Origin of the sequence: Bacteroides sp. AF39-11AC (assembly GCF_003474285.1) — a bacterium.
Taxonomy (GTDB): Bacteria; Bacteroidota; Bacteroidia; order Bacteroidales; family Bacteroidaceae; genus Bacteroides.
In genome coordinates this window covers 1-115,343 of record NZ_QROH01000013.1, presented here as the reverse complement: position 1 = coordinate 115,343, position 115,343 = coordinate 1, and the positions used below count along the sequence as shown (strand labels likewise).

Here is a 115,343-nt window from a genome sequence, read left to right as displayed (position 1 = left end):
TAATGCACAGATGGCTGCACAAAAGAATCAATTCTTGACGCAGTTTAGAAATAATTTTAGGACAACAATGGGGCGTGAGCCATCAGAAATGGAAGAAATGGAAGCATATACCCAGTTTTTACAAAGTATGAATGCTACATATAATAGTAATCAGTCATCAAGTTCATCTTTTGATTCATCGGATTCTTCTGATTATACAAATAATAATACATCTTCAAACAGTACACCACAAACAAAAAAATGTGGGTTATGTAATGGTACAGGAAAAATAGATGACTCTGTTGCTAATTTTGGAATCACTGATAAAAAATGGTGCTCAGAATGTGGTGAGTATCGAATAAATGGACATTACCATAAAACATGTCCTTCCTGTAAAGGAAAAGGCTATAGATAAAACATCGAGCTATTGATGTAGAGAGTCTGTAAATAAACTGTAATGTTTTCTTTTAGTTTATCTACAGGCCCTTTTCTACATATTCACGGATAAATTTATAGAGCACAACTAACCACATCATTATCCTTTACAGAGGCCGATAGACACTTTAAAATCATCTTGTTATTCCATTGCTGTTGGTTCTCTCTATCTTCCAATCATACGCTCCCTCTGCGACATCGCCCACCTCACCAAGTGTGTGGCGATGTTTTATTTCGTCAAAAGACTTTCTGCTTTTGGCATATCCGCACAACCATTCTCCAACTGCCTTTTGCTGTTCGGTTGTTTTCCTGTATTCCTGCATCACGCTCTTGATGTCTGCGGCTTCGGAAGGGGCGAAGACAGACTTGTGCTGCTCCGTACCGAAATGGATAATCGCATTGACAGCCCGTCTGAATACCTCGCTTGCTTTATATAGGATATGGGCTATGAGGTTCAAAATTCCCTTGCTGTTTTCCAATGCGTCTTGTAATAGGCGGATAGTCTTGTCTTTCTCTGCCGTAGCTGTGAGAACCGCCTGACTGATGCGTCGCTGTTCGCCAGTCTTTTGCTCGTCAAGTAGCCTGACCACCTTGTCCCTTTCAGCGGCAAGTGAACGGTTCTGTTCCAATGCCCTGTCACGCTCGGCTTCGGCTTTCCGCTTTTCTTCGACCAATGCCTTTGTCCGTTCCTCCACCTTGTTCTTTACCGCATCGGGAAAGGCTTTCCTGATACGCTCGTTCTCGGCTTTCAATCTGGCGTTTTCCTTTTCAACGACTGCGGATTTGCCGACCCCTACAATGCTGCCGACACTATCCAAAATGCTGTCCATTTTTGCCTTGCGTTCGTCTTTGAGCAACTTCTCCTTGTCGGCAATCTCACTGTCAAGGGACAGGCGGTGCTGCTCTTTTGCTTTGTTCTCCTTCTCGATAAGCAAACGTTCCGCTTCGGCTTTTTTCTTGGCGGCAATGGCGGCTTCCTTTTCGGCTTTGGCTCGTTCGGCTTCCTGCTTTTGCTTGGCGATGATGAAGTCCTCCCGTTCCAAATGCTCCTTGCCCGTCTTCTTGTTTATCCGTTCCCGGTCTTTTGTCTGCATCGCCCGCCCTGTCTTCTCCTTGACCATTGCGGCTATCAGATTGGTGTATTCAGTCAATGAGGTATCGCCAATTTCAGGTGCTACCCATGCTTCATTTCTCGCCATGAGGTCAGTGCGTATGTAGAGTTTTTCCTTTCGGATATTGGCGAGATATTCCGCTGTCCGTCTGTTATGCGGTCCGCTGCTTCCAACGTTGCAGGGCTTTATGTTGATTGATGTTTTTTGTGCCATGAGTTTATTTGTCTTTTTAGTTTCACTGGTGGCTTATTAGGGCTTCGCCTTAATCGGAGGGTGCAGGGAGAGGGTCACTTCCAGCTTGGGATTCTTAGGGGTGAAAACCACTAAGCGGAGTTTCCAAAGAGGGGGTCACTTTTTGGTCGGGTTGCATAGGGCAGACCGCCCTTGCCGGGTTCTTAGGGCAGCGCCCTGAGTGGGACGGGGCAACGCCCAGCCCCTCGGGAGAGCCCACAACTTTGTAGCGTAGCGGAGAAGTTATAGTGGACTATATCTGGGCAAGCCCAGTCTATCACACCACGACAACGGAGTACCGCTTTAAATTCCGCTTTCTGCGTCCGTCTGTCATTCGCATCTATGTTGGTAGTCTTCATCGCCATTCGTGCCGTCCTGCGCCTTTTTTCGTGACTCTCTGTGGGAATGTTTCCAAACGGTCTATTCTCATATGACATGGGGATTGTCCGCTTCATCCTCAGCAAAAAGATTCAGAGGTAGCAAGTCTGGAGTTTCAGACAAACAAAGGGAAGAAGAAAGGGTAGATGTATCGCACTTTGTGCTGTCCGTTTCCTATTCTTGCCGTTGGTCGCTATCCGCACTTCCATATTGTTCGCTACGTGAAGAAGATGTGTCGGGGATAGGTATCCGCACATCCTCGGTCTGCCCTTTGGCGATAGCCGATGGCCTGACATAATGGGTTGGTTATCAGGATACAACCGACATTCCAGCCTGTAAGAAAATGCAGGGTATGTATGGAAGTGCGGTTGTTGGTTCGGGTGGTCAGCATACCGAGCCTGTTAAAGCTGTCTATGAGCTTTCCGATTGTCTTTCGGTTGCACCCCAAATATTCCGCCAGTTCCACATCGGAAGCTGCGACTTCTCCCACCTCCAAGGCAATCTCAACGCCCTTGATTTTATAACTGGTTTCAACCTGCACCGCATCGGTCATCAGCTTGTACAAGCACTTCTGCCTATGTGTGGAGAATTTGCCGTCCAAAAGAAAATTCCATTGCCCGGCAGAAAGTATGGTGCAGTAATGTATGTTTTGTTTCTTGTCGTACATAGTCTATGATATTATGATGTTACAATGGTCTGCTATCTGCCCAAACCATATCCCCGTTCAGGCATATAATATTCCTTGTCGGCTGCTATAGCGCATGAGAGCCCTTTTTACTACACGGAAGTTCTTCTTTCTTACCTCCGAAAGACTATGTTTCTCCAAAAACTCATCGAAAAGTTCGGCAAAAGTAGGTGGATTCTCTATTGCCAGCTCTTCTTCTGTCTTGTACTTTTCGGGATGATTGGAATTTGTCTATGACTTTCCCGAGCCATTCACTTCCTGCATCCTCCTTGTATTCCTTTTCAATCATTTGTGTCAATGCCTGCACTTTATGGTTCAAGTCCATCTTCTCGTTTTCCGGCACCAAAGCTATACGGTCTTTATAGCCCTGTCGCTCAACACTCCAATGGTTCGGGCTGATAACAAGTTCGCTTGCTGCCTTGATGTCCTTTTTTCCATCACGCAAACGAAAATAGATAGTAACCTTAGTATCTACATCGTTCTTTTTGGCAACTTTCCGTATAAATGCAGTCACTTTCATAATCTTCAATTTTATTTCTGGATTGAATACTGCAAAGTTAATGAATTGTTCCCCAAAATGTTCCCAATTATCCCGAAATAAATTCAATCTCATTAAATTTAATCCCATTCGTTGTTGCTTATAATCTACTAATACACACTGAAATACACATTATTTGTCTGTGAATTGAATTTGTTCCCAGCTATTGATATTTAATATTTCAAATGCGGGTCTGGGTACTGAAGCGGAGAAAGTTGAAAAACTCTCTCCGCTTTTCTTTTCCACTCCTCGTAACTCGTTGGTTTGCTGATAGATTAAATGTTACAGTTCTTGTACCACTTCATTAATCGTTCAAAGGACGGGCAATCGATGGAAAACCAATGAATACCATATATTGTAGTAAGCTTGAGTTCAAGTTATAAATGCGACACTTTTTTCTATTTCATCAGCGTCATACTTGATCCTATATCACAAATAGTGTTCAATGCGGATATAAACAACAAAAAGATGAACGTAATATTCGAATTTGTCATTGGATATTTCTTTGGCATTTATTTTTTCCTAACTTTGCCAAGGATAGTTGAGAAGCTTTTGCCATTTTATATTTTAATATTTATCCAATATGCCAAATCAGAATACATTTCTGTATCCCCCTTTGACATTTCGAATACTTGCGGTTGCTATTCTCGCTTGTTTATTTCTGGTGCCCAAGACGATGGCTGATACAAAAGATCAAGAGTATATTGTTCTTATCAGTTCTTCCACTTTTCGTGAGAAATGGGCTTATGATTTACTTGAAACTGTAGAAAAGGCATTCAATGAAGAAAATTCAGTGAAGGTATATTTGGAGACTCTCACAACATGGCATTTCAATAATCAACAGGAAATAGATCAGAAGGTTGATTATCTAAAGGATAAATATTCTGTGCCTCCCCAAGCCGTCATATTTGTAGGCGATCCGGGATGGTACGTTTGCAAACCGCTTTTTGACACTAACTGGAAAGGAGTACCTACAATTATTTGCCACTCGATGCCGCATACGTCGGCTGATATAAATAAGTACTACAATGGCGAATATATACCTGAAGATCAGATTATCACTAGGCCGGAAATGCTGGAGCGGTATAATGTGACTGCCATAAATATTCCTGTTTGTATTAAAGAAACCATAGAATTGATGAAGGAGATTACTCCTGAAATGAAAAAGGTTGTCTTGTTATCGGATGACAGATTTATCTGTTCTCTAATTCGGAAAAAAGCAGAAGAAACACATCAGCAATACTTTTCTGATTTGGATATGGAATTTATTACATATCCTCAGACAAATACAGAAACAATGCTCCGCATGATTAGTGAATGTGGTAAAGAGACAGGTATTATCTACTGTTCATGGGTGAATGTGGCCGGTCAGAATTTGTCTGAAAAGTATTATCCTGATGAGAGAATGCATTCTTATATTTCCGGTATAGTTAAAAAGCCGGTATTCTCGTTGTCTGACCAGTTCACGAGGGGACATGCCTTATTTGCCGGTGGACATTATATCGGTAGTACCGATGTTGAAAGTGCAGTCATCAGTGAAATCAGAAGTGCATTGAAAAAGGATGGTACATACGAGGCGAAAACGGTTGTTGCCGGTACGCCCAATACCTATCTTAATTACCAGACACTGCTTGACAAGGGAGTTGCATTAGATCACTTTCCTAAAAATGCGGTTTATTGTGATGTTCCGCCCAGTTTTATCCAGAAGAATATAATTTATGTTGTGATTGTATTGGGCACTGCTATTGTACTCCTGCTATTTTACTTTATGCACAAGCGTATCAAAAAAGTGAGAGAAACGGAGTGGCAAGAGCATCTGCATTTGCTTGAAAATATTCTCGACAACCTTCCTATTGCAGCCAAGGTGAAGGATGTCGATAATGATATGCGTTATACTTTTATAAATAAAAAGGCTGAAGAGCTCTTTGAATATCCGGCTAAGGAGGCGATTGGAAGAACTGATTTCGATATAATGCCTGAGGCTGCAACGATGATCAGGAAAGAAGATGAAGAATTGGTAAGAACGGGAATTGCCCAATCCGGTACCAGGCGTTTCTTTACGAATAAGAACGAGGAACGGTTTACTTTCCAGAATAATAATATAGTTTCATTCTCCGATGGACGTAAGTGGATTCTCTATACAGCCTGGGATATTACAGACCAGAAGATTCTGGAACGTAAACTGCGTCTGGCTAAAGAAGAGGCTGAAGAGTCCAATCGTGTAAAATCAGCTTTTCTGGCTAATATGAGCCATGAAATACGTACTCCGCTCAATGCAATAGTAGGTTTTTCGAGCATACTGGCCGAAGATGTATCGGAAGAAGAGCGGACGGAATACCTCAGTATCATTAGCAAAAACAATGATATATTATTGCAACTGATCAATGACATCCTGGATTTATCAAAGATAGAAGCCGGTACACTGGAATATGTCTATGCAAATATAGACGTAAATAAGATGTTATCTGAAATAGAGCAGGCTGCCAGAATGAGGCAACCGAATGCGAATGTTACTATATGTGCGGTGACACCACTGGAGGGGCTGCTTTTGTATACCGACCAGCGCAGAATTACCCAGGTGCTGAATAACTTCATCAGTAATGCCATGAAGTTTACGAATACCGGGAGTATCACGTTCGGGTACGAAGAACCGAAAGGTGGCTATATACGCTTCTTTGTGACAGATACCGGTACTGGTATCCCTCCTGAAAAGGTGGCGGATATATTCAACCGTTTTGTAAAGCTTGATTCTTTCAAGCAGGGAACGGGACTTGGACTGGCTATTTCACAGAATATCGTGAAGGAACTCAAAGGCGAGATAGGAGTGGCGTCTGAGTTAGGTAAAGGCTCTACTTTCTGGTTTACGCTGCCCTACGAGAAGATGGGAGCACACCGTTCTATTCTCCCATAAAAATATCTCTAATTTGTAGCAACAGGAAAGAGGCTTTACCCGGGTGGGGGAAGTCTTTCCTGTCGGTCGGTCAATCCAGGCTCGGGACGTCGATTGTTTGGTTCTGCTCATTCCAATTTTCGATGGTGAAACTCCCGGACGACTCTTCTGAAAAGATGTCGCCCAGTGTGAGAGTCAGTGTTAGCTTGGTGTTGGCTGTCATTGGGGTTTCCAGGGATTGCTGGAAACTTTTCACCGTACCATTCTTCAACAGGATGAATAGCTTGAATACCGGTTTTCCGATGGAGGGGAAGAGCATGACGGTTGCATTGCTCATTTGGGTGCCATCTGTTGAACGTATCAGCGGGAAGGCAACGGTTCCTGTTGTCGGCACGGGCTGTGCGGTGTAGAAATTCAGTGCAGTGGAAATTCCGGTGACGTGTACATACATGCTGTCGATACTTGCGCTGAGGATGCCGTTATTCCTATCCTTTACTATCACTTTCAGTCCGGCTACTGTCCGCTTCAGGGCTGCACTGAGGTTTTCGGTGCCGATGTTTGTGGCTTTTACGGCATAGACCATGTCGAATACAGGATAGTAAGTGGTATCCTTACTCATTTTGAGCATACTGAATGTCTGCTTTGACATGTCCTGACCGATGATGTAGACGGGCTCTCTCACCGCGGGATTGGCATAAATGGGTGTTTCGTACTTGGGTGTTCCCCAGTATACCATGTTGTAGGGACCTGCCGGAAGAGAAATTTCGCGGTTGATGGCTTCCTGGTAGAAGTTTCCGTTCTTCACATTGTAATATCCGTCGAAGGGGGTTAGTTTACCTTCCACGTAGTTGCCGAAATAAATGGCGCTGTTGGGCTGGCAGGGGGCGACGGTCAATATGCCGGTCATGGGACTCTGGGTGTTGCTACTGTTCTCCACTGTGGCGTATAGTTTGGGGGTGATCAGTGCGTTGGCGTCTACTACTGCCTTGAGACAGTCGTCGTCTTTTACGCAACTCGCCATGAACAGGGCGATGGCTGCAAATAACATTAATCTTTTCATTTTCTGTAGGTTTAGGCTTGGATAACATTTTGGAGGGGATTTGGTTCTGTCTTTTAAAAAAATGTATCTTTGCGATCGTCAAAAATGCTATGAAACGTAATTAAATAAAGATACCATGAACAAGAAAAACACTCTTTTGCTTTTCCTGTGCCTGTTCAGCCTGTGGGCGGTGGCGCAAGAAAAGAAGCCGGTAAAGATTGCCTGTGTGGGCAATAGTATCACTTACGGCTCGGGAATTAAAAATCAGTTTCAGAACAGTTATCCGGGATTGCTTTCCCAGCTTTTGGGCGAGGGGTACGATGTGCGCAATTTCGGAATCAGCGCCCGCGTGATGCTGAATAAGGGAGATCATCCGTACATGCACGAGCAGAAGTTCCGCGACCTGCTGGCGTTTCAGCCGGACATCGTTACCATTAAGTTGGGGACGAATGACAGCAAGCCCTGGAACTGGCGTTACGGAAAGGATTTCGGAAAAGACCTGACGGAGATGCTGGATATTCTTCAGGATTTGCCTTCCAAACCTAAGATATATCTGTGCCTCCCTGTGCCGGCCGTGAAACGGAATTTCGGCATCAACGACAGTGTGATAACGAATGGCATCATCCCCGTGATACGCCGCGTTGCAAAGAAGCGTCACTTGCCTGTTGTAGATCTTTACGCGCTTCTGAAACCGTATCCCGATTACTATACAGACGGCATCCACCCCAACGAACAGGGGGCGGCCCTGATAGCCGGCGAGCTTTATCGTACGCTGACCGGCAACGAGGCGCCGGAGATCGTCACCGAACAGGCTTTTCCGGGCAAGAAGTCAGAGTGGGAGGGTTTCGACCGTTACGATTTTTTCTGTAATGCTCGCCGGGCCATTGTGGTTGCTCCCCGCAAGGTGGCCGAGGGGCGTCCTTGGATATGGCGTCCTGCGTTCTTCGGGGCTTTCCCTTCGGTAGATAAGGCTTTGTTGGAGGAAGGATTCCATGTGGTGTACTACGACTTGACGCATCTGTACGGAAGTCCGCGTGCGCAGCGTCTGGGAAGCGATTTCTATGAGGTGATGCGCAGGTATTACCGCCTCTCTCCGAAGGTGACGCTGGAGGGTTTCAGTCGCGGCGGACTGTTTGCGTTCAACTGGGCGGCAAAGAATCCGGATAAGGTGGCCTGTATTTATGTGGATGCTCCGGTTTGTGATATGCTTTACTTCGCCGAGAATTGGGAACGTGATTTCTGGAAAGGCTTTCTGACGGAGTGGGGGCTGACGGATGAGACGGCAAAGGACTTCAAGGGAAACCCGATTGACAATCTGGCTCCGCTGGTTGCCGCAGGTATTCCGGTGATGGGAGTTTGCGGTGATAGCGACAAGACGGTGCCTTATGAACGGCATATGAAGATTGCTGCCGAACGCTATCGTGCTTTGGGTGGTAATGTCGAAATCATTCTGAAACCCGGTTGTGACCATCACCCTCACAGTCTGGATAACCCGGAGCCTGTGATCGATTTTATCGTCCGTAACCAGCCGGATTATCAGAAGAAACAGGTGATTCACCAGCGTGGTAGCCTTGCCAACTCTTATTTGAAGTTTACGAAAGAGAAAAAGGGTTGTGTCGCTTTCTTGGGCGGCTCCATTACGGAGATGCGTGGGTGGCGGAATATGATACAGGAGGATTTGCGCCAACGCTTTCCTGAAACAGAATTTACCTTCGTCGATGCCGGAATTTCTTCTACGGGAACTACTCCCCATGCTTTCCGCTTTGAAAACGATGTGTTGCAACGGGGAGTACCCGATCTGTTGTTTGTTGAGGCAGCGGTGAACGATGATACGAACGGTTTCGACTATATCGGGCAGATACGTGGTATGGAGGGCGTGGTTCGCCATGCCCGCACGGTCAGTCCGGAGATGGACGTTGTGATGCTTCATTTTATTTACGACCCGTTCATCCCGTTGCTGGACAAGGGAGTGCAGCCGCAGGTGATTATGAGCCATGAGGCTGTGGCTAATCATTATTATATTTCTTCCATCAACCTGGCGGAAGAGGTAGCACAACGGATACGCGACGGTGAGTTCGACTGGAAAGAATTCGGAGGGACTCATCCAGCTTGGCGGGGGCACAGGTATTATGCGGCAGCTATTAATCGACTTTTCGACCTTGAGTGGGGCGCCCGTGTGGCCGGGGCGGCGGTCCGGGCGCATGAGGTGCCGGAGAAACCGATAGATCGTTATTCTTATGATAAAGGTGCGTTTGTGGACATTCGTTCAGCGAAGCAGTTGAACGGTTGGCGGGTTGTGGAGGACTGGACGCCTAAGGTGAAGGGAAACACTCGTAAGGGATTTGTGAATGTTCCGATGTTGGTGACGGATCGTGCCGGAGCCAGTCTTTCGTTCGCTTTCGAAGGTCGTGCGGTGGGCATCTTTTGTGCGGCCGGTCCGCAGGCTTGTGTATTGGAGTATAGTGTGGATGGGGTGCCGTTCAAGAGTCTGGATACATTTACGAGTTGGAGCGGGAATTTGTATATTCCTTGGGTGTATATGCTGGAGACGGAACTTGCGCCCGGTCGCCATACGCTGTGCTTGCGTGTAGCTAGAGGGGAGAGGATGGGGTGCCAAATACGTAATTTTGTGGTGAATCGGTGAATGGGTAAAGTAACATTTATACCGATAAGATGATTTTTCTGTCTTTATCCAAGGGAGATACTGTAATATTATTGTTTGAATAAAGTAATCTAAATTATCTGCTGCGGATTTGCCTCCTCTATTTGAATGCTTTACTTTTGCGCACAGTTAATGTACAAATGATAAATGTAATATTAGAAATGAAGAAAAAACTCGTTTTACTTCTTCTTGTACTCTGCCTACTGCTACCTGCAACGACCCGTGCGCAGATACGTGAGTTCGAACGCTCGACGCCTGAAGCCGAAGGGGTTCCTTCCGGAGCGCTCATTGCTTTGATGGACTCTCTGATGGCCCTGCCGAAGACCGATATACACAGTGTAATGGTGCTGCGTCACGGAAAAGTGATCGCGGAGATGTATCCCGAACCCTTCGCTCCGGAGTATCGGCACACGATGTTTTCCTGCTCCAAGACTTTTGTCGGTGCCGCCGTCGGACTCGCCATCTCCGAGAACCGCTTGCGGTTGACAGACCGGGTCGCCTCCTTCTTTCCCGACCAACTTCCCGATAGTATTTCCCCCAATCTTGCCGATATGACGGTCCGTAATCTGCTGAACATGACTTCGGGTGTTACTCCGGACTGGAATATGCGCAATGGTCGTACTGACTGGATCAGAGGTTATCTGGGAAAAGATATAAAGACTCCCGGAGAACATTTTGATTATGATTCCATGAGTTCGTATATTCTTTCCGCCATCGTACAGAAGGTGACGGGTATGAAATTACTGGATTATCTCCGCCTGAAACTGTTCGAGCCTATGCACATCACTGATGTGTCTTGGGAAGTGAGTCCAGAGGGAATCAATACCGGTGGCTGGGGAGTGTACTTGCAAAGTGAGTCGTTGGCTAAACTTGGACAGTTACTGCTAAACCGTGGTATGTGGGAAGGCAAACAGCTACTTCCGGCAGACTGGGTAGACCTGATGATGGCTAAGCAATCCGATACAGGTAGCTTTGGCTATGGTTATGGTTATCATATGTGGCTTTGTGAATATCCGGGAGCTGTTCGCGTAGACGGTGCTTTAGGGCAATATGCACTTATTATACCGGATAAAGATATGGTAGTAGTCATTACCGAATGTAGCATTATAGATGGAATCACGCAACGCCGCTTGGTCTGGAATCGTCTGTTGCCTGCTGTAGGCGATGAGCCTTTGACGCCGGGAAAGGATTATAAACGCTTGTTGAAGAAGCAGTCTTCTTATCAGTTACCGGTGGTACAAGGGAAAGCAAATTCATCTCTTGCCCGGCAGTATGCGAACAAGCCTATTATGTTTAAGCCGAATAAATTGGGCTGGCAGTCTCTCCGTCTTCAATTCAAACCCAAAGAGGTCATAATGACTGTGACACAGACCGATGGGCTTGAATATGACTTGCTATTTGGCTACAAACAGTGGGAGAAGACTTCAATAGATGCATATCCTCCATATTCTATCGAAGCCAAAGGACGTTTCACCGGGATAGAAGGTCCTTTTTATGTAGCAGGTAGTTATGCCTGGTCATCAACTTCTACGCTGGAACTGAAAGCGCATTACGTCAATTGGATCAGTGCGCTCAACTTCATTTTCCGGTTTGATGGAGGAGATGTGCATTTAGCGGTTAAGGCGAACTATTCTTCCGATTTTATCTATCTTTGTGGCCAATAAAAGATTTGTGTATTATGAACCGTATCACATTAGCTCTGAAACGTCCTTTTATCTGGTTGCACCGTTTCCGTCATCGTTGCGGTTACGGAGTGCATTCTCCTTTTGCTTTCAACTTGATTACACAGGTGATTTATGAAAATACTCCTTATTATAAGTATAAAGACCTGGCGGCAGAACAAAAGAAGTTAGCACCTCAAAAAGACGGGCGTTGGAAGTATGAGTCGAAAAAGGTGAAACGCCTTTTGTTCCGGTTGGTGAATTATATACAGCCCGATACGATAGTAGATGCCGGTACTCTTGCTGCTTCTTCCCTTTACCTGAAAGCCGGTAAGGAAGGGGCCGACTATACATCTGCTTCTGAACTTTCCGAGCTATTTCTGGAAGCCGGAGTACCAGTTGGCTTTCTCTATCTGCACGACTACCGTCATCCGGAATTTGTGGAGGAAGTATTCCGCATCTGTGCTGCACGTACTATACGGAACTCCGCTTTTGTGGTCGAAGGAATCTGCTACACTTCGCAGATGAAAGCCCTTTGGAAACGCATGCAGCAGGATGAACATGTAGGTATTACATTCGACCTTTATGACCTTGGCATCCTATTCTTTGATAAAACAAAGATAAAACAAGACTATATTGTCAACTTTTGATTATCTTTAGGCGTTTGAATAAGTGATTAGGGGGTAGTGATTAGTGATTAACCGCTCCACTAACCTCTAATCACTAATCACTAAACACCAATCGCTTATGAAAATATATACTAAAACCGGTGATAAAGGTACCACTTCGTTGGTAGGCGGCACCCGGGTTCCTAAAACCCACGTTCGTCTGGAAGCATACGGCACAGTAGACGAGTTAAACGCTAACCTGGGAGTGCTTATCACTTATTTGTCCGATGAAGCGGATCAGATGCTTGTACGCCATATTCAGGATCGTCTTTTCGCAGTGGGTTCCAATCTGGCCACCGATCTGGAAAAAACGGACTTGAAATGTGCCAGTGTTATTCATCCGGAAGAGATAGAGCGTATCGAACGGGAAATAGACCGACTTGATAACCTGCTTCCCCCGTTACATGCTTTTATATTGCCGGGCGGCAGTCGCGGAGCATCGGTTTGTCATGTTTGCCGCACAGTTTGCCGCAGGGCTGAACGACGTATCCTGGCCTTGGCTGAACAATGCGAAGTAGTTACTGAATTACTTGCTTATGTGAACCGTTTGTCCGATTATTTGTTTGTCTTGTCACGGAAAATCAACCAGGATGAGAAAAAAGATGAAATATTTTGGGATAATAGTTGTAAGTGAGAGATTTTATTATACTTTTGCCGAAAAATAGAAAGTAGGACTTAATATTCACAATTTTAATACTTAGAACTTATGTATTGGACATTGGAATTAGCATCTAAACTGGAAGATGCTCCCTGGCCGGCAACCAAGGACGAATTAATCGATTATGCTATACGTTCGGGCGCTCCGCTTGAAGTGATTGAAAATTTGCAGGAAATGGAAGATGAAGGCGATATTTATGAGAGCATCGAAGATATATGGCCTGACTATCCGAGCAAAGAGGATTTCTTCTTTAACGAAGAGGAGTATTAGATACGCTTTTTAAAGCCTTGCCATACCTAAGGGGATACGAGGTAGTTAACACATAAAAGAGGCAGTCCGTAAAATCTGTTTTTGACAGATTAATGGATTGTCTCTTTTTTATATTTATTCCATTATGACTGAAACACAAGAAGAAACGGTACGCCGCTTGCCGGAATTGAAAGAACGGCATTTGCCCGGAGATTGTCGGGAAGCGGTGCATACCCTTTTAAAAGGGACTTACGGGTACGAACAATTTCGTGACCTGGAAGTGTACGACGACTTATTCAAGGGGAAAGAGACGCTCCACATTTCGCAGGGACAATTGATAGAAAGTGTCATTGTTGAAGCGGAAAAGGCACGGAATGGGGAAACTGATGTGGATAATATTCTGCTGACAGCACCTACTGGGGCTGGAAAATCCTTATTGTTCCAATTGCCTGGTATTTATTTGGGCAATGAATACGGATTGCTTACTATTGTTGTATCTCCTCTGAAGGCACTGATTGTGGATCAGGTGGAAGGTTTACGGGATTTGGGATATACTCGCGTAGCGTATGCTTCTTCCGATTTATCGCCTGAGCAAAAGAATGAGGTATACCGGCAGGTGCGTGAAGGTGAGGTGGATTTGTTTTATCTTTCGCCGGAGTTATTGCTTTCATATGATATCAAGCACTTCGCAGGTGAGCGTCGTATTGGTTTGGTTGTAGTGGATGAGGCTCATACAGTAACTACTTGGGGTAAAGAATTCCGGGTGGATTATTGGTTCCTGGGACGTTATCTGCAAGGTTTGAAGAAGAGTCTGGGCTATGCGTTTCCGCTTTTTGCGCTGACGGCTACTGCTGTCTGGAATCCGAAGGGAGGCAACGATATGGTGTTCGAAACGATTCGTTCGTTGCAAATGGAGCCGTGTGTGCTCTATGCAGGTACGGTGAAACGCAGGAATATCGGATTCGATATCCGGCAGATGGAAATAGAAGAAGGCGAAACGTACGATAAAGCCAAGCAACGTGTCGTGGCGGGTCGTGTAGATGATTTCCTCGACGGGCATAAGACGATTCTTTATTATCCTTTTGCGGGTGGCATCGATATGCGTCTGAAGACGTGGGTGCAACCTGCTGATTGGCGTTTGGTAGCTTCCTACTATGGCAAGAAGGATAAGGAACAGAAAGCAGCGATTGTGCAGGAGTTCAAGGAAGGAGAGAAACGTATGATTGTAGCTACCAAGGCATTCGGTATGGGTGTGGATATCAGCGACATCGACCGGGTATATCATGTGGCACCTTCCAGTACGTTTGTCGATTATATACAGGAGATAGGACGTGCGGCGCGTGATATGGATATTCATGGCGTTTCGGCAACAGATTATCATGAACGAGACTTTTATTATATGAAACGCCTGCATATGGCGGGTAATATAGCCCAGGAGCAGTTATCGTTGATACTGAAAAAGTTGATGGAAGTATATCGGATGAAGGGCAAAAAGCAGGAAATGCTGGTGTCTTTGTCTGACTTCGAATTTGTGGTGAAATTGCCGCGAATGAAAAACAAGTTGGAATACGAGGCAGAATTGGGACAGTTGATTAAGACAGCTTTATTATGGTTGGAAGATGATTTGAGCCATCGTTACGGAAAGAAGTTGTTGGAGGTCAGTCCGCAGAATCTATTGACGGAAGGATATATCCAGGATAAGACAGGCGATGTTTTTATTCGTGAATTCAAGGATTATCTTACTAAAGTGGAAGGTACGGAAGACGTGTACACAGCACGTCTGGAAAAGCTGTGGGAAGAGCGCTTTGCTGAGTTGGGCTATCGGGAGTTTAAGCAAAAGTTGAATGGGGGTACGTTGTGGGAAGGTTCTCGTGCGGTATCTGTTGGTAAGCACGAGGTTTTGTTGAAAGAAGATGCCACCGTAATTCGTCAACGGATGGATGCACTGTTCAATAGCTTGAAAATTCTGCTTGTCGATAAGCTGCGAAAGACAAAAGGACGTTTTGATGAAGAAGAATTGCGTGCGGTATTTGCTGAACATGGTATGGATGTACCATCGGCAAAACGCTTTATTGGCTCGTTGCTGGAGTCACGTACGGAAGAGGGACGCAGTGTGAGCTATATCAGCAGTGTGAAAAAGAAGGATTCCAACGAACTCTCTTTTACAGTGACAAAAGGGTTTGATCTTTTGTTATCCCGCTATCAGAAGCTATTCAGTCAACGTATTGTCGGTAAAAAAGGAGATCGTTTATTGTTTTACAGTACACCATTCTCCGATCTGAATATGTTGCTTAACCTGCTTTCCATGCTCGATTGTCTTTCATTCAGTGTCGAAGGAGGGGGGACACCTTGTGTGCTGGTATGTTTCGATGATCCGAAGAGCCTGCAGCAGATCGCATCTTCCGATGAATATCACAATTTTATTCTCGAGAATAATGAACAGGTGTTTCAGGAGCAGATTGAACTGTTTTCCTTCTTCTTCGGGACGGATGGAATGGATGATGCGAAGCGTTGGGATTTTATTGAAGACTATTTTACCGGAATGGGAGTGGAGGAGCTGAAAGCGAAGTACGCTGTTCCCCTATAGAACCAATTCTTTAAATAATCTTTCTAACGTCCTGTCCAGATCGTCGGAGAAACCGGCATGTGGACGGGACGTTTGAATACAGGAACTTCTCACGGCAGTCAGCCAACGAAAACGTTCCGGTACATCGAGTTGGGCTATAGGGCCACCGTCTTTGGCTCCCGAACATATTTTATTGAATACGTCCAAGTGTGCAAATACCGATTCCCGGTCTACTTCAGAAATATATAGCTTCAGTTTGTCCTCGTTTACCTGGCAAACGGACTTGATGTAGCCTGCCTTTTTAGAGAAAAGGATGACGCCCACATTAAAGAACTCCTCACGTTCTACTCTGGGTACCAGGCGGATAACTGCGTATTCATATAAGTGTTTTCCTTGCATTCTGTGCTTCTTTTACAAATGTTTCGGAATGAGCCAGTCTTTCGGTCAGAAAGTGGGTATAAATATCTCTGATTTCTTCGGGTGTCTCATGTGTATCCTCCCAATGCAACCAGTCGTCAGGGATAAGTGCTACGATCTGTTGTATCTTTTCCTCTGTCAGCATGGAACGTAAAGCTGTATCGGCTTCTTCAAGTCGGGATGCTTCGGGCAGCAATACGTGATTTTTTATATAGGGGAATGGGCTTACGGCATGTTTCTCCCAGTTTTCCCACGAGTGGTGGAAATAAAGTGAAGCACCCTGGTCTATCAGCCAAAGCTCTTTATGCCACATCAGCATATTAGTATTGCGGAAGGTACGGTCTATATTGGTCAGATAGGCATCCAGCCAGACAATACGGGAAGCCAGCTCAGGGTTTACTTTAGTTGCTACGGGGTCAAAAGTCAGAGCACCTGACAGGAAGTGCAGTCCCAGGTTTAACCCACGGCTGGCTTGCAATAAATCTTGTATTTCTTCATCTCCTTCGGTACGTCCGAATGCTTCATCAAGATTCAGAAATACCAGTTCCGGCACTTTGAATCCCAGTATGTGCGCAACCTCTCCACCGATTAATTCGGATATCAATGCCTTAGTGCCATGTCCGGCGCCACGAAACTTTACGACGTATTTAAATTCGTCGTCAGCTTCTGCCAGTGCGGGCAATGATCCGCCTTCGCGCAAAGGAGTGATATAACGGGTCAGGTTGACTGTTCGCAACTCTATCATGGTTGTCCTTTCTGAAAATAGTTATGCCGCCCGTTTAAGATGGACTGCTGCTGCAAAGATAGTGAATAATCACGATTACCCAAGGTGGGCTTCCAGAAACTCTTGCAGAATGCGAGCATGGTTTCGGACAGGCTCTTTGGAGGCATATAATAAAGTAACCGTTTTATAAGACCTGATTGCTGTGAGAAAGTTTCGTGCAGCTTCAGATGTTTCCAACTCTTTCCGGTACATAGCAGAGAAACCTTCCCAATGTTTCACCGGGTCTTCATGAAACCACTTTCTGAGTTCGGGGGAAGGGGTGATGTCTTTTTCCCAAACATCATATTTCAGGTGTTCCTTTTGCATGCCACGCGGCCACAGACGGTCTACCAGCACGCGGTAGCCGTCCTCTGCCTCGGGATCTTCATATACTCGTTTAATTTTAATCTGCGGCATAACTTTATTCTCTATATACTAATATACAATTCGTGGGTTGAATTAGTTCATTTCTGTGCCATTCTGCACAATTTTTTTTCGTTTTATCAGTTCTTATATTGATGAAACGTTATTGTATCCTGAAATGCTTAATTCTTATTAGTCTTCTCTTCTGTGTAGCAGAAGGACAGGCACAGTTTGATGCGCGCTTTAGCCAGTACTGGGCGGTGAAGGGATATTATCATCCCGGTTGGGCGGGGCAGACGGATAATAAGATGAACATTTATGGTTCGTATGGTATGCAGTTGATGGGCTTCACACATGCTCCCCGCGTGATGTATTTCGGTGCTGACATGCCTTTTTCTTTATTCAATAAACAGCATGGCGTTGGGGTTGGATTTTTCAATGAGGCTATCGGACTGTTCCGTAACCAGCGTTTTTGGGGACAATACGCCTATCAGATGAAAATCAGAAAGGGTAAATTGGGTATTGGACTCCAAGTGGGTATGCTGACTGTATCTTTTGATCCTTCTGATATTAATCTTGGAGATGAAACGGATGATGATGCTTTCCCCACTACATCGGAGAGTGGTACATCTGTTGATCTTGGAGTGGGGGCATACTATTCGTACCCTAAATTCTACGCTGCCTTTTCTGCCCACCACCTGACAGCTCCCCGTGTCTCTTTAGGAGAAAAAAGCCAGATTAAAATACATCCTATCTTTTATTTGACAGGCGGATACAATATTCAGACACGTAATCCGTTAATTTCCATACAGCCTTCGATACAATTGCAAAGTGATTTTACTTCTACACGGTTGGATGTAACAGGGCAGTTGTTTTATAGCTATCGTTCCAAAGTACTCAGCGGGGGATTGACCTACTCGCCCGATACTTCGGTGACATTCAATATAGGATTGACCGTGCAAGGGGTAACACTGGGATATGCTTATGAATGTTTCACTTCCAAGATAGGTGTAGCGAGCGGTAGCCACGATCTGGTGGTGAGGTATGCATTGGATTTGAATGTGTTTAAGAAAAACCGGAACTTGCATAAAAGCGTACGGATTTTGTAAGAGAATATATAAACAATGGGAAAGAATAAAGGAATGAAAACAATTCATGCGTGGTACGGGGCGGCTTTGTTGCTGTTCGGTTCGCTGATTTCGTGCATGGGAACAGTAGGCAACAGTTCCATGAGAGGTGGCGAGGTAATAGGAGCCAGTGCTGTAGCATGGAACGAGCCTGCACCTTATGGCATGGTGTTGGTGAAACGCGGTTCGGTAAAAATGGGTCCCGATAAGCAAGACAGTTTGTGGGGAACAATCGTTCCTTCACGGGAAATTTCGGTAGAATCTTTCTGGATGGACGATACGGAAGTGACGATTGCTGAATATAAGCAGTTTGTCAACTGGGTGCGCGACTCCATTATCCGCGAGCGCTTGGCAGATCCTGCATATGGCGGCAACGAATTGTATAAGATAGAGGAAGACCGTGAAGGAAACCCAATCAAACCTTATTTGAATTGGTCGAAGCCTATTCCGTGGAAGCGGGCGACAGAGGATGAGCAGATGGCCATTGAAAGTGTATATAAGCATCATCCTATTGATGGTACGCTGATGCTGGATGGAACACAACTGAACTATTATTATGAAATTTATGACTATACCGAGGCAGCTAAGCGCCGTAATCGTTTGAACCCTGCCGAGCGTGTCAAGAACACAGATGTCCAGGTGAATTCGGAAGAAGTAATCATGATAACAAAAGATACAGCATATATTGATGATGAAGGACGAATTGTAAATCGTACTATAACCCGTCCGTTATCCAGTGAATGGGACTTCCTGAACAGCTATATCGTGAACATTTATCCCGATACGACCTGCTGGGTGAATGATTTTCCCAATGCCAATAATGAACAATACATGCGTTTGTATTTCAATCATCCCAGTTATAACGAACATCCGGTAGTAGGTGTCAGTTGGGAACAGGCCAATGCATTCTGTGCATGGCGTACTAACTATTTACTTGCAGGACTGCGTGGACAGGCGAAGTATATTCAACGTTATCGCTTGCCGACTGAAGCAGAGTGGGAGTTTGCTGCACGCGGACGAGAAGACAATAAGTACCCCTGGAAAGACAACGAAGAGACCAAAGATGACCGTGGGTGCTACAATGCGAACTATAAACCCGGCAAGGGTAACTATACCAAAGATGGTAACCTGATTTCAACTCGGGTGGGGGCTTATTCTCCTAACTCGAACGGGCTCTACGATATGGCGGGTAATGTTGCAGAATGGACATCAACGGCATATACTGAGTCGGGAGTTCTGCAGGCAAACGATATCAATCCGGATATCCGGTATAATGCTGCACCGGAAGATCCGTATGCGTTGAAGAAAAAAGTGGTTCGTGGAGGTTCGTGGAAAGATGTGAATGCATTCATCCGTTCGGATGCACGGACGTCCGAATATCAGAATGAGCAACGTTCGTATATTGGTTTCCGTTGTGTGCGTACGCAGGTGGGATATAATAAGAAGGGGAAATGATAAGATGTTAAAATGGTAAAATGATGGAAAAAGATACTGTAAACAAGAAAAGGGACTTCGGGCAAAAGTTGCAGGATTTTATGGCGAGTTATCGTGGCAAAGTCATAATGAACTATGCCTATAGCTGGGGTGCTGCTGTCGTTATTGCAGGTACCTTGTTTAAACTGACGCATTTACCAGGTGCCAATCTGATGCTTTGGATCGGTATGGGAACAGAAGTGCTGGTGTTCTTTATTTCTGCATTCGACTTGCCAAGCAGGCAGACCGGTACAGCTGCAGGCGGAGTGATAGTTGTTGGTGACGGAGGGACGGGCAGTGCAGATGTTAATCAAATTGTATCGCAGGAAAGAAGACAGGTTCCTGTTTCAGGACAGTCTGTAGCGGTGACTGTAGGAGCTGCTAATAATTTATCCGGGACTCCTGCTCCGGCTTTTACCCCTGAAATGGAAGAAACTACACAGGCTTATATTGCTCAATTGAAAGAAATGACCGAAATGCTTTCGCACTTCACCGCACAAGCAGAGTCGTTGTCGCATGATGCCGAGCAAATGAGTGCACTGAACCGTAATCTTGCAGGTATCAATGCCATTTATGAAATGCAGCTTCGCAGTGCCAGCACTCAGATCAACACTATCGATCAGGTACATGAGCAGACCCGTAAGATGGCTCGTCAGATTGAAGAACTGAATGCAGTCTATGCACGTATGCTACAAGCCGTGCAGGTTAAGTGATAAAGTGGTGAAGCGATAGAACGAGAGTTAAAGCTATCGCGCAGCCAAATTGTAAATTGTAATTTGTAAATAACACCATGTCTCTGAATACTAATCCGGATTCTCCGCGTCAGAAGATGATAAACCTGATGTATATCGTCTTGATGGCGATGTTGGCACTCAATGTTTCGTCGGATGTGCTGAATGGTTTTTCATTGGTAGATGAAAGCCTTTCCCGTACAACGGCGAACTCGACTGTGCAAAACCAATCATTATATGATGGGCTTGCCGGTGCCAATAAACGTAATCCGGAGAAAGTGGGACCTTGGTTTGAGAAAGCGCTACATGTGAAGAATATGTCTGATTCGCTCTATGCTTACGTCGATGAATTGAAATTGCGTATCGTGAAGGAAGCGGATGGGAAAAACGGTGATATTGCCAATATATCCAATAGGGAAGATTTGGAAGCTGCTTCTTTCGTAATGCTTGCTCCCGGTAGAGGGCAAGGAAAAGAGCTGTTCAATCGAATTAATCAATATAGGAGTGAAATATTGGCTTTTGTTACTGATCCGGTACAGCAGAAGATTATCCGTGATAATCTGAGTACTGAGGTTCCACGTAAAGCATTGACAGCAGGAAAGAACTGGCAGGAGTATATATTTGAAAATACTCCGGTAGCTGCTGCTGTCACTCTATTAACCAAATTGCAAAGTGATGTGCGTTATGCCGAAGGTGAAGTATTGCACTTGCTGACACAGAACACCGATGTGCAGGATGTACGTGTAAACCAACTTCAGGCTTATGTAATTCCTACCTCTCAGAATGTGGTGCGTGGGGGGACGTATAGTGCGCGGGTTATTTTGGCCGCTGTAGATTCTACACAACGCCCGTCCATCTATATAGCCGGAAAGAAACAGCCGGATAATACCGAAGGTTGGTTTGAAACTGTTTGTAATCGTACAGGGGAATTTTCTTTAGATGGTTATCTGGAATTGGCACAGGGTAATGGAGAAGTGCTTCGCAGAGAGTTCTCCCAAAAATATACGGTGGTGGAGCCTACTGCTACAGTATCTGCTACTATGATGAATGTGCTTTATGCCGGATATGATAATCCCATCAGCATCTCCGTTCCCGGAGTACCGGCAGGGCAGGTGCAGGCAAGTATTGTAAGTGGGAATGGTACATTAACCCGCACCGGTAGTGGATATATTGCTCGTCCTACAGCTATAGGCAAGGATGTAGTGATTCGTGTGACGGCATCTGTGGGTGGACGTACGCAATCAATGGGAGATTACACTTACCGTGTACGCCAATTGCCTGACCCGTCACCCTTTATTGAGTATACGGAAGATGGAACGCCGAAGCGTTATCGTGGTGGTCGTGGACTATCCAAGGCTATCCTGATGAATACTCCCGGTATTGTTGCTGCCATTGATGATGGATTGCTGAATATTAATTTCCGGGTATTGGGCTTTGAAACTGTTTTCTTTGATAATATGGGGAATGCCGTGCCGGAAGTGTCTTCAGGAGCTTCGTTCTCTACACGTCAAAAAGATATGTTCCGTCGCTTGTCACGGGGTAAACGTTTCTATATTTCCCGGGTACGTGCGGTGGGGCCGGATGGGGTAGAACGTCTACTGCCTACTACGTTGGAAGTAATTGTGAATTGAAATTAGAAATCGACTATAAAAGGTATAAGACTATGAAACTTTCCTTGAAACTCATAATAGCTGTCGCTCTGTGTGTATCGAATCTTTCAGTAGGGTGGGCACAAAGGCAATATCCCAGTTCGCCGGGATTACCGGACGATGTGGTGTGGATGCGTGAAATCTACCGTACGCTGGATTTGACAAAAGATACCAATGGTGCGTTGTACTATCCGGTGGAACCGCAGGGGAATAAGATGAATCTTTTCACAACGATGTTTCGTTTGCTGGCACAGAAGAAAATATCGGCTTACGAGTATCAGCTGGATGGTACGGAACGTTTTCAGAAAGATGCTGAGGTGACTTTTCGTGATGTGTTGGATCGTTTCCAGATCTATTATGAATTGAAGAAGGTGGCAAATCGCCGTGATAGCGTTGTGTCTATCAGTAACAGTGATATACCTTCGGCAGATGTATTAAGCTATTTCATAAAAGAAGTCTGGTATTTTGATCAGCGCACTTCTACCTATAGTTCGGTGATAACGGCCATTTGTCCGGTATTGCACCGATCGGAAGAGTTCAGTTCGGAAAAGACCAAATTCCCTATGTTCTGGGTAAACTATCAAGATCTGGTTCCCCATTTAATGCAGTCTAAGATATCCGTTAGTAATTATAACAATGCGGCAAACAGTACTTGGGATGACTTTTTTGCAGCGCGTTTGTATAAAGGTGATATTTATAAAACTACGAATTTGCAAAATCGTACCTTATCGCAATACTGTCCCACGGATAGTGCTATGGTGAAAGAGCAGAAAAGGATTGAAAAGGAACTGGCAGATTTTGAGAATTCATTGTATGGTAAGGATCTCGTAGAGGAGACAGATTCGGTTTCTGCAGCTTCGGGGACAAAAATTGTAAAGGCAAATTCCAAAAAGAAAGGACGTGACAATACTGTTACGGTTAGAAGTAAATCTTCTTCCTCATCTAAGGCTAAATCTTCCTCAGGTAAGTCTCAGTCGGTATCTAAGCGTGAGGCAGCTGCCCCGAAGGCGTCAGTGCGACGACAACGGCGTTGAACAAAAATGAATCTATTTTGTTCTTTTTAAGAATTAATCCATATATTTGTCCCGATAATTTAAACAAAAAGAATTATGAAGAAGATTTTTAGTGCTTTCATTATAGCTGTATGCTGTATGTTTATGGCTATGCCTGCCCAGGCACAGCTCCTTAAATGGGGTGTAAAAGGTGGTGTGAACTTGACAAAGATAGACTGGGATGGAGGATTCAAAGGAAATAAGGATAACTCGACTGGTTTCTTTATTGGTCCGATGGCTGAAATTACAATTCCTATTGTAGGTCTGGGTGTTGATGGTGCTTTGTTATTCTCGCAGAGAGGTAAAGGTGACGTAAAACAAACCGGAGTAGAAGTTCCCGTTAATCTGAAATATACGATTGGCTTGGGTAGCTTACTGGGTATTTATTTTGCTGCCGGTCCTGATTTCTTTTTTGATTTCGACAAGAAAGATAACGTTGACCGGAAGAAAACTCAGGTAGGACTTAACTTGGGAGCCGGTGTGAAGCTGATTAAGCATTTACAGGTGGGTGTGAACTATCAGTTCCCGATGGGCGATAGTTTTACCTGGAAAGAAGCGAGTAAGGCTGTCGGTGCAAAGAATAAGACTTGGCAAGTATCTGTCGCTTATCTTTTCTAAGAAGAGAAATATTTATCATATAAATAGCGTTGCTGATTTTGATTGGCAACGCTATTTTTTTGTCGTATCTTTGCCGCCGCGATGAAGAAATTTGTAGATGTCATATTGCCTTTGCCTTTGCCCCGTTGCTTCACCTATTCGCTGCCCGAAGAATGGGCGGATGAGGTACAGATGGGCTGCCGGGTGGTAGTTCCGTTCGGACGAAAGAAATACTATACAGCAATAGTGCGTAATGTGCATTATTGTGAACCGACGGATTATGAGGTAAAAGAAGTCTCTACATTACTGGATGCCCGCCCGATTCTATTGCCGGAACAATTCAAGTTCTGGGAGTGGTTGGCTGATTACTATCTCTGTACACAAGGGGATGTTTATAAAGCTGCTCTGCCTTCTGGTTTGAAACTGGAAAGTGAGACGATGGTAGAATACAATCCGGATTTTGAATCGGAGGTCCGTCTGCCGGAACGGGAACAGAAGATATTGGATTTACTTTCTGCAGAACCCGAACAGTGTGTCACCAAGTTGGAAAAAGACAGTGGATTCAAGAATATACTTCCTGTTATCAAATCTTTGCTGGATAAGGAGGCTATCTTTGTGAAAGAAGAACTGCGCCGAACTTATAAACCCAAGACTGAAACGCGCGTAAGGCTGACAGACGAGATGAGGAATGAAAAACGTCTGCAGGAACTCTTTGATGAACTGGCACGTGCTCCGAAGCAACTGGACTTGCTGATGAAATACATTGAACTGTCCGGCATTCTGGGAGGGGACGGTCTGAAGAGTTTTCCTAAAGAAGTCACGAAGAAAGAGCTTTTGTTGCGGGCATCTGCTTCACCGGCAGTGTTTAATGGTTTGGTAGATAAGCATATCTTTGAAGTCTATCAGCAGGAAATAGGACGACTGCACGCTGTTGTACGGGATACTCTTCCCATCAATCCGTTGAATGAACATCAACAGGCGGCACATGATGGGATTGTGCAATGCTTTCAATCCAAAAATGTATGCTTGCTGCATGGTGTGACTGCCAGCGGAAAAACAGAAATCTATATACACTTGATTGAAGAAGCCATCCGGCAAGGAAAACAGGTATTGTATCTTTTGCCGGAAATAGCTCTTACCACTCAGATAACAGAGCGTTTGCAACGGGTGTTTGGAGATCGTTTGGGTATTTATCATTCTAAGTTTCCCGATGCAGAACGCGTAGAGATCTGGCAAAAGCAACTGACGGAAAAAGGATATGATATTATTCTGGGAGTCCGTTCCTCTGTTTTCTTGCCTTTCCGCAATCTGGGGTTGGTAATTGTGGATGAGGAACATGAGAATACCTATAAACAACAAGACCCTGCTCCCCGCTATCATGCCCGGAATGCAGCGATTATACTGGCATCCCTGTATGGCGCCAAGACTTTGCTGGGTACGGCAACTCCCTCTATTGAGACGTGGCATAATGCCTCTTCCGGAAAGTATGGACTGGTGGAGCTGAAAGAGAGATATAAAGAAATACAGTTGCCGGAGATTATTCCGGTGGATATACACGAATTGCATCGTAAAAAACGTATGAACGGGCCGTTTTCTCCATTACTGCTTCAATATATCCATGAAACTCTGGCACAGAAAGAACAGGTTATCTTGTTCCAGAACCGGCGTGGTTTCGCTCCAATGATTGAATGTAATACATGTGGGTGGGTACCGAAGTGCAAGAACTGCGATGTGAGCCTGACGTTTCATAAAGGATTGAATCAGTTGACTTGTCATTATTGCGGTTATACGTATCAGTTGCCCCGCGTATGCCCTGCTTGTGAAGGGACTGACTTGCGCAATCGTGGATTTGGAACAGAGAAGATAGAAGATGACATCAAAGTTTTGTTTCCGGAAGCTAATGTTGCACGCATGGATCTGGATACTACCCGTACCCGCTCGGCTTACGAGCGTATCATTGCAGATTTTGAACAAGGGAAAACTGATATATTGATAGGCACGCAAATGGTTTCTAAAGGACTGGACTTTGACCATGTCAGCGTGGTAGGTATCCTGAATGCAGATACCATGTTGAATTATCCGGATTTCCGTTCGTACGAACGTGCTTTCCAATTGATGGCGCAGGTTTCCGGACGTGCCGGGCGAAAGAATAAGCGGGGACGTGTTATTTTGCAGACGAAGAGTATCGATCACCCTATTATAGAGCAGGTCATTCACAATGACTTTGAACAAATGGTAGCCGGACAACTTGCTGAGCGGCAGATGTTTCACTATCCCCCATATTACCGCCTGGTATATGTTTATCTGAAAAACCGCAACGAGCAACTGCTTGACTTGATGGCACAGACCATGTCAGGCAAGTTGCGTGCAGTCTTTGGTACCCGTGTGCTGGGACCGGATAAACCGCCTGTTGCCCGGATACAAACCTTATTTATCCGGAAGATTATTGTCAAGATAGAGTATAATGCTCCGATGGCTCGCGCCCGTGAACTGTTGGTGCAGGTTCAGAAAGAAATGGTGTCGGAGGATCGTTTTAAATCTTTGATTGTCTATTACGATGTAGATCCGATGTAGGAGTTACTCTTTGATCCCCTGCAAAATACCGGAATCTGTATCCATATTCTGAATATTTTTATTAGCGCTCTTGTATTGTCGTCCGAAGTTCAGATTGAAGTTGAGCTTGATGGCAAAGGTATTCGACATGTTATTGTTGTGTATGTCCGACTTTACTGGTGTCAATGCTGACCAGTTCTCGTTTTCGGAACGATAGGTCTTCATAAACGGGTTGAGTATTCCTGCCATAATGGACCATGCAGACTGTTTATAACCTACCATCAAAGTATGCATCAACTCGCCCTTCATTAATTGTTCGCCATATACATACCGATTGGGCGGTGTGATAGTCATAAAGTTCAGGAGCCAGTTCTTATAGGAAGCGTCTAGGTTGATACGCAGTTCTTTCAGGGTATAGGTATGGAGGTAATTGTTCCCTGTGCTGATGTATCGGTTAATACCCGGCGTGACGGAAAGACTGATGTGATCTTTCCAGGGCTTTATCTTGAATGTAATCTCCGTTGCCAGATGTTGGAAGGACTTCTGGTTTTCATAGGTCTGAATAAACATACCCTCTTCATAAAGTACGGATTGCATGATTGGATTCTTTTCGTATGTATAGCTGACCAATGCGTCGATACTGCAAATACCTGCACTAAACACAGCGTTGAAATCCTGTATGATACTACGGAATGATTTTAAAGACGGATTCCCTCTGCGCGTTTGTAAATTGTCGATTTTCTGTTCCACATCATTCAGATAAGCAATGGAAGGAGCTTTGTTCTTCAGGTTGATGTGATAGCGGAAATGCAGCTTGTCCAGAGGGCTGTAAGATACCAGGAGCGAAGGTTGCAGGCCGTATCTTTCATTTTGATTGTTTCTTTGGCTATAGTAGAAGCGGCTGAGTGTAAGATTGGCTATGTATCCCCAGTGTTGTGTTTTGCCTTTATATTCGGCATATGCATAGCTTTCCGCTTGTTTCAAGATCACGTCCATTTGCTCTTCTCCTTTGTATTGGTTATCTGTGTACGATTGTATGTGCCTGAGACCTCCTGTCAATGTTCCTTGTCCCAACTTCTTCTCATAGGTTCCTTCGGCTATCAGCGAATACTTTTGTCCTGTGATATCGGAGTATAACTCTGTATGACTTACGTCTTCTTGCTTTTCCTGATAAATGCGTGTACTGCTGCTCTTGATGTACGTACCTACAAGATTGAAAATAAGCCGTTGATTGTTTTTCAGTTCCTGCTGATAATAAAAGTCGAGAGCAGGTAAGTGATTTCGTTCCTTGGTATGGTCATAGATGGATAGAGGAATGTCGGAATTGGAGGTATAGAGTTTACTTTTCCGATCTTCGTATCCGGCGGGATTATCTTGCAGGGTATATCTGAACTGCGCATTAAAGAGATATTTTCCCTTTTCCTGCAAACTGTAGCTAAGGTTGGAGGTGAGTAGCTTTTTATTAAATAAGGTAGGTTCTCCAACTTCCAGACGATGTAATTCTTTGTCGGGAAAAATAAAGCGTTCATCGTACTCACGTGTCCAGTCTCCTCTCCGTTGTATATATCGCACGTTGGCTGATATTTCAGATTTCCCGTAGTTGTATCTGCCAGCCAATACGTCGTCGATGGAAGAACGCTTTCCGCTGAGGCTGTGGACGGCTGCTCCGCTGATACTACCTCCCACTTTGGCGGTTTTGGTTATATAATCGATCACTGCAGAGGCATTTCCATAGCGCGCACCCGGCATATCGTGATATTCTATGCGGAGAATATCTTCGGGATTGAGGGAGGATATCTCCGTGTAAGTAACCTGAACACCATTAATCCGTAATTGTACTTCTCCGTTGCCGGAAGTGGTTATTTCGCCCGATATGATATCAACTGTGATTCGGGGAAGTTGTAATTTGCCTAATAAGTCTATGCCGTTGGACGACATTTTCAGTTGATTCTGGGTCGGAAGAATTACTTTCCGGTCACCTTTTTCGATGATAGACCGTGCCTGGATGGTTACTTCATCCAGAGAGATAGCCATGACTCCGGTAGAATCTTTAGCAATGAGTTGGGCATAGGAGGGGCTGACCATACACAGTAGTATGGTCAAAATTGACACTATTGTTTTCATAAATATTTGTGGAAATAGCTGTTATCCGGTGGATAAACAGAGAGTTAAAAACTGAGGTTAGTAATTTAGAAGATCGTTATACAGTCCTTTCAGCCGTTTGCGAAGGTGAATGACGGCATAATGTTTTCGTGATAATAAAGTGTTGACTGATATTCCGGTAGCATTGGCAACTTCTTTGGCTGACAATCCTTCCAGTTCCATTAATTCGAATGCTTCACGTTGTTCGGACGGTAATTCGGCCAGAGCAGTTTCAAGCTCTTGCCAAACGAGTGACCGCATATATTCTATTTCCGGAGTAGGGGGAGCATCGCTGAACAGCACTTCTGAGAACTCGCTCAGTACATTGTCTTCTTTATCATAGCTCGAAACCGGCAGTTCTTCCTCCTGCATTTTCTTGCCTTTATTGATAATGGTATTTCGTGCTACGCGATATAGCCATGCTGTAACCTGCTCGATAGGATTGAAAGTGCTTTCAATGGTTTTCACCAACTGATACAATACGTCTTGCAGAATATCTTCGGCATCTTCTTTAGTGGAAACCCGCTTGCGGATAAATGCTTTCAGGTGGGGTTGATGTTCTGCAATCAGTTCTTCCAAACTGTTGTCTTTGCCAGTCAGGTTATTCATTTTCTTTGGGAGTTTCGCTACCGTTGTTTCTATCAAAGTTTCTCTCGTCGAAGAATCCGTCTCTGCCGAAAGGACCGCCGAATCCGAACTTCTTTCTTTTATTAATGAAGTCCTTGCGTTCTTCCGGAGACATCTTCTCCCATTTAGCGCGGAACGGGTTACCCTCTTTACCACCGGGCATTCCTCTTCGGCCGGGGAAACCTCCTCTGCCCGGGAATCCTCCGAAGAGAATGCGTGCAAGTACGAACAATGCCAGAGCTTGCCAGAAATTGATGGCTGCCAGTCCTAAGACTCCGGGCACTACGAAATTCCATAATAACATGACTATTGCTCCAAATGCCGCAATGGCTAATACCCAAAACAAAGGTATAATAAAAAATCTTTTTTTCATGATGTTCTAATTTTAATGATTTACATATTGCTTTGAAAACGTTCTCTGTATATGCTGACAACTGAGAAGAAGAAATATTTTAAGAGAATACAAAAAACTTCTATATTTGCGTTTCTAAATAAAAAATGTGCTTATGAAACCTTGTAGAATACTGTTTGTTTGCCTGGGAAATATTTGCCGTTCTTCTTCTGCGGAAGGTGTGATGAAGCATTTGGTTTCAGAAGCCGGACTGGAAGATCAGTTTGTGATAGACTCTGCCGGTATCTTGTCCTATCATCAGGGGGAATTACCTGATAGCCGGATGCGTGCCCATGCTATTCGTCGCGGTTACGAGCTCACACATCGTTCGCGCCCCGTGCGAACGGAAGATTTCTATAATTTCGATTTGATTATCGGGATGGACGACCGGAATATTGATGACTTGAAAGATCGTGCCCCTTCTCCGGAAGAATGGAAGAAGATACACCGTATGACGGAATACTGTACCCGCTTTACGCATGCCGACCACGTGCCCGATCCATATTATGGTGGAGCCGAAGGATTTGAGTATGTGCTCGATCTACTGGAGGATGCTTGTGTAGGATTGTTGGAGCGTATTTCGCAAAGCAACTAATACTAATCCTTGTTTTAGTAATAGATAGATGCCGGAACTGCGGATGCTAATTCGTTCCCTTATGGAGAACATTGCGTCCCCTTATGGAGGAACGCAATGTTCCCTATAGGGGGACGCAATGTTCCTTATGGTGGGACGAATTAACGTTGGTATAGAGAAGCTTTCCGCTATGCCTTATTGATTAATACTGTCGGTTGCATCGATCCCTAAAGATTGTAGCAGGAGCGCCAACTCTTTTGCAGATTTGAGAGGCATCCATCCCAATAAATAACGTTGGTAACAGAAGTTCTTATCTATCAGTTCTATAAATACCCGTGGCTGTTTGGAAGAGAATATACAGAAGTTCAATTTGCGTATCTCATCGTAAGGTAATACCCGTTTGGAAAAACGGTTGCTTAAGACCAGCCCCTCATGCTCAGTTCGGATGCTATGACACTTATAGAAAAGATAATAGAGAACTATAGGAAAGCATATCACATAGGTAGTCAGAGCGAAATACTTGGCTATATCTTTTACCAAGTATTCGCCTGTAGGCTCTTGTAATAAGGCTTTCAGCATTACATATCCTAAGACAAGCAACACTGCTGTATAGAAAACGTCGAATAGTATATTCCAGATACTCCAATAGCTCTTTTCCGGTATTGTTACTAGCTGTTTTACTTGTGGAATATAATTGCTGAAAGGTATCTGTTTGTCCAATAAATAATGGAGAACTTCCGTACCTGTTTTGTTTGGACGGAGCATTTTTGTTTTTCCGGACCGCAATTGCAAGATCAGAATTGAAGGACCTACCTGGAATTTATAATTCTGCATAAAGCAGAAGCTTTGGATATCCTCCGGATTTATCTTCTTTCTGGAAAAGTACTGCTCAACTTTGCGCTTTTCCGTTTCATTTTGAGTGTAATTCATAGCGCTTACTTAGTGAAAAATCTGTTTATCCTGATAGAACCTCTTATCTTCATTCAGGCTACATGTAGCGTCTACACCTGCACTTTGCAGTGTCTCAGCAATGTCATTCAGTGTTCGCCGGGATACCCTGCCTATGTAGTAAAGACGATAGTGATAATCTTTATCCAATATTTCCATCACATGCGTGAAAGCCTGTTCGCGTGCAAAGTCAAAGTTGACTTTAAGTATCTTTTCGTAGGGATACACTATTTCACGTCCTACACTATATATCCTGAGACTTTTATTGTCTATCTTCAGATAGCAGAAGCGTGTCATCAGCATGTGCATGAAATAGATACTCAGACCGAACGAAATGACGCCCAGAATATATGCCCACCAACTTCCGAATGCAATAGCCTGATATCCCAATATCATGAACGTGATGAAAAGCACAAAGAAATAAAACATATAGAGTGACGGGCGCTGATAGGTAGTCGCCGGAATTTCCGCCGCTGTCCGTTCCCGCGAGATAGAATTATCAAAAGGTATGTTCTGCGAAATCAGATAGCGGATAATAGATGATGGCTTCTGGAAGGGACGAACATAAAAAGCCTTTTGGCTACCCTGTTTCAGGTGTAATGTCAAGATGCCCGCACCATATTTATCTTTGACCTTCAGGTTGCTTTTGCGTGGAACCTCGCGAAAACGCTTCATGAAACTGAAACTCTGGATGTCATGCAGCCGGACGCCTTTGTGTTGCAGAAGGCTTTCGGTACGTTTTTGGTCTTGGGCGGTTGTTTTCATATTTCTTATTTTTTAAGTTCGGGATAGCTGATACGGGTATGGTAAATCGTTTTCAATTTTTCTTTGAAAACTGATTTTACGGTGGCGATATCCTTGAAGGTGATAGGGCATTCTTTGAAGTAACCTTCTTCTACTTGCGAATCAATAATCTTGTCCACCAGGTTATTGATACTATCTTCCGTATATTCGGGCAAACTGCGGGATGCAGCTTCCACGGCATCTGCCATCATTAAGATAGCTGTTTCACGAGTGAATGGATTCGGACCCGGGTAAGTGAATAATTCTTCGTTTGGTTCTTCGTCCGGGTGTTCATTTTTCCAGGAAATATAGAAATACTTCGTTTTTCCCCTGCCATGGTGAGTACTGATAAAGTCTTTTATCACTTTAGGCAGGTTGTTCTTCTCAGCCAGTTTCAGTCCGTCCGTCACATGGCTGATGATGACCTGTGCACTTTGTTCATAACTGAGATTTTTGTGCGGATTGACACCTCCCGATTGGTTCTCAGTAAAGAATACCGGATTTTCCATCTTGCCAATGTCATGATATAAAGCACCGGTACGCACTAACTGGCTCTTTGCCCCAATACGGTTGGCTGCTTCTGCTGCAAGGTTGGCCACTTGCATGGAGTGCTGGAAAGTACCTGGAACTGTTTCGGACAAGCGACGCAGTAACGGACTGTTGATATTGGAAAGCTCTACCAGAGTAACGTTGGAAGTAAATCCGAAAGTCTTCTCCAACAAGAATAAAAGCGGATAAGTAAACAATAGAAGTACTCCATTCACTGTGAAGTAGGTATACATGCTTCCATTCAGTTTTGACAAGTCGTTTTCAGTAATTAACTCAAATGAGAAATAAAGTGCAGCGTAAGTAAGTATCACCAACAGGGCTGTGCGGAAAAGTTGAGAACGCTGTGATAATTCCCGCAGGCTGAATATGGCAACCAGACCGGCGGCCAGTTGCAGGAGTATGAACTCATGCGGATAGCGTAAACAAATGGAGCATATCAGTATAGTGACTACCTGTGTGAGGAATGCCGTACGTGAGTCGAGGAATACACGGATAATGACCGGCAGCATCGCATAGGGAATAATGTAAACATTGTAGATGTTATTTGCTACCATGAGGGCCGTTACCACACAATAAAACATGATCAGTGTAAAGAGTAGGGACAGGCTGCCCTTACGTTCATAATAGTCCTTACGGAACAAATCGAGATAAAGCATGAAGCACAGAATAAAGATACCGACAAATAGTGTTTGCCCTGTTAGTATCAAGCGTTTCTGTCCCAGTGACTCACTGCGCTGAATAGATTCTTTCCGTAGACTTTCAAGAATATTATAGGTTTCCTGATCTACAATTTCTCCCCGGTCTATGATCTTCTGTCCGCTTACAACTATGCCATTTGCCCAGGCATAATTATCGAGGGTTTCTTTCTTGGCTGTTTCCGTGCGCTGTTCATCGTATGACAGATTCGGATACAGGTATTCGTTGAGAGAACATTGTCGTAAAATAAAAGGTGAATAGTGCGCAGTGTCCGCAGTAAGCAGATAGGTATAGGCATCTTTTACGGAAAACAGTTGTTCAGTGCTTCGTTGGTTGGCAAGTTTATCATCAATTACCATAATGGCAGTGGTGCTGTCTTGCCGTAGTTGGTCGAGTCCCTCCGTAGAAAGTATGCCCGCCTTATAAATTTCCGACAATCTTTTTTCCAGATAACGCATGTAGTCGGAAGATGGGACAATGTCACGCAGATGGCTTTGATAATCTGCTTTCAACTTACTGATAGCAGTCTTCTCTATACTTTTATCTAATTGATAATAAGGTTGGAAAGCAGCAAGAATACTATCCTGCTCCCGTTTCACGACTGCATCGTCCTTATAGATAGGAAAATCGAATGTAGCCATAAGCTGTCCATATTTCCACGGCTTATCAATATCGAACTGATAATTAAATTTGCCGTCACGCGGCAGGAAGTATACAATAATAGCTACCGTGCCGATAAATATGAGTACTTTATATAGCAAATCTCTATAAGAAAAGCTTTTTTGGGTCTTGATTTTATTCATATCGGTTGAATTTTTTGCGAAAAGTACAAAAAAAAACATTAGTGTGGAAAAAAAGGTTTAATTTTGCCGTCTAATTATCTCATAAGTAATGCAAAATATGACAGAAAGAAGAGTCAGAGTTCGATTTGCCCCAAGTCCTACAGGGGCGTTGCACATTGGTGGTGTGCGTACAGCATTATACAATTATCTTTTTGCACGCCAACATGGAGGTGATATGATTTTCCGTATCGAAGATACTGATAGTAACCGTTTTGTGCCGGGTGCAGAAGAATATATATTGGAATCTTTCAAATGGTTGGGTATCCCGTTCGATGAGGGAGTCAGCTTTGGTGGAGAGCATGGACCGTACCGCCAGTCCGAACGCCGTGAAATATACAAGAAGTATGTGAAAGTATTATTGGATGCAGGTAAGGCTTATATTGCTTTTGATACTCCCGAGGAGTTGGAAGCAAAGCGTACTGAAATAGCCAATTTCCAATATGATGCTTCTACCCGTATGCAAATGCGTAATTCACTGACACTTTCTAAAGAAGAAGTAGATGCATTGGTTGCCGAGGGTAAGCAGTACGTGGTTCGTTTTAAGATAGACCCCAATGAAGATGTGCATGTAAATGACCTGATTCGGGGTGAGGTGATAATTAATTCTTCTATTCTGGATGATAAGGTACTTTATAAATCAGCAGATGAGCTTCCGACCTATCACTTGGCAAATATTGTAGACGACCATTTGATGGAGGTTTCCCATGTGATTCGTGGTGAAGAATGGTTGCCCTCTGCACCGTTGCACGTGTTGTTGTACCGTGCTTTTGGTTGGGAAGATACGATGCCGGCCTTTGCCCACTTGCCTTTGCTGCTGAAGCCGGAAGGTAACGGTAAGTTGAGCAAGCGTGACGGTGACCGTCTTGGTTTCCCCGTATTCCCACTGGAATGGCATGATCCCAAAACAGGTGAAGTTTCTTCCGGATACCGTGAATCGGGTTATCTGCCCGAGGCAGTAATTAATTTCCTGGCTCTGCTGGGATGGAATCCGGGTAACGATCAGGAACTCATGTCGATGGATGAACTGATAAAATTGTTCGATCTGAGCCATTGCAGCAAATCCGGTGCTAAGTTTGATTATAAGAAAGGAATCTGGTTCAATCACGAATATATATTGTTGAAGCCGGATACAGAAATAGCAGAACTTTTTGTTCCGGTTCTGAAGGAACAGGGCGTGGAAGCTCCGTTTGAGAAAGTGGTAACTGTAGTAGGCATGATGAAGAATCGTGTAAGCTTTGTGCGCGAACTTTGGGAAGCATCCAGTTTCTTCTTTGTAGCTCCGACCGAATATGACGAAAAAACTGTGAAGAAACGCTGGAAAGAAGATTCTGCCCAGTGCATGACTGAATTGATGGAAGTATTGGCAGGTATCGAAGATTTCGGCATCGAAAACCAGGAAAAGATTGTGATGGACTGGATTGCAGAAAAAGGATACCATACCGGAAATATAATGAATGCTTTTCGCCTGACGCTGGTAGGCGAGGGGAAAGGCCCGCATATGTTCGACATCTCCTGGGTGCTGGGCAAAGAAGAGACACTGGCGCGTATGAAACGAGCAATTGAGGTACTGAAATAAAATTGAAACCCAAGCTGAAGAAAGTATGTTTTACGACCTTGCAATAGGTATCTATGACCTTCTGGTGCATCTGGCGGCTCCTTTTAGCCGTAAACCCCGTAAAATGATGAAAGGGCATTGGGTGGTGTATGAACTTCTCAGACAGCAATTGGAAAAGGATGTGCGCTACATCTGGTTTCATGCGGCTTCCTTGGGCGAGTTTGAACAAGGGCGTCCTCTGATAGAGAAAATTCGTGCCAAATATCCTGATTATGGTATATTGCTGACATTCTTCTCTCCTTCCGGATATGAAGTACGTAAGAATTATCGTGGGGCGGATGTGGTATGTTACCTGCCGTTTGATAAACCCCGGAATGTGAAGAAATTCCTGGATATAGCGAATCCTTGCATGGCTTTCTTCATCAAATATGAGTTCTGGAAGAATTATCTGGATGAATTACATAAACGTCGTATCCCGGTATATAGTGTATCGTCTATATTCCGTCGCGGACAGGTTTTTTTTAAGTGGTACGGAGGGACTTATCGCCACGTATTACGTAATTTCGATCATTTGTTTGTGCAGAATGAACGTTCTAAACGCTATTTGGCTAAGATCGGTATCAATCGCGTGACGGTAGTTGGTGATACGCGCTTCGACAGGGTTTTGCAGATACGTGAAGAAGCTAAAGAATTGCCTTTGGTAAAGCTCTTTAAGAATGATACGATGACTTTTGTTGCCGGTAGTTCCTGGCAACCGGATGAAGATTTGTTTATCGAATATTTCAATAATCACCCGGAAGTAAAACTTATAATAGCTCCGCATGTGATAGATGAAAATCACCTGGTAGAGATAATCCGGAAATTGAAACGCCCGTATGTGCGCTATACCCGTGCGGACGAAAAGAATGTGCTGAAAGCTGATTGCCTGATTATTGATTGCTTCGGTTTATTATCCTCTATTTATCGATATGGTGAGATAGCATATGTAGGTGGCGGTTTCGGAGTGGGTATTCATAACACATTAGAAGCGGCTGTCTATGGAATTCCGGTTATATTCGGACCTAAATACCAGAAATTTATGGAAGCCATACAGCTGATAGAAGCTAAGGGTGCTTTCTCCATTAAGAATTATGAGGAATTGAAAGAATTGCTTGACCGGATGCTGACAGATGATATATTCTTACGTGAGACAGGAACGAATGCCGGATATTATGTCACTAGTAACGCTGGAGCCACGGATAAAATATTGAGTATGATTAATTTTTAAGATATATATAAATAGAAAGCGGGCAGATAAACTATTATCTGCCCGCTTTCTATTTATATATATCCGTCAGTTTATCATTCCTTATACCAATTGGAATACATCAGATAGTTATGTGCAATCTTCTGATTCAACTCTTTAGCCTGTGCCGGATCTACTTTTTTGATGAATTTTGCAGGGACACCACCCCAGATGCTTCCCGGTTCGATGACCGTGTTGCTCAAAACCAGTGAGCCGGCAGCAACAATAGCGCCTTCACCCACAATAGCGTGGTCGAGAATGGTAGAACCCATGCCTACCAATGCATAATCTTTAATGGTAGCTCCATGAATGGTGACGTTGTGCCCTACAGAAACGTGATCGCCTATTTCAATGGTTGATTTTTCATATAAGGTGTGCAGCACGCTTCCGTCTTGTATATTGACCCCGTTTCCGATACGGATGGAGTTTACGTCTCCGCGCAGTACGGTGCTGAACCAAATGCTGCAATCACGTCCCATTTTTACATCTCCGATGATGGCTGCATTGTCCGCTAAAAAACAGTTCTCTCCAAATTCAGGAGTGAAACCTCTGACTGATTTGATTAATGCCATTTTGTATACTGGTTACTATTTAGTGGTTATAATTTACTTGTTGCTTCCTTCAACCATGCCTGTTCTTCTTTGTTCAGGCTTGGCGATAATTTCTCATATACAGTTTGATGATAGCTGTTGAGCCATGCGATTTCTTCGGTAGTGAGCAGTTCTTTAATAATTCCCTTTTTACAGATAGGGCAAAGGGTTACGGTCTCGAATTGTAGATAGTTGCCGAACATTCCTTCTCCGGCAGGAACTACCAGAACCAGATTTTCCGTCCGGATTCCATGACTTCCTGCTTTGTATACGCCCGGTTCGTTGGATGTCAGCATACCCAGTTGCAGGGGTACCGGGTTTTCATTCATCCGGATACTCTGAGGACCTTCGTGTACATTCAGGAAATGGCCTACACCATGTCCTGTACCATGCAGGAAGTTCATTCCTCGTTGCCATATCGGCATACGCGCCAGTACATCCAGTTGTGCTCCGCGTGTACCAACAGGAAATTTAGCCATTGCCAGTGCGATGTGCCCTTTTAATATTAATGTATAGTCTGTTTTCTCTTCTTCAGTTAGTTTGCCTAAGGCAATCGTACGTGTAATATCTGTGGTTCCGTCCAGATATTGTGCGCCGGAATCTAGTAGCAGAAAACCTTCAGGCTTTAGAGGAACATCTGTTTCGGGAGTCGCTTCGTAATGTACGATTGCCCCATGTTCTTTGTACCCTGCAATGGTGTCAAAGCTTTCTCCCCTGTATAAATCCTGTTCGGCACGGAAGTTATGCAGCTTTTTGTCTACACTTATCTCGGTTTCTTTGCCGGTGGGGACTGCCTCTTCCAGCCACTTCAGGAATTTGACCAGAGCTACTCCGTCTCGTTGCATTGCTGCGTGTATTCCGGCTATCTCCTGTTCGTTACGAATTGCTTTCAGCAGAGTAACCGGGGAAGCACCATGAATGGTTCTGCAATTGGGGTTGACAGCCGAATACATGGCGTAATTTGTTTTAGCCGGATTAATGAGCAGGCTATCCACATTTATCCGGTTGAGGTATGTTTCCACTTCTTCATAAGGGTGCAGACTTACTCCTATTTCTTTTAGATAGTCGGTAACCTCAGGGGTAATCTTTTGTGGTTGGATGAAAAAGTGTGTATGTTGTTCTTCAATCAATAGGTAGCTGACAACTACAGGATTGCAATGTACATCACTGCCGCGTAGGTTAAGTGTCCATGCAATTTCGTCCAGAGCCGACAGGAATAATGCTTTGGCATTGCACTTTTTCAACTCTTCCCGGATAATGGAAATTTTTTCTGTGCTGCTTTTTCCTGCATATTTTGTTTCATGGATAAAGGCTGGATCTTCCGGCATTGGCGGTCGGTCAGCCCATAATTGCTCTAACGGATCTGAAATACTTTTCAGCCGTATCCGGTGTTTCTGTAATTTAACTCTCATGTCCTCCACAGCTTCTGCAGAAAACATTTTCCCATCAATACCTACGGTGTCACCGGGAGCTAATTGCATACTTAAAAATGTGGAGATATCGGGTGTCTCGGGAAGCATTTCTTTGTATAACTCTATTTCAGTACCTTCCAACTGTTGGGCAGCTTGGAGGAAATAGCGTGAATCAGTCCATAATCCTGCTTTAGTGGTAGTAACGACAACGGTTCCTGCGGAACCTGTAAAACCGGAAATCCATTCCCGGGATTTCCAGTGAGGAGCAACATATTCACTCAGATGTGGGTCCGTACTTGGAATAATGAAGGCCTGTATGCCCTCTTGACTGAACAAAGCCCGTAAGGCTTGTATCCGATTGTTTATTGTCTGGCTCATATACTATTTATATATAGGTATAACATTCATCCCTCAAAGATACTCACTTTCTTTGAATATCTTTTGCCGATTACTGTACTTTGTCCGTTGATAGCAGGAAAACAATGCCTTTTTTGATGCACAGACAGTACCAACGCCGTACCAACTTCGTACCAACACCGTGTCAACTCCGTACCAACTCCAAGCATATAGACATGGAGCAGATACGGATGAGACACGGATTGGATACGGGACGCGGTCAACTTCTTTGCTGATATATGTCCTGTATGTCTGCTTTTCCTCTGGGGCTGAGAGCTTTCTTGTTGGGATAATCTTTCTTCTTTTTATAGAATTTTTGGCGGAAAGTTTTGTGGATAAAGAAACTATGTGTAATTTTGCCGCTCAATTTAATCGTGAGATTTTTAAACCATTAACATTTTAATAAAAAGAAAATGATTGTAGTACCTGTAAAAGAAGGCGAAAACATTGAGAAAGCGCTGAAGAAATTTAAAAGAAAATTCGAGAAAACTGGTATCGTTAAGGAATTAAGAAGCAGACAGCAGTTTGACAAACCGTCTGTGGTTAACAGACTTAAGAAAGAACGTGCAGTTTACGTACAAAAACTTCAGCAAGTAGAAGATTAATAATTCGTAATTTCCTTTGAATTATTGAATTCTTTTCATACATTCGTTGCATGATTTTTGATGTAGCGATATATGTGGTTGACAGACTCTTTTCTTGACTATCTTCAGTACGAACGGAATTATTCCGAAGAGACTATAAAGTCTTATCGGGAAGATTTGCGTCAGTTTGAAGAGTTTGCGAGAGAAGAAGTTGGAGATTCGGCTCCATCGGAAGTAAAGACTGAACTTGTTCGTGAATGGATTGTTTCTTTAATGGACAGGGGATATACTTCTACTTCAATAAACCGGAAGCTAAGTTCGCTCAGGTCATTTTATAAATTCCTTTTAAGGAAGGGTGAAGTGGCAGTGAATCCATTGCAAAAGATAACGGGGCCTAAAAACAAGAAGCCGTTACCTGCTTTTCTTCGGGAGAGTGATATGGATAGGTTGTTGGATGAGGTGGATTTCGGTGAAGGCTTTAAGGGATGTCGTGATCGTATGGTTATTGAGATGTTTTATGTCACGGGCGTGAGACTTTCAGAATTGATAGGATTGGACAATAAAGATGTGGATTTCTCTTCTTCACTTATTAAAGTGACGGGGAAACGAAATAAACAGCGTTTGATACCTTTTGGCGAAGAGTTGAAAATTGCAATGACGGAGTATGTCGATGTTAGAAATGAAGCAGTTCCGGTTCGGACGGATGCATTCTTTGTCCGGGAGAATGGGGAACGCCTTTCTCGCAGTATTGTTGAAAATCTAGTGAAACGAAACCTGTCAAAGGTAGTAACGTTGAAGAAGCGTAGTCCTCATGTGTTGAGGCATACTTTTGCTACGACTATGCTGAATCATGATGCAGAACTCGGAGCTATAAAAGAACTTCTCGGTCACGAGAGTTTGGCGACTACGGAGGTTTATACGCATACTACTTTTGAAGAACTTAAAAAAGTGTATAACCTGGCTCATCCTCGGGCCTAAAAGTAAGGAGGTAAGTATGGAAGTAAGAATTCAATCAATTCACTTTGATGCGTCAGAGCAATTGCAAGTCTTTATTCAGAAGAAAGTTGCAAAATTGGAGAAGTATTACGATGATATAAAGAAAGTAGAGGTGTCATTAAAGGTAGTTAAACCAGAAACCGCAGAAAATAAAGAAGCCGGCGTAAAGGTGATTGTGCCTAACGGCGATTTTTACGCAAGCAAGATCTGTGATACGTTTGAAGAGGCAGTCGATTTAAGTGTCGAAGCCGTAGAAAAACAGCTGGTTAAGTACAAGGAAAAACAACGGAGCAAATAAAATTTCGCTAAAATTTTGCGGAAAAGAAATAAATGCCTAAATTTGCAGCCGTTTCGCTCGCACTAGAACGTAACGGTTGCATTTTTTGAGTAATTGCCTCTTTAGCTCAGCTGGCCAGAGCACGTGATTTGTAATCTCGGGGTCGTTGGTTCGAATCCGACAAGAGGCTCAAAAAAACAATAAGGAAAAAGAGTTCTTTATTTAACTGTAAGGGCAAATACCAGAGTGGCCAAATGGGGCAGACTGTAAATCTGCTGGCTTACGCCTTCGGTGGTTCGAATCCATCTTTGCCCACACCTCTTTTCTCCTTGCTGTTATAGCTCAGCGGTAGAGCACTTCCTTGGTAAGGAAGAGGTCCCGGGTTCAAATCCCGGTAACAGCTCATGAATATGTAAATGCTGATTATTAATCAAATAAATAACAAGTAAAGCTATGGCTAAAGAGAAATTCGAACGTAAAAAACCGCACGTAAACATCGGTACAATCGGTCACGTTGACCACGGTAAAACCACGTTAACAGCTGCTATCACTACAGTGTTGGCAAAGAAAGGTCTTTCAGAGGTTAAATCTTTCGATCAGATCGATAATGCTCCTGAAGAAAAAGAAAGAGGTATTACTATCAATACTTCACACGTAGAGTATGAAACTGCTAACCGTCACTATGCTCACGTAGACTGTCCGGGTCACGCCGACTACGTAAAGAACATGGTAACAGGTGCTGCTCAGATGGATGGTGCTATCATCGTAGTTGCTGCTACTGATGGTCCGATGCCTCAGACTCGTGAGCATATCCTGTTGGCTCGTCAGGTAAACGTACCGAAGCTTGTTGTGTTTATGAACAAGTGTGATATGGTTGATGACGAAGAAATGTTGGAACTCGTTGAAATGGAAATGCGCGAACTGTTGGCTGCATACGAATTCGACGGTGACAATACTCCTATTGTCCGTGGTTCTGCTCTTGGTGCATTGAATGGCGTAGAAAAGTGGGAAGATAAAGTTATGGAGCTGATGGATGCTGTTGATACTTGGATTCCGCTGCCTCCGCGTGATGTTGATAAACCGTTCTTGATGCCGGTTGAAGACGTATTCTCTATTACTGGTCGTGGTACTGTTGCTACTGGTCGTATCGAAACTGGTATCATTCACGTAGGTGACGAAGTTGAAATCCTCGGTCTGGGTGAAGATAAGAAATCTGTTGTAACTGGTGTTGAAATGTTCCGCAAGTTGCTGGATCAGGGTGAAGCTGGTGATAACGTTGGTTTGTTGCTCCGTGGTGTTGATAAGAATGAAATCAAGCGCGGTATGGTTCTTTGTAAGCCGGGTCAGATTAAGCCTCACTCTAAATTCAAAGCTTCTATCTACGTTTTGAAGAAAGAAGAAGGTGGCCGTCATACTCCGTTCCACAACAAGTATCGTCCTCAATTCTATCTGCGTACTATGGACTGTACAGGTGAAATCACTCTTCCGGAAGGAACAGAAATGGTAATGCCTGGTGATAACGTAGAAATCAACGTAGAATTGATCTATCCGGTAGCTCTGAACGTAGGTTTGCGTTTCGCTATCCGTGAAGGTGGTCGTACGGTAGGTTCAGGTCAGATTACTGAAATTCTTGACTAATTACCAAATATTTTAATCAGTTCCCGGTGTATGTCGGGAACTGATTATGTTCACACGGGAGTAGCTCAGTTGGTAGAGCACCGGTCTCCAAAACCGGGTGTCGGGAGTTCGAGCCTCTCCTCCCGTGCTAATATTTTTGAAATGAAGAAGATTGTAGCTTATATTAAAGAAACTTACGACGAACTTGTACATAAAGTATCGTGGCCTACGTATTCTGAACTTACTAACAGTGCAGTAGTTGTTTTATATGCTTCCCTGCTTATTGCATTGGTAGTATTTGCGATGGACTTCTGTTTCCAGAACGTAATGGAGAAAATTATTTATCCACACTAAAAACGAGGGAAAATGTCTGAGATTGAAAAGAAATGGTACGTCCTGCGTGCTATTAGCGGAAAAGAAGCTAAGGTGAAGGAATACCTTGAAGCTGATATTAAAAACAGCGACCTTGGTGATTACGTATCTCAGGTATTGATTCCTACCGAAAAGGTTTATCAGGTTCGCAATGGAAAGAAAATTGTGAAAGAGAGAAGTTATCTCCCTGGTTACGTTTTGGTGGAGGCAGCTCTGGTTGGTGAGGTGGCTCACCACTTGAGAAATACTCCTAATGTGATTGGATTCTTAGGTGGATCGGATAAACCTGTTCCCCTGAGACAATCGGAAGTGAATCGTATACTTGGTACGGTGGACGAGCTGCAGGATGCTACTGAAGAGCTTAGCATCCCGTATGTAGTCGGTGAAACTGTGAAAGTAAATTACGGCCCGTTCAGTGGATTCAGTGGAATCATTGAAGAAGTGAACACCGAGAAGAAGAAACTTAAGGTTATGGTAAAGATATTCGGACGGAAAACTCCGCTCGAATTAGGCTTTATGCAAGTTGAAAAAGAATAATACAGGTGTTACGCTGTAGTGTTCTTTGATTAATGTTTATATATAAATCAATAAAAAAATGGCTAAAGAAGTTGCTGGACTAATCAAATTACAGATTAAAGGAGGCGCGGCAAATCCATCACCTCCCGTAGGACCTGCTTTGGGTTCAAAGGGTATTAACATCATGGAATTTTGCAAGCAATTCAACGCCAGAACCCAAGACAAAGCAGGAAAAATTCTTCCTGTGATTATCACTTACTACGCAGATAAGTCTTTCGATTTTGTAATCAAGACTCCTCCCGTTGCTATTCAATTGCTTGAAGTAGCTAAGGTAAAGAGTGGTTCTGCTGAGCCTAACCGTAAGAAAGTTGCTGAGATTACTTGGGAACAGGTTCGTACGATTGCTCAGGACAAATTGGTGGACTTGAACTGTTTCACTGTAGAAGCTGCCATGACAATGGTTGCTGGTACGGCTAGAAGTATGGGTATCGCTGTAAAAGGGGAGTTCCCGGTTAATAACTAATAAACTTCAATTAGAATGGGTAAACTGACAAAAAAACAAAAGTTGGCTGCAGAAAAAATTGAAGCAGGGAAAGCATACTCACTGAAAGAAGCTGCATCTTTGGTAAAGGAAATCACCTATACTAAGTTTGATGCTTCACTGGATATCGACGTGCGTTTGGGCGTTGACCCGCGTAAGGCGAACCAGATGGTGAGAGGTGTTGTATCACTTCCTCACGGTACTGGTAAAGTTGTACGCGTTTTGGTGCTTTGTACACCGGATGCTGAAGCTGCTGCAAAAGAAGCCGGAGCTGACTACGTTGGTCTTGACGAATATATTGAAAAGATCAAAGGTGGATGGACAGATGTGGATGTAATCATCACTATGCCGTCTATCATGGGTAAAATTGGTGCACTCGGTCGTGTGCTCGGTCCTCGTGGATTGATGCCTAACCCGAAGAGTGGTACTGTAACTATGGATGTTGCTAAAGCTGTAAGAGAAGTAAAACAAGGTAAGATCGACTTCAAAGTTGATAAGAGTGGTATTGTTCATACTTCTATCGGTAAAGTTTCATTTGGCGTTGATCAAATTCGTGATAATGCGAAGGAATTCATCTCTACTTTGAATAAATTGAAACCGACTGCAGCCAAGGGTACATATATTAAGAGTATTTATCTTTCTAGCACAATGAGTGCAGGTATCAAGATTGACCCGAAATCAGTAGAAGAAATCTAATAAAACGGAGTAATAATGAGAAAGGAAGATAAAAGTACGATTATTGAGCAGATTGCTGCTACAGTAAAGGAATATAGTCACTTCTATTTGATAGACATCACTGCGATGAACGCTGCTGCTACAAGCGCGTTGAGAAGAGAATGTTTCAAATCAGACATCAAATTGATGCTGATTAAGAATACATTGCTTCACAAAGCATTGGAAAGTCTGGAAGAAGATTATTCTCCGCTTTATGGTTGCTTGAAAGGTACTACAGCTATTATGTTCTGTAATACTGCCAACTTACCTGCTAAGTTGATCAAAGCAAAAGCTAAAGACGGTATTCCCGGACTGAAAGCTGCATATGCAGAAGAAAGCTTCTATGTTGGTGCTGACCAGTTGGATGCTCTCGTTAGTATTAAGAGTAAGAATGAAGTTATTGCCGATATCGTTGCTTTGCTGCAGTCACCGGCCAAGAATGTTATTTCTGCTCTCCAATCAGGTGGAAACACCATTCACGGAGTTCTCAAAACTCTTGGTGAACGTCCCGAATAAATTTTTCATAAACAAATTAGTAATTAAACAATTAAAATCATACAAAAATGGCAGATTTGAAAGCTTTTGCAGAACAATTAGTTAACTTGACAGTAAAAGAAGTTAATGAACTTGCAACTATCCTTAAAGAAGAATATGGTATTGAACCTGCTGCTGCAGCTGTAGCTGTTGCTGCTGGTCCTGCAGCTGGTGGTGCTGCTGCCGCTGAAGAAAAGACTTCTTTTGATGTAGTATTGAAGAGCGCTGGTGCAGCTAAACTTCAGGTTGTTAAGGCCGTGAAGGAAGCTTGTGGTCTTGGCTTGAAAGAAGCTAAGGACATGGTAGACGGTGCTCCTAGCGTAGTTAAAGAAGGTTTGGCTAAAGACGAAGCAGAATCATTGAAGAAAACATTGGAAGAAGCTGGAGCTGAAGTTGAACTTAAATAACATTAGCCTGTAAATCAGGTAATTCGGTTAAGAACCCTTCTGAAGAGGGTTCTTAACCTTTTTGTGTATATATTTAAAATTAAGTTCTACAAATCCATTAACAGATGTCTTCAAATACTGTAAACCAAAGAATTAATTTTGCTTCGACTAAAAATCCACTTGAATATCCGGATTTTTTGGAAGTACAATTGAAGTCATTCAAAGACTTTTTACAACTGGATACCCCACCCGAAAAGCGTAAGAACGAGGGACTGTATAAAGTATTTGCTGAAAACTTCCCCATTGCCGATACAAGAAACAATTTTGTTCTTGAGTTTTTGGACTACTATATTGATCCGCCGCGTTATACAATTGATGATTGTATAGAGCGAGGGCTTACTTATAGTGTGCCTTTGAAAGCAAAATTGAAATTATACTGTACAGATCCCGATCATGAGGATTTTGATACCGTTATTCAGGACGTATTCCTTGGTCCTATTCCTTATATGACGGATAAGGCGACTTTCGTCATCAACGGTGCGGAACGTGTGGTTGTATCTCAGCTTCACCGTTCTCCAGGCGTATTCTTCGGTCAGAGCGTACATGCTAATGGTACCAAACTTTATTCTGCCCGTATCATTCCGTTCAAAGGTTCATGGATTGAGTTTGCTACTGATATTAACAATGTCATGTATGCGTACATTGACCGTAAGAAGAAGTTACCCGTTACTACTTTGCTGAGAGCTATCGGTTTTGAGAATGATAAGGATATTCTTGAAATTTTCAATTTGGCCGAAGACATTAAAGTCAATAAGACGAATCTCAAAAGAGTGCTGGGACGTAAGTTAGCGGCTCGTGTATTGAAAACATGGATTGAGGATTTTGTAGACGAAGATACCGGTGAAGTTGTTTCTATTGAGCGTAATGAGGTTGTTATAGACCGTGAAACAGTTATCGAACCGGAACATGTTGACATTATTTTAGAGTCAGGCGTTCAAAACATTCTTGTTCACAAGGAAGAACCGAATCAATCTGACTACTCTATCATATATAATACGCTTCAAAAAGATCCGAGTAATTCGGAAAAAGAAGCGGTACTGTATATCTATCGTCAGTTGCGTAATGCAGACCCTGCCGATGATGCCAGTGCACGTGAAGTTATCAATAATCTGTTCTTCTCTGAAAAGAGATATGACTTGGGTGATGTAGGTCGTTACAGAATCAACAAGAAGTTGAATCTGACGACTGATATGGATGTGCGCGTTCTGACCAAGGAAGATATCATTGAGATTATCAAGTATCTGATTGAGTTGATTAACTCAAAAGCTGATGTGGATGATATTGACCACTTGAGTAACCGTCGTGTGCGTACTGTAGGTGAGCAATTGTCTAATCAGTTTGCAATTGGTTTGGCTCGTATGTCACGTACGATCCGTGAGCGTATGAATGTGCGCGATAATGAAGTGTTTACTCCGATTGACTTGATTAACGCCAAGACTATTTCTTCCGTGATCAACTCGTTCTTCGGAACGAATGCTTTGTCCCAGTTTATGGACCAGACGAATCCGTTGGCTGAAATCACGCATAAACGTCGTATGTCTGCCCTTGGTCCTGGTGGTTTGTCGCGTGAGCGTGCCGGATTTGAGGTACGTGACGTTCACTATACTCACTACGGTCGTCTTTGTCCGATTGAAACACCGGAAGGTCCGAACATTGGTTTGATCTCTTCTTTGTGTGTGTTCGCTAAGATTAATGTGCTTGGTTTCATTGAAACTCCGTATCGTAAGGTTGAAAATGGTAAGGTAGACCTTTCTGATGCAGGTTTGGCATATTTGACTGCGGAAGAAGAAGAAGCTAAGATTATTGCCCAGGGTAATGCCCCGTTGAACGATGATGGCACTTTCATTCGTGATAAAGTAAAGGCCCGTCAAGATGCTGACTATCCGGTTGTAACTCCGGATGAAGTAGAATTGATGGACGTTTCTCCTCAGCAGATTGCTTCTATTGCTGCATCTTTGATTCCTTTCTTGGAACATGATGATGCTAACCGTGCATTGATGGGTTCAAACATGATGCGCCAGGCAGTTCCTTTGTTGAAGAGTGAAGCTCCTATTGTAGGTACAGGTATCGAACGCCAGTTGGTACGCGATTCTCGGACGCAGATTACTGCTGAAGGTGATGGTGTAATCGACTTTGTGGATGCTACTACTATTCGTATTTTGTACGATCGTACGGAAGACGAAGAATTTGTAAGTTTCGAACCGGCTTTGAAAGAATATCGTATCCCGAAATGGCGTCGTACAAACCAGAATATGACGATTGACCTTCGTCCTATTTGTGAAATTGGCCAGCGTGTAACGAAGGGTCAGATTTTGACAGAAGGTTATTCTACGGAAAAAGGTGAGTTGGCTTTGGGTAAGAACCTGTTAGTAGCTTATATGCCGTGGAAAGGTTATAACTATGAGGATGCTATCGTATTGAACGAACGTGTAGTTCGTGAAGACATATTGACTTCAATTCATGTAGAAGAATATTCGCTGGAGGTTCGTGAAACGAAACGTGGTATGGAAGAATTGACTTCCGATATTCCGAATGTGAGTGAAGAAGCTACTAAAGATTTGGACGAAAATGGTATCGTACGTGTGGGTGCTCGCATCCAACCGGGTGATATTTTGATTGGTAAGATTACGCCGAAAGGTGAGTCTGATCCGTCGCCGGAAGAAAAATTGCTTCGTGCAATTTTCGGGGATAAGGCAGGTGATGTGAAAGATGCTTCTTTGAAGGCTTCTCCTTCTTTGAAAGGTGTTGTTATCGACAAGCGTTTGTTCTCACGCGTAATCAAGAGCCGTAGTTCCAAATTGGCAGATAAGGCTTTGTTGCCGAAGATTGATGATGAATTCGATGCAAAAGTTGCTGATTTAAGAGGTGTCTTGATCAGAAAGCTGTTGAAATTGACAGAAAATTATGTATCGGAGGGTGTGAAAGATTATATGGGCGCTGATATTATTTCAAAAGGTGCCAAATTCTCTCCTTCTGATTTCGGTGATCTGGACTTTACTTCAGTTCAGTTGAGTAACTGGACGAATGACGATCGTATCAATGGTATGATTCGTGATTTGGTGATGAACTTCATCAAGAAATATAAGGAACTGGATGCAGAACTGAAACGTAAGAAGTTTGCTATTACCATTGGTGATGAACTTCCTGCTGGTATCATTCAGATGGCGAAAGTGTATATTGCTAAGAAACGTAAGATCGGTGTAGGTGATAAGATGGCTGGTCGTCACGGTAACAAGGGTATTGTGTCCCGTGTTGTTCGTCAGGAAGATATGCCGTTCCTCGCTGATGGTACTCCGGTAGATATTGTATTGAATCCGTTGGGTGTGCCTTCTCGTATGAACATCGGTCAGATATTCGAGGCTGTATTAGGCCGTGCCGGTAAGAATTTGGGTGTTAAGTTTGCAACTCCTATTTTTGACGGTGCTACATTGGATGACTTGAATGAGTGGACTGACAAGGCTGGTTTGCCACGTTATGGTAAGACAAAATTGTATGATGGTGGTACGGGTGAGCCGTTTGACCAGCATGCTACGGTTGGTGTTACCTATATGTTGAAGTTGGGTCACATGGTTGAAGATAAGATGCACGCACGTTCTATCGGTCCGTACTCTCTGATTACTCAACAGCCGTTAGGTGGTAAGGCACAATTCGGTGGTCAGCGTTTCGGAGAAATGGAGGTTTGGGCGCTTGAGGCATTCGGTGCTGCGCACATTCTGCAGGAAATTTTGACTATCAAATCCGATGACGTTGTAGGTCGTTCTAAAGCTTATGAAGCAATTGTGAAGGGTGAACCGATGCCGCAACCTGGTATTCCTGAATCACTCAATGTATTGTTGCATGAGTTGAGAGGTTTGGGCCTTAGCATCAATCTGGAATAAATCTATAATTAATAGTTGGGAGCGATAATCTATTTGCTCTCAACTATTAATTCTCAATATTCAATTGTCAATTTTCAATTATATATAATAAAGTATGGCTTTTAGAAAAGATAACAAGATAAAGAGTAATTTCTCGAAGATCTCTATTGGTTTGGCTTCTCCGGAAGAAATCCTTGAGAATTCGAGTGGTGAAGTTTTAAAGCCTGAAACTATCAACTATCGTACGTATAAGCCTGAACGTGACGGTTTGTTCTGTGAGCGCATTTTTGGTCCTATCAAAGATTATGAATGCCATTGCGGTAAGTACAAACGTATCCGTTACAAAGGTATTGTCTGCGACCGTTGTGGTGTGGAAGTGACAGAGAAAAAAGTACGTCGTGAGCGTATGGGACACATCCAGTTGGTTGTGCCGGTAGCTCATATCTGGTATTTCCGTTCGCTTCCTAATAAGATTGGTTATTTGTTGGGTTTGCCTACAAAGAAACTTGATTCTATTATTTATTATGAGCGTTATGTGGTAATCCAGGCTGGTGTGATGTCAGGTGAGATTGCTGAATATGATTTGCTCTCGGAAGAAGAATATCTGGATTTGATGGAGAAGTTGCCGAAAGACAATCAATTCCTGGAAGATTCAGATCCTAATAAATTCATAGCTAAGATGGGTGCTGAAGCCATTTATGACTTGCTGGCCCGTCTGGATTTGGATGCATTGTCTTATGAATTGCGTCACCGTGCTGGTAATGACGCTTCTCAACAACGTAAAAATGAGGCTTTGAAGCGTCTTCAGGTTGTTGAATCATTCCGTGCATCTCGTGGACGTAATAAGCCGGAATGGATGATCGTACGTATTGTACCGGTTATCCCACCCGAACTTCGTCCGTTGGTTCCGTTGGATGGTGGTCGTTTCGCTACTTCTGACTTGAATGACCTTTATCGTCGTGTAATTATTCGTAATAATCGTCTGAAGAGACTCATTGAGATCAAAGCTCCTGAAGTAATTTTGCGTAATGAAAAACGTATGTTGCAGGAAGCTGTTGATTCTTTGTTCGATAACTCACGTAAATCCAGTGCAGTAAAAACGGATGCTAACCGTCCTTTGAAATCTCTTTCTGATAGTTTGAAAGGTAAGCAAGGTCGTTTCCGTCAGAACTTGTTGGGTAAACGTGTTGACTACTCTGCACGTTCGGTAATCGTTGTAGGGCCGGAATTAAGAATGGGTGAATGCGGTATTCCTAAATTGATGGCAGCTGAACTGTACAAACCGTTCATTATACGTAAGTTGATTGAACGTGGTATTGTGAAGACCGTGAAGAGTGCCAAGAAGATTGTAGATCGTAAGGAAGCTGTTATCTGGGATATTCTGGAACATGTAATGAAAGGTCATCCGGTACTGTTGAACCGTGCACCGACGTTGCACCGTTTGGGTATTCAGGCGTTCCAGCCTAAGATGATTGAGGGAAAAGCTATTCAGTTGCACCCATTGGCATGTACAGCTTTCAATGCCGACTTTGACGGTGACCAGATGGCTGTTCACTTGCCGTTGAGCAATGAAGCTGTTCTGGAGGCTCAGATGTTGATGCTTCAATCTCATAATATTTTGAACCCGGCGAATGGTGCTCCTATTACTGTACCTTCTCAGGATATGGTGCTTGGTTTGTACTACATTACTAAATTACGTAAGGGTGCAAAAGGCGAAGGCTTGATATTCTATGGTCCGGAAGAAGCTTTGATTGCTTACAATGAGGGTAAAGTTGATATTCATGCTCCGATCAGCGTTGTTGTGAAGGATGTGGACGAGAATGGAAACGTTGTTGACGTAATGATGCATGACACTTCTGTAGGTCGTGTAATTGTTAACGAAATTGTTCCCCCTGAAGCTGGTTATATCAATACCATTATTTCTAAGAAATCACTTCGTGATATTATTAGTGATGTAATTAAGGTATGTGGTGTGGCTAAAGCTGCCGACTTCCTCGATGGTATCAAGAATTTAGGTTATCAAATGGCCTTTAAGGGTGGTTTGTCATTCAACTTGGGTGATATTATCATTCCGGAACAAAAAGAGGCATTGGTACAGAAAGGATATGATGAAGTTGAGCAGGTTATCAACAACTATAACATGGGTTTCATTACCAATAATGAACGTTACAACCAGGTGATCGATATTTGGACACATGTTAATTCAGAGTTGTCTAATATATTGATGAAGACCATTTCGAGTGATGACCAAGGATTCAATGCTGTATATATGATGTTGGATTCCGGTGCCCGTGGTTCTAAAGAACAGATTCGTCAGTTGTCCGGTATGCGTGGTTTGATGGCAAAACCGCAGAAGGCAGGTGCAGAGGGTGGTCAGATTATTGAAAACCCGATTCTTTCAAACTTTAAGGAAGGTCTTTCGGTGCTGGAGTACTTTATCTCTACCCACGGTGCCCGTAAAGGTTTGGCGGATACGGCGTTGAAAACGGCTGATGCCGGATATTTGACTCGTCGTCTGGTTGACGTATCTCATGATGTGATTATTAATGAAGAAGACTGCGGTACACTCCGTGGGTTGGTTTGTACAGACTTGAAGAATAATGATGAAATCATTGCTACACTGTATGAGCGTATCCTTGGCCGTGTATCTGTACATGATATTGTTCATCCTACAACAGGTGAATTGCTAGTTGCAGGTGGTGAAGAAATAACCGAAGAAGTTGCTAAGAAGATTCAGGATTCTCCGATTGAGAGTGTTGAAATACGTTCTGTATTGACCTGTGAATCGAAGAAGGGGGTTTGTGCAAAATGTTATGGACGTAATCTTGCAACGAGCCAGATGGTTCAGAGAGGTGAGGCTGTTGGTGTAATTGCTGCACAGTCTATCGGTGAGCCGGGTACACAGTTGACGTTGCGTACTTTCCACGCTGGTGGTACGGCTGCTAATATTGCAGCCAATGCAAGTATCACAGCTAAGAATCCGGCACGTTTGGAATTTGAAGAACTTCGTACTGTAGATGTTGTAGATGAAGCTGGTGAACCGGCAAAGGTGGTAGTAGGTCGTTTGGCTGAAGTACGCTTTGTGGATGTGAATACTGGTATTGTTCTTTCTACTCATAATGTACCTTATGGTTCTACTCTTTATGCAGCTGATGGTGAGGTCGTAGAAAAAGGTAAGATGATTGCCCGTTGGGATCCGTTCAACGCTGTTATTATAACGGAAGCTACAGGTAGGATTGAGTTTGAAGGTGTTATCGAGAATGTCACCTATAAGGTGGAATCTGATGAATCTACCGGTTTGCGCGAAATTATCATCATTGAGTCTAAGGATAAGACGAAAGTTCCGACAGCTCACATTATGACAGAAGACGGTGACTTGATTCGTACATATAATCTCCCTGTGGGTGGTCACGTTGTAGTCGAAAACAAGCAAAAGGTAAAAGCCGGTGAAGTTATCGTGAAAATACCTCGTGCAGTTGGTAAGGCTGGTGATATCACGGGTGGTCTTCCACGTGTAACAGAGTTGTTTGAGGCTCGTAATCCATCTAATCCTGCTGTTGTTTCTGAAATCGATGGTGAGGTTACAATGGGTAAGGTTAAACGTGGTAATCGTGAAATAGTCGTAACTTCTAAGACTGGTGAAGTTAAGAAGTATCTGGTACCGTTGTCAAAACAGATTCTGGTGCAAGAAAATGACTATGTACGCGCTGGAACTCCATTGTCTGACGGTGCTACAACTCCTGCTGATATTTTGGCTATTAAAGGTCCTACGGCTGTACAGGAATATATTGTAAATGAAGTACAGGATGTATATCGTCTGCAGGGTGTGAAAATTAATGATAAGCACTTTGAAATTATAGTTCGCCAGATGATGCGTAAAGTTGAAATTGATGAACCGGGCGATACCCGCTTCCTGGAACAACAGGTAGTGGATAAGTTGGAATTCATGGAAGAAAATGATCGTATCTGGGGTAAGAAGGTTGTTGTTGATGCTGGTGATTCTCAGAATTTGCAGCCGGGACAGATTGTTACTGCTCGCAAATTACGTGATGAAAACAGTATGCTGAAGCGCCGTGACTTGAAACCTGTTGAAGTACGTGATGCTGTTCCTGCAACTTCTACTCAGATTCTTCAGGGTATAACTCGTGCTGCTCTGCAAACTTCAAGCTTCATGTCAGCTGCTTCATTCCAGGAAACTACAAAGGTTTTGAACGAAGCTGCTATCAATGGTAAGATTGATAAGTTGGAAGGTATGAAAGAGAACGTTATCTGCGGTCACTTGATACCTGCCGGTACTGGTCAGCGTGAATATGAAAAGATAATTGTTGGCTCCAAAGAGGAATATGACCGTATCCTTGCAAATAAGAAAACGGTTCTTGATTATAACTCAATGGATGTTGAAGAATAAGATATAGTAAATACAGTCAATTGATTATTAAATAGGAAAGAGGAGATGTCTTTTAAAGGATGTCTCCTCTTTTGTTTTTGGAATAAAATATTATTCTTACCTTTGAATATTTAAATTCTAAACGTAAAGCGAAAATGGAAAATCAGGAAATGAATAATCAATTACAAATTGAACTGAAAGAAGATATTGCGCAGGGGATATATGCTAATTTAGCTGTGATTACACACTCCAGCTCTGAGTTTATTGTTGATTTTGTACGGGTGATGCCGGGAATGCCTAAAGCTGGTGTAAAATCCCGTATTGTGTTGGCACCGGAACATGCTAAGAGACTATTGCGTGCTTTAGAAGAAAATATCGGTAAATATGAGCGTACATTTGGTCCTATCAGGTTGTTGGATGAACAGCCAATTCCTCCTATGACGAATGTCAAAGGGGAAGCTTAAAATTAAAAAAAAACTTGTAGTGCATTGATTATTCAAATATTATTCGTATTTTTGCAGCCCAAAAGTGTATAGCTACGAAATTAATATAACAATAATATATAATTAAAAACAATTAAAATGCCTACAATTCAGCAATTAGTAAGAAAAGGACGCGAGGTGTTGGTGGAGAAAAGTAAGTCACCGGCTCTTGATTCATGTCCTCAAAGACGTGGCGTTTGCGTGAGAGTGTATACAACCACTCCGAAAAAACCGAATTCTGCAATGCGTAAAGTTGCACGTGTACGTTTGACCAATGGTAAAGAGGTGAACTCTTACATTCCGGGAGAAGGACACAACTTGCAGGAACACTCTATTGTATTAGTACGTGGTGGTCGTGTTAAAGACCTTCCGGGTGTACGTTATCACATTGTTCGTGGTACATTGGATACTGCGGGTGTTGCAGGTCGTACTCAAAGACGTTCTAAATACGGAACTAAGCGTCCGAAACCAGGACAGCAAGCTGCACCGGCTAAGAAAAAATAATAGATAGCCCTACACTGTAAACAGTTAAATTAAAAGTAATAACTTACGTTTTAGTTTATTGGAAATGCTAAAGGTTGAGTAAATTCTCCAGAGGGAGAGTTGAAGAAGTCAAGAAGTAGACAGCCAAGAACGAAAAACATTATTCTTTCAAACAAATGAGAAAAGCAAAACCCAAAAAACGCGTTATCCTGCCGGATCCCGTGTTTAATGATCAAAAGGTTTCAAAATTCGTAAACCATCTGATGTATGACGGAAAGAAGAATACCTCTTATGAAATCTTCTACGCCGCTTTGGAAACAGTAAAAGCAAAACTTCCTAACGAAGAAAAGTCTGCCCTTGAAATTTGGAAAAAGGCTTTGGATAATGTAACTCCGCAAGTTGAGGTTAAATCTCGTCGTGTAGGTGGTGCTACATTTCAGGTTCCGACTGAAATACGTCCGGATCGTAAGGAATCAGTATCAATGAAGAACCTTATTATTTTTGCTCGCAAGCGTGGTGGTAAATCAATGGCTGATAAGTTAGCTGCTGAGATCATGGATGCGTATAATGAACAAGGTGGTGCTTACAAACGTAAAGAAGATATGCATAGAATGGCTGAAGCTAACCGTGCATTTGCTCATTTTAGATTCTAATACTATAAGAATAACCGATAGATTAAAAACTTAAAGTAAAAGGAATTAAAAAATGGCTAAGCAAGATTTACATTTGACGCGTAATATTGGTATCATGGCTCACATCGATGCCGGAAAAACAACTACCTCTGAACGTATCCTGTTTTATACGGGTTTGACTCACAAAATTGGAGAAGTACATGATGGTGCTGCTACAATGGACTGGATGGCGCAGGAGCAAGAACGTGGTATTACTATCACTTCTGCTGCTACTACAACTCGTTGGAAATATGCAGGTGATACTTATAAAATCAACTTGATTGATACTCCGGGACACGTTGACTTCACTGCTGAAGTAGAGCGTTCTTTGCGTATCTTGGATGGTGCTGTTGCTGCATACTGTGCAGTAGGTGGAGTTGAACCGCAGTCTGAGACTGTATGGCGCCAGGCTGATAAATATAATGTGCCACGTATTGCTTATGTGAATAAAATGGACCGTTCAGGTGCTGACTTCTTTGAGGTTGTGCGCCAGATGAAGGCTGTTTTGGGAGCTAATCCGTGTCCGATAGTTATTCCTATTGGTGCTGAGGAATCTTTTAAAGGTCTGGTGGATCTTATTAAGATGAAAGCTATCTATTGGCATGATGAAACAATGGGCGCTGACTATACTGTGGAAGAAATCCCAGCTAATCTGGTAGATGAAGCTAACGAGTGGAGAGATAAAATGCTTGAAAAGGTAGCGGAGTTTGATGATGCTTTGATGGAGAAATATTTCGATGATCCTTCTACTATTACAGAAGAAGAAGTGTTGAGAGCTCTTCGCAATGCTACAGTGCAGATGGCAGTCGTTCCGATGTTGTGTGGTTCTTCATTCAAGAATAAGGGCGTACAGACTTTGCTTGACTATGTTTGTGCATTCTTGCCGTCTCCATTGGATACGGAAAACGTGGTTGGTACAAATCCTGAAACAGGAGCTGAGGAAGATCGTAAGCCTAGTGATGACGAAAAAACTTCTGCTTTGGCATTTAAGATTGCAACTGACCCTTATGTAGGTCGTTTAACTTTCTTCCGTGTTTATTCGGGTAAAATAGAAGCTGGTTCTTATATTTACAACTCTCGTTCTGGTAAGAAAGAACGTGTATCTCGTTTGTTCCAGATGCACTCAAATAAGCAGAATCCGGTTGAAGTGATCGGTGCTGGTGATATTGGTGCAGGTGTTGGTTTCAAAGATATTCATACTGGTGATACCTTGTGTGATGAAGATGCACCGATTGTATTGGAATCTATGGATTTCCCGGAACCGGTTATTGGTATTGCAGTAGAACCAAAGACTCAGAAGGATATGGACAAGCTGTCTAACGGCTTGGCTAAATTGGCTGAAGAAGATCCGACGTTTACTGTGAAAACTGACGAGCAAACTGGTCAGACGGTTATTTCTGGTATGGGTGAGCTTCACTTGGATATTATTATTGACCGTCTGAAACGTGAGTTTAAGGTAGAATGTAACCAAGGTAAACCTCAGGTTAATTACAAGGAAGCTATTACGAAGACAGTTAACTTGCGCGAAGTTTATAAGAAACAGTCTGGTGGACGTGGTAAATTTGCTGATATCATAGTAAATATTGGTCCGGCTGACGAAGACTTTGTACAGGGAGGTTTGCAGTTTGTTGACGAAGTAAAAGGTGGTAATATTCCTAAGGAATTTATCCCATCTGTACAAAAGGGATTCACAACCGCAATGAAGAATGGTGTATTAGCTGGTTATCCTTTGGATTCACTGAAAGTGACATTGCTTGATGGTTCTTTCCACCCGGTTGACTCTGACCAGTTGTCATTCGAAATCTGTGCTATTCAGGCATATAAGAGTGCTTGTGCTAAGGCAGGTCCTGTACTTATGGAGCCTATCATGAAACTGGAAGTTGTAACTCCGGAAGAAAACATGGGTGATGTAATTGGTGACTTGAATAAGCGTCGCGGTCAGGTAGAGGGTATGGAGTCTAGCCGTTCAGGTGCTCGCATTGTGAAAGCTATGGTTCCATTGGCGGAAATGTTTGGATATGTAACAGCACTGCGTACTATCACTTCTGGTCGTGCTACTTCATCAATGGTATATTCTCATCATGCTCAGCTTTCTAACTCTATTGCTAAGGCAGTATTGGAAGAAGTAAAGGGACGTGCTGATTTACTCTAAAATACTTAGAATCCGTAGGCTAGCGAATGACTCTTAGCCTACGGAATTTTATCTTATTATAACTTTAATAATTAATCAAACTAATGAGTCAAAAAATTAGAATTAAATTGAAATCTTACGACCACAACTTGGTTGACAAGTCAGCTGAGAAGATTGTAAGAACGGTGAAGGCAACGGGCGCCATCGTTAGCGGTCCGATTCCTCTCCCTACGCACAAGCGTATCTTTACCGTGAACCGTTCGACTTTCGTAAACAAGAAGTCACGTGAACAGTTTGAACTCTCTTCTTATAAGAGACTGATCGACATTTATAGCTCAACTGCTAAGACTGTAGACGCTCTGATGAAGTTGGAGTTACCGAGTGGTGTGGAAGTAGAAATCAAAGTTTAGTATTAAAATTTTAAGTGAAATGCCAGGATTATTAGGAAAAAAAATCGGAATGACATCCGTTTTCAGTGCCGAGGGTAAGAATGTACCATGCACTGTTATCGAAGCAGGTCCTTGTGTTGTTACTCAAGTTAAGAGTGTCGAAAAAGATGGCTATGCAGCTGTTCAGTTGGGCTTCCAGGATAAAAAGGAGAAGCATACAACTAAACCGTTGATGGGTCACTTTAAGAAAGCTGGAGTAACTCCCAAGAAACACTTGGCTGAGTTCAAAGAATTTGAAACAGAGTTAAATCTGGGTGATACTGTTACTGTAGAACTGTTTAATGACGCAACTTTCGTTGATGTTATCGGAACTTCTAAAGGTAAGGGTTTTCAAGGTGTAGTTAAAAGACATGGCTTTGGTGGTGTAGGTCAGACTACTCACGGTCAGCACAATCGTGCTCGTAAGCCGGGTTCTATCGGTGCTTGTTCATACCCTGCAAAAGTATTCAAAGGAATGCGCATGGGTGGTCAACTTGGCGGCGACAGAGTGACTGTTCAAAACTTACAGGTATTAAAGGTTCTTCCGGATCACAACCTTCTTTTGATTAAGGGGTCTGTTCCCGGTTGCAAAGGTTCAATCGTAATAATTGAGAAATAATGGAAGTTAACGTATATAACATTAAAGGTGAAGACACTGGGAGAAAGATTACGTTAAACGAATCTATCTTCGGAATTGAGCCCAACGACCACGCTATCTATTTGGATGTAAAGCAATTTATGGCTAATCAGCGTCAGGGTACACATAAATCAAAAGAAAGAAGCGAGATTAGTGGTTCTACTCGTAAGATCGGTCGTCAAAAAGGCGGCGGTGGTGCACGTCGTGGTGACATGAACTCACCGGTACTTGTCGGTGGTGCTCGTGTTTTCGGTCCTAAACCGAGAGATTACTACTTCAAGTTGAATAAAAAAGTAAAGACATTAGCTCGTAAGTCAGCTTTAGCATATAAAGCACAGAACAATGCGGTTGTTGTTGTTGAAGACTTCAATTTCGAAGCTCCGAAAACGAAAGATTTTGTTGCAATGACAAAAAACCTTAAAGTTTCTGACAAAAAGCTGCTTGTGATTTTACCAGAAGCAAATAAAAATGTATATTTGTCGGCTCGTAACGTGGAAAGTGCAAATGTACAGACTATCTCAGGATTAAATACTTACAGAGTATTGAATGCTGGGGTTGTTGTGTTTACTGAAAGCGCTCTTTCGGCTATTGGCAATATCTTAATGTAAAAAGGAGGCTTAAATAATGGGAATTATTATTAAACCGTTAGTAACAGAGAAAATGACAGCAATTACAGATAAGGCGAACAATCGTTTCGGCTTTATTGTACGTCCTGATGCTAACAAATTGGAAATTAAGAGTGAAGTTGAAGCCTTATATAACGTTACGGTAGTTGATGTAAATACAGTTAAGTATGCCGGTAAAAACAAAAGCCGTTATACAAAAGCAGGTATCATCAATGGTCGTACGAATGCATATAAAAAAGCAATCGTTACGTTGAAAGAAGGAGATACTATTGATTTTTATAGCAATATTTAAAAGAAATGGCAGTACGTAAATTTAAGCCCACAACACCGGGGCAAAGACATAAAATTATTGGTACCTTTGAGGAAATTACTGCGCGGGTACCAGAAAAATCTCTTGTTTTTGGCAAGAAATCTTCAGGTGGTCGTAACAGCGAAGGTAAGATGACTATGCGCTACATTGGTGGTGGTCATAAGAAGATTATTAGAATTGTAGATTTCAAGAGAAATAAGGACGGTGTACCTGCAGTGGTTAAAACAATTGAATATGATCCGAATCGTTCGGCTCGTATCGCTTTGTTGTTTTATGCAGATGGAGAAAAAAGATATATAATTGCTCCCAATGGATTGCAAGTAGGTGCGACTTTAATGTCAGGTGAGAGTGCTGCTCCGGAAATCGGTAATGCACTTCCTCTTCAGAATATTCCGGTTGGTACTGTAATTCATAACATTGAATTACGTCCGGGTCAAGGTGCAGCTTTGGTTCGTTCAGCTGGTAATTTTGCTCAGTTGACTTCAAGAGAAGGTAAATATTGTGTTATCAAATTACCTTCAGGTGAAGTTAGACAAATACTTAGCACTTGTAAAGCTACTATCGGTAGTGTTGGTAACTCAGATCATGGATTGGAAAGTTCAGGTAAAGCTGGACGCTCTCGTTGGATGGGCCGTCGCCCGCGTAACCGTGGTGTTGTAATGAACCCGGTTGATCACCCGATGGGTGGTGGTGAAGGACGTGCTTCAGGAGGACACCCAAGATCTCGTAAGGGATTGTATGCTAAGGGACTTAAGACAAGAGCTCCGAAGAAACAATCGTCTAAGTATATTATTGAGAGAAGAAAGAAGTAATCTGATTAATTGAGTAAACTATGAGTCGTTCATTAAAAAAAGGTCCGTATATTAACGTTAAGCTTGAGAAGAAAGTTCTTGCTATGAATGAATCAGGCAAGAAAGTTGTTGTTAAGACTTGGGCCAGAGCTTCAATGATTTCGCCTGATTTCGTAGGCCATACAGTTGCAGTTCATAACGGAAATAAATTTATTCCTGTATACGTTACCGAAAATATGGTAGGTCACAAGTTGGGCGAATTTGCTCCAACTCGTACTTTCAGAGGACACGCTGGTAACAAGAAAAAATAACAGGATTTATCTGAAATAATAAAGTATAAATATAATGGGAGCAAGAAAAAAAATATCGGCTGAAAAAAGAAAAGAAGCCCTTAAGACCATGTATTTTGCAAAGTTGCAGAATGTTCCTACTTCCCCTCGCAAAATGCGTCTCGTGGCTGACATGATTCGCGGGATGGAAGTGAACAGAGCACTTGGCGTTTTGAAGTTTTCTTCAAAAGAAGCAGCTGCCAGAGTTGAGAAATTACTGCGCTCTGCAATTGCTAACTGGGAGCAGAAAAACGAACGTAAAGCTGAAAGTGGCGAGTTATTCGTAACAAAGATTTTTGTTGATGGTGGTGCTACACTCAAGAGAATGAGACCGGCTCCGCAGGGTAGAGGTTACAGAATTCGTAAGCGTTCAAATCACGTAACGTTGTTCGTTGGTTCTAAAAGTAATAACGAAGATCAAAATTAAGGTAAATGGGACAAAAAGTTAATCCAATAAGCAACCGTTTAGGAATTATCAGAGGATGGGATTCCAATTGGTATGGTGGAAATAATTACGGCGATTCTCTGCTGGAAGATAGCAAGATTCGTAAATATTTGAACGCTAGACTTGCAAAAGCTAGTGTATCAAGAATCGTAATTGAACGTACACTGAAACTCGTGACTATTACCGTTTGTACTGCACGTCCGGGTATTATTATCGGTAAAGGTGGCCAGGAAGTTGATAAGTTGAAAGAAGAGTTGAAGAAGGTTACCGATAAGGATATTCAGATCAATATCTTCGAAGTGAAAAGACCTGAGTTGGATGCTGTTATTGTTGCTAATAACATCGCCCGTCAGGTAGAGGGAAAGATTGCCTATCGCCGTGCCATTAAAATGGCTATCGCTAACACTATGCGTATGGGTGCTGAAGGTATCAAAATTCAGATTTCAGGACGTTTGAATGGCGCTGAAATGGCCCGTTCTGAAATGTATAAGGAAGGAAGAACTCCGTTGCACACTTTCAGAGCAGATATCGACTACTGTCATGCAGAAGCATTGACGAAGGTTGGTCTTCTCGGTATTAAAGTTTGGATCTGTAGAGGTGAAGTTTTTGGTAAGAGAGAATTAGCTCCGAACTTTACGCAAAGCAAAGAAAGCGGTCGTGGAAGCAATAGCGGAAACAATGGCGGAAAGAACTTCAAAAGAAAGAAAAATAATCGCTAAACGAATTTGAATTTTTAGGAATTATGTTACAACCGAAAAAGACAAAATTCAGAAGACAACAAAAAGGCCGTCAAAAAGGTATTGCCCAGAGAGGTAATCAGTTGGCTTTCGGTTCTTTTGGAATTAAGGCTTTGGAAACAAAATGGATTACAGGCCGTCAGATCGAAGCTGCTCGTATTGCAGTGACAAGATATATGCAACGTCAAGGACAAATTTGGATTCGTATTTTCCCGGATAAACCTATAACCAGAAAACCTGCAGATGTACGTATGGGTAAAGGTAAGGGTGCTCCAGAGGGTTTTGTTGCCCCTGTTACTCCGGGAAGAATTATTATCGAAGCTGAAGGAGTATCTTATGAAATCGCAAAAGAAGCTTTGCGCTTAGCTGCACAGAAGCTTCCTATTACAACTAAATTTGTTGTAAGACGTGATTATGATATTCAAAATCAAAATGCGTAATGGATATGAAAATAGCAGAAATTAAAGAAATACCTACCAATGATCTGGTAGAAAGAGTAGAGGCAGAAGTGACAAACTATAATCAAATGGTTTTAAATCATTCTATTTCTCCTTTGGATAATCCTGCTCAGATCAAACAATTACGCAGGACTATTGCGCGTATGAAAACAGAATTACGCCAAAGAGAACTTAACAATAAATGATGAGCTTGATGGAAGCAAGAAATTTAAGAAAAGAAAGAACTGGGGTTGTGCTGAGCAATAAGATGGATAAAACCATTACAGTAGCAGCTAAGTTTAAAGAGAAACACCCCATATATGGTAAGTTCGTTAGCAAGACTAAGAAGTACCATGCTCATGATGAAAAAAATGAGTGCAATATCGGTGATACTGTACTTATTATGGAGACTCGTCCTTTGAGCAAGACTAAAAGATGGAGATTGGTAGAAATAATTGAAAGAGCTAAGTAATTATGATACAAGTAGAATCCAGAATTACAGTATGTGATAACAGTGGAGCAAAAGAAGCTCTCTGTATTCGCGTTTTGGGCGGTACGGGTCGTCGTTATGCTTCAGTGGGGGACGTGATTGTTGTTTCAGTAAAGAGCGTCATCCCTTCAAGTGATATTAAAAAAGGTGCAGTGTCTAAAGCTTTGATCGTACGTACTAAGAAAGAAATCCGTCGTCCCGATGGTTCTTATATACGTTTTGATGATAATGCTTGTGTGTTGTTGAACAACGCAGGCGAGATTAGAGGTAGTCGTATTTTCGGTCCGGTAGCTCGTGAACTTCGTGCTACTAACATGAAAGTTGTGTCACTCGCTCCTGAAGTACTTTAATTTTGTAAAAGATTTAAGTAATGAGTAAATTACATATTAAAAAAGGCGATACAGTTTACGTAAATGCTGGTGAAGACAAAGGCAAAACTGGTCGTGTGTTGAAGGTTCTTGTTGATAAAAATCGTGCTATTGTTGAAGGTATCAACATGGTGTCCAAGAGCACTAAGCCTAATGCAAAGAACCCTCAGGGTGGTATTGTGAAGCAGGAAGCTTCTATCCATTTGTCTAACTTGAATCCCGTAGATCCTAAAACGGGTAAAGCCACGCGTATCAGTCGTAAAGTAACTATTGATGAAAATGGTAAGAAGACTATTGCACGTGTTTCTAAAAAATCAGGAGAGGAGATTAAGTAATGAGTAATACTGCAAGCCTTAAGAAAGAATATGTAGAGCGTATTGCGCCTGCATTAAAATCACAGTTCCAGTATTCTTCTGCAATGCAGGTACCCGTACTTAAGAAGATTGTTATCAATCAGGGTTTGGGTATGGCTGTTGCTGATAAGAAGATTATCGAAGTGGCAATTAATGAAATGACTGCTATCACAGGTCAGAAAGCTGTAGCAACCATTTCTCGTAAAGATATCGCTAACTTTAAGTTGCGTAAAAAAATGCCTATTGGCGTTATGGTAACTTTGCGTCGTGAGAGAATGTACGAATTTCTTGAAAAGTTGGTTCGTGTAGCTCTTCCTCGTATCCGTGACTTTAAGGGTATTGAAAGTAAGTTTGATGGAAAGGGTAACTATACTCTTGGTATTCAGGAACAAATCATTTTCCCTGAAATTAATATCGATAGTATTACCAGAATTCTCGGAATGAATATTACCTTTGTAACCTCTGCACAAACAGATGAAGAAGGTTATGCCTTGTTGAAAGAATTCGGTTTACCGTTTAAAAACGCTAAAAAAGATTGATAATATGGCAAAGGAATCAATGAAAGCACGTGAAGTAAGACGTGCTAAATTAGTAGCCAAATATGCCGAGAAGAGAGCTGCATTGAAACAAATCGTTAGAACAGGTGATCCTGCCGAAGCTTTTGAAGCTGCACAGAAATTACAGGAGCTGCCTAAAAATTCTAATCCGATTCGTATGCATAACCGTTGCAAATTGACTGGTCGTCCTAAAGGATATATCCGTCAATTCGGTATCTCCAGAATTCAATTCCGTGAGATGGCTTCTAACGGTCTTATTCCCGGTATTAAGAAAGCAAGCTGGTAATTTTTGTTTTAAATATTGTCAGGGTAGGCCTGATTAATTTAATTTTTTATTATATGACTGATCCAATAGCAGATTATTTGACGAGGTTGCGGAACGCTATTCAAGCAAAGCACAGAGTTGTAGAAGTTCCCGCTTCAAATTTGAAAAAAGAAATCACTAAGATTCTTTTTGAGAAAGGCTACATTCTTAATTATAAGTTTGTAGAAGATGGTCCTCAAGGTACAATTAAGGTAGCCTTGAAGTATGATCCGGTTAACAAAGTAAACGCAATAAAGAAACTGGAAAGAATTTCTTCTCCGGGTTTGCGTCAGTATACCGGTTATAAGGACATGCCGCGAGTTATTAATGGTTTGGGTATTGCTATAATATCTACTTCCAAAGGTGTAATGACCAACAAAGAAGCTGCTGAACTGAAAATCGGTGGTGAAGTTTTGTGTTATGTATATTAATAGGAGGAATTAGCAATGTCAAGAATAGGAAAATTACCCATTAGTATTCCCGCTGGAGTAACAGTTACTCTGAAAGAAAATGTGGTTACCGTGAAAGGCCCCAAAGGCGAACTTAGCCAATATGTAGATCCTGCTATCAATGTTGCCATCGAAGATGGTCATCTGACTTTGAGCGAGAATGAAAATGCAATGTTAGATAATCCCAAGCAAAAACATGCATTCCATGGCTTGTACCGTTCTTTGGTACATAACATGGTAGTTGGTGTATCTGAAGGATATAAAAAAGAATTGGAGCTTGTAGGTGTAGGTTACCGTGCTTCTAACCAAGGTAATATTATTGAATTATCCTTGGGTTATACGCACAATATCTTTATACAGTTGCCTCCTGAAGTTAAAGTAGAGACAAAATCTGAAAGAAATAAGAATCCACTTATTATTTTAGAGTCTTGCGATAAACAATTGCTGGGTCAAGTTTGCTCTAAGATACGTTCTTTCCGTAAGCCCGAACCGTATAAAGGTAAAGGTATTAAGTTTGTTGGTGAAGAAATTCGTAGAAAGTCTGGTAAATCTGCCGGCGCTAAGTAATTTACATAAAATTAGAATGTTATGACAACAAAAATAGAAAGACGAATTAAGATCAAATATAGAGTACGCAATAAAATTTCAGGTACTGCTGAACGTCCGCGTATGAGTGTATTTAGAAGTAATAAGCAGATCTATGTTCAGCTTATCGACGATTTGGGAGGTAAGACTTTGGCTGCTGCATCTTCTTTAGGTATGACTGAAAAGTTACCAAAGAAAGAACAAGCTGCAAAGGTTGGAGAGTTGATCGCTAAGAAAGCTCAGGAAGCAGGTATTACTACTGTTGTTTTCGACCGTAATGGTTACTTGTATCATGGGAGAGTAAAAGAAGTGGCTGATGCTGCTCGTAACGGTGGACTTAAATTTTAATCATTATGGCAATTAATAATAGAGTTAAGATTACAAACGATATAGAACTGAAAGACCGTTTGGTTGCTATTAATCGTGTAACCAAAGTAACCAAAGGTGGTAGAACTTTTAGTTTCTCTGCAATTGTGGTTGTAGGTAATGAAGAAGGTATCATCGGTTGGGGTCTTGGTAAAGCAGGTGAAGTAACCGCAGCTATTGCTAAAGGTGTTGAATCTGCTAAGAAGAATCTGACAAAGGTGCCTGTTCTGAAGGGTACTGTTCCTCACGAACAGACCGCTAAGTTTGGTGGTGCAGAAGTGTTCATCAAACCTGCTTCTCATGGTACAGGTGTAGTTGCAGGTGGTGCAATGCGTGCAGTGCTTGAAAGTGTTGGTATTACGGACGTTTTGGCTAAGTCAAAAGGATCTTCTAACCCGCACAACTTGGTGAAAGCTACTATCTTGGCGTTGGGTGAAATGCGTGACGCACGTATGGTTGCTCAAAACAGAGGTATTAGTATTGAAAAAGTATTTAGAGGATAAGGAGGAAATATGTCGACTATAAAGGTTAAACAAATTAAAAGTAGAATTGGTGCTCCGGCTGATCAAAAAAGAACTCTCGATGCACTGGGACTTCGTAAGTTGAATCGTGTGGTTGAACACGAGTGTACTCCTTCAATTCTTGGAATGGTGGATAAGGTTAAACACTTGGTTACCATTGTTAAGTAATTATTTGTTGAATATAAAACGAATTACAATATGAACTTAAGTAATTTAAAACCTGCTGAAGGATCTACTAAAACAAGAAAGAGAATTGGACGTGGTCCGGGTTCTGGCTTGGGAGGTACTTCTACCAGAGGTCATAAGGGAGCTAAATCAAGATCTGGTTATTCTAAGAAAATAGGTTTTGAAGGTGGTCAGATGCCTCTCCAACGTCGTGTTCCTAAATTCGGTTTTAAGAACATTAATCGTGTAGAGTATAAAGCTATCAACTTGGATACAATTCAGAAACTTGCTGAAGCTAAAAAGTTGGAGACGGTTGGTGTTAATGATTTTATCGCTGCTGGCTTTATTTCTTCAAATCAGTTGGTAAAAGTATTAGGTAATGGAACTTTGACTACAAAGTTGGATGTGCAAGCTCATGCATTCTCTAAGACTGCTGTTGCTGCCATTGAAGCTGCTGGTGGAAGTGTAGTAAAACTCTAATTCAATGAGAAAAGCTATTGAAACATTAAAGAATATATGGAAAATTGAGGATCTGAGACAACGGATCCTCATTACCATATTGTTTGTGGCAATCTACCGTTTCGGTTCGTACGTTGTGCTGCCCGGTATTAACCCGGCTATGCTGACACAATTGCATCAACAAACAAGCGAGGGCCTCTTAGCCTTATTAAATATGTTTTCGGGAGGAGCATTCTCTAATGCATCTATTTTTGCATTAGGAATTATGCCTTATATCTCTGCTTCAATCGTTATTCAGTTGTTGGGGATTGCGGTTCCGTATTTCCAGAAACTTCAACGTGAAGGTGAGAGTGGTAGAAGAAAAATGAACCAGTATACTCGTTATTTGACGATTATTATTTTATTAGTTCAGGCTCCTTCTTATTTGCTCAATCTTAAAATGCAGGCCGGTCCTTCCTTAAATGCTTCATTAGATTGGACTCTGTTCATGATTACCTCTACCATTATCTTGGCAGCTGGTAGTATGTTTATTTTGTGGCTTGGTGAGAGAATCACTGATAAGGGTATTGGTAATGGTATTTCATTTATCATCTTGATTGGTATTATCGCTCGTTTACCTCAGTCTTTATTTCAGGAATTGATTTCCCGTATGACTGATAAGACAGGTGGTTTGATTATGTTTTTAATTGAAATCGTATTCTTATTACTGGTGATTGCTGCTGCAATCTTGTTAGTACAAGGTACAAGAAAAATTCCTGTACAATATGCTAAAAGAATTGTTGGTAACAAGCAATATGGTGGTGCCAGACAGTATATTCCGTTGAAGGTAAATGCTGCAGGTGTAATGCCTATCATTTTTGCTCAAGCAATCATGTTTATTCCTATTACCTTTATTGGTTTTTCAAATGTAGATCACGTGAGCGGTTTTGTGCGTGCATTTACTGATCATACAAGCTTCTGGTATAATTTCGTATTTGCAATAATGATTATACTGTTTACGTATTTCTATACTGCAATTACGATTAACCCGACTCAGATGGCCGAGGATATGAAGAGAAATAATGGTTTCATTCCAGGTATTAAACCAGGAAAGAAGACTGCAGAATATATCGATGACATAATGTCTCGTATTACATTGCCCGGTTCTTTCTTCTTGGCTTTAGTAGCTATTATGCCTGCATTTGCTGGTATTTTTGGTGTGAAAGCTGAATTTGCTCAATTCTTTGGCGGTACATCTCTGTTGATTCTTGTAGGTGTAGTTCTTGATACACTCCAGCAGATTGAAAGTCACTTGTTGATGAGACACTATGACGGTTTGTTGAAGTCAGGGCGTATTAAAGGACGTAGTAACGTAGCTGCATATTAATCTTTTATAAAGATGATATTTCTTAAAACGGAAGATGAAATAGAGCTGCTCCGTGAGAGTAATTTGCTTGTCGGGAGGACATTGGCTGAAGTTGCAAAGCTAGTAAAGCCTGGAGTTACTACAAGGGAGCTGGATAAAGTGGCAGAAGAGTTTATCAGAGATCATGGTGCTGTTCCTACTTTTAAAGGTTTTCCAAATCAATATGGTGATCCATTTCCCGCTTCGCTATGTACATCGGTAAATGAACAGGTAGTGCATGGTATTCCTGGAGATATAGTACTGAAAGAAGGTGATATTGTGTCGGTTGACTGTGGTACTTATATGAATGGATTTTGTGGTGATTCTGCCTATACATTTTGTGTAGGAGAAGTAGATGAGGAAGTTCGCAAATTACTGAAAGTTACTAAAGAGGCATTATACATTGGAATAGAAAATGCCGTTCAAGGAAAACGGTTGGGTGATATCGGATATGCAATACAAGAACATTGTGAGTCCAATTCATTCGGTGTAGTGCGTGAGTTTGTTGGTCATGGCATTGGCAAGGAAATGCATGAAGACCCTCAGGTTCCTAATTATGGAAAACGTGGTTATGGAACTATGCTGAAGAAAGGTCTTTGTATTGCTATAGAACCGATGATTACGCAAGGTAGTCGTCAGATAGTAATGGAGCGTGATGGTTGGACGGTGAGAACAAAGGATCGGAAGTATGCAGCTCATTTTGAGCATACAGTGGCTGTTGGAGCTGGTAAAGCTGATATCCTATCATCGTTTGAGTTCATAGAAGAAGTATTAGGAGATAAAGCAATTTAAAAAATTAATATGGCTAAGCAATCTGCAATAGAACAAGATGGAGTTATTGTTGAAGCATTGTCTAATGCAATGTTTCGTGTTGAATTAGAAAACGGACATGAGATTACTGCACATATTTCCGGTAAGATGCGAATGCACTACATTAAAATCCTGCCGGGTGATAAAGTAAGAGTCGAAATGTCTCCTTACGATTTATCGAAAGGAAGAATTGTATTTAGATATAAATAAAATTAAGATATGAAAGTAAGAGCATCTTTAAAGAAACGTACGCCAGAATGTAAGATCGTTAGACGCAATGGCCGTTTGTATGTTATTAACAAGAAAAATCCTAAGTATAAACAACGTCAAGGATAATATTATTATTTTTGCAAAAAAAATAATTTAGTATATGGCTATAAGAATAGTTGGTGTCGATTTGCCTCAAAATAAGAGAGGTGAAGTTGCGTTGACCTATATCTATGGAATAGGTCGTAGTAGTTCAGCAAAGATTTTGGATAAAGCTGGTGTAGATAAAGACCTGAAGGTGAAAGACTGGACGGACGATCAAGCTGCCAAGATTCGTGAGATCATTGGTGCAGAATTTAAAGTAGAAGGTGATCTTCGCTCGGAAGTACAATTGAACATCAAGCGTTTGATGGATATCGGTTGCTACCGTGGTGTACGTCATCGTATCGGTTTGCCTGTGAGAGGTCAGAGCACTAAGAATAATGCTCGTACTCGTAAGGGTAGAAAGAAAACCGTTGCAAATAAGAAAAAAGCTACTAAATAATAATTGTTGATATGGCAAAAAAAACAGTTGCAGCAAAGAAGAGAAATGTGAAAGTTGACGCTAATGGACAGTTGCATGTTCATTCATCTTTCAACAATATTATTGTTTCTCTCGCAAACAGTGAAGGGCAGATCATTTCTTGGTCATCTGCCGGTAAAATGGGATTTAGAGGTTCTAAAAAGAACACTCCTTATGCAGCGCAAATGGCTGCCCAGGATTGTGCAAAGGTTGCATTTGATCTTGGCCTGAGAAAGGTAAAAGCATATGTGAAAGGTCCGGGTAACGGACGTGAGTCTGCTATTAGAACTATTCATGGTGCAGGTATTGAAGTTACTGAAATCATTGACGTAACTCCGCTTCCACATAATGGTTGTCGTCCTCCGAAAAGACGTAGAGTTTAAGATTTACCTTTAATTAAAAATGATCTTGATTTTGTTATTTGGATTACATTAATTTCTCTCTGTAATCGCGGCTGCAACAAATTGAGTTCATGAATAAAACAATTAAAATTTAAAAGAAATGGCTAGATATACTGGACCAAAATCAAGAATAGCCCGTAAATTCGGTGAAGGTATCTTCGGAGCAGATAAAGTATTATCAAAGAAGAACTATCCTCCCGGACAACACGGTAATTCCAGAAAAAGAAAAACCTCTGAGTATGGTGTTCAACTTCGTGAGAAACAGAAAGCCAAATACACCTATGGAGTTTTAGAAAAACAATTCCGCAACCTGTTTGAAAAGGCAGAAACAGCTAAGGGTATTACCGGTGAAATTCTGCTTCAGTTGCTCGAAGGTCGTCTTGATAACATTGTATTCCGTTTAGGTATTGCTCCTACTCGTGCAGCTGCTCGTCAGTTGGTGGGTCACAAGCATATCACTGTGGATGGTGAAGTGGTAAATATCCCTTCATTTGCAGTAAAACCGGGTCAGGTAATTGGTGTTCGTGAAAGATCTAAATCTTTGGAAGTAATTGCTAATTCATTGGCTGGCTTTAACCACAGCAAATATCCTTGGTTGGAATGGGATGATAACTCTAAGGTTGGCAAACTGTTGCATGTACCTGAAAGAGCAGACATTCCTGAAAACATTAAAGAGCATTTGATCGTAGAATTGTATTCTAAATAAAATAATTAATTTCATGGCGATATTAGCATTTCAAAAACCTGATAAAGTATTAATGTTGGAAGCGGACTCTCGATTCGGTAAATTCGAATTTCGTCCGTTGGAGCCCGGTTTCGGTATTACCGTAGGTAATGCATTGCGCCGCATCCTGCTTTCGTCATTAGAGGGTTTTGCTATCACTACTATCAAAATAGATGGTGTTGAGCATGAGTTCTCTAGCGTACCGGGAGTTAAAGAGGATGTTACTAACATTATCTTGAATCTGAAACAGGTGAGATTCAAGCAAGTAGTTGAAGAATTCGAAAGTGAGAAAGTAAGTATTACAATCGAAAATTCTAGTGAATTTAAAGCAGGTGACATAGGTAAGTATTTGACTGGATTTGAAGTGTTAAATCCTGAATTAGTTATTTGTCATTTAGATTCTAAAGCAACTATGCAAATCGATATTACGATTAACAAAGGTCGTGGATATGTTCCGGCTGATGAAAACCGCGAATATTGCACGGATGTTAACGTAATTCCTATCGATTCCATTTATACACCGATACGTAATGTGAAGTATCAGATTGAACCGTTCCGTGTTGAACAAAAGACGGACTACGACAAATTGGTACTTGAGATTACTACCGACGGTTCTATTCATCCGAAGGAAGCGCTGAAAGAAGCTGCAAAGATTCTGATTTATCACTTCATGCTCTTCTCTGATGAGAAGATTACATTGGAAAGCAATGATGTGGATGGTAATGAAGAATTTGATGAAGAAGTATTGCACATGCGTCAATTGCTGAAAACCAAACTTGTTGATATGGACTTATCGGTTCGTGCCCTTAACTGCTTGAAGGCTGCCGATGTAGAAACATTAGGCGATTTGGTACAATTCAACAAGACGGATTTGCTGAAATTCAGAAACTTCGGAAAGAAATCGCTTACCGAGCTTGATGATTTGCTGGAAAGTCTGAATCTTTCGTTTGGAACCGATATTTCTAAATATAAATTAGATAAAGAATAAAAAATGAGACATAATAAGAAATTCAACCATTTAGGTCGTACTGCTTCTCACAGAAATGCGATGTTATCTAACATGGCATGTTCTTTGATTAAGCACAAAAGAATCACTACGACCGTTGCAAAGGCTAAAGCTCTGAAGAAGTTTGTTGAGCCTTTGATCACGAAGTCAAAGGATGATACGACTAACTCTCGTCGTGTTGTATTCAGCAATCTGCAAGATAAGCAAGTTGTAACGGAACTGTTCAAGGAAATCTCTGTGAAGATTGCTGACCGTCCGGGTGGTTATACTCGTATCATCAAGACAGGACACCGTCTGGGTGACAACGCTGAAATGTGCTTTATTGAACTCGTTGACTACAACGAAAACATGGCTAAGGAAAAAGTTGCTAAGAAAGCTACTCGTACCCGCCGTTCTAAGAAAGCTGCTACTGAAGCTGCTACTCCGGTAGAAGCTCCAGTTACTGAAGCTCCGGCAGTTGAAGAGGCAAAAGCAGAAGAAGCTAAAGCTGAATAAATCGACTATTCTTTTCAATATAAAAGCCGTCTCTTGTGAAAGGGGCGGCTTTTTTGTTACTCTGCATTCGGATATTTTGGGAAGAAAGAAGATATATCTTTCCTAAACATTCATTAAAAGGTTCTACTATTAAACAATTAAATGAAACAAACTGTTATCTTTGCAGATAGATATGGCAAAGTTCCTAAAAGTGATATTATTTCTGATCCTTGCAGCTGCCTTTTGTGGAAGTGTGAGTGATGCATTTACCGTACAGACGGTAGATGAAATAACTATTGCTGCTCAGACTGGTTTCGGAGAAGAAGGGAATGCACAGCGAAATGATGTTTGGCAAGGAAGTTATATTCCGGCTCCGCAATTGCCATACTTGTCAGATGCAGAACTTGCAAGTTCTGCTGGAACTACTCAGTTGCTCTCGTTTTCACGTGCGCAGCGCTTGTATACAACAGAATATATCCTTTCATTAAAAGACATGATGGAGCGGCTGGCTCATCGTGACGGTGCATTATCCCAGCATCGTTCGAAGTTGTTTGATACCAGCACCTCTTATCGTTGCCATCCTGCGTGTGAATATTATGTATTTACGCTCAGGCGAATTATCATTTAGATGTTTGAATGAATTCAGATTTTTTGCCTCATGTGGTGATAGACTGTACGAGGTGATTATTGGTATGTTTTATCAGTTAAACTTTTATTCATTTTAAACGATTTAAATTATGGCAACTCAAGCAATTGACGCAACTATTTTTGCGTCTACACACCCCGATATCGCAAAACGCACAAGTGTCTCCGGACTAATTTTTTCAGTAGCAATGCTGCTGTTAGGTATCCTTATATTCGCATCAACTTTTGAAGTAACTGACCGCTCATCTACGCTTAGTATGTTGTTGATGGTGTTAGGTACGGCATTTTTCCTCTTAGGAATATTCCGTTTGTTCTGGAAATCTAAAGAAGTGGTATATATTCCGACAGGAAGTATTACTAAGGAACGCAGTGTGTTCTTCGATTTGAAACACATGGGTAAGTTGAAAGAGATGATTGAAAAAGGCCAGCTTTCTATTGAAGAAGGTGTAAAGAGTGAAGGAAGCGGTAATGTACGTTTGGATGTTATACTTTCTCAAGATAATAAATTTGCAGCCGTTCAGCTGTTCCAGTTTGTGCCTTATACATACACTCCGGTAACCTCTGTACATTATTATACAGGGAACGACGCAGCAACCATATCGGCTTTCTTGGCGAAGTGTAAAGTGAACTAACCCTCAGGGTTTCTGGACTTAACTTTAAAGTTATGGGGATCAGTCGGTAACGGCTATCCCCATTTTTTTCATCAAGAAACAGGCATTCATATTCTGAGCTACTCCTTCGCGCAGACGATAAGAAAAAGTCAGTTCATTATCTGTGATGTCGGCTTCGAATCGGTAATTATGGATGTCATCAGGATAAATGTCGGCAAGCGTGCCGAGCATCAGGTCGTGAGTAGCGATGATACCATTTGCCTGTAAAGTCATGAATTGCTTGATAAGGGCAAGCGAACCTTTCTGTTTATCCATGGAGTTGGTTCCTTTTAGAATCTCATCAAGGATGATGAAAAGCTCTTCACCGGCTTGCAGTTTGTCGATGATAAGTTTCAGACGTTTCAGTTCTGCAAAGAAGTAGGATTCGTTATCATTCAGGGAGTCGCTGGTGCGCAGACTGGTGATGAGCTGAACTGGATACAGTTCCATACTCCGGGCGCAAACGGGGGTACCGATGCAAGTCAGCAAATAGTTGATGCCTACCGTACGAAGATACGTACTTTTCCCTGCCATATTTGCACCGGTGATAATAATGAAGAAAGGACGTTTTTCTATATCAATGTCATTGCGTACACATTTGTCGCGGTTCATCAGTGGATGTCCCATAGATGCGGCGCGGAGACTGAAAGACCGGGTGGTAATAATAGGGTAGGAGTAATCCGGATGATTATAGGCGAATGTGGCTAGTGAACACAGAGCATCCATGTGAGCGATAGCTGTCAGCCAGCGTGGCAGTTCAGAAGCATATTGCTCTTTCCATCCTTCAATCTGTATGATTTTGCGGATTTCCCAGAAGAATAATCCGTTGAGGGTGGCATATATGTAGGCGTTGTTTCGCTGATCGAGTTCGTTCATAAGCTTGCTTAGACGCTGGATGGAGTGGGAAGCCGTTTGTTTTTCATCACCGATCCACTCTCTCACTTCCTTCAATATCGGACTTTTCATGGGTTGGTTCTCTATAAGTCGGAGCAGATTGGCATACGTTGCTAATATCTGTAGCTTCTTTCCGTAGACAGCTTGCATTTTAGTGATTTTACTAGTGAAACAAAAGCTGGCAAAAACAAAGCATAACCATAGAATACCGAAAACAGTGAGCGGAATAATGCCTGCAATAGCCAATGCTATACATAAGATATTTATTCCACCCGCCAATAGCGGTAGCATGCGAAAGAAAACATTCTTCCGGAAGACACTGGGACTCTTAGCCCATGCCTTTAATTCATCTTCGTCAGCAGCTTTTCCTTTATAGAGCAGTCCCAGAATACGGAATTCTTGTCGAAAGTTCAATTCCGATGCCAGTTCGCGAATGGCTTCCTGTCGGGATTCTATCTCTTTCTTATTTACCAGATGCGTGCCCAGCCAATTGGCTAACAAGCTTTTTCCAAGTTGCGTACAGGTACGGTTTATATACTGAAAAAGAGAATGTGGACCAAACACATCCAGGTCATAACTGTACAGGTGTGCCGGATCGATAAATTCTGCTCCGTCTTCAAAAGAAGATGTGTCATAGTTCAGCGCCGAAAGTTCTTGCTCATTGATTGCTATCTTTTTTTCCAGATAATCTTTCCGGTGAAACAGCCGGTTGTGATATTTTATCAATAGGATAAAAGGCAGAAGTGTAACGGCAATGATCCCCGTTAATACTATCCAGCCTGATGACCAGAAATATATAATTCCCGCAATTCCTGCAACAAATAACAATAATCGCAGTGAGCCTATGCGGTAAATCTTGTTTTGTACTTTATTTAATTCCGAACGTCCTTCTTCAGCGATGCGCTGATAAGTGGCGGTTATTTCATTGATTGTGTTCATTCTATTGTTTCTTTGCCGCAAAGGTAAAATAAGCCTGCTTTATAACCAAATGCTTCATCTGCTTTCTCTTGCTCTAATTAAGAACTTAGCATCCATATTTATGTTTCCTTTAAGAGAAGCGTTTGTTTCTCAGTGTGAAACTGTCTGTTTCTCAGTGTGAAACTGTCTGTTTCTCGGTGTGAAACTGCTTGTTTCAAAGCATGAAACAGACAGTTTCAAGGCATGAAACTTGCAGTTCCAAGTGATGAAACTATTCTTATCCATCAAGGTAGTAAGTTTTCGCCTTAGATATCCCTTTGATGAGTATTGCTTATTTTTCCAGTTACTCGCAGCTTTGAAGCGTATTATGCAGTACAGAGATAAGCCCAAGTATAAATATGCATGAACATAAATCTGCCGAAATTGCATTTTTCTTTTCAATAATTTGCTCTTCTTGGATAAATAATGTAACTTTCGCTCAGATAAAACTGTTTTAGAAAGAAAAGCTTGGGGTATGAAAAGGTGGTGGTTATTAGGTATATTCGGATTATTGGTTGCTTTGCATGGGAGCGCTCAGCAAGTGATATATGCCAATTTGAAGGAACTGGTGGAAGATCGTGGCGACACACTCTCCACATTGAAGATAGAGAAGCGCTCCAAGAATCAGATTTTACTGATGGGAGGTGCTGACTATCGCGTCTCGGTGGATGATAATCCCGGTCTCTGCCGATATTTAAAATCCCGTTGTTATGCGGTGAGGGCTGACTCGGCGTTATACGTCAACTGTAAGAAAGTACGTTATAAACGTTTCCGTTTTGGCGGTTGGTATGCTCCTGCCACTTGGATACAGGGGAAAATCTATTTCTACGCACAGCCTGTAGGCTCTGTGGCGGCAAGTACCACACAGCCTGCCGATGCTACGAAGCTGGGTGGAGATGTAGGTACAGCCATTGCCGCTTCGGGGTTGGTAAATGCGCGGGTTTATTATGAACTGAATCCGGAAACGGGTAAAGTAGAGTTCGTAGGAAAAGACAAAATGCTACAGTTGCTGAAAAATGAGCCGGAACTTCTGAATGCCTTCTTACAGGAAAGCAATGAAAGCGCAGAAGTTACAGGTAAATACTTGCTACGCTTAAAATGACTAAATGATAAATAAATCCCGGTATCACTTGTTGATATCGGGATTTATTTCTATATTGCGGCATATTACGGAAGTAAACCGATGACATTTTGTAACCTTTCATCCTACATGTTATGGAAATAACCTTAAGTAACACATTGCCCCCTTATCCCACTTTCGTAGAGGATATCCGGAGGGCTCCCGACCGTGGCTTCACACTTTCGCCCGCACAAACTGCCACGGCGTTAAAGAACGCATTGCGTTATATCCCCAAAGAATTACACGAGACCCTTGCTCCGGAGTTTATGGAAGAACTTCGTACCCGCGGGCGTATCTATGGCTACCGATATCGTCCGCAAGGCGACCTCAAAGCGAAACCTATCGATGCCTACAAAGGAAATTGCATTGAAGGCAAGGCTTTCCAGGTGATGATTGACAATAATCTCTGCTTCGACATTGCCCTCTATCCTTATGAACTCGTCACTTATGGCGAAACGGGACAAGTCTGTCAAAACTGGATGCAGTATCGTCTCATTAAGCAATATCTTGAAGTGCTGACTCAAGATCAGACACTTGTTATTGAAAGTGGACATCCGCTGGGATTATTCCGTTCTAAACCCGATGCACCACGCGTGATTATTACGAATGCCATGATGGTAGGTCTTTACGACAATCAGAAGGATTGGCACGTGGCCATGCAGATGGGAGTTGCCAACTACGGGCAGATGACTGCCGGAGGCTGGATGTACATTGGTTCTCAAGGTATTGTGCATGGTACTTTCAATACTCTGCTGAATGCCGGACGCATGAAACTCGGTATCCCTCAGAACGGTGATCTGCGAGGACACCTGTTTATATCTTCCGGTTTGGGCGGTATGAGCGGTGCTCAGCCTAAGGCCGCAGAGATGTCGGGTGCTGCTTCCATTATAGCCGAGGTGGATATGTCACGCATTGGAACCCGGTATCGGCAAGGTTGGGTAGGGCACGTCACGGACTCTATTCCTGAAGCATTCTTGCTGGCGAATGAGGCGATGGACAGCAAGAAACCGGTTTCTATCGCTTATCATGGGAACATCGTTGACCTGCTGGAGTATGCTGTAGACCAAAATATACATATAGACCTGCTTTCTGACCAGACTTCCTGTCATGCCGTTTACGAAGGTGGATATTGCCCGGTAGGAATTACTTTCGCCGAACGTACAAGTCTGTTGCACGAAAACCCGCAGAAATTCTGTGGACTGGTGAATGAATCTCTGGCACGCCATTTCCGGGCTATAAAGGCTCTTGTAGGGCGGGGCACCTACTTCTTCGATTATGGAAACTCTTTTATGAAAGCCGTTTATGATGCCGGAGTTCGTGAGATTGCTAAAGAAGAAGATGACAAGAATGGGTTCATATTCCCCAGTTATGTAGAAGATATTATGGGACCGGAACTTTTTGATTACGGCTACGGACCCTTCCGCTGGGTATGCCTCAGTGGTAAACATGAAGATTTGATAAAGACCGATCATGCAGCGATGGAATGTATTGATCCGAATCGTCGCGGTCAGGATCTGGATAACTACAATTGGATACGCGACGCGGAAAAGAATAATCTTGTGGTAGGTACACAGGCGCGTATTCTTTATCAGGATGCGGCAGGACGTATGAAGATAGCGTTGAAGTTCAACGAAATGGTACGCAATGGTGAAGTGGGACCTATTATGCTGGGACGCGATCATCACGATGTGAGCGGTACGGACTCTCCTTTCCGCGAAACTTCTAATATAAAAGATGGAAGCAATGTCATGGCGGATATGGCCGTGCAATGCTTTGCTGGAAACTGTGCCCGGGGAATGAGCCTCGTAGCGCTGCACAATGGTGGTGGCGTGGGTATCGGAAAAGCCATAAATGGCGGCTTCGGTATGGTATGCGATGGTAGTGAGCGGGTGGATGAGATACTTCGTTCAGCTATGTTGTGGGACGTGATGGGCGGTGTGGCCCGACGTTCGTGGGCACGCAATGGGCATGCTATGGAGACGAGTGAAGAGTTTAACCGGACACATGCCGACGGTTATCATATCACGATGCCATACGTGGCTGATGACGAATTAGTAAATAAATATATATCATAAATAAAGAATTATGAATAGAATCATCGAATGTGTCCCCAATTTCAGCGAGGGACGTGACTTGCAGAAAATAGATCAAATCATATCTCCCTTTCGTGGCAAACAAGGTGTAAAACTCCTGGATTACAGCAACGACGAAGACCACAACCGTCTGGTAGTAACCGTAGTGGGCGAACCGGAACCCCTTCGTGATGCCGTTCTCGAAGCTATCGGTATTGCTGTAAAACTCATCGACCTTAATCACCATACCGGGCAACATCCCCGTATGGGTGCCGTAGATGTAGTTCCTTTCATCCCCATTAAGAATGTGACGATGGAAGAAGCTATCGCCCTTTCCAAAGAAGTAGGTGCAGAGGTGGGCAAACGCTATAATCTTCCTGTCTTTCTCTATGAGAAATCCGCATCCGCTCCGCATCGCGAAAATCTTGCCGCCGTGCGTAAAGGCGAGTTTGAAGGTATGGCAGAAAAGATAAAGCTGCCCGAATGGCGGCCCGACTTTGGTCCTGCCGAACGCCATGCCACTGCCGGAACCGTTGCTATCGGTGCCCGTATGCCGTTGGTAGCCTACAATATCAACCTGAATACACCTAATCTGGATATTGCACATGACATTGCCAAGAAGATTCGTTTCATTGGCGGCGGTCTGCGCTATTGCAAAGCAATGGGAGTAGAGTTGAAAGACCGGGGCATTACTCAGGTCTCCATCAATATGACAGACTATACCCGTACCGCCCTTTACCGCGCTTTTGAACTGACCCGTGTAGAAGCACGTCGCTATGGAGTCAGCATCGTGGGAAGTGAGATTATCGGCCTTGTTCCGATGGAGGCACTCATTGATACAGCTTCTTATTATCTTGGTTTAGAGAATTTCTCTATGCAACAAGTGCTTGAGGCGAGGATTATGGAAGAATAATGAGATAGTAATAGAATGATGAAAGAACGCAAATTACGCAAATTACACAAATTACACAAATAAAGTTTTTAAATATGACCGAGAACCTGATAATTTTTAATGCTCGCGTTGTAACGCCCATCGGTTTTTCCGCCCGTTGCGGCAGAGAGATGGGTGAACTATGCATCATTGATAATGCTACAATAGAAGTAACCGATGGTATCATTTCCTATGTCGGCCCTTCCCGAGGCGAGATGCGTGACGGATATTATCAACGCTACTGGCACTACAATGCCCGTGGCAAATGCCTGTTACCCGGCTTCGTCGATTCGCATACCCACTTGGTTTTTGGTGGCGAACGTGCCGAAGAATTCTCTTGGCGACTGAAAGGAGAAAGCTATATGTCTATTATGGAGCGTGGCGGTGGCATTGTAAGTACCGTAAAAGCCACCCGCGAATGCAGTTTTATTCAACTCCGCTCCAAAGCCGAAGGTTTTTTGAAGCAAATGAGTAATATGGGCGTCACTACCGTAGAAGGTAAAAGCGGCTACGGACTGGATAAGGAAACGGAACTTCTGCAACTCAAAGTCATGCGTAGCCTGGATAATGACGAACATAAGCGGGTAGATATTGTATCCACTTTTCTGGGCGCACATGCCGTACCCGAGGAGTATAAGGGACGTACGGACGAATATCTTGATTTCATTATCAGTGACGTTCTGCCTTGCGTTGCCAAGAACGAACTGGCGGAGTTTTGTGATGTCTTCTGCGAACAAGGCGTTTTCTCCATCGAGCAATCCCGCCGTCTGTTGCAAGCTGCCAAGGAATATGGTCTGGGCTTGAAACTCCATGCCGATGAAATTGTTCCGCTGGGTGGTGCCGAACTGGCTGCCGAGCTTTCTGCTGTTTCCGCAGATCATCTGCTGCATGCATCCGATACGGGTATCCGTGCCATGCGGGATGCCGGAACCGTTGCAACCTTGCTTCCTCTTACCGCTTTTGCCTTGAAAGAATCTTATGCACGTGGTCGCGAAATGATTGATTCCGGTTGTGCCGTAGCCCTTGCCACGGATCTCAACCCGGGTAGCTGTTTCTCCGGTTCCATTCCGTTGACTTTTGCACTGGCGTGCATCTATATGCATCTTACTATTGAAGAAGCTATCACTGCGCTTACCCTGAACGGGGCTGCTGCCTTGAACCGGGCGGACCGTATCGGTAGCATCGAAGTAGGCAAGAAGGGAGATTTTGTAGTGCTGAATTCCGATAATTACCATTTCCTGCCTTATTATGTCGGCATGAATTGTGTCAATACTACCATTAAAGAAGGAGTGATTTATCCTGTATTGTAAAACCTTTAAAGAAAAATACCATGTTAGTTGATTTAACAGTAAAAGAGTTCTTGAATAAAGTGGCGGGCAGTGATCCCGTCCCCGGTGGCGGAAGCATTGCCGCCTTGAACGGTGCCATAGCTTCGGCACTTGCCGCTATGGTTGCTAACCTCACCATCGGCAAGAAGAATTACGAAGAACACGAGGAACTTATGAACCATATTGCCTCTCTCTCGGTGAAAGAGAAAGATGTATTCATTGCCGATATAGACCGTGACTCGGAAGCTTACGATGCCGTGTTTGCATGTTTCAAAATGCCCAAAGTTACCGATGAAGAAAAAGCTGCCCGCAGCGCTGCTATTCAGGAAGCTACTAAGTATGCCGCCTTAGTTCCCATGCAAGTGGCTCGTAATGCCTGCGAACTGATGTCGGTGATTGCCGACGTTGCCCGTTTGGGAAACCGTAATGCAGTGACTGATGCTTGTGTGGCCATGATGTCCGCCCGTACTGCTGTGCTGGGTGCCTTGCTGAATGTCCGCATTAACCTGGGTTCCATCAAAGATAAAACCTTTGCAGGCGAGCTTCAGGCAGAAGCCGACAAGCTGGAACGTCTGGCCTGCGACCGTGAAAAAGAAGTATTGGATGTTGTTAACCAAGAATTACGAGTATGAAAAACGTCTATCATGTAGGGTCCGGTGAACTCACATTCGACATCATCGAACGAATTATCAACGAGAATCTGAAACTGGAACTGGCTCCCGAAGCCAAAGAACGGATACAGAAATGCCGCGACTACCTCGATCATAAGATAGCCGAGTCCGAAGAACCTTTGTACGGCATCACCACAGGTTTCGGTTCCTTGTGCAGCAAAAATATATCTCCCGACGAACTGGGTACCTTACAGGAAAACCTGATAAAGAGTCATGCTTGCAGCGTCGGTGAAGAAATACGTCCTGTCATCGTCAAGCTAATGATGTTGCTCAAAGCCCATGCCCTTTCTCTGGGGCATAGCGGTGTGCAAGTCATCACCGTACAGCGCATCCTCGATTTCTTCAACAACGATGTGATGCCCATTGTTTACGACCGCGGTTCACTCGGTGCATCCGGTGATCTGGCTCCCCTTGCCAATCTCTTCCTGCCGCTTATCGGTGTGGGGGATGTTTATTATAAAGGTAAGAAGCGCGAAGCTATCAGCGTCCTCGATGAGTTCGGTTGGGAACCGGTGAAACTTATGAGTAAAGAAGGTCTTGCCCTGCTCAACGGTACGCAGTTCATGAGTGCCAATGGTGTGTTTGCCATTCTGAAAGCCTTCCGTCTCTCCAAGAAGGCCGACCTTATTGCCGCTCTCTCCCTCGAAGCTTTCGATGGGCGTATCGATCCTTTTATGGATTGTATCCAGCAAATCCGTCCGCACCGGGGACAAATCGAGACAGGTGATAATTTCCGTAAACTCCTGGAAGGCAGTGAAATCATTGCTCAACACAAAGCCCATGTACAAGATCCGTATTCTTTCCGTTGCATTCCCCAAGTACATGGCGCAACGAAAGATGCCATCCGTTATGTCTCTTCCGTTCTGCTGACCGAAATCAATTCCGTAACGGATAATCCCACTATCTTCCCTGATGAAGACCGCATTATTTCCGGCGGAAACTTCCATGGGCAGCCGCTTGCCATCTCTTACGACTTTCTTGGTATCGCCCTTGCCGAATTGGGCAATATTTCCGAGCGGCGGGTGGCACAGCTCATCATGGGACTGCGCGGTCTGCCTGAATTTCTGGTAGCCAATCCCGGTTTGAACTCCGGCTTTATGATACCGCAATACGCCGCTGCCTCCATGGTCAGCCAGAATAAAATGTATTGCTATGCTGCCAGCAGTGATTCCATCGTTTCTTCCAACGGTCAGGAAGATCATGTCAGCATGGGGGCTAATGCAGCTACCAAATTGTATCGTATTATGGACAATCTGGAACACATTCTCTCTATCGAACTGATGAATGCAGCACAGGGTATCGAATTTCGTCGCCCATTAAAGACCTCTCCCGCTTTGGAACGCTTCCTGAACGAATATCGCAAAGAAGTCCCTTTTATTAAAGACGACATTGTCATGTATAAGGAAATCCATAAGACAGTGGCGTTTCTGAACCGGACGAAGTTCGATTATTGATATTCTTCCCAATAAACCTGCCGGAAGCATAATAAATATTAATATAGTTAATCTTTCAAAGGAAACTCAATTAGAGAATTGAGTTTTCTTTCTATATTTGCCCAGTTTTATTCCGAAAGTGGACATTCTTCTACTTGAAATCTGAAAATTAAAGAGAAAATAGAAATGAAAACGGGCGACAATGTGAAAGAACACCCTCAAAGATTAGAGTTGCGGGAGCGTATCATCGATACTGCTCTTGAATCTTTTGCTACCCATGGTATCAAGAGCATTACGATGGATGACATTGCTGCGGCATTGGGCATCTCCAAACGTACTTTATATGAGGTGTTCCCTGACAAAGAAACTTTACTTATGGAGTGCCTTCTGAAGGCTCAGCGTGAGGGAGACGCTTACGTAAAAGACGTCTATGAAAAGGCTTCGAATGTATTGGAAGTTTTGTTAAAACTCTACCAGCGGAGTATTGAGAAGTTTCACAATACTAATAAAAAGTTTTTTGAAGACATCAAGAAATATCCTAAAGTCTATGCAGAATTGATGAAGCGTCGCAACCGCGATTCCGAGGAAACGATTGCTTTCTTTAAACTGGGTATACAACAAGGGTACTTCCGCGATGACGTCAACTTTACGATTGTAAACCTGTTGGTACGCGAACAGCTCGACTTGCTGATGAACACGGATCTTTGCAAAGAGCACTCTTTCCTGGAAGTATATGAATCTATCATGTTCACCTATCTCCGGGGAATATCAACAGAAAAAGGCGCTCGCAAACTGGAAGAATTTATCCAGGAATACCGTAAGAGCCGGCAGTCCAATACGGAATAAAAGAATAATCCTAATAAATATACAGATTGATTTTTATGGACAGACAACTATTTTTGGCAAGCAAGAAAATGATGTTGACTGTGGTCCTTTTATTGGCTATAGGCCGTATACAGGCGCAGGAAACAAAAGAAACCCTAACCTTGACCCTCGACAAAGCACTGGAAATCGCACTTAGTGATAATCCTACGATAAAGGTTGCCGAAGAGGAAATAGCCCTGAAAAAAGTGGCTAACAAGGAGACCTGGCAGAGTTTGTTGCCGGAGGCCAGTATTGGTGGAACATGGAACCATACAATTACGGCGGCTCAAATGAATCTCGGAGGCCAGTCTTTCAAAATGGGTCAGGACGATTCAAATACAGTAAGCGGAACTTTGAATATCAGCTTACCGTTATTTGCCCCTTCGGTCTACAAAGCAATGTCTATGACGAAAACTGACATAGAATTGGCAGTAGAAAAATCACGTGCTTCTAAGCAGGATCTTGTGAATCAGGTTACGAAAGCGTATTACCAGTTGATGCTGGCACAAGATTCTTATGAAGTTTTGCAGAAGAGTTATAAATTGGCGGAAGACAATTATAACGTGGTTAATGCAAAATACCAGCAGGGAGCTGTCAGCGAATTCGATAAGATTAGTGCTGAAGTACAGATGCGTAGTGTGAAGCCGAATGTCATTTCAGCGGGAAACGCCGTTACCTTATCCAAACTTCAGCTGAAAGTGCTGATGGGAATAACGGAAGATTTTGATCTCAGGATTGCCGATAATTTGGCGAATTATGAGACCGGTCTGTTTGCTAACCAGTTGAATGAGCTGAATGAGGGCTTGGTGAACAATACTACAATGAAGCAATTCGACTTGAACATGAAGATGCTCAATCAGAGTCTGAAATCCTTGAAGACAAACTTCATGCCGACATTGGGGATGAACTATTCTTATCAATACCAGTCATTGTATAATAATAACTGGAATGTGTTCGACTATAATTGGGGCGGAAGTTCTGCTTTGGTGTTTACCCTGAACATCCCTCTTTATAAAGCCAGTAACTTTACGAAACTGAAAACCGCACGAATTCAGATCAACCAGTTAAAGGAAAACCGCACAGATACGGAGCGTAAACTGAACATGCAGATTACCAGCTACCAGAATAACATGGCAGCAAGTTCCGAGCAGGTGGTAAGTAATAAGGAGAACGTAATGCAGGCTCAAAAGGCAGTGGAAATAGCCGGTAAACGCTACGAAGTGGGTAAAGGTACAGTGCTGGAACTGAACAGTTCTCAAGTATCATTAACTCAGGCTGAATTAACTTACAACCAATCTATTTACGACTATCTGGTGTCTAAGGCTGACCTTGACCAGGTTTTGGGTCGCGACTATTCAATTAATAAGTAAAAAAAGAAAAATCACAACGATATGAAAAAAAGTGTTCAATTGATCGCCCTGATGGCCGTTGCTCTGCTGAGCTCATGCGGCGGAGAGAAAGACAAGGCTGCAACTGAAAAGGTAGAGGAAAAACCGAGAGTAAAACTGGCTTCTGTAACGGCACGTCCTGTAGATCAGATCCAGGAATATACCGCTACTGTTCAGGCAGAAGTGAAAAATAATATCGCTCCGTCTTCTCCGGTACGTATCGATCAGATATTTGTGGAAGTAGGTGACCGTGTCTCAAAAGGTCAGAAATTGGTACAGATGGATGCTGCCAATCTGAAGCAAGCTAAGTTCCGTTTGGAGAATCAGGAAATTGAGTTCAAGCGTACTGACGAATTATATAAGGTAGGCGGTACTTCCAAATCCGAGTGGGATGCAGCCAAGATGGCATTGGACGTACAGAAGACTACGTATAAGAATCTGTTGGAAAATACTGCGTTGCTCAGTCCCATCAATGGGGTGGTAACGGCTCGTAATTACGATAATGGAGATATGTATAGTGGAGGAGAACCCGTGCTGGTAGTGGAGCAGATTACTCCGGTGAAACTGATGATCAACGTTTCCGAAGGTTACTTTGCGAAAGTGAAAAAGGGCTCTCCCGTAGCTGTTAAAGTAGATGTGTATGGCGACGAAGAGTTTGAAGGAACGATAAATCTGGTTTATCCAACCATTGATGCAAACACTCGTACCTTCCCTGTTGAAGTGCGCCTGACTAATCGTGACCAGAAAGTCCGTCCGGGTATGTTTGCCCGTGTAACGCTGAACTTCGGAACACAGGATCACGTTGTTGTGCCCGATTTGGCTATCGTAAAACGTGCCGGTTCCGGTGACCGCTATGTATATGTGTATAAGGACGGGAAAGTTTCTTATAACAAAGTGGAACTGGGACGCCGTATGGATACGGAATATGAGTTGATTTCCGGTGTGGATAACAATTCGCAGGTAGTCGTTGCAGGACAGTCCAAGCTGGCTGATGGCGTAGAAGTAGAAGTCGAGAAATAAAGATTACTAAACACTAATAACATGAGTTTATACGAAGGAGCGGTTAAAAAACCGATTATGACCTCGCTCTGCTTTTTGGCAGTAGCGATATTTGGTCTGTTCTCTTTGTCAAAATTGCCGGTGGATCTTTATCCGGATATTGAGACCAACACCATCATGGTGATGACTTCCTACGCAGGAGCCAGTGCGTCGGATATTGAGAACAACGTGACCCGTCCGTTAGAGAATACGCTGAACTCTGTCAGCAACCTGAAACATATTACTTCCAGATCTTCAGAGAATATCTCTGTGATAACGTTGGAGTTTGAATATGGATATGATATAGACGTGTTGACGAATGACGTGCGTGATAAACTGGATATGGTAAGCTCTCAGCTTCCCGATGAAGTGGAGACGCCTATTATCTTTAAGTTCAGTACGGACATGATTCCTATCCTGCTGCTTTCCGTTCAGGCGGAAGAGAGTCAGCCGGCACTTTATAAAATCTTGGACGACAACATCGTAAATCCGCTGGCGCGTGTGCCGGGTGTGGGTACGGTGTCTATCTCCGGTGCACCCAAACGTGAGGTAAATGTTTATTGTGACCCTAACAAGCTGGATGCCTATAACCTTTCAGTGGAAACTATCAGTTCTATCATCAGTGCTGAAAACCGCAACACGCCGGGTGGTACATTCGATGTGGGAAACAATACCTATTCACTCCGTGTAGAGGGAGAGTTCAAGGACCCCAAAGAGATGGAGAATATCGTAGTAGGCACACACAACGGAGCTTCTGTTTATTTGCGTGATGTGGCAACAGTAGTAGACTCGGTGGAAGAACGTGCACAGAAGACGTATAGTAATGGTGTGCAAGGTGCTATGATTGTAGTACAGAAGCAATCCGGCGCCAACTCTGTGGCTATTTCGCAGAAGGTTATCGATATGCTGCCGCAGTTGCAGAAGTCGTTGCCGAGTGACGTGAAGCTGGGTATCATTGTCAATACTTCCGATAACATTCTGAATACCATTGACAGTTTGGAAGAGACTATCATGTACGCTATGTTGTTTGTAATCCTGGTAGTGTTTGTGTTCTTGGGACGTTGGCGTGCTACGGTTATTATCTGCATCACTATCCCGATGTCATTGGTAGCTTCATTCATCTATTTGGGTATTATAGACGGCGGTTCGCTGAACATCATCTCGCTTTCTTGTCTCTCCATTGCTATCGGTAATGTGGTGGACGACGCCATTGTGGTACTTGAGAATGTCACAACCCATATCGAGCGCGGCTCCGAACCGAAGCAGGCGGCGGTTCATGCTACGAATGAGGTGGCGATCTCCGTTATAGCTTCGACGCTGACCATGATTGCGGTATTCTTCCCGCTGACTATGGTGAGCGGTATGTCTGGTGTATTGTTCCGCCAGTTGGGTTGGATGATGTGTGTGATCATGACCGTTTCTACCATTTCGGCTTTGTCATTCACGCCGATGATGTGTGCACAACTCCTGCGTTTGCAGAAGAAGCAGAGCAAGATGTTCATCGCTTTCTATAGGCCGATTCAACGTGGACTCGATGCTCTCGATGTGTGGTATCAGAACCGTTTGAACTGGGCTGTGCGCCATCGTATCACTATCATGGTCGGTTGTGCTACTTTCTTTGTAGCAAGTTTGTTTTGTGCTAAGTATATCGGTACGGAGTTCTTCCCGGCGGCTGATAATAGCCGTATCGGTGTAAATTTGCAACTTCCCATCGGTGCCCGCGTAGAGCGTGCTCAAGCACTGGCTTCGGAACTGACAGAAAAGTGGATGAAACGCTACGAAGGTGTGATGAGGGTTTGTAACTATACTGTAGGACAGGCTGATTCGGATAATACTTTTGCTTCCATGCAAGACAATGGTAGTCATATTATCAGCTTTAACATCAGTTTGGTGAGTCCGGGCGACCGTAAAGTTAAGTTGGAAACGGTCTGTGATGAGATGCGTGAAGACTTGAAGGCCTATCCCGAGTTGGATAAGGCGCAGGTAATTTTGGGTGGTAGTACCGGTGGTATGAGTGCCCAGGCCAGTGCCGACTTTGAGGTATATGGTTATGATTTTACCGCTACGGATAAAGTCTCGGCCGAACTGAAAGAGAAACTGCTGAATGTAAAAGGCGTGAGTGAGGTAAATATCAGCCGTCAGGATTACCAACCTGAATATCAGGTGGACTTTGATCGTGAGAAACTGGCGCTTCATGGTCTGAACCTTTCCACAGCCTCCACTTATCTGCGCAACCGCGTGAACGGAGCCTTGGCTTCCTATTATCGTGAGGACGGTGATGAGTACGACATCCGGGTGCGCTATGCTCCTGAATTCCGTACAAAGATTGAAGATTTGGAGAATATCCTTATTTATACACCTGCTGGTAAGGGCATCCGTGTGAAAGACCTCGGTACGGTGGTTGAGCGCTCAGCTCCTCCTACCATCGAGCGCAAGGACCGTGAACGTATTGTGACGGTATCTGCCGTCATTTCAGGAGTTCCGTTGGGTGATGTAGTGGCCGATGGTAATGCCATTATCGATAAGATGGACTTGCCGAGCGGTATTTCTATCCAGATTTCGGGTTCGTACGAGGATCAGCAGGATTCATTCTCTGATTTGGGTACGCTGGCTGTACTGATTATTATTCTGGTATTTATTGTAATGGCCGCCCAGTTTGAGTCTTTGAGTTATCCGTTTATTATCATGTTCTCCATTCCGTTTGCATTCAGCGGTGTATTGATGGCACTCTTCTTTACGGATACAAACTTGAACGTCATGAGTTTGTTGGGTGGAATCATGTTGATTGGTATCGTGGTGAAGAACGGTATCGTGCTGATTGACTACATCACACTCTGTCGCGAGCGCGGTATGGCGGTACTCCACTCTGTGGTTACGGCAGGCCGTAGCCGTTTGCGTCCGGTGTTAATGACCACGCTGACTACTATCCTCGGTATGGTGCCGATGGCTGTAGGACAAGGTGAAGGTGCCGAGATGTGGCGTCCGTTGGGTGTGGCGGTAATTGGTGGTCTCACGGTATCTACCATCTTGACGCTGATTCTGGTTCCTGTGCTTTATTGTTCGTTTGCCGGTATCGGTATCAAGCGCAACCGCCGTAAGATAAAGAAAGACCGTGAACTGAATGATTACTATCAGGCTCATAAAGAGAAAATGACGAAGCCGAAAAAGCAGTGAGAATAATTACGAATTACGAATTGCAAATTACGCTGAACTATGTATCTCGTAATTCGTATTTCGTAATTCGTATCTCGTAATTTGTAATTCATAATTTGTAATTCATATGAAATCCGTATTTATAACATTCGACCAGGCGTTCTTCGAGCGCATCATGGCGTTACTCGACCGCCAGGGTTGCCGTGGATTCAGCTATTGGCAGCAAGTGCAGGGACGTGGCAGTAAGACGGGCGAGCCGCACTATGGTAGTCATGCATGGCCCAGTATGTGCTCTGCTATTATTACTATTGTAGATGAAGCTAAAGTTGACCCGTTGCTTGATGCACTTCATCGGATGGACGAGGAGACGCATCAACTCGGTCTCCGGGCATTTGTCTGGAACATTGAGAAGACGATCTAATCTGGAGAAGGCCATTCTTCAGAGTGAGTGGAAACACTTTTTAGGGAATCAGATAGAGGGAAATCTTACAAAACGTGAAGATTTCCCTCTCTTTTTATGTCTTTTCTCTATCTTTGCAAATCCTTTACGGACAACATGGAAAAGAATTATCTGAAATATACTTGCATTTGGGCATTGATTATATTGGCGGGCTTGTTACTGATGTACTTCCTGCCTGGTTTTACGGTAGGTGAACACATGATGAGGCGTGTCGACTTACTGGGTGATGTACGTACTCAGAAAGAGTTGACGGAAGAGCCGGACAGTTTGCTTCCGCCTCCGCCAAAGGTGAAACCGGCTTTTGTAGATACTTGCCGTGCAGGTATGACGTGCATTGAAGACTACAGCGATTCCACTCTGCGCGGTATGACACCTTTTTACCGGGCTTTGGATGAATTGACACAACGTCCCCGTCAGGTACGTATTGCTGTTTTTGGAGATTCTTTCATTGAAGCGGATATTCTTACTGCGGATTTGCGCAGTATGTTGCAGGATAAATATGGTGGCTGCGGCGTAGGTTTTGTTACCATTACTTCTATGACCAGCGGATTCCGTCCTACCGTGCGACACTCGTTTGGTGGTTGGCAAAGCCATTCTGTAATGGATTCTACTTTCTTTGACCGCAAGAAACAAGGTATTTCCGGGCATTACTTTGTTCCCCGTCCGGGTGCTTATGTGGAGTTGAAAGGACAAAACAAATATGCTTCCCATCTGGATACCTGTGAACAGGCTTCTATCTTCTTTTATAGTAAAGGAGAAGTCACCCTTTCTGTGAATGTCAACCGCAATGAAAAGCAAACCCGTACTTTCCTGGCTACAGATGATTTGCAGGAAATGCAAGTGGATGGAAATATTGGTTCTGTCCGTTGGACGGTTGATGAGGCGGACTCTACCTTATTTTATGGTCTGGCTATGGATGGCAAAAAAGGGATTATCCTGGATAATTTCTCTTTGCGCGGCAGTTCGGGCTTGTCTCTGCGCTCTATTCCTGTATGGATGATGCACGAATTTAATGAGCAGCGTCCTTACGACCTGATTATCTTGCAATACGGATTGAACGTTGCTACTGAACGTGGGCGGAATTATGACAAATATATTGCAGGTATGCAGACCACTATTGATCACTTGAAGGATGCATTTCCACAAGCAGGTATTTTGATAGTCAGCGTGGGTGACCGGGATTATAAGACGGAAGATGGCACTCTGCACACAATGCCAGGTATTAAGAATCTGGTGCGTTACCAGCAAAACCTGGCGGCAGATAACGACATTGCTTTCTGGAATATGTTCGAAGCAATGGGAGGAGAGGGAAGTATGGCGAATCTGGTACATGCCAAGCCTTCTTTGGCGAATTATGACTATACGCATATTAATTTCCGGGGAGGTAAGCACCTGGCAGGCCTACTTTATGAAGCGCTTGTGTATGGAAAGGAACAGTACGACAGGAGGAGGGCTTATGAAGCGGAATAATATAAATAGGGTTCTATTGAACGATTTTTTAGGCACGGATTACGCGGATTACACGGATGCTTTTGTTTTAGGACAGTTACATTTAGAGTATTCGTATCTACACTGTAATCCGTGTTATCCGCGTAATCCGCGCCTAAAATTTTCTTATATACTAATATTCTTTCTTCTGTGTTTTTCTCCTCTTCATGCCCAGGACCCTATTCCATCCTGTCCTCTAATCAGCAAAGTCACAGCAAATTGCGATACGCTCCGCTCCTATTCCCAGCGTACGGATACTGTTGCTGTTCCTCGAATAGCTTTTCCTTCCGGCTTTCAGCAACTTGGTGAAAATGAGTTGACGGATAGCCTTGGTATCCTCAATCCTTTTTGGGAAAAGCTGCGCCTGTTGCATGCCGGCTTTTCTACAGATACCATCCGTATCGTGCATATCGGTGACAGCCATATCCGTGGGCGTATCTTGCCCCGCACTACCGGAACGCTGCTGACAGAAACTTTTGGTGCTATCTCTTATACCGATATGGGTATCAATGGTGCTTTTTGTACCACCTTTACCCGTTCCGACCGTATTTCTGATATTGCCGCCCTGCATCCTGACTTGGTTATACTTTCTTTCGGAACGAACGAAAGCCATAACCGGCGTTATAACACCCTGTTGCACTATCGGCAGATGGACGAATTGGTGCGTATGCTTCGCGACAGTCTGCCCAATGTACCCTTACTGATGACAACTCCTCCCGGTTCCTACGACAGTTTCCGGAAAAGTCGTCGTCGCCGCACCTATTCCATCAATCCCCGTACTGCTATTGCCGTAGAAACCATGCGTCGCTTTGCTGATGACAACGGTCTTGCCGTGTGGGATATGTACGAAGCGGTGGGAGGGAGACAGCGTGCTTGTCTGAACTGGCAGGAAGCAAAATTGATGCGTCCGGACCATGTACATTATCTTCCGGAAGGATATGTATTGCAAGGTGAATTGTTTTATCAAGCTCTTTTAAAAGCCTATAATGATTATGTGGGATATTGACTTTAACCGTCTGCGAGACGTATTCGTTTATGACCCGCAAGCGCCGATGATATTCAGTAGCGGCATTTTCTTGTGGTTGTTTGCAGCATTTATACTGGTTTATTTGCTGTTGCAACGCCGTCTGACTGCACGTTTGTTGTTTGTTACCGCATTCTCTTATTATTTTTATTATAAAAGTAGCGGAACTTACTTTTTCCTGCTGGCACTTGTCACGGTTGCCGATTTCTTTATTGCCCGTCTCATGGCATTCTCCTCTGTGCGTTGGCAGCGTAAGTTGTGGGTATTAGTGAGTCTTGTTATCAATCTTGGTCTGCTTTGTTATTTCAAATATGCCAATTTTTTGGGAGATGCCTTTGCTTCGCTGGTAGGTGGTACGTTCCACCATTACGATATATTCCTCCCTGTGGGCATTTCTTTCTTTACTTTCCAGTCACTTAGCTATACCATCGATGTTTATCGCAAAGATATAACCCCTCTTACTAATTTGCTGGATTATGCTTTTTACGTATCCTTCTTCCCGCAATTGGTGGCAGGTCCTATTGTACGTGCCCGTGATTTTATCCCACAGATACGCCGTCCTTTGTTCGTATCCCATGAGATGTTCGGAAGGGGGATATTCCTGATTGCAAGCGGTCTGTTCAAGAAAGCTATTATTTCAGATTATATCAGTGTGAACTTTGTAGAGCGTATTTTTGATAATCCTACGCTCTATTCCGGAGTAGAGAATCTGATGGGTGTTTATGGATATGCCTTGCAAATCTATTGCGACTTTTCCGGATACAGTGATATGGCTATCGGAATAGCTTTGTTGTTAGGTTTTCATTTTAATAAGAACTTTGACTCTCCCTATAAGTCCGCTTCCATTACAGAGTTTTGGCGGCGATGGCATATTTCGCTTTCCAGTTGGCTGAAAGATTATCTCTATATATCTTTAGGCGGAAACCGGAAAGGAAAAATCCGCCAGTATGCCAACCTTATCATAACCATGTTTTTGGGTGGTTTGTGGCATGGTGCTTCTTGGAATTTTGTCGTTTGGGGATTGTTCCACGGCGTTGCTTTGGCGGCACATAAATTCTGGATGACACTGACCGGAAGAAAGAAAGGGGAAGAAAGCCACGGCATCCGCCGTTTCTTCGGTATACTTATCACATTCCACTTTGTTTGTTTCTGCTGGATATTCTTCCGCAATGCTGACTTTTCCACTTCGTTGGATATGATAAAACAGATCTGTACCACTTTCCGTCCACAACTTTTCCCGCAACTGATTGCAGGCTATTGGGAAGTGTTTGCCCTGATGGCATTGGGGTTCTTCCTGCATTTCTGCCCCGACCGTTGGGAGAGTGCTTGTTGTAAAACAGTAATCCGCCTCCCCCTTATGGGAAAGGCGGTTCTGATGCTTGCTTTAATTTACTTGGTAATCCAGATGAAGAGTACGGAGATTCAGCCTTTCATTTACTTCCAGTTCTAAAATTCCTCCTCTCCTTTCATTGGGAGAGGTTTCTAATCCACCTCTATTTCATCAATGAACATATAAGCAGCTTTTCCTTCGCCTGCATGTCCTTTCGGAAGGGCAGGGCTACGCTTGATAACAACTTTCACATATCGTGTTTTTACCGGATCGAAAGTTATCTCATAGTTTTCCACACCTTTCTTATCAATATTTGTTTCAACCGGAATATCTTTAACGGCTACTTCGCGGAACTCTTTGTTATCATCAGATACAGAGACTACCAACCCTGTGCTTCCCATAATCCAGGCACTCATATCAACAATAGCATTCGTGGCCACCCGCTTGATTTCCGTTTCCTGTCCCAAGTCGATGATGGCTTCCACGTCACCACCTACAAAACCTAACCAGGCTCCGGTGGCATAACTATCGTTTCCCTTCATACCATCTACCAAAGTAATAGCACCTCCGAATTTATACTTTTCCGAAGGTTGGAAAGTCAGCTCGATAGGACAATATGTAGCTTTGTTGAAAGAAATCTTCTTATTCACCACTTTGCTCTTTCCTTCCGGGCGGATAACCACTGCCTGGAAATCTGCTGTTTCGGTAATGGAAACAGGCTCTGTATATTTCAATGAAGCTGTGGTCGGTTCAGTTCCATCCAATGTATAATAAATAGGAGCATCATCAATGGTACTCAATGTAACTACCACTGCTTTCTTGGCAACATCCGGCGTGAAATCAGCCTTCAGATCAAATACATGCTTGGCATAGTTGAAACCATCTCTTTGATAGAACTTCATCAGGCGTGCCAGACGGGTACTGAAATCTTTGAAGTCTTTCTTCTCAGGCTGAGTCCATTGTACTTCGGCAAGAGCTGCCATGCGGGGCAATACCATGTATTCCACATGTTCGGAAGAGGGGATATACTCTGTCCAGAGATTGGCTTGGGCACCGAGAATATGCTTACTTTGCTCTTCTGTAAGTGCTGCCGGTACGGGTTCCAGACTATATACTTTTTCGATGGGAACATATCCACCGATACCGAGCGGTTCATCCTTTGTGTCTGCTGTCTGATAATAGTCGAAATAGCAGAAAGAGGTCGGTGTCATGATAACATCATGCCCCAGTTGTGCAGCCTTGATGCCGCCTTCCATACCGCGCCATGACATTACGGTTGCGTTGGGTGCTACGTCGCCTTCCAGAATTTCATCCCAGCCGATGATCCGGCGTCCTTTGCTGTTCAGGAACTTCTCGATGCGTGTCATGCAATAACTTTGCAGGCGATCTTCTGCCGTATGGTTTTTATCAGCTTTCAGTCCTTCCGCTTTGATACGTGCCTGGCATTTCGGACATTTTTCCCAACGGGTACGCGGAGCTTCGTCGCCGCCGATATGCACATACTTCGATGGGAAGATTTCTATGATTTCACTCATTACGTCTTCCAGAAATTGCATGGTTTTATCATTGCCGATGCAGAGTACGTCTTCAAATATGCCCCAACGAGGGCACACTTCATATGGGCCACCTGTACATCCCATTTCGGGATAAGCGGCCAGTGCGGCAAGCATATGTCCCGGCAGGTCTACTTCCGGAATTATCGTGATGTAGCGTTCCTGTGCATATTCTACGATTTCTTTTGCTTCTTCCTGTGTATAGAAACCACCGTACGGCGTATTGTCATACTCTTGTGTGTTTCTTCCGATTACCGTGCGACTGCGTTGAGAACCTATTTCCGTAAGCTTCGGATATTTCTTAATTTCAATACGCCAACCTTGGTCTTCCGTCAGGTGCCAGTGAAAAGTATTCATATTGTGCAGTGCCAGCAAGTCTATGTACTTCTTTATAAACTCTTTGGGGAAGAAGTGACGTCCTACGTCGAGGTGCATGCCGCGATAACTGAAGCGCGGTTCGTCTTTAATTTCACCTGCCGGTATCAGGATGGTTGCTCCTTTTGCTTCGGCGGGAATGGATTTGCGTAAAGTCTGGATGCCATAGAACACTCCGTTTTCGGTTTGTCCGTTGATGCTGATACCTTCGGGGGTGGTAGTCAGCACATAGCCTTCCTTGTTTGCAATGCCCGGATCGAGTCCCAGTACAATTGCATTTTTCACTTGTTCTCCTGCTGCGATGGCCTTTGTCTTCGGTGCATAGTTCGTGGCTTGTTGGATGTACTCCGACAGGAACTCAGCATTGCGTTGCAGTAAGGCATAGTTTTCCGGATAAGCGATGAGAACATTTTCGTTCAGTTTGAACGGATTTCCTTGGGTTAAACTTACCTCCTGGGGGAGAGGTATCACTTGGTAGTTAGCTTCTTTCTCCGCAGTACACGAAGCGCATGCCAAGGCGAAAGCACCTGCAAGAAGTGCGTGGTTAAGTTTTCTCATGGTGTTAGTATTTAATTGATTCGTGTACAAAGTTATCAAATAAATGCTAAAAACCTATACTAATCAGTCATATTCATTTATTTGTGAGCTTCTTCTATTACAAGAATTGGTGGTGCTAAAGGTTTAAAGTCCTTTGCTTTGGATAGGTTTCGTGTGAACGGTGGTGGCGTTTTCTGTACGTCTTTATCAAGAAACTTCTGATAGGTAAGTTCTCCTTCTCCGGCTACCTGAAGTATTCTTTCCACTATTGTGTATCGACTTTGCGTGTTGAAATATAATCTGTTATCGTCCATGCAACTGGTTTCTTCAGGACGTGTAATGCCTCGGGTATAATAATATCCTCCTTCGAAAATACTGACTTGAGGATAATCCGGCTTCCCGATAAATCTGCTCCAAGGGACTTCTTCGGCAGTATTGAAAGGTGAAACATTCATATAGTAGTCATATGCTTGCCAACTTAACAGAAGTTTTTTGTCTTCATAAGGTATAGTCCCGTCATAAGTTACATATTCATCGGCCAGTTTCCCAAAACCATGACCACCATATTCGTGGCAAATGATATTGGAAAACTGGGTTGTGTGATAGCTGTCATCCGTTCGGGAAACGGGAACCATAGCAATGCTTTTTCCATTGCTCATCATATAGCAAGTGCCTGCATATGTGTTTTCATTGATAATTACGCAGATAGACGTGTTCATTAAGTCTGATTCTGAAATTCCAGGAATAAGAAGAGCATAGGAGAAAACTCTGTCATAGTTACATTCTATGCCTGTTCCTCCGGTGAGTGCGCAGGAAAATGCCGTATTTTTCTGTACATTATACTTCGGGTTACTTATTCCGGTTTCTTCGGAAAAAGCTGCTACTTTGTAAACAGAAAAGTATTCTCTGTATGTTTTGTAGGGCTCAATTGCAAACAAAGCTTCAATGGCCTCGTTAGCATTTTGATCGAACAAACCTCCATAATTGAAGTGGCTTGGAAGGTAACCGTCTCCGGTGATTATCAGTTTTATCGGATTGGCTTTCTTGCTGGTTTGATAAATAGTGTATCCTCCATCTTCGTATTTTTCAGCATTCTTAATAGTTACCGGGACTGATATTTGTTGTCCCGAATACTCTATGAATAGAGTGAAGGATGCCTCAACGCGCTTATCGTTGTCAATCACTCGAATTTGAATATTTCCATTTCCACTGCCTGATAGGGGCGAAATACTGATCCACTCGGGGCGGTTGCTATCTGTAATTTTCCAGTTAACATTAGAAGTGATTGTCAGTTGAGCTTCTGTTTCATCATTGGTTATATTAATTTCAGTTTTGCCAATTTCCATTAATACTTGTTCTTCTTCTTTATTGCATGATAGAACGATTAATCCAAGAATGAAAATAAAGGCTATTTTGAAAATTCTATTTTTCATAATCACTTCTTTTGTTTTATTTAGTGTTTGTCATCAGTTGCAAATATAAGCAAAATAATTGTATATAGCTATTATTTATAATTAAATTCTTTTAGCCCTGTATTCTTTCGGTGATATTCCCGTATGCTTTTTGAAGTAGCGCCCGAAGAACGACTGGTCGGGAAAATTGTAGCGGTCGGCTATCTCTTTCAGCGACAGGTTGGTGGATTGCAGGGCGACTTTAATCTCCAGTGTGAGGAATTCGTCAATAAGTTCTTTAGCGGAAATCTGACCTATCTCTTTAGTAATGGCAGAAAGGTAGCGTGTAGAAATGCAAAGCTGCTCGGCATAAAAAGCTACATCCCGTTGTGTGGTACAATGGGTGTGTACCAGGTGAATGAACTTCTTGAATAGCTGTCCTTTCCGGTTGCCTCCCTCCAGTTGTTCTTTCGTAAAATATCTCTGCACCTTATCATAAGTATCCAGGAAGAATATCTGAAGCAGGTTCTGGGCAATACTCTCGCGGAACTGGTTTTCCTTGTCGGCATAGATGGCGGCACTTGCCTCTATCATTCTCAGGATGGGGCGTATGGTTTCGAGTCTGGTATGCGTATAGCAGGAGTTTTCTTTCATGAAATGCATAAATGCCGGGTCCAGTCGGAAACAGGCCACCTTCATCATTTCGCCCGAATAGGCAAAATAGTGTATCTGGAAGTCCTGGCTGGCCGATCTGAGCGAAAGGATAGAGCCGGGCAACAACATGATATTCGTATTCGGTATAATGTGATGTTTCTCCAGATCTATGGTGATTTCCGCTTCTCCGCCGGAACAGAACATAAGGACTCCGTTCGTTAATTTAATGAGTCGGTTGTGGTAAAACTCCAGATTATCGCTTCCGGATCTGAAGGTTTCTGCTTTCGTAGTCAATAATGGATTCATACTTTATTTCTTTTAAAGTTTTGTTGGAACAAAGGTAGAAGTTCTTTTTGGAATGTTAAGCAAACCGTTCCGAAAACGAACAAAGGAGTGCGATAAATGAAACAAGTTGTTGTTCAAAAACGGCATACCTTTGCCGCCGACATAACAAAAGATGTTTTTTAAAAAGATTGTAGTATGACAACAAAGAAGAGATTGATTAGACAGATGATGACATTCATTTGTGGAGTAACATTGGTAGCATGCGGACAGGCTCCTACCGTGCAGACCAGTTCTGAGTATGAGGTGATGAGAATCACGACATCCGACAAGGAATTGCAAACGACCTATTCAGCGAGTATACGGGGAAGACAAGACATTGACATTTACCCACAGGTGTCCGGTTTCCTGACTAAACTCTGTGTGGAAGAAGGTCAGGCGGTCCGCAAAGGACAAGTCTTGTTTATTATTGATCAAGTACCTTACCGTGCGGTTTTGCAGACTGCGGAAGCCAATGTGGAAGCGGCGCGTGCAAGTGTAGCTACGGCTCAACTGACGTATGACAGTAAAAAAGAATTGTTTGCCCAGAACGTGATTTCCGAGTTCGACTTGCAGACATCTTATAATAACCTGCTGACGGCGAAAGCGCAATTGGCGCAGACGGAAGCGCAACGTGTAAGTGCCGCCAATAACCTTTCTTATACGGAAGTGAAAAGTCCTGCCGACGGTGTTGTAGGCACTCTGCCCTATCGTGTGGGCGCTTTGGTTAGTGCCAGCCTGCCTAAACCGTTGACTACGGTTTCTGATAATTCCGATATGTACGTTTACTTCTCGATGACAGAAAACCAGTTGCTGGATATGACGCGCCGCTATGGTTCCAGGAGTAAAGCATTGGAGGAAATGCCTGCTATTGAACTGATTCTGAATGATAAATCTACCTATCCTTCGCAAGGTAAGATTGAAACAATCAGTGGAGTTATCGATGCTTCTACCGGAACTGTCAGCCTGCGTGCCGTATTCCCGAATAAAGAAGGATTGTTACAGAGTGGGGGAGCCGGTAATGTAGTGGTTCCTGTTCAAAAACGGAATTGTATCGTTGTTCCGCAAGCGGCTACTTATGAAGTGCAGGATAAAGTGTTCGTGTTTAAAGTAGTAGATGGTAAAGCACAGTCTGCCCCGGTGGAGGTGACCCGTGTGAATGGTGGAAAAGAGTATATCGTAGACAAGGGTTTGAATGTGGGTGATGTAATTGTGGCCGAAGGCGTGGGATTATTGCGCGAAGGTACACCTATACAAGCTAAGACAGCATCCTCTGCAGCACAAGACACCGCTAATCAACAAACAAAGGAGGATTAATCCATGAATCTGAGAACATTTATTGAACGCCCGGTATTTTCGGCAGTCATTTCTATAACGATTGTCATTCTGGGTATCATCGGGTTGTTTACCCTGCCCGTCGAACAATATCCCGATATTGCTCCGCCTACCGTTATGGTAAGTACCACGTACTACGGTGCCAGTGCAGAAACTTTGCAGAAGAGTGTTATCGCTCCGTTGGAAGAAGCTATCAACGGTGTGGAAGACATGACCTATATGACGTCCACCGCTACCAATGCCGGTTCGGTATCCATTACTGTCTATTTCAAGCAGGGTACCGATCCGGATATGGCTGCCGTCAATGTGCAGAACCGTGTATCCAGAGCTACCGGACAGCTTCCGGGAGAAGTAACCCAGGTAGGTGTGACTACTATGAAACGCCAGACCAGTATCTTACAGATGTTTTCATTGCATAGTCCAGATAATTCGTACGATGAAAACTTCCTTGCCAACTATATGAGTATCAACTTGAAACCGCAGTTGCTGCGTATTGCAGGTGTGGGCGATATGATGATTATGGGTGGTGACTACAGTATGCGTGTCTGGATGAAGCCTGATGTGATGGCACAGTACAAACTGATTCCGTCTGACGTGACGGCGGCACTTGCCGAACAGAATATTGAATCGGCTACCGGTTCGTTCGGTGAAAATTCGGATGAAACCTATCAATATACCATGAAGTATAAAGGCCGTCTGATTACACCCGAGGAATTTGGTGAAATCGTAATCCGTTCTACGGAAGACGGTGAAGTGCTGAAGTTGAAAGATATTGCAGATGTGGAACTGGGTAAGGACAGCTACGCCTACAAAGGCGGTATGGACGGTCACAATGGTGTTTCCTGTATGGTATTCCAGACGGCCGGCTCTAATGCAACGGAAGTAAACCAGAACATTGACAACCTGTTGGACGAAGTGCGCAAAGACCTGCCGAAAGGTGTGGAACTGACACAGATGATGAGTTCCAATGACTTCCTGTTCGCTTCTATCCATGAAGTAGTAAAGACTTTGATCGAGGCTATCATTCTCGTTATCTTGGTGGTATATGTATTCTTACAGGACATCCGTTCCACATTGATTCCGTTGGTGGGCATCATCGTGTCACTGGTAGGTACCTTCGCTTTTATGTCCGTTGCCGGATTCAGTATCAACCTGATTACACTGTTTGCATTGGTGCTTGTGATCGGTACGGTGGTGGACGACGCCATAGTCGTCGTCGAGGCGGTACAGTCGAGGTTTGATGTCGGGTATAAGTCTTCTTATATGGCAAGTATCGACGCTATGAAAGGTATCAGTAATGCGGTTATCACCTCTTCACTGGTATTTATGGCGGTATTCATTCCTGTATCGTTTATGAGTGGTACGTCCGGTACGTTCTATACGCAGTTCGGTCTGACGATGGCGGTTGCGGTAGGTATTTCAGCCGTTAACGCTTTGACGCTGAGCCCGGCTCTTTGCGCTCTGCTGCTGAGACCTTATATTAATGAAGATGGCACGCAGAAGAATAATTTTGCCGCCCGTTTCCGTAATTCGTTCAATGCGGCTTTCGATGTGGTGGTGAATAAATATAAGAATGCGGTATTATTCTTTATCAAGCGTCGTTGGTTGTCATGGTCATTGCTGGTTTGCTCAGTAGTAGTGCTGGTACTCCTGATGAACTCTACGAAGACCAGTTTAGTGCCTGATGAAGACCAGGGTGTATTGTTCGTCAATGTAAGCACGGCTCCGGGTAGTTCACTGAAGACTACGGATGATGTTATGCTTCGTGTGGAAGAACGCTTGGAGGCTATTCCGCAGAAACTTCATATTCAGAAAGTAACCGGCTACGGCTTGCTTTCCGGACAGGGGAATACCTTCGGTATGATTGTAGTGAAGCTGAAACCTTGGGATGAACGTACAAAGAAAGAAGATCAGGTGCAGGCTGTCATCGGACAGATTTATGCCCGCACGGCAGATATCAAAGATGCCACGATCTTTGCAATTGCTCCGGGTATGATTCCGGGTTATGGTATGGGTAATGCGCTCGACCTGAATGTACAGGATAAGTTGGGCACGGATGTGAACACCTTCTTCCAGACTACCCAGCAATACCTGGGTGCTTTGAATCAGCGTCCTGAAATCTCCATGGCCTATTCTACTTTCGATGTGCGCTATCCGCAGTGGACTGTAGAAGTCGATGCTGCCAAATGTAAGCGTGCCGGCATTACTCCGGATGCAGTGCTCTCTACACTTTCGGGCTACTATGGCGGACAGTATGTATCCAACTTCAACCGTTTCTCAAAGGTATATAGGGTTATGATACAGTCCGGTCCGGAATACCGCATGGATGAGTCTTCATTGCACAACACCTTTGTACGGATGGCAAACGGTGAGATGGCTCCACTGAGTCAGTTCGTTACACTGACCCGCAGTTATGGTGCCGAGACTTTGAGCCGCTTCAATATGTATAACTCCATAGCTGTGAATGCCATGCCTGCTGAAGGGTATAGTACGGGTGATGCCATCCGTGCTGTGAAAGAGACAGCAGAAATCAGCCTGCCAAAAGGTTACGGTTATGACTTCGGTGGTATTACACGTGAAGAGAACCAGCAGAGTGGTACGACGGTAATTATCTTCGGTATCTGTATTCTGATGATCTATCTTATCCTGAGTGCGCTTTATGAAAGTTTCATCGTTCCGTTTGCAGTTATTCTTGCGGTTCCGGTAGGTTTGATGGGGACGTTCTTGTTTGCCAAGATAGCAGGATTGGAGAATAACATTTATCTGCAAACAGGTTTGATTATGTTGATCGGTTTGCTTGCCAAGACAGCCATTCTGTTGACGGAATATGCTGCCGAGCGCCGAAAAGCAGGCATGGGGTTGATTGCTTCCGCAGTCAGCGCAGCCAAAGCACGTCTCCGTCCTATCCTGATGACGGCACTCACCATGATCTTCGGCCTGTTCCCACTGGTAGTAGCTACCGGAGTAGGTGCTAACGGTAACCGTTCATTGGGTACGGGTGTAGTAGGTGGTATGACCATCGGTACACTGGCATTGCTTTTCATCGTTCCGGCTTTGTTCGTCACCTTCCAGTGGTTGCAGGAGCGTCTTCGTCCGGTTCAGTCCATGCCTCCCAAAGACTGGCAGATTGAGGAGGAGATGGAAGTGAGTAAGAAAGAAATAGAAGAACATCAATCAAAAGAAAAATGAAGAAACAAATCATCACTTTAGCTGTCGCAGCCTTGCTGTTGAGTAGTTGCGGCATCTATACTAAATATGAACGTCCCGAAGTCAAGACCGACGGACTTTACGGGCAGGATGTAGAGGTGGAAGACACCACCTCTATCGCCTCTCTCTCCTGGCGCGAGTTGTTCACCGACCCGCAACTACAATCTCTCATTGAGCATGCACTGCAAGGCAATACTGACTTGCAGTCCGCTCAGTGGCGCATCAAAGAAGCGGAAGCCACTCTGTCATCCGCCCGTCTGGCCTATCTGCCTTCTTTTATGTTGACTCCGCAGGGAGGTGTGAGTAGCTTTGATAAATCAAAAGGTTCCTGGACGTATAGCGGCATAGCATCCGCCAGTTGGGAAATTGATATTTTCGGTAAACTGACCAATGCGAAACGCCGTGCGAAAGCTTTATACCTTCAGAGCCTGGAGTACGAACAAGCTGTCACTACTTCGTTAATAGCCAATGTGGCAAATATGTATTATACCTTATTAATGCTCGATGCACAATACAACGTCTCTGCCGAAACTGCCGCCAAGTGGCGTGAGAGCGTGAAGACAATGCGTGCTATGAAAGCAGCAGGTATGACGGATGAGGCCGGAGTAGCCCAAACCGAAGCAAACTGTTATATGGTAGAAGCCTCTTTGCTCGACCTTAAACAGCAAATCCGTGAAGTAGAGAATTCACTTTCTATTTTACTGGGTGATGTGCCCGACGCCATCGAACGTGGAAAATTACAGGGACAAAGTTTCCCGGAAGAACTTAGCGTAGGCGTTCCTTTGCAGTTGCTCTCCCGTCGTCCCGACGTGAAGAGTGCGGAACTCTCGCTGGTACAGGCCTTTTATAGTACCAATGCAGCTCGTTCGGCTTTTTATCCTTCCATCACTTTGGGAGGTACGGCAGGTTGGACAAACTCTGCCGGAAGCATGATTGTCAATCCGGGCAAGCTGTTACTCTCCGCAGTCGGTTCACTGACACAACCTTTATTTAATAAAGGATTGAACATGGCACAGTTGAAAATAGCCAAAGCCCAACAGGAAGAAGCTAAACTTTCTTTCCAGCAGGCTTTGCTGAATGCAGGAAGTGAAGTGAACAATGCCCTTACCCAAGTGCAGGTGGCCCGTGGTAAAACAGAGTTGCGCGACGGACAGATCACTTCATTGGAAACCGCAGTCCGCAGCACGCAATTGTTGATGAAACATGGTAACTCCACTTATTTGGAAGTACTTACCGCCCAACAATCGTTGCTCTCTGCCCAACTGACGCAGATAGCCGATCGCTTCGATGAGATACAGGGAATTATCAATCTCTACCAGGCTTTAGGTGGTGGCAGGGAATAAAGAATAAATCATATACTCTCTCTTCTCTCGTTTCTTCATCCCCTTTTATCCTTCACGATGTGGAGTGGTGAGAGGGGATGTTTTTAGTGATTAGTGGTGAGTGATTAGTGATTAGTTGCGCTGTCATGCCGCTAATCACTAATCACTCACCACTAATCACTTATTGCAGGTACTGGTCAATCTGTGCCACCGTTGCATCTTTCAGCAATACTTTCTTGTCTTTATCCAACAGATACAGGGTAGGTATTGCCTTCAGATCATACAGATTCTTTTCTTTTATAACGAGTTTTTTATCATACCCGTTTATCCATTCTTTTGGGAAATCCGGTAAGTGTCTTTTCCATTCTTCCTTATCTTCATCCGGATAAACAGCCAGTATCTTTAAGCTTCCTGCGGCAAATTCCTTATTGATGGCAGGTGCCTGTTTTAGTTCTTCTATACCTTCTTCACAAGCATGGCATCCCGGATTGTTGATAAACAGCAGCGTATATTTTGCTTTCACTCCGTAGAGCGTACCGCTTTTCCCGGACAGCAGTGTATAAGTGAAATCTTCTGCCGGCCTTCCGATGCGGTTCTGTTCAGCCAGCTCCCTGCGTCCTTGCGGAAGTATTTTCTCCGTATCATTCAACACCTTGCTTTCCAGCATGGCATCCAGCACCGGGATGTAAAATTCCTCATTCCGCATCGGAGAGTTCGGATCATACAAATACTTTTCGGCTAAGTCCGTATAATAGAAGAATACGACTTTCTTTTGATCTGCCATCTTATACAGTTGCTTTATGGCAGCTATCGCGGTAGTGTCCGGAACTACCTTCATAATATCTATAAAGTCCACCCACGCCTGTTCCGTAACATCCGGCAGGTTAATATAAGTGGTATCGGTAAAATCCATATTGTCCCAGTAGTGCCGTACCAGATAATCTGCACGCAATTCGGGGGTATTCAGCATGGCTGGTATAATGGGAAGCGTGAATTTTTTCACGGTGTCTGCCTGAAGTGTTGTTCCCTTGTTGTCATTTGCTTTCCGGCTGCCGCATGAGGTACATAGAATCAGGAACAGGAAGAAAATGTTGAGATAAGTTTTCATAATTCAATTACTTATATATTGAAAGACAAAGATAATGCAAATGTTTTAATTACCATTTGTTAAGTATCAACAAATTAATGAAACCTACCTTTGCACCGCTTTTTAAAAACAATGAGATATGCAAAGGGATAATTTAGACTTCAAAAATATGAGTGTGAGTAAGTTGTTTACAAAACAACTTTTCCCCACGTTGCTGGGTATGGTATCATCCGCATTGTTCACTGTTGTCGACGGGATATTCGTAGGACGCGGAATAGGCAGTGATGCCATTGCCGCGGTGAATATTGCGGCGCCTATTTTTATGATAGCAGCCGGGTTGGGACTGATGTTCGGTATGGGTGGAGGAATTCTTGCTTCCATTAATCTGTCTCGTGGCAAATTGGTGGTCGCTAATATCAACGTCACGCAGTCAATCGTTATGCTGACGATTATCAGCGTCATTATGGGAATACTGTTGACCGTGTTCCCCGAAACTGTCGTTACTTTGTTGGGAGCCGAAGGGCATCTGACGGAATTGTCGGCGGAGTATTTGTTTTGGTTCTCCATATCCATTCCGTCCACGGTTTTACTGGTGGCGTTGCCGTTCTTCGTGCGTCTGACGAACCCTAATTTTGCCATGTGGGCCATGCTGGCGGCCACTGTTGTCAATATTGTACTCGATTATATCTTTATCTTTATTTTTGAGTGGGGATTGTTCGGTGCTGCTATTGCCACTGACTTGGGAGAACTGGTGGGGACACTTTTACTCTTGGGTTATCTGCTTCGCCCGTCCGTATCCGTTCGGTTTGCCAGGCTGAAAATGAGTATCAAGAGTATCCGACTGACACTGAGGAATACATGGTATATGCTGAAACTGGGTGTTTCATCCTGTTTGAGCGAAATGACAATTGCTGTCATGGCTATTGCCGGCAATTATGTGTTTATGAGTCATCTGGGAACGGATGGAGTAGCAGCTTATAGCATTGTCTGCTATCTGTTCCCTATTATTTTCATGGTGTTCAATGCTATGGTTCAGTCGGCACAACCTATTGTCAGCTACAATTACGGTTGCGGACAGTTATTGCGCTCCAATAAGGCATTGCGTTTATGCATCATTTCCGCTGTTGTGTTCGCTTTGCTGATTAGCGGAGTGTTTGCCTGTTTCTCCGGCGATATTGTTTCCCTGTTCTTGCCGGACCGGACAAGTCATGCCTGGCAGTATGCGGTTGTCGGTCTGCCTCTGTTTGCTGTCGATTACATTTTCTTCGGGATAAATGTAATCACAATAGGGTATTATACCAGCATTGAACGTATCAATCTGGCGATGAGGCTTACACTGCTGCGTGGTATCTTGCCGGTCTTGTTCTTCTTTATATTGCCTGCATGGTTCGGCGTGACGGGAATCTGGCTTGCGGTGGCAGCGGGAGATATTACTACAACAATCCTTATTTTGCTGTGCAGAAAGAAGGTTTAGTATTGATATATCTATGAATTATTTTCGATGTATCCGATATGAAGTGGGTAGAAGATACGTGGTGGTCTGGGGAAGTAGGGGGAAAGGAGGCAGTCTCTCAAAAAATGAGAGCTACCTCCTTCCGCTTACTGTCAGAGAGAGTTTATGCTTATTCTATATATGAGGAAAGTGCATCATTATAATCGACTTCTTTGGCCGGGAATACCCAAGTCCACTGATTGTTGTCCGAAGGTTGGATGGTTATAGCAAACTGTATATGGAAACTGCCTTCCGGATATGATTTGCGTACGATTGGCTCTTTCCAGCGTTTGTAGTCGAACCAGTCGAAACCTTCGCCCCAGAGTTCTATCCTGCGATAAAGTTTCACTTCTTGCAGCAGGTCATCTCCTGTTTTCGTACAGGTATAGGCGGGATTGCGGCCTGAATCCTTATTCAGGGCAACCAGTAATTTTTGTGTTTCTGCATCCTTGCCACCTATGTGGCAGTTGGCTTCGGCTTCAATCAGATACATCTCTGCCGAACGGAAATTATTCAATTGCCCTATACCCGGTTGGTCGGCACATAATATTTTGAACTGCATATAGGCAAAGATATAACTGGTGCTATAAATTTTGTCGGCATAATCTTTCATAGCCCGGTCATACAGGGCGCCTTTCGAAGCCCGTCCGGTAGATGTGGTATATGTTTCACCTTCTTTGGGTCCCAGAAACATGTTCTTACGTACATCGGTTTCAGGAATCTGATCGTACAGTTCTTTGCTGATGGAACATGCGTAGGTCCTGCAAATGCTGGCGCTGGAGTTGCTGCCTTGATAGGCAAAGAATGAATAATAGTGCAAATTCTGGTCCGTAGCATTGTAACTGCTCCATATCCATTCTTGGTTAGGGGTATTAAAACCGCCATCCACATACTCGGAGTTTGTCATCAGCGGATAATTAGTACGTGCCAATACTGCATAGCGTGCAGCGGTTGCCCAGTCTTCACGAGTCAGGGCCGCACGGGCATAGGTGGCATAAGCCACATCCAGGTTCGGACTGTAATTGTCCCCGCTCGAGCGGTCCAGTTCCGATGCTGTGAAATTGGAGATAGCCTCATTCAAATCTTCATAAATCCGGCCGTAAACTTCTGCCAGTGTAGAAGTTGGCAATTCACCCGTACTCAGGTCTATGCGCAGGGGAAGTCCGCGGCTGGAACCATTATTACTGTCGCACCAGCGATGACAATAGAGTTGGCTCAGCATCATGTAGCTGTATGCTCTGAATGTCAGTGCCTGAGCTTTTATAAACTGCTTTTCTTCATTGCTACCGCTGGCTTTGTCGATATTTTCAATGATGGCATTGGCATTACCTATCAGTTTATAATAGTAGAACCAGGGGTAATAACAATAGCTTGAAGTATTTCTTTCGTGATAAAGCGAATTGATGATGGAAGACCATCCGGTCAGGTTTGATTTCTGAAAATCGTTTCCCGGATAGTTGCCATACCACGTCTTGATAGTTCCTTCACCATTGAATCCTTGTGAACTGAGATATTGGTTGACCATTAACCTGCAAATACCATTTATTGCGAGTTTGGCATTCTGAGTGGTTTCAAAGATAGTGGCCGTACCCGTGGATGATTGGGGTACAGTGTCCAGATAGTTGCTGCCGCACGAGGCCAACAGAACTGTGAGTCCTAATGTGTATAATATCTTTTTCATAAGTGAGCGTTTTATTATTATAGTTTAATGTTGATACCAACGGAGAATACTCTCGGAGTTACCAGATAATTGTATTGCGAACCGCCGAATGATTGCTGGGGATTCATGCCCTGGCGGGCTGTGAATGTCCATAAGTTCTCGCAATTTGCGCTCACGCTTATTCCCTGCAGGTCCAGTCGTTTCACAAAGGAAGCCGGTAGCCGGTAGCTCAGTGTGAGGTTTTTAACTACTAAATAGTCCGAACTGACAAGCCATCTGGAAGAAGCGGAATTATTGTTCGCACTCATCGTGCTGTTTATCTGAGGAATGCCATCTACCCAAATACGGTCTGCCGAGTTTTCTGACATTCCCTCGGGAACCGCTTTCCAGGCATTCATAATGTCGGAATGGAAGTTGCCGGGTGAAGTGCCTGTAGTCATTAACGAACGATATACCCCATCATAGGTTTTACCTCCCAACGAGTAGGTGAACAAGGCGGAGAAAGTAAGTGATTTGTAAGATACCGTACCGGTAAAGCTACCGTAGACTTTGGGTAGTGCCGAACCGTGGAATTCTTTCAGGGCGTAAGTCGTGTTGTTGGTATAATAAGTGCCGTTGATGGAAGTCAGACTTTCATTGTCGCTGATGTCAGTACCTTCTGCATTTCCCAATTTGCTGCCATCGGGCAGTGTGATGAAATAGTCTTCCAGATTGAGTGTGTACAGGGAGTTACCGGTGAGTTGGTCGACACCGACATAAGTCGGTAGGAAGAACTCATAACGGCTTTTACCTTCCACTATCTTGTAGTTTCCCGATATGATCCCATCCTTATTTTGTTCAGGCAGCTTCACAATCTTGTTCTTGACGAATGTGGCATTCGTTGCAAAATTCACTTTCCATTTCTTATCTCTGTAGATATCGATGTCCGTATTGATTTCGAAACCTTTGTTGGAGATGGTTCCCAGATTCTTTGCAATGGTGGCCTGTGCGGATGTGGTTGAAGTGGCTCCTGCTGACAACGGCAGATAAACATCGAACAAAAGATCCTTGTTCCGTTTGTCAAAATACTCAAGACTGATGTTCCAGCGGTTGAACAAACGGCCTTCAAGTGCTATGCCATAAGCCTCTCCGGTCTCCCACTTCAGATCGAGAGCTTCGTTCTGAGATAAATAATATGCCCCGATGTTTGCATTCTGGCTACCGGCATAAAGTCCCATATAGCCATAATATCCGGTTCCGGCATCATTTCCCACTTGTCCGTAGTTGGCGCGGAATTTCAAAGAGTTTATCCAGGTGACAGATTGCATGAAGTCCTCTTCCGATATAATCCAGTTTGCACCGATGCTACCGAAGTTACCCCAGCGGTTCTGTTTGGAGAAGCGGGATGAACCGTCACGGCGGAACGAAACTTCCAGATTGTATTTCTCGGCGTAGTTGTAGCGGATACGTCCCAGGTAGCTTTCCGTACGATAGTCTGTCTCGTAGCCGGTCAGGCTGGTAATATCTGTGAAGTTCGACAGATTCGGCTTTCCGGCAAATGTCTCGGTCGTCTTGAATGCATACTCATAATCATAATTGTTGGAGTAGTTTTCGTGCGCTGCCAGTACATCTATGTAGTGTTTGCCATATACATGATTCCAGTTCAGTTGCTGCTGGAAAGTATAATTCTTATAGCGGTAAGTCACTCGCTTGGTACGTCCGTTGTTTCCTTTACCGTCACCGATAGTGGCATTGTCGTAAGAGGTCTGCTCGGAGTTTCGCACGTTGAGGTCACCTTTCACTGTGAATGTGAAGTCGTTCAGGAACTTGACGTCTGCAAAAGCAATACCTTGCAGTGTGTTGCGTATGGTTTTGTCCGTACTCAATTCGTTTTCCCAGATTACATGACGGTCTACATATTGGTTACGGGTAGAGATGGTTACTCCTTCGTCATCTTTATAGTATCCCGGATCGTACTGTTTGTTATTCAGGGCATCCAGGCGATAAGAACCATCGGCATTATGCAGATGCACGGGATAGATGGGGGCTATCTGACGACAATACATAAATGCATTGGTATATCCGGCGTCACTGTCCCCATTGGTTGCATGAGAATTTTGGTGCGTGCCGGATAGGTTAATGCCTGCCTTGAACCATTTTTTAGGGGTGAAGCTCATGGAGGTACGGGCTGAGATGCGATTGAAATCCGAGTTTGTCACATAACCTTTCTCATCCAGATAGCCAATGGAAAAGTAATAGTTACTCTTTTCGTTGGCGGTATTTCCGCTAAAGGAATATTCCTGCCGGTATCCGTTGCGGATGGCATCCGAATACCAGTCAAGGTCATCGGCATATCCCGGAAGGATTTGTGCATCCGAAACCAGATTACCATTCGCGTCGAATAACTGGTCGTCCGGTTTATTATAGATATTCAGATATAATTGTTCGGAAATCAGGTTTGCCGTAGCATATTGGGCCGCGGTGGCTGCATCATCACCTGCAGACATACGTGCATTCTTCAGGTTTTGCCAACTTGCTTCCATAAACTGGTTAGGTGAGGTACGCTTATACTCTTTGATACCGCGTGAATAGACTCCTTGGTTGATCTTTAGATCGAAACTGATTTTGTTGGAAGTCCCTTTTCTTGTGCTGATCAGAATCACGCCGTTTGATGCGCGGTTACCGTATAGTGCGGCTGAGGCTGCATCTTTCAGAACTGAAATGCTCTCTATATCGGCCGGGTTTATATCCGAAATATTTCCTCCGAAAGGAACGCCGTCTACCACATAAAGCGGGGTGCTCGAACCGTTTACAGTTCCGATACCGCGGATGCGGATTGACGGATCACTGCCCGGTGCGCCGTAAGTACTATTAATCTGTACGCCCGATGTCGTACCTTCCAATGCTGAAGTTACGCTGGAGGTTGGTCGCATTTCAATCTGATCCTGGTTGACGGATGAAATGGCTCCTGTCAGCGATGATTTTTTTGCTGTACCGTAGGCTACTGTTACAATCACTTCATCCAGCATCTGAGAATCGTTTGACATGATGATCCTGAGTTGAGGCTTGATTGCAACTTCCTGCGTTTTCATGCCAACAAACGAGATAATTAAGGTTCTGGCATCATTGGGAACATTGGTGAGTGTAAACTCTCCGTTTATGTTGGTAATCACTCCTTGTGAGAATCCTTTCACCAGAATAGATGCACCAACCACCGGCTCATTGCCTTCTTCTGAAATCACGACTCCGGTTACTTTGGAGACTTGGGCCAATGTTGCACTTGTCCATAAAAACAGATAAGCCAGCATGATAAATAGTCGTTTCCTTTTCATACGCTCTCTTTTTAAAATTAGTATTTTTATTTCTCGAGTTCTTGCAGTACTTAAACATGAATAACATCGTTAGAGAGCTTCGAAGGGTATGAGTTGTATTATTACCTGATTGAAATAAATAAATCGTATATCATGAGTAAATAAACATTTGCATTTTAACGTTTGATTTGTTTGCTTTTTAATATTTATTTATATCTTTGCGCTAATCATAACACTAAGTACTGCAAGAACTTATCTGTCATTTATTTGTTGAGTTTTATGGGCTTGTTTGAATATAAATAGAGAAAAGTAAAGCCCCCTTCCACACGGCTGTATTCCCTTATTCATCGGGGTTTGCGTGTGGAAGGGGGCTTTGGCTCCTTATTTTGCTTTTATCTTGTCACTATCTTGTCTTTACTTACTCCGTAGTATCCTGCCACGGGTACATATATCGGTTGCATTTGTCGTCCGATGTTTTCTATTTTTCCTTCTGCTTTCAGTCGTCTCAGGTGTTCCATTGCCTTTGATTTCATGAAACCACATATATGCTGGAAGTCCAGGCGTGTCATCAGCTGATGTTCGGCAAAGTATTCCTTCAGTCGCATGTCTATCTCCACGTCCGATAGCTTGCTGGAGTGCCCGCTATGCTTGAAATTCTTCAGTTTTACATTGCCTATCTCGTTCTTCAACGCTTGGTCGGCACGGAATTTGATGCCCTTCAGTTTCACTTTCTCATTTTTTCGTTTCGTTTCCATTGTGATGCCTTCCTCGCATTTCAGTGTAGGATGGAAGTATCCGATGCCGTCCAGATGTACTTGTCGTCCTTCCGCCAATTCTTCTCCCATTATATGCGATAGTGCATCGAGTACTGCCGATACATCCGTCTCTGTCAGCGAACTGCGTGCCTGTATTTTGTGGCGGATTTCGTCTGTTCCTACTTTTCCATTGAGGGTGATGCGTGCATGGATTGTTTTTGGATCCGTTTGATCGTTAGGTACCGGATTCTCATACCATTCAAAAAGTATAGCCATTGTTTGTCGTTTTATAGATAGATAATGGTGCAAATGTACCATTTATATATAGGAAGAGCAAATTTTAGATAAAGCATCTGGTAGTGTTGACAGCTGTTGGCAAATCTCTTGACAGATGTCGGTAAATATGTTGACGATAGAAAACAAGATGATTGACGGATGTCAACACTACCAGATGCTTTATCTAAAACATGACAATACTATATGTATAATGTCAACAAACTATATGTATTTAGTTAGCGGCATTAATTTGTAGCAAACCGCTCAAAATACTTGCAAAAGGTATATCTGTGATGGTAACTTTGTGGCATCAATCACTAAACTAACAATTAAATTATGAAGACAAAATTTATGCAATTCATTGCTTCTCTTTGGGAAGGCTGGGGAGAAGTAAAGCAAGTAGTAGAAAATCAGCCGGAAACGACTCCTTTAGCAGCTAATCCTGCTGCGGAGCTTGTGAAGTCCTCACCGGTCAGTCTGACGGATCGAGTAAACCGCTTCCTGCAATCTGCTTATGATTTCCGTTATAATCTGTTAACAGAAGAAACCGAATTCCGTCCGGTGGGTAAAGTGGGAGAGGGATTTTCATCTGTTGGAAAACGAGAACTGAATACCTTTTGCCTTGAGGCCCATGCACGGGGAATTGCATGTTGGGACAAGGATATCAGCCGTTATCTTTATTCCACTTGTGTTCCTGCTTATCATCCTTTCCTTCTTTACATGGATGAACTTCCTACCTGGGATGGAGTGGATCGTCTTGAAGCACTTGCTCGCCGTGTATCTTCCAATCCGTTGTGGATGAAAGATTTCCATATCTGGCTATTGGCTCTCACTGCACAATGGCTGGGAATGACGGGAAAGCATGCTAACAGCGTGGCACCTATTCTTATCAGTGCGGAGCAAGGGTGTTTAAAGTCTACCTTTTGTAAAAGTCTGATGCCTGAAACTCTGGCTCGATACTATTCGGATGAAGTGGAACTGACTTCAAAGGGAAATGTTACCCGTAAAATGTCGGAAATGGGATTGCTGAATCTTGATGAGTTTGATAAATATCCTGCTTCTAAAATGCCCTTATTGAAGAATCTGATGCAGATGGCGAACCTGAATCTTTGCAAAGCCTATCAAAGGAACTATCGCAACTTGCCCCGTATTGCTTCTTTTATCGGTACGAGCAATCGTTTTGATCTGCTTTCCGACCCTACAGGGAGCCGCCGTTTTCTTTGTGTGGAAGTGAAAGGGAAGATAGATTGCTCGCATATCGAGCATAAACAAATCTATGCCCAGTTGAAACATGAACTTCTGGAAGGAGTCCGGTATTGGTTTACAGCGGAAGAAGAGTCTGAGTTGAAGGAACATAATAAGAGATTTCAGCGGCGCAGTATGGTGGAGGAAATTCTTTATGCTTGTTTTCGCCCTGCCATGACTGAAGATAAGGATGAAATGGTACAACGCCTTTCTGCTGCTGATATTTTCAAGGTTCTGAAAAAGCAGAATCCGGCAGCCATGCGTGGAGTTAATCCGAATGCGTTTGCTCAACAGTTAGCTCCTTTAGGGTTTCCCCGCTCGCGGAGTCGTTACGGTAATTACTATTCGGTAGTTGCCTTGCTTGGAAATGCCCTTCCACCCGCTAACCTTGATAAATAGGGCGTTTCACGGGTGTGGAGGGGTAAAAAATATAATAAAGACATTATATAAGAAGTTGAGTTCTTTAGGGGGAGGTGGTAGGTAAAACAACGACCGAGTGGCTTTTTTCCCTTTCGCACGCGCACGTATATATATAATGTATAGCTTTCCGTGCCCGGCCACCCCTTCTTTCAAAAACATGTTCTACAACATCCTTATC

The 115,343-nt window shown here is 43.4% G+C and carries 109 protein-coding genes, 4 tRNA genes and 1 pseudogene (1 of these 114 running past the window's edge); 90 read left to right on the top strand and 24 right to left on the bottom strand.

All coding sequences use genetic code 11. The features are described 5' to 3' along the window. On the top strand, positions 1–394 hold the final stretch of the coding sequence (locus DW036_RS23500; protein ID WP_118466421.1) for a WG repeat-containing protein. The gene continues 2,357 nt to the left of window position 1, outside the view; 394 of the gene's 2,751 nt are visible here — the last part of the coding sequence; the start codon falls outside the window, past its left edge; it ends in the stop codon at positions 392–394. Positions 395–548: 154 nt separating this feature from the next. Here DW036_RS23500 and DW036_RS23495 read toward each other — a convergent pair whose 3' ends face one another. From DW036_RS23495 to DW036_RS23485, 4 genes and pseudogenes are all read right to left on the bottom strand, one after another. Beyond that, a complete protein-coding gene (locus DW036_RS23495; RefSeq protein WP_118466420.1) occupies positions 549–1,739 on the bottom strand; it encodes a hypothetical protein in 1,191 nt (396 codons plus the stop codon). A gap of 182 nt (positions 1,740–1,921) precedes the next feature. Then, positions 1,922–2,212, bottom strand: a complete 291-nt coding sequence (locus DW036_RS25435) for a hypothetical protein (RefSeq protein ID WP_222850738.1) — start codon at positions 2,210–2,212, stop codon at positions 1,922–1,924. Between the two features lie 140 nt (positions 2,213–2,352). Then, positions 2,353–2,802, bottom strand: coding sequence for a hypothetical protein (locus DW036_RS23490; RefSeq protein ID WP_233560537.1), 450 nt, complete (start codon positions 2,800–2,802; stop codon positions 2,353–2,355). A gap of 87 nt (positions 2,803–2,889) precedes the next feature. After that, positions 2,890–3,340, bottom strand: a pseudogene (locus DW036_RS23485) (recombinase); the annotation flags it as partial. Between the two features lie 694 nt (positions 3,341–4,034). On the opposite strand from DW036_RS23485, the gene DW036_RS23480 reads away from it, so the two are divergent. Continuing rightward, on the top strand, positions 4,035–6,269 hold the full coding sequence (locus tag DW036_RS23480; RefSeq protein ID WP_233560535.1) for an ATP-binding protein: 2,235 nt from the start codon (positions 4,035–4,037) through the stop codon (positions 6,267–6,269). Between the two features lie 70 nt (positions 6,270–6,339). On the opposite strand, the gene DW036_RS23475 is transcribed toward DW036_RS23480, so the two are convergent. Continuing rightward, complete coding sequence (locus DW036_RS23475) at positions 6,340–7,308, bottom strand: FimB/Mfa2 family fimbrial subunit (RefSeq protein WP_118466418.1); 969 nt, start codon at positions 7,306–7,308, stop codon at positions 6,340–6,342. Between the two features lie 115 nt (positions 7,309–7,423). On the opposite strand from DW036_RS23475, the gene DW036_RS23470 reads away from it, so the two are divergent. The 6 genes from DW036_RS23470 to DW036_RS23445 all read left to right on the top strand — a co-directional run bounded on the left by DW036_RS23470 (position 7,424) and on the right by DW036_RS23445 (position 15,772). Continuing rightward, the gene (locus DW036_RS23470; protein WP_118466417.1) at positions 7,424–9,931 is read left to right on the top strand and encodes an alpha/beta fold hydrolase; all 2,508 of its coding nucleotides are present in this window, start codon (positions 7,424–7,426) and stop codon (positions 9,929–9,931) included. Positions 9,932–10,110: 179 nt separating this feature from the next. Further along, positions 10,111–11,613: a 3-succinylated cholic acid synthase gene (gene bas-suc / locus DW036_RS23465; protein WP_118466416.1), complete on the top strand. Its 1,503-nt coding sequence runs from the start codon at positions 10,111–10,113 to the stop codon at positions 11,611–11,613. 14 nt (positions 11,614–11,627) lie between these two features. Next, a complete protein-coding gene (locus DW036_RS23460; RefSeq protein ID WP_118466415.1) occupies positions 11,628–12,260 on the top strand; it encodes a hypothetical protein in 633 nt (210 codons plus the stop codon). A gap of 97 nt (positions 12,261–12,357) precedes the next feature. After that, positions 12,358–12,912, top strand: a complete 555-nt coding sequence (locus DW036_RS23455) for a cob(I)yrinic acid a,c-diamide adenosyltransferase (RefSeq protein WP_118466414.1) — start codon at positions 12,358–12,360, stop codon at positions 12,910–12,912. Between the two features lie 72 nt (positions 12,913–12,984). Next, a complete protein-coding gene (locus DW036_RS23450) occupies positions 12,985–13,206 on the top strand; it encodes a DUF2795 domain-containing protein (protein WP_007212024.1) in 222 nt (73 codons plus the stop codon). 124 nt (positions 13,207–13,330) lie between these two features. Further along, on the top strand, positions 13,331–15,772 hold the full coding sequence (locus DW036_RS23445) for a helicase-related protein (protein ID WP_118466449.1): 2,442 nt from the start codon (positions 13,331–13,333) through the stop codon (positions 15,770–15,772). Here the strand turns inward: DW036_RS23445 and DW036_RS23440 are convergent. The 3 genes from DW036_RS23440 to DW036_RS23430 all read right to left on the bottom strand — a co-directional run bounded on the left by DW036_RS23440 (position 15,767) and on the right by DW036_RS23430 (position 17,348). Continuing rightward, positions 15,767–16,150 carry a DUF3037 domain-containing protein gene (locus DW036_RS23440; protein WP_118466413.1) on the bottom strand — a complete coding sequence of 128 codons (384 nt, stop codon included), beginning with the start codon at positions 16,148–16,150 and terminating at the stop codon, positions 15,767–15,769. The genes DW036_RS23445 and DW036_RS23440 overlap by 6 nt on opposite strands. Next, complete coding sequence (locus DW036_RS23435; protein WP_118466448.1) at positions 16,128–16,910, bottom strand: HipA family kinase; 783 nt, start codon at positions 16,908–16,910, stop codon at positions 16,128–16,130. The genes DW036_RS23440 and DW036_RS23435 overlap by 23 nt, the downstream gene beginning before the upstream one ends. Before the next feature lie 78 nt (positions 16,911–16,988). Beyond that, entirely contained in the window at positions 16,989–17,348 is a 360-nt protein-coding gene (locus tag DW036_RS23430; RefSeq protein ID WP_118466412.1) for a DUF488 domain-containing protein, read from the bottom strand. Between the two features lie 101 nt (positions 17,349–17,449). Between DW036_RS23430 and DW036_RS23425 the strand changes: the two genes are divergently transcribed. The 7 genes from DW036_RS23425 to priA all read left to right on the top strand — a co-directional run bounded on the left by DW036_RS23425 (position 17,450) and on the right by priA (position 26,497). Next, positions 17,450–18,403: a PorP/SprF family type IX secretion system membrane protein gene (locus tag DW036_RS23425; RefSeq protein WP_118466411.1), complete on the top strand. Its 954-nt coding sequence runs from the start codon at positions 17,450–17,452 to the stop codon at positions 18,401–18,403. Positions 18,404–18,418: 15 nt separating this feature from the next. Then, the gene (locus DW036_RS23420; RefSeq protein WP_118466410.1) at positions 18,419–19,876 is read left to right on the top strand and encodes an SUMF1/EgtB/PvdO family nonheme iron enzyme; all 1,458 of its coding nucleotides are present in this window, start codon (positions 18,419–18,421) and stop codon (positions 19,874–19,876) included. 20 nt (positions 19,877–19,896) lie between these two features. Then, positions 19,897–20,607, top strand: coding sequence for a gliding motility protein GldL (gene gldL, locus DW036_RS23415; RefSeq protein ID WP_118466409.1), 711 nt, complete (start codon positions 19,897–19,899; stop codon positions 20,605–20,607). A gap of 77 nt (positions 20,608–20,684) precedes the next feature. After that, entirely contained in the window at positions 20,685–22,256 is a 1,572-nt protein-coding gene (gldM, locus tag DW036_RS23410) for a gliding motility protein GldM (RefSeq protein ID WP_118466408.1), read from the top strand. Between the two features lie 32 nt (positions 22,257–22,288). Then, the gene (gldN, locus tag DW036_RS23405; protein ID WP_118466407.1) at positions 22,289–23,308 is read left to right on the top strand and encodes a gliding motility protein GldN; all 1,020 of its coding nucleotides are present in this window, start codon (positions 22,289–22,291) and stop codon (positions 23,306–23,308) included. 75 nt (positions 23,309–23,383) lie between these two features. Further along, positions 23,384–23,944 carry a porin family protein gene (locus DW036_RS23400; protein ID WP_007662101.1) on the top strand — a complete coding sequence of 187 codons (561 nt, stop codon included), beginning with the start codon at positions 23,384–23,386 and terminating at the stop codon, positions 23,942–23,944. Between the two features lie 81 nt (positions 23,945–24,025). Further along, the gene (gene priA / locus DW036_RS23395) at positions 24,026–26,497 is read left to right on the top strand and encodes a primosomal protein N' (RefSeq protein WP_118466406.1); all 2,472 of its coding nucleotides are present in this window, start codon (positions 24,026–24,028) and stop codon (positions 26,495–26,497) included. A gap of 3 nt (positions 26,498–26,500) precedes the next feature. Here the strand turns inward: priA and DW036_RS23390 are convergent, their stop codons facing one another. Genes DW036_RS23390 through DW036_RS23380 form a run of 3 tightly spaced genes read right to left on the bottom strand, consistent with a single transcriptional unit; the run spans position 26,501 to position 29,618 of the window. After that, a complete protein-coding gene (locus DW036_RS23390; RefSeq protein ID WP_233560534.1) occupies positions 26,501–28,600 on the bottom strand; it encodes an outer membrane beta-barrel family protein in 2,100 nt (699 codons plus the stop codon). A 57-nt stretch (positions 28,601–28,657) separates the two neighbouring features. Beyond that, positions 28,658–29,227 (bottom strand): RNA polymerase sigma factor, encoded by a 570-nt coding sequence (locus tag DW036_RS23385; RefSeq protein ID WP_118466404.1) that lies wholly within the window; start codon positions 29,225–29,227, stop codon positions 28,658–28,660. Then, complete coding sequence (locus DW036_RS23380; protein WP_118466403.1) at positions 29,220–29,618, bottom strand: hypothetical protein; 399 nt, start codon at positions 29,616–29,618, stop codon at positions 29,220–29,222. The genes DW036_RS23385 and DW036_RS23380 overlap by 8 nt, the downstream gene beginning before the upstream one ends. 133 nt (positions 29,619–29,751) lie before the next feature. On the opposite strand from DW036_RS23380, the gene DW036_RS23375 reads away from it, so the two are divergent. Further along, positions 29,752–30,231, top strand: a complete 480-nt coding sequence (locus tag DW036_RS23375) for a low molecular weight protein-tyrosine-phosphatase (protein ID WP_118466402.1) — start codon at positions 29,752–29,754, stop codon at positions 30,229–30,231. Positions 30,232–30,405: 174 nt separating this feature from the next. On the opposite strand, the gene DW036_RS23370 is transcribed toward DW036_RS23375, so the two are convergent. From DW036_RS23370 to DW036_RS23360, 3 genes are read right to left on the bottom strand one after another with little or no spacing between them, the layout of a single operon-like run. Further along, positions 30,406–31,140 (bottom strand): hypothetical protein, encoded by a 735-nt coding sequence (locus tag DW036_RS23370; RefSeq protein WP_118466401.1) that lies wholly within the window; start codon positions 31,138–31,140, stop codon positions 30,406–30,408. A 9-nt stretch (positions 31,141–31,149) separates the two neighbouring features. Continuing rightward, positions 31,150–31,923 (bottom strand): hypothetical protein, encoded by a 774-nt coding sequence (locus DW036_RS23365; protein WP_118466400.1) that lies wholly within the window; start codon positions 31,921–31,923, stop codon positions 31,150–31,152. A gap of 5 nt (positions 31,924–31,928) precedes the next feature. Continuing rightward, positions 31,929–33,989: an HD family phosphohydrolase gene (locus tag DW036_RS23360; RefSeq protein WP_118466447.1), complete on the bottom strand. Its 2,061-nt coding sequence runs from the start codon at positions 33,987–33,989 to the stop codon at positions 31,929–31,931. A gap of 97 nt (positions 33,990–34,086) precedes the next feature. Here DW036_RS23360 and gltX point away from each other — a divergent pair, with 97 nt between their 5' ends. Both gltX and DW036_RS23350 read left to right on the top strand, forming a co-directional pair. Continuing rightward, on the top strand, positions 34,087–35,604 hold the full coding sequence (gene gltX / locus DW036_RS23355; RefSeq protein ID WP_118466399.1) for a glutamate--tRNA ligase: 1,518 nt from the start codon (positions 34,087–34,089) through the stop codon (positions 35,602–35,604). Between the two features lie 25 nt (positions 35,605–35,629). Next, positions 35,630–36,850 (top strand): 3-deoxy-D-manno-octulosonic acid transferase, encoded by a 1,221-nt coding sequence (locus tag DW036_RS23350; RefSeq protein ID WP_118466398.1) that lies wholly within the window; start codon positions 35,630–35,632, stop codon positions 36,848–36,850. Positions 36,851–36,924: 74 nt separating this feature from the next. Here the strand turns inward: DW036_RS23350 and DW036_RS23345 are convergent, their stop codons facing one another. Together DW036_RS23345 and DW036_RS23340 are read right to left on the bottom strand one after the other, a co-directional pair. Then, a complete protein-coding gene (locus DW036_RS23345) occupies positions 36,925–37,440 on the bottom strand; it encodes a gamma carbonic anhydrase family protein (RefSeq protein ID WP_007662112.1) in 516 nt (171 codons plus the stop codon). Between the two features lie 26 nt (positions 37,441–37,466). Continuing rightward, the gene (locus tag DW036_RS23340) at positions 37,467–39,248 is read right to left on the bottom strand and encodes an aminopeptidase P family protein (protein WP_118466397.1); all 1,782 of its coding nucleotides are present in this window, start codon (positions 39,246–39,248) and stop codon (positions 37,467–37,469) included. Between the two features lie 113 nt (positions 39,249–39,361). Between DW036_RS23340 and DW036_RS25675 the strand changes: the two genes are divergently transcribed. From DW036_RS25675 to DW036_RS23080, 53 genes are all read left to right on the top strand, one after another. Then, on the top strand, positions 39,362–39,502 hold the full coding sequence (locus DW036_RS25675) for a hypothetical protein (RefSeq protein WP_158585990.1): 141 nt from the start codon (positions 39,362–39,364) through the stop codon (positions 39,500–39,502). 177 nt (positions 39,503–39,679) lie between these two features. Beyond that, on the top strand, positions 39,680–39,871 hold the full coding sequence (rpsU, locus tag DW036_RS23335; RefSeq protein ID WP_007662115.1) for a 30S ribosomal protein S21: 192 nt from the start codon (positions 39,680–39,682) through the stop codon (positions 39,869–39,871). Positions 39,872–39,943: 72 nt separating this feature from the next. Beyond that, positions 39,944–40,828 (top strand): tyrosine recombinase XerC, encoded by an 885-nt coding sequence (gene xerC, locus DW036_RS23330; RefSeq protein WP_118466396.1) that lies wholly within the window; start codon positions 39,944–39,946, stop codon positions 40,826–40,828. 16 nt (positions 40,829–40,844) lie between these two features. Continuing rightward, positions 40,845–41,144: a ribosome hibernation-promoting factor, HPF/YfiA family gene (gene hpf / locus DW036_RS23325; RefSeq protein ID WP_118466395.1), complete on the top strand. Its 300-nt coding sequence runs from the start codon at positions 40,845–40,847 to the stop codon at positions 41,142–41,144. 95 nt (positions 41,145–41,239) lie between these two features. Then, a tRNA-Thr gene (locus DW036_RS23320) sits at positions 41,240–41,313 on the top strand. Between the two features lie 42 nt (positions 41,314–41,355). Next, a tRNA-Tyr gene (locus DW036_RS23315) sits at positions 41,356–41,438 on the top strand. A gap of 16 nt (positions 41,439–41,454) precedes the next feature. Next, positions 41,455–41,526 (top strand) — tRNA-Thr (locus DW036_RS23310). A 50-nt stretch (positions 41,527–41,576) separates the two neighbouring features. Then, the gene (tuf, locus tag DW036_RS23305; protein WP_118466394.1) at positions 41,577–42,761 is read left to right on the top strand and encodes an elongation factor Tu; all 1,185 of its coding nucleotides are present in this window, start codon (positions 41,577–41,579) and stop codon (positions 42,759–42,761) included. A gap of 54 nt (positions 42,762–42,815) precedes the next feature. After that, positions 42,816–42,888, top strand: a tRNA-Trp gene (locus DW036_RS23300). A 14-nt stretch (positions 42,889–42,902) separates the two neighbouring features. Then, the gene (gene secE, locus DW036_RS23295) at positions 42,903–43,094 is read left to right on the top strand and encodes a preprotein translocase subunit SecE (RefSeq protein WP_007662120.1); all 192 of its coding nucleotides are present in this window, start codon (positions 42,903–42,905) and stop codon (positions 43,092–43,094) included. A 12-nt stretch (positions 43,095–43,106) separates the two neighbouring features. Continuing rightward, a complete protein-coding gene (gene nusG / locus DW036_RS23290; protein WP_007662121.1) occupies positions 43,107–43,649 on the top strand; it encodes a transcription termination/antitermination protein NusG in 543 nt (180 codons plus the stop codon). Positions 43,650–43,707: 58 nt separating this feature from the next. Then, positions 43,708–44,151: a 50S ribosomal protein L11 gene (gene rplK / locus DW036_RS23285; protein WP_118421707.1), complete on the top strand. Its 444-nt coding sequence runs from the start codon at positions 43,708–43,710 to the stop codon at positions 44,149–44,151. 15 nt (positions 44,152–44,166) lie between these two features. After that, entirely contained in the window at positions 44,167–44,865 is a 699-nt protein-coding gene (rplA, locus tag DW036_RS23280) for a 50S ribosomal protein L1 (RefSeq protein ID WP_007662125.1), read from the top strand. Positions 44,866–44,880: 15 nt separating this feature from the next. Continuing rightward, positions 44,881–45,399, top strand: a complete 519-nt coding sequence (gene rplJ / locus DW036_RS23275; RefSeq protein WP_007662127.1) for a 50S ribosomal protein L10 — start codon at positions 44,881–44,883, stop codon at positions 45,397–45,399. 47 nt (positions 45,400–45,446) lie between these two features. Next, on the top strand, positions 45,447–45,824 hold the full coding sequence (gene rplL, locus DW036_RS23270; protein WP_007662129.1) for a 50S ribosomal protein L7/L12: 378 nt from the start codon (positions 45,447–45,449) through the stop codon (positions 45,822–45,824). 104 nt (positions 45,825–45,928) lie between these two features. Next, complete coding sequence (rpoB, locus tag DW036_RS23265; RefSeq protein ID WP_118466393.1) at positions 45,929–49,741, top strand: DNA-directed RNA polymerase subunit beta; 3,813 nt, start codon at positions 45,929–45,931, stop codon at positions 49,739–49,741. A gap of 94 nt (positions 49,742–49,835) precedes the next feature. Continuing rightward, positions 49,836–54,128 (top strand): DNA-directed RNA polymerase subunit beta', encoded by a 4,293-nt coding sequence (rpoC, locus tag DW036_RS23260; protein WP_007662133.1) that lies wholly within the window; start codon positions 49,836–49,838, stop codon positions 54,126–54,128. A 134-nt stretch (positions 54,129–54,262) separates the two neighbouring features. Further along, positions 54,263–54,571 (top strand): DUF3467 domain-containing protein, encoded by a 309-nt coding sequence (locus tag DW036_RS23255; RefSeq protein WP_118223682.1) that lies wholly within the window; start codon positions 54,263–54,265, stop codon positions 54,569–54,571. A gap of 117 nt (positions 54,572–54,688) precedes the next feature. Continuing rightward, entirely contained in the window at positions 54,689–55,093 is a 405-nt protein-coding gene (rpsL, locus tag DW036_RS23250; protein WP_118223681.1) for a 30S ribosomal protein S12, read from the top strand. A 155-nt stretch (positions 55,094–55,248) separates the two neighbouring features. Then, positions 55,249–55,725: a 30S ribosomal protein S7 gene (gene rpsG, locus DW036_RS23245; RefSeq protein WP_007662138.1), complete on the top strand. Its 477-nt coding sequence runs from the start codon at positions 55,249–55,251 to the stop codon at positions 55,723–55,725. 52 nt (positions 55,726–55,777) lie between these two features. Next, positions 55,778–57,895 carry an elongation factor G gene (fusA, locus tag DW036_RS23240; protein ID WP_118466392.1) on the top strand — a complete coding sequence of 706 codons (2,118 nt, stop codon included), beginning with the start codon at positions 55,778–55,780 and terminating at the stop codon, positions 57,893–57,895. Between the two features lie 83 nt (positions 57,896–57,978). Then, positions 57,979–58,284: a 30S ribosomal protein S10 gene (rpsJ, locus tag DW036_RS23235; RefSeq protein ID WP_002558075.1), complete on the top strand. Its 306-nt coding sequence runs from the start codon at positions 57,979–57,981 to the stop codon at positions 58,282–58,284. 19 nt (positions 58,285–58,303) lie between these two features. Beyond that, positions 58,304–58,921: a 50S ribosomal protein L3 gene (rplC, locus tag DW036_RS23230; protein WP_007662140.1), complete on the top strand. Its 618-nt coding sequence runs from the start codon at positions 58,304–58,306 to the stop codon at positions 58,919–58,921. Beyond that, positions 58,921–59,547, top strand: coding sequence for a 50S ribosomal protein L4 (gene rplD / locus DW036_RS23225; RefSeq protein ID WP_118223679.1), 627 nt, complete (start codon positions 58,921–58,923; stop codon positions 59,545–59,547). Before rplC ends, rplD begins: the two co-directional genes overlap by 1 nt. 16 nt (positions 59,548–59,563) lie before the next feature. Further along, positions 59,564–59,857, top strand: a complete 294-nt coding sequence (gene rplW, locus DW036_RS23220) for a 50S ribosomal protein L23 (RefSeq protein WP_007662142.1) — start codon at positions 59,564–59,566, stop codon at positions 59,855–59,857. 5 nt (positions 59,858–59,862) lie between these two features. Beyond that, the gene (gene rplB / locus DW036_RS23215; protein ID WP_007662143.1) at positions 59,863–60,687 is read left to right on the top strand and encodes a 50S ribosomal protein L2; all 825 of its coding nucleotides are present in this window, start codon (positions 59,863–59,865) and stop codon (positions 60,685–60,687) included. Positions 60,688–60,707: 20 nt separating this feature from the next. Then, a complete protein-coding gene (gene rpsS, locus DW036_RS23210) occupies positions 60,708–60,977 on the top strand; it encodes a 30S ribosomal protein S19 (protein WP_002558070.1) in 270 nt (89 codons plus the stop codon). Between the two features lie 34 nt (positions 60,978–61,011). Further along, on the top strand, positions 61,012–61,422 hold the full coding sequence (gene rplV, locus DW036_RS23205) for a 50S ribosomal protein L22 (RefSeq protein ID WP_004291236.1): 411 nt from the start codon (positions 61,012–61,014) through the stop codon (positions 61,420–61,422). A 5-nt stretch (positions 61,423–61,427) separates the two neighbouring features. Then, positions 61,428–62,159, top strand: coding sequence for a 30S ribosomal protein S3 (gene rpsC / locus DW036_RS23200; protein ID WP_007212072.1), 732 nt, complete (start codon positions 61,428–61,430; stop codon positions 62,157–62,159). A 23-nt stretch (positions 62,160–62,182) separates the two neighbouring features. Then, entirely contained in the window at positions 62,183–62,617 is a 435-nt protein-coding gene (gene rplP, locus DW036_RS23195; protein ID WP_007212073.1) for a 50S ribosomal protein L16, read from the top strand. A gap of 5 nt (positions 62,618–62,622) precedes the next feature. Beyond that, positions 62,623–62,820, top strand: coding sequence for a 50S ribosomal protein L29 (rpmC, locus tag DW036_RS23190; protein ID WP_007212074.1), 198 nt, complete (start codon positions 62,623–62,625; stop codon positions 62,818–62,820). Continuing rightward, positions 62,817–63,086 (top strand): 30S ribosomal protein S17, encoded by a 270-nt coding sequence (gene rpsQ / locus DW036_RS23185; protein WP_007662150.1) that lies wholly within the window; start codon positions 62,817–62,819, stop codon positions 63,084–63,086. Before rpmC ends, rpsQ begins: the two co-directional genes overlap by 4 nt. Before the next feature lie 2 nt (positions 63,087–63,088). Next, entirely contained in the window at positions 63,089–63,454 is a 366-nt protein-coding gene (gene rplN, locus DW036_RS23180) for a 50S ribosomal protein L14 (RefSeq protein ID WP_007212076.1), read from the top strand. A gap of 20 nt (positions 63,455–63,474) precedes the next feature. Further along, positions 63,475–63,807, top strand: a complete 333-nt coding sequence (gene rplX / locus DW036_RS23175; protein WP_007662153.1) for a 50S ribosomal protein L24 — start codon at positions 63,475–63,477, stop codon at positions 63,805–63,807. Then, positions 63,807–64,364, top strand: a complete 558-nt coding sequence (gene rplE, locus DW036_RS23170; RefSeq protein WP_007662155.1) for a 50S ribosomal protein L5 — start codon at positions 63,807–63,809, stop codon at positions 64,362–64,364. The genes rplX and rplE overlap by 1 nt, the downstream gene beginning before the upstream one ends. A gap of 4 nt (positions 64,365–64,368) precedes the next feature. Further along, entirely contained in the window at positions 64,369–64,668 is a 300-nt protein-coding gene (rpsN, locus tag DW036_RS23165) for a 30S ribosomal protein S14 (protein WP_007212079.1), read from the top strand. 53 nt (positions 64,669–64,721) lie between these two features. Then, positions 64,722–65,117 carry a 30S ribosomal protein S8 gene (gene rpsH / locus DW036_RS23160; protein ID WP_004291226.1) on the top strand — a complete coding sequence of 132 codons (396 nt, stop codon included), beginning with the start codon at positions 64,722–64,724 and terminating at the stop codon, positions 65,115–65,117. Between the two features lie 15 nt (positions 65,118–65,132). Then, positions 65,133–65,702, top strand: coding sequence for a 50S ribosomal protein L6 (gene rplF / locus DW036_RS23155; RefSeq protein WP_007662159.1), 570 nt, complete (start codon positions 65,133–65,135; stop codon positions 65,700–65,702). A gap of 21 nt (positions 65,703–65,723) precedes the next feature. Next, the gene (rplR, locus tag DW036_RS23150) at positions 65,724–66,068 is read left to right on the top strand and encodes a 50S ribosomal protein L18 (protein ID WP_007662161.1); all 345 of its coding nucleotides are present in this window, start codon (positions 65,724–65,726) and stop codon (positions 66,066–66,068) included. Positions 66,069–66,073: 5 nt separating this feature from the next. Next, positions 66,074–66,589, top strand: coding sequence for a 30S ribosomal protein S5 (gene rpsE, locus DW036_RS23145; RefSeq protein WP_007662163.1), 516 nt, complete (start codon positions 66,074–66,076; stop codon positions 66,587–66,589). A 9-nt stretch (positions 66,590–66,598) separates the two neighbouring features. Continuing rightward, complete coding sequence (gene rpmD, locus DW036_RS23140) at positions 66,599–66,775, top strand: 50S ribosomal protein L30 (RefSeq protein WP_007662165.1); 177 nt, start codon at positions 66,599–66,601, stop codon at positions 66,773–66,775. A gap of 30 nt (positions 66,776–66,805) precedes the next feature. Then, positions 66,806–67,252 carry a 50S ribosomal protein L15 gene (gene rplO, locus DW036_RS23135; RefSeq protein WP_118466391.1) on the top strand — a complete coding sequence of 149 codons (447 nt, stop codon included), beginning with the start codon at positions 66,806–66,808 and terminating at the stop codon, positions 67,250–67,252. A 4-nt stretch (positions 67,253–67,256) separates the two neighbouring features. Further along, positions 67,257–68,597, top strand: coding sequence for a preprotein translocase subunit SecY (gene secY / locus DW036_RS23130; RefSeq protein ID WP_118466390.1), 1,341 nt, complete (start codon positions 67,257–67,259; stop codon positions 68,595–68,597). A gap of 12 nt (positions 68,598–68,609) precedes the next feature. Then, positions 68,610–69,407, top strand: a complete 798-nt coding sequence (map, locus tag DW036_RS23125) for a type I methionyl aminopeptidase (RefSeq protein WP_118466389.1) — start codon at positions 68,610–68,612, stop codon at positions 69,405–69,407. A gap of 9 nt (positions 69,408–69,416) precedes the next feature. Next, positions 69,417–69,635, top strand: a complete 219-nt coding sequence (gene infA / locus DW036_RS23120; protein ID WP_002558052.1) for a translation initiation factor IF-1 — start codon at positions 69,417–69,419, stop codon at positions 69,633–69,635. Between the two features lie 9 nt (positions 69,636–69,644). Beyond that, positions 69,645–69,761 (top strand): type B 50S ribosomal protein L36, encoded by a 117-nt coding sequence (gene ykgO, locus DW036_RS23115; protein WP_002558051.1) that lies wholly within the window; start codon positions 69,645–69,647, stop codon positions 69,759–69,761. 34 nt (positions 69,762–69,795) lie between these two features. Continuing rightward, positions 69,796–70,176, top strand: a complete 381-nt coding sequence (rpsM, locus tag DW036_RS23110) for a 30S ribosomal protein S13 (RefSeq protein WP_007212087.1) — start codon at positions 69,796–69,798, stop codon at positions 70,174–70,176. A gap of 11 nt (positions 70,177–70,187) precedes the next feature. Further along, positions 70,188–70,577: a 30S ribosomal protein S11 gene (rpsK, locus tag DW036_RS23105; RefSeq protein WP_005675443.1), complete on the top strand. Its 390-nt coding sequence runs from the start codon at positions 70,188–70,190 to the stop codon at positions 70,575–70,577. Positions 70,578–70,695: 118 nt separating this feature from the next. Continuing rightward, complete coding sequence (rpsD, locus tag DW036_RS23100) at positions 70,696–71,301, top strand: 30S ribosomal protein S4 (RefSeq protein WP_007212089.1); 606 nt, start codon at positions 70,696–70,698, stop codon at positions 71,299–71,301. 13 nt (positions 71,302–71,314) lie between these two features. Then, positions 71,315–72,307, top strand: coding sequence for a DNA-directed RNA polymerase subunit alpha (locus DW036_RS23095; protein WP_007212090.1), 993 nt, complete (start codon positions 71,315–71,317; stop codon positions 72,305–72,307). 3 nt (positions 72,308–72,310) lie between these two features. After that, positions 72,311–72,820 (top strand): 50S ribosomal protein L17, encoded by a 510-nt coding sequence (gene rplQ / locus DW036_RS23090; RefSeq protein WP_118466388.1) that lies wholly within the window; start codon positions 72,311–72,313, stop codon positions 72,818–72,820. A gap of 172 nt (positions 72,821–72,992) precedes the next feature. Next, positions 72,993–73,427 carry a hypothetical protein gene (locus DW036_RS23085; RefSeq protein WP_118466387.1) on the top strand — a complete coding sequence of 145 codons (435 nt, stop codon included), beginning with the start codon at positions 72,993–72,995 and terminating at the stop codon, positions 73,425–73,427. A 109-nt stretch (positions 73,428–73,536) separates the two neighbouring features. After that, complete coding sequence (locus DW036_RS23080; protein ID WP_007212094.1) at positions 73,537–74,076, top strand: hypothetical protein; 540 nt, start codon at positions 73,537–73,539, stop codon at positions 74,074–74,076. 39 nt (positions 74,077–74,115) lie between these two features. On the opposite strand, the gene DW036_RS23075 is transcribed toward DW036_RS23080, so the two are convergent. Next, positions 74,116–75,927 carry a MutS family DNA mismatch repair protein gene (locus DW036_RS23075; protein ID WP_118466386.1) on the bottom strand — a complete coding sequence of 604 codons (1,812 nt, stop codon included), beginning with the start codon at positions 75,925–75,927 and terminating at the stop codon, positions 74,116–74,118. A gap of 493 nt (positions 75,928–76,420) precedes the next feature. Between DW036_RS23075 and DW036_RS23070 the strand changes: the two genes are divergently transcribed. The 14 genes from DW036_RS23070 to DW036_RS23005 all read left to right on the top strand — a co-directional run bounded on the left by DW036_RS23070 (position 76,421) and on the right by DW036_RS23005 (position 94,365). Further along, complete coding sequence (locus DW036_RS23070) at positions 76,421–77,047, top strand: DUF6563 family protein (RefSeq protein WP_118466385.1); 627 nt, start codon at positions 76,421–76,423, stop codon at positions 77,045–77,047. A 113-nt stretch (positions 77,048–77,160) separates the two neighbouring features. Continuing rightward, entirely contained in the window at positions 77,161–79,140 is a 1,980-nt protein-coding gene (locus DW036_RS23065) for a urocanate hydratase (RefSeq protein WP_118466384.1), read from the top strand. Between the two features lie 10 nt (positions 79,141–79,150). Next, complete coding sequence (ftcD, locus tag DW036_RS23060) at positions 79,151–80,050, top strand: glutamate formimidoyltransferase (protein WP_118466383.1); 900 nt, start codon at positions 79,151–79,153, stop codon at positions 80,048–80,050. A gap of 74 nt (positions 80,051–80,124) precedes the next feature. Beyond that, positions 80,125–81,378 carry an imidazolonepropionase gene (hutI, locus tag DW036_RS23055; RefSeq protein WP_118466382.1) on the top strand — a complete coding sequence of 418 codons (1,254 nt, stop codon included), beginning with the start codon at positions 80,125–80,127 and terminating at the stop codon, positions 81,376–81,378. A 20-nt stretch (positions 81,379–81,398) separates the two neighbouring features. Next, positions 81,399–82,028, top strand: coding sequence for a cyclodeaminase/cyclohydrolase family protein (locus DW036_RS23050; RefSeq protein WP_118466381.1), 630 nt, complete (start codon positions 81,399–81,401; stop codon positions 82,026–82,028). Continuing rightward, positions 82,025–83,521, top strand: a complete 1,497-nt coding sequence (gene hutH / locus DW036_RS23045; protein ID WP_118466380.1) for a histidine ammonia-lyase — start codon at positions 82,025–82,027, stop codon at positions 83,519–83,521. The genes DW036_RS23050 and hutH overlap by 4 nt, the downstream gene beginning before the upstream one ends. Before the next feature lie 165 nt (positions 83,522–83,686). Beyond that, complete coding sequence (locus DW036_RS23040; protein ID WP_118466379.1) at positions 83,687–84,346, top strand: TetR/AcrR family transcriptional regulator; 660 nt, start codon at positions 83,687–83,689, stop codon at positions 84,344–84,346. Between the two features lie 35 nt (positions 84,347–84,381). Next, positions 84,382–85,734, top strand: coding sequence for a TolC family protein (locus DW036_RS23035; protein ID WP_118466378.1), 1,353 nt, complete (start codon positions 84,382–84,384; stop codon positions 85,732–85,734). Positions 85,735–85,755: 21 nt separating this feature from the next. Beyond that, positions 85,756–86,772: an efflux RND transporter periplasmic adaptor subunit gene (locus DW036_RS23030; protein WP_118466377.1), complete on the top strand. Its 1,017-nt coding sequence runs from the start codon at positions 85,756–85,758 to the stop codon at positions 86,770–86,772. A gap of 21 nt (positions 86,773–86,793) precedes the next feature. Next, a complete protein-coding gene (locus DW036_RS23025) occupies positions 86,794–89,964 on the top strand; it encodes an efflux RND transporter permease subunit (RefSeq protein WP_118466376.1) in 3,171 nt (1,056 codons plus the stop codon). 106 nt (positions 89,965–90,070) lie between these two features. After that, on the top strand, positions 90,071–90,364 hold the full coding sequence (locus DW036_RS23020; RefSeq protein WP_118466375.1) for a PG0541 family transporter-associated protein: 294 nt from the start codon (positions 90,071–90,073) through the stop codon (positions 90,362–90,364). Positions 90,365–90,499: 135 nt separating this feature from the next. Beyond that, positions 90,500–91,873, top strand: coding sequence for an SGNH/GDSL hydrolase family protein (locus DW036_RS23015; protein WP_118466446.1), 1,374 nt, complete (start codon positions 90,500–90,502; stop codon positions 91,871–91,873). Continuing rightward, the gene (locus DW036_RS23010) at positions 91,812–92,897 is read left to right on the top strand and encodes an SGNH/GDSL hydrolase family protein (RefSeq protein ID WP_369906865.1); all 1,086 of its coding nucleotides are present in this window, start codon (positions 91,812–91,814) and stop codon (positions 92,895–92,897) included. Before DW036_RS23015 ends, DW036_RS23010 begins: the two co-directional genes overlap by 62 nt. Next, positions 92,878–94,365 (top strand): MBOAT family protein, encoded by a 1,488-nt coding sequence (locus tag DW036_RS23005; RefSeq protein WP_118466373.1) that lies wholly within the window; start codon positions 92,878–92,880, stop codon positions 94,363–94,365. Before DW036_RS23010 ends, DW036_RS23005 begins: the two co-directional genes overlap by 20 nt. 32 nt (positions 94,366–94,397) lie before the next feature. Here DW036_RS23005 and DW036_RS23000 read toward each other — a convergent pair whose 3' ends face one another. From DW036_RS23000 to DW036_RS22990, 3 genes are all read right to left on the bottom strand, one after another. Beyond that, positions 94,398–96,731, bottom strand: coding sequence for a glycoside hydrolase family 20 protein (locus tag DW036_RS23000; protein WP_118466372.1), 2,334 nt, complete (start codon positions 96,729–96,731; stop codon positions 94,398–94,400). Positions 96,732–96,808: 77 nt separating this feature from the next. Further along, a complete protein-coding gene (locus tag DW036_RS22995) occupies positions 96,809–98,143 on the bottom strand; it encodes a M64 family metallopeptidase (RefSeq protein WP_118466371.1) in 1,335 nt (444 codons plus the stop codon). An 81-nt stretch (positions 98,144–98,224) separates the two neighbouring features. Then, on the bottom strand, positions 98,225–99,061 hold the full coding sequence (locus DW036_RS22990) for an AraC family transcriptional regulator (RefSeq protein ID WP_118466370.1): 837 nt from the start codon (positions 99,059–99,061) through the stop codon (positions 98,225–98,227). Between the two features lie 174 nt (positions 99,062–99,235). On the opposite strand from DW036_RS22990, the gene DW036_RS22985 reads away from it, so the two are divergent. Genes DW036_RS22985 through DW036_RS22975 form a run of 3 tightly spaced genes read left to right on the top strand, consistent with a single transcriptional unit; the run spans position 99,236 to position 104,961 of the window. Continuing rightward, positions 99,236–100,393 carry an efflux RND transporter periplasmic adaptor subunit gene (locus tag DW036_RS22985; protein WP_118466369.1) on the top strand — a complete coding sequence of 386 codons (1,158 nt, stop codon included), beginning with the start codon at positions 99,236–99,238 and terminating at the stop codon, positions 100,391–100,393. Positions 100,394–100,396: 3 nt separating this feature from the next. Next, positions 100,397–103,600 (top strand): efflux RND transporter permease subunit, encoded by a 3,204-nt coding sequence (locus DW036_RS22980; protein ID WP_118466368.1) that lies wholly within the window; start codon positions 100,397–100,399, stop codon positions 103,598–103,600. Beyond that, positions 103,597–104,961: an efflux transporter outer membrane subunit gene (locus DW036_RS22975; RefSeq protein WP_118466367.1), complete on the top strand. Its 1,365-nt coding sequence runs from the start codon at positions 103,597–103,599 to the stop codon at positions 104,959–104,961. Before DW036_RS22980 ends, DW036_RS22975 begins: the two co-directional genes overlap by 4 nt. 160 nt (positions 104,962–105,121) lie before the next feature. Here the strand turns inward: DW036_RS22975 and DW036_RS22970 are convergent, their stop codons facing one another. Then, the gene (locus tag DW036_RS22970; RefSeq protein ID WP_118466366.1) at positions 105,122–106,048 is read right to left on the bottom strand and encodes a DUF5106 domain-containing protein; all 927 of its coding nucleotides are present in this window, start codon (positions 106,046–106,048) and stop codon (positions 105,122–105,124) included. 118 nt (positions 106,049–106,166) lie between these two features. On the opposite strand from DW036_RS22970, the gene DW036_RS22965 reads away from it, so the two are divergent. Further along, positions 106,167–107,501 (top strand): MATE family efflux transporter, encoded by a 1,335-nt coding sequence (locus DW036_RS22965; RefSeq protein WP_118466365.1) that lies wholly within the window; start codon positions 106,167–106,169, stop codon positions 107,499–107,501. Between the two features lie 148 nt (positions 107,502–107,649). Here DW036_RS22965 and DW036_RS22960 read toward each other — a convergent pair whose 3' ends face one another. The 3 genes from DW036_RS22960 to DW036_RS22950 all read right to left on the bottom strand — a co-directional run bounded on the left by DW036_RS22960 (position 107,650) and on the right by DW036_RS22950 (position 113,500). Beyond that, complete coding sequence (locus DW036_RS22960) at positions 107,650–109,200, bottom strand: RagB/SusD family nutrient uptake outer membrane protein (RefSeq protein ID WP_118466364.1); 1,551 nt, start codon at positions 109,198–109,200, stop codon at positions 107,650–107,652. 17 nt (positions 109,201–109,217) lie between these two features. After that, positions 109,218–112,490, bottom strand: coding sequence for a SusC/RagA family TonB-linked outer membrane protein (locus DW036_RS22955; RefSeq protein ID WP_118466363.1), 3,273 nt, complete (start codon positions 112,488–112,490; stop codon positions 109,218–109,220). 371 nt (positions 112,491–112,861) lie between these two features. Continuing rightward, positions 112,862–113,500, bottom strand: a complete 639-nt coding sequence (locus DW036_RS22950) for an HU family DNA-binding protein (RefSeq protein WP_022391846.1) — start codon at positions 113,498–113,500, stop codon at positions 112,862–112,864. 336 nt (positions 113,501–113,836) lie between these two features. Here DW036_RS22950 and DW036_RS22945 point away from each other — a divergent pair, with 336 nt between their 5' ends. Next, entirely contained in the window at positions 113,837–115,144 is a 1,308-nt protein-coding gene (locus tag DW036_RS22945) for a VapE domain-containing protein (RefSeq protein ID WP_118466362.1), read from the top strand. Positions 115,145–115,343: the final 199 nt, after the last annotated feature.

Coding starts and splice junctions, on each gene's coding strand:
- DW036_RS23495 (WP_118466420.1), bottom strand. CDS start 1,739: ATGGCACAAAAAACATCAATCAACATAAAGCCCTGCAACGTTGGAAGC.
- DW036_RS25435 (WP_222850738.1), bottom strand. CDS start 2,212: ATGAAGCGGACAATCCCCATGTCATATGAGAATAGACCGTTTGGAAAC.
- DW036_RS23490 (WP_233560537.1), bottom strand. CDS start 2,802: ATGTACGACAAGAAACAAAACATACATTACTGCACCATACTTTCTGCC.
- DW036_RS23480 (WP_233560535.1), top strand. CDS start 4,035: ATGGCTGATACAAAAGATCAAGAGTATATTGTTCTTATCAGTTCTTCC.
- DW036_RS23475 (WP_118466418.1), bottom strand. CDS start 7,308: ATGAAAAGATTAATGTTATTTGCAGCCATCGCCCTGTTCATGGCGAGT.
- DW036_RS23470 (WP_118466417.1), top strand. CDS start 7,424: ATGAACAAGAAAAACACTCTTTTGCTTTTCCTGTGCCTGTTCAGCCTG.
- bas-suc (WP_118466416.1), top strand. CDS start 10,111: ATGAAGAAAAAACTCGTTTTACTTCTTCTTGTACTCTGCCTACTGCTA.
- DW036_RS23460 (WP_118466415.1), top strand. CDS start 11,628: ATGAACCGTATCACATTAGCTCTGAAACGTCCTTTTATCTGGTTGCAC.
- DW036_RS23455 (WP_118466414.1), top strand. CDS start 12,358: ATGAAAATATATACTAAAACCGGTGATAAAGGTACCACTTCGTTGGTA.
- DW036_RS23450 (WP_007212024.1), top strand. CDS start 12,985: ATGTATTGGACATTGGAATTAGCATCTAAACTGGAAGATGCTCCCTGG.
- DW036_RS23445 (WP_118466449.1), top strand. CDS start 13,331: ATGACTGAAACACAAGAAGAAACGGTACGCCGCTTGCCGGAATTGAAA.
- DW036_RS23440 (WP_118466413.1), bottom strand. CDS start 16,150: ATGCAAGGAAAACACTTATATGAATACGCAGTTATCCGCCTGGTACCC.
- DW036_RS23430 (WP_118466412.1), bottom strand. CDS start 17,348: ATGCCGCAGATTAAAATTAAACGAGTATATGAAGATCCCGAGGCAGAG.
- DW036_RS23425 (WP_118466411.1), top strand. CDS start 17,450: ATGAAACGTTATTGTATCCTGAAATGCTTAATTCTTATTAGTCTTCTC.
- DW036_RS23420 (WP_118466410.1), top strand. CDS start 18,419: ATGGGAAAGAATAAAGGAATGAAAACAATTCATGCGTGGTACGGGGCG.
- gldL (WP_118466409.1), top strand. CDS start 19,897: ATGATGGAAAAAGATACTGTAAACAAGAAAAGGGACTTCGGGCAAAAG.
- gldM (WP_118466408.1), top strand. CDS start 20,685: ATGTCTCTGAATACTAATCCGGATTCTCCGCGTCAGAAGATGATAAAC.
- gldN (WP_118466407.1), top strand. CDS start 22,289: ATGAAACTTTCCTTGAAACTCATAATAGCTGTCGCTCTGTGTGTATCG.
- DW036_RS23400 (WP_007662101.1), top strand. CDS start 23,384: ATGAAGAAGATTTTTAGTGCTTTCATTATAGCTGTATGCTGTATGTTT.
- priA (WP_118466406.1), top strand. CDS start 24,026: ATGAAGAAATTTGTAGATGTCATATTGCCTTTGCCTTTGCCCCGTTGC.
- DW036_RS23390 (WP_233560534.1), bottom strand. CDS start 28,600: ATGAAAACAATAGTGTCAATTTTGACCATACTACTGTGTATGGTCAGC.
- DW036_RS23385 (WP_118466404.1), bottom strand. CDS start 29,227: ATGAATAACCTGACTGGCAAAGACAACAGTTTGGAAGAACTGATTGCA.
- DW036_RS23380 (WP_118466403.1), bottom strand. CDS start 29,618: ATGAAAAAAAGATTTTTTATTATACCTTTGTTTTGGGTATTAGCCATT.
- DW036_RS23375 (WP_118466402.1), top strand. CDS start 29,752: ATGAAACCTTGTAGAATACTGTTTGTTTGCCTGGGAAATATTTGCCGT.
- DW036_RS23370 (WP_118466401.1), bottom strand. CDS start 31,140: ATGAATTACACTCAAAATGAAACGGAAAAGCGCAAAGTTGAGCAGTAC.
- DW036_RS23365 (WP_118466400.1), bottom strand. CDS start 31,923: ATGAAAACAACCGCCCAAGACCAAAAACGTACCGAAAGCCTTCTGCAA.
- DW036_RS23360 (WP_118466447.1), bottom strand. CDS start 33,989: ATGAATAAAATCAAGACCCAAAAAAGCTTTTCTTATAGAGATTTGCTA.
- gltX (WP_118466399.1), top strand. CDS start 34,087: ATGACAGAAAGAAGAGTCAGAGTTCGATTTGCCCCAAGTCCTACAGGG.
- DW036_RS23350 (WP_118466398.1), top strand. CDS start 35,630: ATGTTTTACGACCTTGCAATAGGTATCTATGACCTTCTGGTGCATCTG.
- DW036_RS23345 (WP_007662112.1), bottom strand. CDS start 37,440: ATGGCATTAATCAAATCAGTCAGAGGTTTCACTCCTGAATTTGGAGAG.
- DW036_RS23340 (WP_118466397.1), bottom strand. CDS start 39,248: ATGAGCCAGACAATAAACAATCGGATACAAGCCTTACGGGCTTTGTTC.
- rpsU (WP_007662115.1), top strand. CDS start 39,680: ATGATTGTAGTACCTGTAAAAGAAGGCGAAAACATTGAGAAAGCGCTG.
- xerC (WP_118466396.1), top strand. CDS start 39,944: ATGTGGTTGACAGACTCTTTTCTTGACTATCTTCAGTACGAACGGAAT.
- hpf (WP_118466395.1), top strand. CDS start 40,845: ATGGAAGTAAGAATTCAATCAATTCACTTTGATGCGTCAGAGCAATTG.
- tuf (WP_118466394.1), top strand. CDS start 41,577: ATGGCTAAAGAGAAATTCGAACGTAAAAAACCGCACGTAAACATCGGT.
- secE (WP_007662120.1), top strand. CDS start 42,903: ATGAAGAAGATTGTAGCTTATATTAAAGAAACTTACGACGAACTTGTA.
- nusG (WP_007662121.1), top strand. CDS start 43,107: ATGTCTGAGATTGAAAAGAAATGGTACGTCCTGCGTGCTATTAGCGGA.
- rplK (WP_118421707.1), top strand. CDS start 43,708: ATGGCTAAAGAAGTTGCTGGACTAATCAAATTACAGATTAAAGGAGGC.
- rplA (WP_007662125.1), top strand. CDS start 44,167: ATGGGTAAACTGACAAAAAAACAAAAGTTGGCTGCAGAAAAAATTGAA.
- rplJ (WP_007662127.1), top strand. CDS start 44,881: ATGAGAAAGGAAGATAAAAGTACGATTATTGAGCAGATTGCTGCTACA.
- rplL (WP_007662129.1), top strand. CDS start 45,447: ATGGCAGATTTGAAAGCTTTTGCAGAACAATTAGTTAACTTGACAGTA.
- rpoB (WP_118466393.1), top strand. CDS start 45,929: ATGTCTTCAAATACTGTAAACCAAAGAATTAATTTTGCTTCGACTAAA.
- rpoC (WP_007662133.1), top strand. CDS start 49,836: ATGGCTTTTAGAAAAGATAACAAGATAAAGAGTAATTTCTCGAAGATC.
- DW036_RS23255 (WP_118223682.1), top strand. CDS start 54,263: ATGGAAAATCAGGAAATGAATAATCAATTACAAATTGAACTGAAAGAA.
- rpsL (WP_118223681.1), top strand. CDS start 54,689: ATGCCTACAATTCAGCAATTAGTAAGAAAAGGACGCGAGGTGTTGGTG.
- rpsG (WP_007662138.1), top strand. CDS start 55,249: ATGAGAAAAGCAAAACCCAAAAAACGCGTTATCCTGCCGGATCCCGTG.
- fusA (WP_118466392.1), top strand. CDS start 55,778: ATGGCTAAGCAAGATTTACATTTGACGCGTAATATTGGTATCATGGCT.
- rpsJ (WP_002558075.1), top strand. CDS start 57,979: ATGAGTCAAAAAATTAGAATTAAATTGAAATCTTACGACCACAACTTG.
- rplC (WP_007662140.1), top strand. CDS start 58,304: ATGCCAGGATTATTAGGAAAAAAAATCGGAATGACATCCGTTTTCAGT.
- rplD (WP_118223679.1), top strand. CDS start 58,921: ATGGAAGTTAACGTATATAACATTAAAGGTGAAGACACTGGGAGAAAG.
- rplW (WP_007662142.1), top strand. CDS start 59,564: ATGGGAATTATTATTAAACCGTTAGTAACAGAGAAAATGACAGCAATT.
- rplB (WP_007662143.1), top strand. CDS start 59,863: ATGGCAGTACGTAAATTTAAGCCCACAACACCGGGGCAAAGACATAAA.
- rpsS (WP_002558070.1), top strand. CDS start 60,708: ATGAGTCGTTCATTAAAAAAAGGTCCGTATATTAACGTTAAGCTTGAG.
- rplV (WP_004291236.1), top strand. CDS start 61,012: ATGGGAGCAAGAAAAAAAATATCGGCTGAAAAAAGAAAAGAAGCCCTT.
- rpsC (WP_007212072.1), top strand. CDS start 61,428: ATGGGACAAAAAGTTAATCCAATAAGCAACCGTTTAGGAATTATCAGA.
- rplP (WP_007212073.1), top strand. CDS start 62,183: ATGTTACAACCGAAAAAGACAAAATTCAGAAGACAACAAAAAGGCCGT.
- rpmC (WP_007212074.1), top strand. CDS start 62,623: ATGAAAATAGCAGAAATTAAAGAAATACCTACCAATGATCTGGTAGAA.
- rpsQ (WP_007662150.1), top strand. CDS start 62,817: ATGATGAGCTTGATGGAAGCAAGAAATTTAAGAAAAGAAAGAACTGGG.
- rplN (WP_007212076.1), top strand. CDS start 63,089: ATGATACAAGTAGAATCCAGAATTACAGTATGTGATAACAGTGGAGCA.
- rplX (WP_007662153.1), top strand. CDS start 63,475: ATGAGTAAATTACATATTAAAAAAGGCGATACAGTTTACGTAAATGCT.
- rplE (WP_007662155.1), top strand. CDS start 63,807: ATGAGTAATACTGCAAGCCTTAAGAAAGAATATGTAGAGCGTATTGCG.
- rpsN (WP_007212079.1), top strand. CDS start 64,369: ATGGCAAAGGAATCAATGAAAGCACGTGAAGTAAGACGTGCTAAATTA.
- rpsH (WP_004291226.1), top strand. CDS start 64,722: ATGACTGATCCAATAGCAGATTATTTGACGAGGTTGCGGAACGCTATT.
- rplF (WP_007662159.1), top strand. CDS start 65,133: ATGTCAAGAATAGGAAAATTACCCATTAGTATTCCCGCTGGAGTAACA.
- rplR (WP_007662161.1), top strand. CDS start 65,724: ATGACAACAAAAATAGAAAGACGAATTAAGATCAAATATAGAGTACGC.
- rpsE (WP_007662163.1), top strand. CDS start 66,074: ATGGCAATTAATAATAGAGTTAAGATTACAAACGATATAGAACTGAAA.
- rpmD (WP_007662165.1), top strand. CDS start 66,599: ATGTCGACTATAAAGGTTAAACAAATTAAAAGTAGAATTGGTGCTCCG.
- rplO (WP_118466391.1), top strand. CDS start 66,806: ATGAACTTAAGTAATTTAAAACCTGCTGAAGGATCTACTAAAACAAGA.
- secY (WP_118466390.1), top strand. CDS start 67,257: ATGAGAAAAGCTATTGAAACATTAAAGAATATATGGAAAATTGAGGAT.
- map (WP_118466389.1), top strand. CDS start 68,610: ATGATATTTCTTAAAACGGAAGATGAAATAGAGCTGCTCCGTGAGAGT.
- infA (WP_002558052.1), top strand. CDS start 69,417: ATGGCTAAGCAATCTGCAATAGAACAAGATGGAGTTATTGTTGAAGCA.
- ykgO (WP_002558051.1), top strand. CDS start 69,645: ATGAAAGTAAGAGCATCTTTAAAGAAACGTACGCCAGAATGTAAGATC.
- rpsM (WP_007212087.1), top strand. CDS start 69,796: ATGGCTATAAGAATAGTTGGTGTCGATTTGCCTCAAAATAAGAGAGGT.
- rpsK (WP_005675443.1), top strand. CDS start 70,188: ATGGCAAAAAAAACAGTTGCAGCAAAGAAGAGAAATGTGAAAGTTGAC.
- rpsD (WP_007212089.1), top strand. CDS start 70,696: ATGGCTAGATATACTGGACCAAAATCAAGAATAGCCCGTAAATTCGGT.
- DW036_RS23095 (WP_007212090.1), top strand. CDS start 71,315: ATGGCGATATTAGCATTTCAAAAACCTGATAAAGTATTAATGTTGGAA.
- rplQ (WP_118466388.1), top strand. CDS start 72,311: ATGAGACATAATAAGAAATTCAACCATTTAGGTCGTACTGCTTCTCAC.
- DW036_RS23085 (WP_118466387.1), top strand. CDS start 72,993: ATGGCAAAGTTCCTAAAAGTGATATTATTTCTGATCCTTGCAGCTGCC.
- DW036_RS23080 (WP_007212094.1), top strand. CDS start 73,537: ATGGCAACTCAAGCAATTGACGCAACTATTTTTGCGTCTACACACCCC.
- DW036_RS23075 (WP_118466386.1), bottom strand. CDS start 75,927: ATGAACACAATCAATGAAATAACCGCCACTTATCAGCGCATCGCTGAA.
- DW036_RS23070 (WP_118466385.1), top strand. CDS start 76,421: ATGAAAAGGTGGTGGTTATTAGGTATATTCGGATTATTGGTTGCTTTG.
- DW036_RS23065 (WP_118466384.1), top strand. CDS start 77,161: ATGGAAATAACCTTAAGTAACACATTGCCCCCTTATCCCACTTTCGTA.
- ftcD (WP_118466383.1), top strand. CDS start 79,151: ATGAATAGAATCATCGAATGTGTCCCCAATTTCAGCGAGGGACGTGAC.
- hutI (WP_118466382.1), top strand. CDS start 80,125: ATGACCGAGAACCTGATAATTTTTAATGCTCGCGTTGTAACGCCCATC.
- DW036_RS23050 (WP_118466381.1), top strand. CDS start 81,399: ATGTTAGTTGATTTAACAGTAAAAGAGTTCTTGAATAAAGTGGCGGGC.
- hutH (WP_118466380.1), top strand. CDS start 82,025: ATGAAAAACGTCTATCATGTAGGGTCCGGTGAACTCACATTCGACATC.
- DW036_RS23040 (WP_118466379.1), top strand. CDS start 83,687: ATGAAAACGGGCGACAATGTGAAAGAACACCCTCAAAGATTAGAGTTG.
- DW036_RS23035 (WP_118466378.1), top strand. CDS start 84,382: ATGGACAGACAACTATTTTTGGCAAGCAAGAAAATGATGTTGACTGTG.
- DW036_RS23030 (WP_118466377.1), top strand. CDS start 85,756: ATGAAAAAAAGTGTTCAATTGATCGCCCTGATGGCCGTTGCTCTGCTG.
- DW036_RS23025 (WP_118466376.1), top strand. CDS start 86,794: ATGAGTTTATACGAAGGAGCGGTTAAAAAACCGATTATGACCTCGCTC.
- DW036_RS23020 (WP_118466375.1), top strand. CDS start 90,071: ATGAAATCCGTATTTATAACATTCGACCAGGCGTTCTTCGAGCGCATC.
- DW036_RS23015 (WP_118466446.1), top strand. CDS start 90,500: ATGGAAAAGAATTATCTGAAATATACTTGCATTTGGGCATTGATTATA.
- DW036_RS23010 (WP_369906865.1), top strand. CDS start 91,812: ATGAAGCGCTTGTGTATGGAAAGGAACAGTACGACAGGAGGAGGGCTT.
- DW036_RS23005 (WP_118466373.1), top strand. CDS start 92,878: ATGATTATGTGGGATATTGACTTTAACCGTCTGCGAGACGTATTCGTT.
- DW036_RS23000 (WP_118466372.1), bottom strand. CDS start 96,731: ATGAGAAAACTTAACCACGCACTTCTTGCAGGTGCTTTCGCCTTGGCA.
- DW036_RS22995 (WP_118466371.1), bottom strand. CDS start 98,143: ATGAAAAATAGAATTTTCAAAATAGCCTTTATTTTCATTCTTGGATTA.
- DW036_RS22990 (WP_118466370.1), bottom strand. CDS start 99,061: ATGAATCCATTATTGACTACGAAAGCAGAAACCTTCAGATCCGGAAGC.
- DW036_RS22985 (WP_118466369.1), top strand. CDS start 99,236: ATGACAACAAAGAAGAGATTGATTAGACAGATGATGACATTCATTTGT.
- DW036_RS22980 (WP_118466368.1), top strand. CDS start 100,397: ATGAATCTGAGAACATTTATTGAACGCCCGGTATTTTCGGCAGTCATT.
- DW036_RS22975 (WP_118466367.1), top strand. CDS start 103,597: ATGAAGAAACAAATCATCACTTTAGCTGTCGCAGCCTTGCTGTTGAGT.
- DW036_RS22970 (WP_118466366.1), bottom strand. CDS start 106,048: ATGAAAACTTATCTCAACATTTTCTTCCTGTTCCTGATTCTATGTACC.
- DW036_RS22965 (WP_118466365.1), top strand. CDS start 106,167: ATGCAAAGGGATAATTTAGACTTCAAAAATATGAGTGTGAGTAAGTTG.
- DW036_RS22960 (WP_118466364.1), bottom strand. CDS start 109,200: ATGAAAAAGATATTATACACATTAGGACTCACAGTTCTGTTGGCCTCG.
- DW036_RS22955 (WP_118466363.1), bottom strand. CDS start 112,490: ATGAAAAGGAAACGACTATTTATCATGCTGGCTTATCTGTTTTTATGG.
- DW036_RS22950 (WP_022391846.1), bottom strand. CDS start 113,500: ATGGCTATACTTTTTGAATGGTATGAGAATCCGGTACCTAACGATCAA.
- DW036_RS22945 (WP_118466362.1), top strand. CDS start 113,837: ATGAAGACAAAATTTATGCAATTCATTGCTTCTCTTTGGGAAGGCTGG.